The organism is Komagataeibacter medellinensis NBRC 3288 (genome assembly GCF_000182745.2).
Classification (GTDB): Bacteria; Pseudomonadota; Alphaproteobacteria; order Acetobacterales; family Acetobacteraceae; genus Komagataeibacter; species Komagataeibacter medellinensis.
This window is the reverse complement of the sequence record NC_016027.1, coordinates 1,890,001-2,003,258: the sequence shown is the minus strand read 5'-3', so window position 1 is coordinate 2,003,258 and position 113,258 is coordinate 1,890,001. Positions and strand designations below refer to the sequence as shown.

Sequence of the window (113,258 nt, the reverse complement as noted above, 5' to 3'; positions counted from 1 at the left end):
GCGCGCCACCGGTCCTTGCGGGTTTGATGGAGGTGCGGGGCATCGGGATCGTGCGCATGGCGTGGCGGGAACGGGTGCGGGTTGCGGCCGTGGCCAGGCTGGTGTCTCCGCCCGGATATCCCCCCCGGCTGCCGCCCCTGCCGGGGCGTGACAGGATGACGGGCCAGCTGGAATTCTTCCTTGATCCGGCTCTTCCTTCCGCCGTGGCGCGGGTGGAACTGATCCTGGATTGTGTTGCCGGGAACAGGGCCTTGCTTGATGATGGCCAGATGTGATGCCGTATCCCCTTTTTATTATGGGCCATTCAGTAGAGAATGGGATCTGGGACATGTTTCGGCACCACCATGATACAGCAATGCGTCATCTGGCATCGGGCTGACAGGAAACAGGGTTTTGCGTGACCGACACCATGGTTGAAGACACACCTCACCCCCGTCGCATCCTGCTTGTGACCGGCTTATCCGGGGCGGGAAAGTCCTCGATTCTCCGCATTCTGGAGGATCTGGGCCACGAGGTGATCGACAATCCTCCCCTTGGCATGCTTGACGAGATCGTCGCCCGCGCCGAGCGCCCGGTGGCGGTCGGTGTGGATTCGCGCACGCGCGGCTTCGATGCCTCTGCCGTGCTGGCTGCCCTGGCAAGGCTGCGCGTCAACCCGGCACTGCATGCGGAACTGATTTACGCCACGGCAGAGGAAAGCGTGCTCCTGCGCCGCTATACTGCCACCCGCAGGCGCCACCCGCAGGCGGTGCATGGCACCGTGAAGGAAGGGATCGAGGCCGAAATCGCGCTGACATCCCCCCTGCGGGAAGTGGCCGATGTGGTGATCGACACGTCCGACCTGCCTCCGCCTGAACTGCGCCAACTGGTGGAAGCGCGGTTTGGAGAATGGTCGGCAGGCGGGCTGGATGGGCTTACGGTGGCGCTGATGTCGTTTGCCTTCCCCGCCGGCCTCCCGCGGGAGGCGGACATGGTGTTCGATGCCCGTTTCCTGACCAATCCTTATTATGACCCGGCACTTTCCGCCATGACCGGGCTGGATGCGCCCGTGGCGGAATATGTGGCCCGTGACCCTGATTATCAGGAATTCCTCGACCGGATGGTCGGCCTGCTGGAACTGGTTCTGCCGCGCTTCGTGCGTGAGGGGAAGAAATACGCCACCATCGCCATAGGCTGTTCGGGCGGGCGGCATCGCTCGGTCACGCTGGTTGAGGCCATGGCGCTCAGGCTTGCACGGCAGGCTGGCGGTACCCATCATGAGGTCTGGCCAGTGGTGATCATGCATCGTGAACTGGCCCGGCAGGGCCGCAGCAGCTGGCGCTGGGCCAGCCGCCCGCGCGCGCAGGCTACAACAACGGAGCAGATACCCCGGAAATGATCGGTCTTGTATTTGTTATGCATGGTGTCCTGGGCGAGACCCTGAAGGGGGAACTCGAGCATGTTGTTGGCCCGCAGTTACAGGCGGCCGTGTTCAACGTAACCGCAACCACGCTGCCCGGCACATGCAGGCTTGCCCTGCAGCAGGCCATCGATTCGGTTGATAGCGGGAAGGGCGTCATCCTGCTGACCGACATGTTTGGCAGCACACCTTCCAATGTCGCGGTCTCCGTGCTGGAGAACGACCGGGTGGAAGTGCTGGCGGGGGTGAACATGCCCATGCTGGTCAAGCTTGCGCAGATGCGCGGCCATGCCGGCATGCGCGAATGCCTGAGCGGGGCGGAAGAGGCCGGGCGGCGCTATATCTCCGTTGCTTCCCACCTACCGGCCGCGTGCCTGACGGGTGTGGGGGAATGCATGGCGGGCACGGTCGATAGTGTGGCGGGCCACGGTGGTTGACCCGCAGGCAACCCGTGGGCCTGTGGATGTGGAGATCGTGAACCAGCGCGGGCTGCATGCGCGGGCTGCCGCGAAATTCGTGACGGTGGCGGAAAAATTCACGGCGGAAATCGATGTGACCCATGCGGGCATGACGGTATCGGGGCATTCGATCATGGGGCTTATGATGCTGGGGGCGGGCAGGGGCGAGACAATCGGCATGACTGCCCGTGGTCCGCAGGCAGCGCTCGCACTGGCAGCCCTTGTTGCCCTGGTCGGGGCCGGGTTTGATGAAGGCGACTGAACGCCGCCCGTCGCGCAGTGGTGAGGTCCGTCTGGCGGGGCAGCCAGTCTCTCCCGGTGTGGCCATCGGTCATGCCACGGTCGCCCATGAGCCTGCTCCCCCGTTGGTCGATACCGCGCGGTGTGACTGTGACCCCGCGCATGAACGCACCCGCCTGCACGAGGCGATCAGCCGCTCCGCCGCCCAGTTGCGCCGGCTGCACGAGCGTCTTGCCCTGCTGCCCGAGGACGGGCAGGTGGAAATCGGCTCGCTGCTGGAAGTCTATCGCCGCATGCTTGGTCCCTCGCGCCTGCGCCGTGGCATTGAGGTTCGGCTTGTGCAGGGCATGCTGGCGGAAGCGGCCGTGCTGCAGGAAACCGAGGCACTGGCCGCCATCATGCTCAGCCCCCCCGGTCGCCCGGCACCCGAGGGGGAGGACGCGGTCGCGGCTCGCAGGCGGGCGGGCGAGTTCCGTGAGATCGGGCGCAGGCTGATACGCAACCTCAGCGGCACGCCCTACCGGTCCTTTTCCACGTTGCCCGATGGCGCCATTCTGGTGGCCGAACAGTTACGCCCCGCTGATGCCGCCCTGATCGACCCTTCTCGCATTGCCGCCGTGGTAACGGAGGAAGGCGGTAGCACCGGTCATACTGCCATCCTGCTACGCGCCCTTGGCATCCCGGCGGTGCTGGCCGCTCACGGGGTGCTGGCGCAGATGGGGCGGCGCACGCGTCTTGTGGTTGATGGCATGACCGGGCGGGTCATCATCCGGCCTTCTACCCGCACGGCGGCGGCTGCACGGGTGGAGGTTGCCGCCTATGCCCGCGAGCGGCAGATGCTGGGCCGCCTGCGCCGCCTGCCTGCCCGCCTTTCCAGCGGGGAAGTCGTGACGTTGCAGGCCAATCTGGAAATACCGGCCGAACTGCCCATGATCGCCCAGTCTGGTGCCGCGGGCATCGGACTGCTGCGCAGCGAATTCCTGTTCATGAATGCTCAGGCCCTCCCCGATGAAGACCAGCAGGAAGCCGTCTATCGCCCCCTGATCGAGGCCATGGCGGGCGATCCGGTCACTATCCGCGTGGTGGACTGGGGTAGCGAGAAGAACAGCGATGTGCTCTCCCACATGGGTATTGGCGATGCAGGAGAAATCAATCCCGCGCTGGGCATACGCGGCATAAGGCTTTTGCTCCAGCACCGTGGTCTGCTTGAAACCCAGTTCGCCGCTATCCTGCGCGCAGCCACGGCCGGGCCGGTGCGGGTGCTGTTGCCTATGGTGTCTTCGATGGGGGAAATGCGCGCCGCACGAGATCTCTATGCCCGCATTGGACGCAGGTTGCGACGTAGGGGGGTAAGCGTTCCCGACCCGCTGCCCCCGCTTGGCATCATGGTCGAGACACCGGCTGCCGCCCTGATGGCGGATGTGCTGGCGCAGGATGCGGAATTCCTGGCCATCGGCACCAATGACCTGACCATGTACACGCTCGCAGCCGACCGCGCGGCGCATGATGTTGCGGCTCTGTACGACCCGTTGCATCCCGCCGTGCTGCGCCTTGTGCGTATGGCGGCGGATGCGGGGCTGCGCCAGCGCAGGCCGGTTTCCCTGTGTGGGGAAATGGCGTCCGACCCGCGTTGCGTACCGCTGCTGGTGGGGTTGGGGATACGCGCATTTTCCATGCATGCCTCTGCCGTGCCCCGGGTCAAGCAGGCCATTCGGGCGGTAGGCATGGATGACTGTCGCCGCATGGCCGCCCGTGCGCTGGAAGCAGCTGACGGGCAGGAAGTCACCGCCATGCTCGCGGCCTATGCCGAAGACCTGCGGCAGGGTGAGGATGGATAGCACCGGTACGTTGCACCCCCTGCCATGGCGCGAGGGGGATGATATCCTGGCCGCATGGGGCCATCTGCCCTGGCTGGCCTGTCTGGATAGCGGGGGAGATGTCAGTCCGCGTGCGCGTTGGGTAATCGTATGCCGTGATCCGGTGCATGTGATTGTTCAGCGTGGCGGCACCTGCTGGCGCGATGGCCAACCCGTATCGCAGCCCCTGCCCGAACTGCTGCGCCAGCACCTGCCCGCACGGACCTGCCCGGACGGCGTGCCATTTGCGGGTGGCGCGGTCGGGTTCATCGGCTATGGCGCTGGCCTGCGGGTAGAAGGGATCGCCACGCGCCATGCAGCAGACCCGGAGGAGCCCGAGGCCGCATTCGGCATTTACGATCATGCCTGCCTTCTGGACCGCATGACCGGGCAGGCCTGGCTTGCCGCCCCCACACAACTGGCTCCGGCCCGTATTGCAGCTCTGGTGGCACGGTGGGAAGCTATTGGCCCGGCTGTCCCCCTGCCCGCATTGCCCCGCCTGTTCTTTCTCCCGGATCAGACCGGCCCGGCCTATCGGGCCACCGTGGCGCACGCGGTGGAACGGATTGCAGCGGGGGAAGTCTTTCAGGTCAACGTGACCGGGCGCATGGGGGTACTGCGGCCTGAAGGCCTGCGGGCAGTAGATGCCTATCGTGCGTTGCGGGTGGGGTCGCCTGCACCTTTCGGGGCATTTCTGTCGGGGGTGGACGGGTTTGCCCTGCTTGGTGCTTCGCCCGAGCGTTTTCTCAGCCTTGAGCCGGATGGCACGGTGCGCACCCGGCCCATAAAGGGCACTGCCCCACGCGGCGGGAATGCGGCGGAAGATGAGGCCCTTGCGCACCGCCTGCGTCATGATGACAAGGAACGGGCGGAAAACCTGATGATCGTCGATCTCATGCGCAACGATATCGGGCGCGTTGCGGCACTGGGCAGCATGGGGGTGAGCGAACTGTTTGGGGTGGAGCGCTTCACGCATGTCCATCATCTGGTATCGGAAGTAACAGGGCGGCTGCGCTCCGACTGCGATGTGTTTGACCTGTTGGCCGCAACCCTGCCACCGGGTTCGGTTACGGGGGCACCCAAGCATCACGCCATGCAGATCATTGATGAACTGGAGGCCTCGCCACGTGGTGCCTATTGCGGCACGGTGGTCCGCATTGGCCATGATGGCGGCATGGACAGCAGCGTCATCATCCGCACGCTGGTCATGACCTCTGCACATATTACAGCGGCGGCGGGCGGTGGTATTACCCATGAATCCGATCCCATGCGTGAATATCATGAAATGCAACTGAAGATTGCGGGCCTGCTGGCGATCTTTGGCGATAAACCGGCCAATCTGCCATGACAGAAGCCCCCCTGCCCATCTGGCTTGATGGCCAGATCCTGCCTGCTGCCAAAGCGCGTATAGACCCTGCTGACCGGGGTTTTTTACTGGGCGATGGCGTGTTTGAGACCATGCGGGTGGCAGGGGGGGCGCTCTGTCACTTTACGCGGCATATGGATCGGCTGGAACACGGTGCGGCCGTGCTGCACATGCCTCCGCCCGACAGGGTCGCCCTTGCCGCCGGGGTGGAAAGCCTGCTGGCCGCCTGCGCGCTGGGATCTGGCTCCCTGCGATTGACGCTGACACGCGGCACCGGCCCGCGCGGCCTGTTGCCGCCAGCCCATGTCAGGCCCACCTGCCTCATTACCGCTACTGCCACTACGCCGCCCGCCACACCGGTCAGGCTGGTCATGGCCACGCACCGGCGCGATGCAGGCAGTGTGCTTTCGCGTATCAAGAGCCTGAATTACCTACCTTCCATCCTTGCGCGCATGGAGGCTGCGGCCATGGGCGCGGACGATGCGCTCCTGCTCAACCATGCGGGCCATGTGGCCGAGACCAGCGCCAGCACCCTGATCGCCTGCCTTGGTGGTCAGCCCGTAACACCGCCCATCAGCGACGGCGCGCTACCCGGCACGGTGCGTGGCGTGCTGGTGGATGCGGGGATGGTAAGGGTCGGGCGCATCACGGTTTCCGCCCTGCTGCAGGCTGAAGCCCTGTTCACCTGCAACAGCCTTGGCTTACGTGAGGTGGCGGGCCTCGATGGCTGTGCCGTAGCGCGCAGGCCCGACCTGCTGGCAGCCCTGCGCGCCTGTGCATGGCGCTGAATTCCGCCCCGCACAGGCCAGTCATGGCATTTCGCTTATTGCCCATCGTAACGGGGTTGGACTAATTCAGGCCGCATTGGCTCATTTCCAGCTTGCGTGAAAGGTCACTGTTGATGACCCCCCCCACCACCGTGCCGGTCCGGCGTGCCCTGATTTCCGTATCCGACAAGAACGGCCTGCTTGACCTTGCCCGTGCCCTTGTCGCCCATGGTGCGGAAATCCTCTCGACAGGCGGTTCCGCCCGCACGCTGCGCGAGGCCGGCATTCCCGTGCGCGACGTGTCCGAACATACCGGGTTCCCCGAAATCCTTGATGGCCGCGTCAAGACGCTGGTGCCGCAGGTGCATGGCGGCATCCTGGGTCGGCGCGACCTGCCCGCGCATGTGCGCCAGATGGAAGAGCACGCCATTGCTCCCATCGACCTCGTGGCCGTCAACCTTTATCCGTTCGAGGCCACGGTGGCATCAGGTGCGGGGCCGGAAGACTGTATCGAGAACATCGATATCGGTGGCCCCGCCCTGATCCGCGCCGCCGCCAAGAACCACGCCCATGTGGCGATCGTGACCGACCCGGCCCAGTATGCGGGCATCATCACCGCACTGGAAAATGGTGGCACCACGCTGGACCAGCGCACGAAGCTGGCCGGTGCGGCCTATGCCCGCACCGCCGCCTACGATGCCGCCATTGCAAAATGGTTTGCAGGCCAGGAAGGCGAGGACCTGCCCCAGCGTATGATCGTGGCGGGCGAGAAGCGCGAGAGCCTGCGTTACGGCGAGAACCCGCACCAGAAAGCCGCCTTCTATATCGATGGCACCACCCGTCCCGGCGTGGCCACGGCCCGGCAGGTGCAGGGTAAGGCGCTCTCCTACAACAACATCAACGACACGGATGCGGCGTTCGAGGCCGTGGCCGAATTTGATGAACCTGCTGTTGTGATCGTCAAGCACGCCAATCCCTGTGGTGTTGCCACAGCCGCGACACAGGCCGAAGCGTGGGACCGGGCGCTGCGCTGTGACCCGGTTTCCGCCTTTGGTGGCATCGTGGCCCTTAACCGCACGCTGGAGGCGGAGGCCGCGACCCGTATCGCGACCCTGTTCACCGAAGTGATCGTCGCCCCCGATGCAACCGAGGAAGCCTGCCAGATTCTGGCGCGCAAGAAGAACCTGCGCCTGCTGCTGACCGGTGCCCTCCCTGATCCCGCACAGGGTGGGGTTGTGGTGCGTTCGGTCGCCGGTGGCTTCCTGGCCCAGACGCGCGATAACGGGCGTATTGCCCCCGATGCGTTGAAAGTAGTGACAAAGCGCGCGCCGACACCAGCCGAAATGGCTGACCTGATCTTTGCCTTCCGCGTGGCCAAACACGTCAAGTCCAACGCCATCGTGTATGTAAAGGATCACAGCACGGTGGGCATTGGGGCAGGGCAGATGAGCCGCGTGGACTCCGCGCGCATCGCCGCCACCAAAAGCGCTGATGCCGCGAAGGCGGCCGGTGTCGATCATCCCCTGACACAGGGATCCGTGGTGGCATCGGACGCGTTCTTCCCCTTTGCCGATGGGCTGGAAGCGGCCATTGCTGCCGGTGCCACTGCCGTGATCCAGCCCGGTGGCTCGATCCGTGATGATGAGGTGATTGCCGCCGCCGACAGGGCGGGCATTGCCATGGTCTTCACAGGTATGCGCCATTTCCGGCACTGATCCCAGCACTGGCCACTTGCCTGTAAGCCGGGGATGGCATGAGATGGACGCCATCCCCGGCGCAAGGCCGGACCAAGACAGACGAAAGACGGGTACCTGCATGGACATTCATCGACGTTCCTCCTGCCGCCTGCTTGCGGGCGTGCTTGTAGCTGGCAGCCTGGCAGCGGGTAGCGCCCATGCAGCCACCAGGGGGGCGCCCCCTGCTGCCGCCCCGGCACCCGTGGCGCAGGTCGCACCCGTATTCGACATGGCCCCGCTGCCCGTCACCACCGGGCAACTGGTGCAGTTCATCCTCACGCCATCGGGGCAGGTCGCGGGTCTGCTGCTGGCGGATGGCACGCAGGTTTTCTGTCCTCGTGAACTGGGCGACAGCCTGCCCGGCATCGTCCACCCCGGCGAGCAGGTGAGCATCAACGGCCTGAAGGGCGCTGGCCGCCCGATCGTGCGCGCCTATGCCGTAACCGGCCCGCGCGGGCGGCGGATTGCCGATGTAAGGGTGGAAGGGGCCGTAATTCCCTACGACTCCCCCAGCATCGGGCCTGATGTGCCGGTGGATGGCATCATCCTTGCCCCGCTTTACGACATGCAGGGCAAGGTGCAGGGCGTGATCATGCGCAACCATGCCGTGGTGTATGTGGGTGAGACCAATGCCAGCCGCCTTGCCGCCTGGTTCAAACCGGGGGCGACATTGCACGCCATAGGCACGGGGGTGGCGGGTGAGCGGGGCACGGCCATCAACGCGCGTGAGATCGGACCGGACGTGAACCAGGCGATCCATGTGGAACCGGCCGACGCACCGCCGCCTGGTGCCTTTCCCGGCAGTTCAGGCTATGATGTCATTCCCGGTGGCTCAACGGCTGAATAAGGCCGCACAAAACGCGCGAAGCACAAAAAAGATGCGGCGGTGGCGTCTTTGTTTGCCACCGCTTGCTTGACAGGTTATTGCAGCACCGGTAGCTACCGGCTGCACCTAGGGATGTGCGAGAATTTGGATAAGGATAACGACCCTTCAGGCGAGTCCTTCAACCGGAGACTGCAGGCGGCCCGTGAGCGCATTGAACCGCGCAGGCCCGCTGAACAGGAAAGCGGTGGGACACTATCTGATCTCGGTCTGGTCATCAGGTCGGGGACGGAGCTTGTCTCGGCGCTGGTGGTTGGGGTTGCCATGGGCTGGGGGTTGGACCATTGGCTGCATACAAAGCCTTGGTTCCTTATCGTTTTTTCGCTTCTTGGGGGCGTGGCAGGTGTGCTTAATGTCTGGCGTCTCGTCAGGCCCGATGCCATGAACACTAAGGCAGACGGGCCGGATAGCGGCTCTGGACGGTTATAGGGAAGAACGAAGTTGGCGGCCGGATCATCCATCGACGCGCTCGGTCAGTTCGAGCTCCATCCAGTTCTGGGTGCACTAGGCGAATCCCTGCGGTTCAGCCAGTCCCCCATGATGATGATTGTTGCCGCCATTGTGGTTCTGGCGTTCCTGTACGTGGGCATGCGGCCTGCGGCGGTGGTGCCGGGTCGGCTGCAGTCGGCAGCGGAAATGTGCTACGATTTCATCTACAATATGGCGGTCGATACGATTGGTGTTGAGGGCCGGGCCTTCTTCCCCTTCGTGTTTACGCTGTTCTTCTTCATCCTGGCCGGTAATTATCTTGGCCTGCTGCCCTTCTCCTTCGCCTTCACCAGCCATATCGCCGTGACTCTGGCGCTGGCACTGATGGTGTTCTGCCTCTCGATCATCGTGTCGCTCAAGGTGCAGGGGGCGAAGTTCTTCGCCCACTTCATGCCCGCTGGCGCCCCCAAGGCTCTGGCCCCGCTGCTGATCCCGATCGAGATTCTTTCCTTCCTGTCACGTCCCGTGAGCCTGTCGATCCGTCTGTTTGCCAACATGGTCGCCGGTCACGTGATGTTCGACATGTTTGCCGCCTTCACGATCATGCTGGCCGGTCTGGGCTTCTTCGGTGACATCATCGCCGTTGGTCCCGTGGTCATCAATGTCGCGCTGATGGCACTCGAATTGCTGGTGGGTGCATTGCAGGCCTATGTGTTTGCCATCCTTACCTGCATCTATCTGAGGGAAGCGGTGGCTCACTAAGGGCCACTAACCCGCTTCCATCTATTTCAATCCAGAACGTCTGAAACAAGGAAAACAAGACATGGATATCGCAGCAGCCCGTGAAATTGGTGCCGGTATCGCCGTTATCGCCCTCGCTGGCGTTGGCATTGGCCTGGGTAACATCTTCTCCACGCTGGTCAGCAGCATCGCGCGCAACCCGTCCGCACGCCCGCACGTGTTCGGTCTCGGCATGCTGGGCTTCGCCCTGACAGAAGCCGTTGCCCTGTATGCGCTGCTGATCGCCTTCCTGATCCTGTTCGTCTAATACACAGGAGGCGAACATGGCGCGCGCCGTGATGTATGACAACATCCGAAGGGCGGGGTCTTTCATGGCCACGTCCGCGCTGGCTCTGCCGCTGATGGCCATGGTTGCCCCTGGCGCGCGCGCCGAGGGCATGCCACAGCTTGATTTCGGCAATCCCTATGTCATCGGTCAGGTGGTGTGGGGCGCTGGCATTTTTCTGGTACTCTATCTTCTGCTGAGCCGTTCGGCCCTGCCGAAGGTGGAAAAGGTTCTCTCACTGCGTCGCCAGACGATCGAGACGGATCTGGGCATTGCCCACAAGGCCAAAGCCCGTGCTGATGAAGCCGTGGCCGAACTGTATGAGGCACGCCGCAAGGCGCTGGCCGAAGCACAGGCCAATGTGGACAAGGTTGTCGAGGAGGCGCGCCTTACCGCGGCCCGGCAGACCGAGGAAATGAATGCCCGCCTGGCTGCGGAAATCAAGGATGCCGAGACGCGCATCGAACAGGCCCGGAGCCAGGCTCTGGCCTCCGTGCGTGAGATTTCCACAACGACGGCGGAAACGCTGATCCATCAGTTATCCGGCATTGCCGCCCCGGCCGATTTAGTGACGGCAAAGGTTGGTTCTGCTGCGGCGGCCCGTGGTCTCTGACCCGCTGCCCAAGACAGACAGGTCATAATCATGTTTCATGATCCCCGTTTCTGGTCGGCTGTTGCCTTTGTCCTGTTCTTTGTCCTGTTCGGGCGTTCACTGTGGAAACCCCTGGTGAACGCGCTGGATGGGCGGGCAGAGCGTATTCGTGCCGAGCTTGATGAAGCAGCACGCCTGCGCCGTGAGGCGGAGCAGATGCTTGAGGACGCAACGCGCGACCGCGAAGCTGCACTGGCCGAAGCCAAGGAACTGGTTGAACACTCCCTGCGTGAAGCTGCCAATATCGCAGCCCAGGCCCGCAAGGATGCCGAGGACACAGCCACCCGTCGCGAACAGATGGCCAAGGACCGTATTTCTCAGGCCGAGCGTTCTGCACTGCGTGAGGTGCGTGAGACGGCGGTGGACATCGCCATCCAGGCCACGCGTGAAACGCTTGCCGCAAGCCTGCAGTCCGATGCCGATGTGGATGGCAAGATCGTTGACAAATCGATCAACGACCTACCGGGCGCCCTTTCACAGCGTGCTGCCTGATTGTCGTTGCTGAAAGACGGAATGCAGGAAACAGGAAACGGGGTGGAAACCCGCCCCGTTGTTTCCATCATTTCAGCCGTGCTGAATGAAGGGGACAATATCCGTCCTCTCTGTCAGGAAATTGCAGCAGTACTGGGACAGTTGCCTCCGGCTGAAGTCATTTTTGTAAATGATGGCAGTACGGATGCAACGGTCACGGAGTTGGAAGCCGTAAGGCATGACGGCATTCTGCCAGGGCTGCGTATCCTTTCCCACAACACGGCTTGTGGTAAATCGGCAGGGCTGCGCACGGGGGTGGAAGCCGCCCGAGGTGAATGGGTCATCCTGCTTGATGGTGACGGACAGGACGATCCTGCCGATTTCATCTCCATGCTGGAATTGTGTCGTGCCACCATAGGGGAGCGTGCGCCGCTCGTCGTGGGGGTGCGGACCAAGCGGCAGGATACCCTGTCGCGCAGGCTAGCTTCGCGCTTTGCAAACCGGCTGCGGAGTCGTCTTCTCAATGATGGCTGCCCGGATACGGGAGCCTCGCTCAAGGCGTTCCGGCGTACCGATTTCCTGGGCCTGCCGCAGTTTGAAGGCCTGCATCGCTTCCTGCCTTCCCTTATGGGGCAACGGGGCGTGCCGCTAGTCTGTGTGCCGGTCCATCACCGCAACCGACTGCATGGTTCTTCCAAATACACCAATTTAAACCGGGCCATTGTCGGCATTCGGGACATATTGGGTGTGATGTGGCTTAACAACCGCGCCAGGATACCGAAACGCGTTACCGAACGCTGAAGGGATCGTGCCATGACGCGCCTGACACTGCGCCACTACATATTTGTGGCGCTGTCCGTGTTTGTCCTGTTCCTGCCGGGCCGTGCATCGCTGCCGCCATTGGACCGTGATGAACCGCGCTATATGGAAGCCACGGCCCAGATGCTGCATAGCGGCAACTATGTTGATGTCCGGTTCCTTGACCAGCCGCGTTATCTCCAGCCCGCCGGGATCTACTGGCTGGAAGCGGCTGCTGTCCGCCTGACCGGCATGCAGGACCAGCACGCCACCTGGCCCTATCGTATTCCCTCGCTTCTGGCCGTTACCGTTGCTGCCGTGCTGACGGCATGGATCGGGGCCGCCCTGTTCGGCCCGACCTGTGGTCTTCTGGCCGCAGCCCTTCTGGCCGTATCCGTGCTGATGACGGCGGAAGGGCGGATGGCCACCATTGATACGACCCTACTGTTATCCGTGCTGCTGGCACAATGCGGGCTACTGCGTGCCTATCTGGACCGGGAGCGCGACCTTGCAACCCCTCTTGCCGCTGCCCTGCTGTATTGGGTAGCGCTGGGGTGTGGCCTCATGCTCAAGGGGCCGGTCGTGCTGATTCCCGGTTTTGGCACCCCGCTGGCGCTTGCGCTGGTGGAGCGGCGGATTGACTGGTGGCATCGCCTGCGCCCGGCATGGGGGTGGCTGGTCATGCTGGCGATCGTGCTGCCGTGGTGTATTGCCATTGGCGTGATCAGCCACGGCGATTTCTTTTCTCGCGCGGTGGGGCGTAACTTTCTGGGTAAGGTGGCGAGCGGACAGGAAACGCATGGCCTGCCGCCGGGCTACCATCTGGGCGTCTTTGCCATTGCGTTCTGGCCGGGATCGATTTTCGCGGCCATGAGCCTGCCCTTCATCTGGGCACAGCGTTTCCAGCCGCATGTGCGCTACCTGCTGTGCTGGATCGTACCGCACTGGCTGGTGTTTGAGGCGATTGCGACCAAACTGCCGCATTACGTGCTGCCGACCTATCCGGCCATTGCCATCCTGACGGCAGCGGCGATCGTCTCCTTTCCCACCAATTGGGAATGGCCCCGGGCCCTGTGGGCGCGTGGCTTGCTGGCGGCGTATGGTCTGGTCTGGTTTACGGTTGGCTCCGTGCTGGCCTTTGCCGGTCCGGTGCTGCTGTGGCGCATGGAGGGGATCGTGCCGTGGGCGGCGATGCTGATTCCGGCTGGTGCCCTGCCGTTGCTGGTCATGGCGGGGTACATGATTCTGCACCGGGACATGCTGCGTGCGGTCATGGCGGCGGTGGCGGCGGCAGTCATCATCCATGTTGGGTTATTCGTTACGGTCATCCCGCAACTGCACACGATATGGCTTAGCCCGCGGCTGGCGGGGCTTGTGGCAGCACACCGGCCCTGCGCGCAGACCATTGTGGCATCCACATCTGATTCGGAACCCAGCCTTGTGTTCCTGCTGGGGCAGGATACACGGCTGGTCAATGCGGCAGCGGCAGCCGATTTTCTGCAACAGAACCAGAAATGCGGCATGGCCCTGGTGGGCGCACAGGATCTGGCCACCTTTGGTGCCCGCGCCCTGCATGATGGGCTGGATGTGCATGAACTGGGGCAGGAGCAGGGGCTGAATTACTCCACCGGCAAGCACCTGGAAATCGGTCTGTATGCCGTGGTCAGCCCCTCAGGGCCTTAAACCGTAAAGAAGTTTCTGGTGAAGCTTTTTTCAAGCAGCTTTAAAGAACGCCGCCTTTTAAAAAAAGGCGGCACCCAAAAACTTTTTATTATTTATCAATGCTTTGCGCCCATTGCTGGCATTCCATCCCGGTCAGGGGCAGGGAAAGTGCCTTGCCAGCTTCGCTGGAGGCCACGGCGGTTTCCAGTACCGCCATAAGGGCAATGGCCTGTATGGGTGGCACCGGATTGGGGCCACGCTTCATGATCGCATCGCGCACCAGTGCGTAATAGATCCGGTAGTCACCCGGCGGGGCGGACAGGGGGCGGGGCCTGTCCGTGCCATCGAACAGCATGATGTCATCCGGGTCATGACCCCAACCAGATGCGCCGGGTAGATGGCCGGTACGAAGCTGGTTTTCTTGCTGGTCACCATGATGCTTGAGCAGGGAGCCCTGCGTGCCATGCACTATAAAACGCGGGCCAGACCATGCCGCCAGCAGGCTGCAATGCAGGCTGACGCGCAGCGCCCCGTATGAGAATATGACCTGTGCCCAGTCCGTGCCGCTGGCATGATCGCGCTGTTGGGTCATGCTGGCCTGAATGCTGTCGGGCAGACCAAACAGTTGCAGCACCTGGTCGGCCATGTGCGGGCCAAGGTCGAACCACAGCCCGCTACCCGGTGCATCCGTTTCCCGCCAGCGCGCGCGCACCTGCGGGCGGAAGCGGTCCATGCGGGATTCCAGTTCGGTCACGCGACCGATTACTCCGCTGCGGATATGGTGGCGGATCCCCAGGAAGTCACTGTCCCAGCGCCGGTTCTGGAAAACGGATAGCACGCGTCCATGCGCCTGTGCCACCGCAGCGACTTCGCGGGCCTGTGCCACGGTCAGGGTAAACGGCTTGTCCACCACTACATGCAGCCCGGTGCGCAGAGCGGCAGTGGCCAGCGGGGCGTGGGTCCTGTTGGGTGTGGCGATGACGACAAGATCCAGGTCGGGCTGGGCAAACAATGCCTCTGGCGTGCTGACAACCGGCAGGTGGGGCCACTCCGCCAGCACATCGCTACGCCTGCTGGAACAGATGGCCGCCAGTTCCAGCCCCGGTGTGGCGTGGATCAGGGGGGCATGGAAGATACGCCCGGCAAAGCCGTACCCGACAAGTCCGACACGCAGGGGCCAGCGGTGCGGGTTGGGCATGTGGTTTTCCTCCCTTTCCGGTTCAGGTTCCGACTATGGCCGGAAACCTGACATGAAAAAGAGAAGAAGCCATGAACAAGTTGGGGCCGGTCCCTGATTCTCCGGCCCGGATAGCGTTCAGAAAAGCAGGATCATGCCGCCTGATGCGCTGTTGTCGCTTTCCTTGTACGGACCGTGTGCCGCCGAACTGGTATGGGCGTATTCCGCCACCAGGTTCAGCCAGTCGGTCATCTTGTAGTAGGCCGCGCCCACTTCCGATTCATTGCGGCGAACAAGGTCGGGATTGGTCTCGCCTGGCGCAAGGTAGAGGTTACTGACACCGTAGCTTCCTACCAGTTTGAACTTCTTGGTGAAGTTGTACATCATCTGGACATAGTAGCCTTCCGATGCACGCTTGTGGCCGTTATTGGCTACGCCGTCAAAGAACAGGCCAGTCGTGCCCAAGCCGCTGCCACGGTAGTAGTAGCCCACGAACTGCGCCGGCCCATATGTCAGCTTGGTGCCGATTTCGCCCGCTTCTGCTGTAACACCACGTTTCTGGCCCGGATTGACCGCATCATCCGTCGTGGTGGTGGTGGCCATGTCATAAATCCCGCCATTGGCTTCAAGCAGGGCCGTATGCACGGTCATTGTGCGGCTAACCGTCAGGTTCTGCTGGTGCTGGGTCAGGAAACTGGCCCAGATGCGCGCACTCAGGCCACCGATCTTGAAGTCATAGGTGATCTTGCCCTGGATCATGGGCGAACTGTGCTGGGTGGAACCGGCCGAATAGGCGGTGCCGTTGGGGTCCGAGCCGGAGAAATCGAACTCGTCCAGCGGCTGAAGGATACCGATCGTGCCCTGGAAGCCCTTGATGGTGGGTGACTGGTAGGAAATCTGCGGAATCCAGTCAGCATACACGTAACCGACACCGATGCGGCCCAGTGAGGTGTTGCCCGGCGCCGAGTTGCTGCCCGTGGAACCGACGCTAAGCAGGGTCGCGTCATCAAGAATGGCATCGCCACCAAAGATGCCAAGGTCACGCCCGATCTTGAACGTGCCCCACTTCTTGTTGCCCGCCGTTACGTAAACCTGACGAAAGTCGATGCCGGCGGTACCAAGGCCCACCGGACTGCCGCCGGTATTGGCGTTGAAGGCGCCGTTCTTGGCATTGTCGATGCCGGGATACATGCCCATGACGGCAGCAAGGTCGATGCCGTTCTGAGTGGTCGAGAGCTTGAGGATCAGACCCGCGGGCAGCAGGCCGTTGCGCAGGGCGGAAGAGTCGAAACCGCTCGCCCCGGTCGAGACGCCACCGGCAACCGGCATGCCGCCTGCCGGGCTGTTATAGGTATAGAACCCGTTGATGAAGCCCGAGAGGTTGATGTTGATCGGTCCGGCCTTGAAGGTCAGGCCCTTGCCGGGTTCATATTTCGCCATGCGCACAAAGGAGTCGCCGCCACCAAGGCCCATGGAATGCTGGGTGGCAAGCCATGTGGACTCAGCCGATGCCGCACTGGCCTGCGCGTTGGCTGCTGCCTGCTGCGCCTGTGCCAGTACATAATCGGGGTCCATGCCGCCGCCGCCAATCTCGATCTGACCGGGGGGCTGCACGTCATGGCCCATGGCGGTGCGCACCTGGGCATGGGTGGATGTGGGGGTAGCCATGTGGCGCTGGGCGGGTACGTATTGCGGACGGCTGGCTGCCGTAGCCTCACGTACATGCTGCATGTGGTGGGTCAGCAGGCCCTTGTACTCACCTTGCGTCAGGCTGCCCTTGGCCTTGAGGATATCAAGGAGTTCACTGTAATCATCAGCCCGTGCCCCATCGGGGCAGGCAATGGATGCACTGCCAGTTGCCATGACAACCATCGCGCCGATACGCGCCAATTTTACTGCCGACATAGTATTGAACTCCCTGTCCGCATTCCTGTTGTATAAAGTCCGGCGGGTCAATGGCCCTCATGGGTGCAAACAAGCTGGTGCGTGGGCATGCCATGGTGGCGATAGCGGAGGGATTTCTCCCGCCGTCTCTGCGGTCTGTGGTGGGTCACAGGCGGGAACGCACGGGATTTGTTAGCAAATATCCTTTTTTTTTATACAATGTTCAAAATGTGGTCAGCTTGGACACATGTACGTTTCCGGCATCGGGCTGTACGATATTGCGGAATGATAGTACGCTTTTTTCTATGTCGGGATGCGTATGGGCCACAGGTAGCGGTAGGCATCAAACAATCGTGTGCATCTGAATTCCTGTGCCTGTGACAATAAAACCAGTACCGGTCCACGGTGCATCAGGCGGATAATACAAAGCAGATAATCACGTATCTGTGTTTATATTTACTTAACTTATTTCTTGACTGTCTCTCCCTTGCTCGGATCTGTTGCCACGCTTTCGCGGGCATCGCGCCATGCGGCTTCTAGCGCCGCGAGCATGGTGGGTTGGGGTGGGGTCCAGTCCCGTACGCCGTGCACGGGCAGGGTCAGTCGTGCACGCCAACCTGTGGCGGGCTGGCGTTCGATCTCAAGCGGCCAGTCAGCGGGAATGCGGGCAAGTACGCGGGCCAGGCGTTTTTCCGGGGTGAGCGGTGTTGCGTAATTATGGGACATTGCCGGCTCCTTGGGCTGCACTGGGGGGATTCTGCCTCTTGACGGAGGGCACGATAAGCCCAAAAAACGCATCCCCCTCCGCCAGCCAAGGAAATGCCTGCCGTGTCTGCCTTCCCCGGCCTTATTCCCGATGAATCAATCGATGGTGTCGCCCATCTGATCCAGACTGCGCTGACGCCGGTTTTCATGCTGTCGGGCATCGGCACGCTGCTCAATATGTTTAACACGCGGCTTGCACGGGTCAGCGACCGGATCGAGACCGTGCGCGACAAGCTGGAAAGCACGGACGACAAGACTGGCAAGGACGCGCGCGCGCTGCTCAAACGGCTGGCGCTGCTGCATTACCGCACCCTGCTGCTTGATGCCGCGATCCTGTTTGGCGGTGTGGGCGGGGCCTCGGCCTGTGGTTCGGCCTTTGCGCTGTTCCTTGGTAGTGTACGGGATTCTGCCGTGGCGTGGTGGCTGGTGCTCATGTTCGGCAATGCGCTTGTGTGCACCGTCATTGCGCTGGCCATGTTCCTTGGTGACAGCATCGTGGCGTGGCACGGCCTGCGCGTGACCATTTTCTTGCCGCACAAGCGCGACCTGCTGACCGCCATCACACCACAGGATTGAACGGCTGTTTGAAATCAACGTATTGATGAAAAACAATAAAAGTTTTTGGGTGTCGTCTTGTACCAAAAACTTTCCAATGACTTCCTCCGCAGTCTCTCAGGGAGCGGAAGGCAGGGCAAACGGGTCCACCGCATACTGTCCGAGTGCGACATCATGGGTCATGATGCCGTGGGCATGCAGGAACGTGGCAAAGGCTTCGTAACGGGGTACGTTGAGCAGGGCAGGCTGCTTGCACACATGCGGCAGGGTGGCCTGCCATGCGGCGCGGTTAAGTGGCGTATCAAGTTCCGGGTGATCGTGGATGGCCTGCGCCAGTATGGTGTCGGGGTGGTTGATCAGCGTGTTGGCCCCCTCCGCCAATGCTTCCATGAAGGGCCTGATCCATCCGTCGCGCACATGGGCGCGGCCGACCAGAAAGATCAGTTCATCGGACATGGGCACGCCATGTTCTTCGGGAAAGAAGGCAGAGACATGCAGGCCCTTCTGCTGCAGGTCGATCAGTTCATAGGTGCGCACCGCCCCGATCACGCCATCCACCGCATGGCTCATGATCGCCTGTTCAAGCTGGAAATTGACATTGACCTGATGCACGTCCCCAAGACCCAGCCCGGCTGAATGCAGCATGGCATCAAGGGCGGCATCATCCACGCCGGGCATGGAAATGCCAATTGTCTTTCCCTTCAGGCTGGCGAGATCGCCTATTTCCCCACGCGTGATCAGCACGTTCAGCGGTGTGTCGATTAGCGTGCCTACGCGCACAAGCGGTATGTTCTGGTCGGCCAGCATGCCAAGCTGGGTCTGGTAGGATACGGCCATCTCTGCCTGTCCCGCTGCGACCAGGCGGGCGGGGGAGCCGGGATCGGAGGGCGCAATCAGCTTTACATCCAGCCCGTGGCGGGCAAAGGCGCCGCTGTACTGCGCAGCAAGCAGGCTGGCATGGTCGGCATTGAGGAACCAGTCCAGCACGACCGTAATCTGCCAGGAGGCAGCCATGGCGGGGCGGCCCATCATGGCGCAGGCCAGAAATGCCGCAAGCCCGAGGGTGCGCATGATCATGTGCATGAGTGGTTTCCTTCCTGCATGTTCGCGATCCATGGCAGGCAGGTGGCAGGCGTGCGGGTTCCGTGTCATATGGAACAGCCTCCCTTCGCTGGCATGACCCAGATCAGGTTCAACGGGTATGATCTCAGCCCACACGGTGTAGGCACCCCGGTCAGATGAAAGTGTGGGCCTGATCCGCACCCGTCAAGTAAAGCCCGTTTGAAACAGTACCAAAACATAAAGAAGTTTTTGGTGAAGCTTTTTTCAAAAAGCTTTGAAGAACGCCGCCTTTTCAAAAAAGGCGGTAACCAGAAGCTTTTATCGTTCGTGGTGCATCTCACGCCGCGCGCATAACGGCAGCAGTACAAGGAAGTAGCCGAAATAGCACAGCGCCGCGATGCGCCCCACCATCATCCAGCCTCCTTGCGCATGGTGGCGGCCAACCAGTCCCATTAGCGCGAACGAGATCACAACCGCCGCCATGCCCACCCGGCACAGCGGGCGCGCACGGGCCGAACGTATGGGCGAGCGGTCCAGCCACGGTACCACGAACAGCACGCCGATCGATGCACCCGCCGCCAGCAGTCCGCCAAACTTGGAGGGTACGGATTGCAGCAGCCCGTAGAAGGGCAGGAAATACCATTCCGGCTCAATATCGGTGGGTGTGTGCATGGGGTTGGCGGGGCGGTAATTTTCCGGCTCGGCCAGCAGGTCAGGCCACAGGAAGGCAAGGGCTGCGAATACCAGTGCGAACAGCACAAGGCCCGTTACGTCCTTGGTGGTGTAGTAGGGATGGAAGGGTACCGTCTCGTGAGCAGGTACGGGCTGGCCGGTAGGATTGTTCGGCCCGCTCACATGCAGGGCTGCCACATGCAGAACTACGATCCCCACAATGGCGAAGGCCATGACGAAGTGCAGCACGAAAAAGCGGTGGATGAAGATATCCCCCAACTGGTCGCTGCCTTCCATGATGTGTTCAAGCACAGGCCCGATAACCGGCACGGCGCCGACCGCCTTGCCCGCGACATCCGCCCCCCAGTAGGACATCTGCCCCCATGGCAGCACATAACCCGCAAAGGCTGTGACCATGACCATGACCAGCAGTACAAGCCCGGTCAGCCACAGGATCTCGCGCGGCTGCTTGTAGGAGCCATAATACAGCCCGCGGAAGAGGTGGATATAAAGGGCCGCCATGAACAGGCTCGCCCCCGTCACATGCAGCGCGCGCAGCATCCAGCCACCAGACACCTGGCGTTCGATCATCTCGATCGACATGAAGGCGCCCTGTGCGGTGGGGGTATAGCTCATGGCCAGGAAGATGCCGCTTGCCAGCATGATGACCAGCACCACGCTTAGGATCGCCCCGAAATTCCACAGCGCGTTGAGGTTACGCGGCATGGGAAAATCGACATATTCCTTTCGCAGCGCGGTAATGACCGGCAGCCTGCGGTCGATCCACGAAAGAAGGCCGCCAGGCGGTTCCGGCTGTCCGTGCGGGGGCATGTTTTCGGGAAGGCTGGACCCGCTCATTCCTGGTTCCTGAATTCAGACGAAAAAAAGATCAGCTATGGTGTAGCAGCCCTGCAGGGTGCAGGCACCTGATCTTTTTTTCCATACCATGTTCAGGGAATGTGCTGAAAAAAGGATAAAAGTTTTTAAGTGTCGGCTTTTTCCAAAAAAGCTTCACTAAAAACTTTTTTACGTTTCATGCGCCGGCTGCCGAAAAGCGCCATTCAGAAACGAAATTACATTTTTAAGGAGAATGGCGCACCCGAAAGGACTCGAACCTCTAACCCCCAGATTCGTAGTCTGGTGCTCTATCCAGTTGAGCTACGGGTGCGTCGTGAGGGGGCTTTTAGCCGACAGTCCGGGACCCGGCAACCCCCTTTTTTCAACTATCGAAAGATTTTTTTACGCCCCCCCGCGCAATCAGCCGTCTGGCATGGCGTACAGTCCAGTTACGTATCTGTTCCATGTACAGGTAGATGACCGGCGTGGTGTAGAGCGTAAGCAACTGGCTCATCATCAGCCCACCTACAACCGTAATGCCCAGCGGGCGGCGCATCTCCACGCCATAGCCGCCATTGGTAATGAGCGGCACCGCCCCAAGGGCGGCCGCCAGCGTGGTCATCAGGATGGGGCGGAAGCGCTGGATGCATGCATCGCGTATGGCCACCTGCGGGGCCAGCCCCCGGTCGCGTTCGGCATGGAGCGCAAAATCCACGATCAGGATGGCGTTCTTCTTCACGATGCCCACCAGCAGGATCATCCCGATCATGGTGATGAGGGAGAACTCCTGCCTCGTCACCCACAACCCCAGCACAGCTCCCACCCCGGCGGAGGGCAGGGTGGACATGATGGTCAGCGGGTGGATGTAGCTTTCATACAGGATACCCAGCGTCACATAGATCGTGACCAGGGCGGCGATGAAGATCAGGACCTCGTTGATGATGGCGGACTGGAACTGCGCCGCCTGCCCGCTAAAGCCACCGTGGATGGAAGGTGGCACATGCAGGCGGATCATGGTCTCTTCCACCGTGGCCGATGCATCGCTCAGCGCCATGCCGGGGGCCAGGTTGAAGGAAATGGCCGCCGAGACGAACCCGCCCTTGTGCGATACGGTAATGGAGGTGGGGCGCGACACGAGTTGTGTTACGTCGGAAAGCGGGATCATTGTCTCTGTTGAGGATGACACCGCCGACCCGCTGGAAGCTCCGGCACCACCTGCCAGCCGGTTCTCGATCTGGTTGCGGAAAGACTGCTGGCTGAGCTGCGTGCTGCGGCTTGCCGTGCCATCCGCCTTCACCCGCACGGTATTGGATACCGTGCCGCCGCCCGCTGTCCCGCCCGATGTGGAAATGCGGAAGGAGTGCAGGATATCGGGTGATGTGCGGTACGGGTCAGCCACCTCCATCACCACATGATAGGTGGCGAGCGATGTGGAAATGTTCGAGGCGATGCGCTGGCCAAAGGCGTCATACAACGTGTTGCTGACCAGTTGCGGGGTAATCAGGTAGCGCGCGGCAAGATCACGGATGATGTCGGCATGGATGGCGGCGCCATTGTTCATGACATCCGTCGTCACGTCGCGCAGGGTGGGGGAAGCGCGCAGGGCGGCCACCAGGCGTGGGGCCCAGGTATAGATGTCCTCGGCACTGTCACTGGTCAGCAGGTAACGGTAGGCACCTTCCTTCTGGCGGCCTCCGCCACCGCTGATGTCGCCTGCCGAGAACATCGAGACATCCAGCCCCGGAATGTTCTCCAGCCGTTTGTGGATGCGCGCGATCATCTCATCCGGTCCGTCGCTGCGCTGCGTGCGGTCGACCATCTGGGCGAAGGCCTGCCCTTCAATACTGGTGTCACCGGAGAAGGCGACGACCTCCTGCGTGTCGGGGTCGGCCATCATCGCGTTACTTATGGCGCGGATCTTCTCCTTCATGGCGGGGAAGGAGGTGGTCTGGTCGGCGCGGAAGAAGCTCATGACCATAGCCACATCCTCCTTGGGCAGGATACCCTTGGGCATGAGCACGATCACACCGACCATTACCGCAAGGCTGAGCGGCAGGCTCAGTGCCGTCAGCACATGGTGGCGCAGTGCTACCGCCAGCGTGCGCTCGTAAAAGCGCAGCAGATGCTGGTAGCCCGCCTCCAGCCAGTCGCCCGTGGCGCGCGGCCAGCGCCGCCACCATGGTGCCGTGGGGGGCGGGGGGGCCGGTTCGCCCACTTCCAGGAACAGGCTGCACATCATCGGCGTCAGACTGAGTGCGAGTACCAGCGATACGGTGACGGTGATCGCCAGTGTCATGGAAAACTCGAAGAACACCTTTCCCGGCGTGCCGCCCAGCAGCAGCAGTGGCAGGAATACCGCCACCAGCGATATGGTGATGGACAGCACGGTAAACCCGATCTCGCGCGAGCCCTGGAGGGCGGCGTCAAAGCGGTTCATGCCTGCTTCCATGTGGCGGGCGATATTCTCCAGCACCACGATCGCATCATCGACCACAAAACCGGTGGCAATCGTCAGCGCCATGAGCGAGAGGATATCGAGCGAGAAGTGGAACAGTGCCATGAGCGCCAGCGTACCCGCCAGCGAGATGGGCACGGTAATGGCCGGGATCAGCGTGGAACGTGGCGTGCGCAGAAACACCAGCACTACCGCCACCACCAGCACGACGGAGGCCAGCAGCGTCCACTGCGTATCAGCCAGGGAGGCACGGATGGTGATCGAGCGGTCCATGGCGGGCGTTAGCACGACCCCGCCGGGCAATGCTGCGCGCAGGGCGGGCAGGCGGCCCTTGATCTCGTCAATCACGTGGATGACGTTGGCCCCCGCGCGCGGGCGGATGATCGCCATGACAGCCGTGTGCCCGTTCAGGAATCCCGCCAGCCGTTCGTTCTCCACCCCGTTATGTACGGAGGCCACGTCGCTCAGGCGCACGGGGCGGCCACTGCGGTAGCCGATCACCAGGTCACGGTACTGGGCGGCGGTGCGCGCCTGGTCATTGGTGGCCAGCGTGTAGCGGGTGGTGTCGTTTTCTATGATGCCCTTGGGCGTGTTGGCATTGGCCGAGGCCAGTGCAGAGCGGATGTCCTCGAACCCCAGCCCGTATTTGAACAGCGGCCACGGGTTGATCTCCACCCGCACGGCAGGGGCCGAACTGCCTGCAATCTCCACCCAGCCTACGCCCTGTACCTGCGCGAGCAGGGGCTGAAGGCGGGTCTTGGCAATGTCATACAGTTCGGACACCGGCTGCGTGTCCGATGTCAGCGCCAGAATCATGATCGGGTTGTCGGAGGGGTTGGCCTTCCAGTATTCCGGCTGGGACTGGAGTGTTGCCGGCATGTCCGCGCGGGCGGCGCGCAGGGCGGCCTCCACATCATTGGCGGCGGAATCGATGTTGGTCGATTCATTGAAGGTCAGCAGGATGAAGGCGTTGTCCTGGCTGGAATCGGACTCGATCTCGCTCAGTCCGGCAACCTGCCCCAGCCTGCGCTCGAGCGGTGTGGTGACGGAACTGGCCATCTGCTGTGGCGAGGCACCGGGCTGGGTGGCCATGACATAGATGACCGGCACAGCAATATCGGGCAGGTCGCCCACCGGCAGCGTGCGGTAGGCCAGCAGCCCCGCCAGCAGCATGGCCGCCGCCAGCAGGGTGGTCGCCACCGGGCGCAGGATGAAAACACGACACAGGTTCACGCGCGCAACCCGCCCCGTGCGTTCAGGTATGTTGCCTTCATGTCGCGGGCACGGGGCCTGCGGTTTCCTCCCGCCCCGTTTCGGCCATGGTGCCCGCCTGCCCGGCGGGCTGGCGGAAATAGTAGGACTCCGCGATCCTGATCGGCAGCAGGTCCATGAAGCGCGATCCGGCCGCCAGCCACCATGGGAAGGAAATGCGCCGCTTCCCGCGCGCCACCCCATTAAGGATGGCCTGCACGGCGTCGCCCGTCTGGGTCAGGCCGGGCATGGGAAAGCGGTTCTGCGTGGTCATGGGGGTTGCCACAAAGCCGCAGGTCACACTGGACAGGGCAATGCCCGCGCGCGCCATGTTGCCGCCTGTCGCCACGATAAAGCGGTCCACCGCTGCCTTGGACGCGCAGTAAGAAGGCGTGCCGGGAAACGAGACCAGCCCTGCGACCGAGGCCATGGCGCAGATGCGCCCCCGCATCCCGTCCGCCCCGCGCGGCTGGCGCAGCATGACATGCAGGGCGGGCAGCACCGTGTTCAACACGCCATCGACGTTGGTGGCGAACATGCGGCGGATCTGGTCATCGGGTTCGTAAGGCGCTTTCTCCCCCCCGCGCGTGGAGGCGGTAATGCCCGCGCAGGCGAATACAAGGTCAAGCGGCCCTGCGGTGGATATCCACGTTTCCATTCCCGCCTGTTCGCGCACGTCCTGTACCCGCACGCGGACATCAGCACCCCGGGCAATGCACTGTGCCGCCACGTCGCGCAGGTTGCCTGTATTGCGCCCGCCAAGGTGGAGTGTGCGCCCTGGCCGGGCAAGGGCAAGGGCAAGTCCGCGCCCGATCCCGGACGAGGCACCTGTAATGAGTATCGAATCCTGTTTCATATTCGCAGATTACATCCACCCTGTTAGAACTGCGCTAGCCCGTTTGCGCCCCCGGTCTGCACCTGGGGGGACGCCACGACCAAGGAGAGCCGCATGAGCCCGACATCCATCCCCCCCCGTAATCCAGCCACCCCGCCGGTCCGGCGCAGGGGGGTCTGTCTGGTTATTTCAGCCCCGTCCGGTGCAGGCAAGTCCACCATCGCCAACGCGTTGCGCGCGTCCGAACCGCAGTTGCTGCATTCCGTATCGATCACCACCCGCCAGCCCCGTCCTGGTGAGAGCGATGGCATCCATTACCATTTCCGCAGTATGGAAGAGTTCGAGCGCATGGCGCAGGCGGGCGAGATGCTGGAATGGGCCACCGTGTTCGGTCGTGGTTATGGCACCCCCCGCGCCCCGGTGGAGCAGGCTCTGGCGGAAGGCCGTGACATGGTATTCGATATTGACTGGCAGGGCCACCGGCAGATCCGCGCGGCCTTGCCCGATGATGTGATCAGCCTGTTTGTCCTGCCACCTTCCATCGCGGAGCTGGAGCGTCGCCTGACCGGCCGTGCGTCGGATGAGGCCGATGAGATCGCGCGCCGCATGCAGGCCGCGCGCGACGAGATCTCGCATTGGAATGAATTCGATCACGTCATCATCAATTCCGAACTAGACCAGGCCATAGCCGAAGCCCGTGCCGTACTGGTCGCCGCCCGTCTGGAACGCCACCGGCAGGTTGGGCTTGCGGCCCTGGTGGCAGGATTCGGGGTCTGAACCACCAGTCTCCGGCGGGCGGGTACGCGCAGGGCGCATGGGGTGCATATAATATGGCAGTGGACAAGTCTGTCGCAATTATCGGATATGCAACGGTCGTGGCCTGAGGCCGCGTCTGCGCCACCTTATTCTCCGCCGGATTCCCATGCCCCGCCGTAGTACGCCCACTGCCCTTATGCCTTACTGGATGATCGCCCTGCTGGGGCTGCTTACGGCAATCGGCCCGCTGGCGACGGACATGTACCTGCCCGCCTTTCCCCTGATGGATCATGAACTGGCGGGCGGTTATGCCGGGGCCAGCCAGATTACGCTGGCGGCATGGTTTGCAGGTCTGGCGGTGGGGCAGTTCAGCCTTGGCCCCATTTCCGACCGGTTGGGGCGCAGGGTTCCGCTGCTGGGCGGGCTGGTCCTGTTCATTGCGGGTTCCATCGGGTGCGCGCTGGCTGGCGGGATCGGCCTGTTCTGCCTGTGCCGTTTCATTGCAGCACTGGGTGGTGCGGCCTGCGCGGTGGTGCCGCGCGCCATCGTGCGCGATGTGGCGACCGGTGCGCAGGGCGCGCGCATCATGTCGCAGCTGATGCTGGTCTTTGGCGTCATGCCCATTCTCGCCCCCTCGCTGGGCAGCCTTGTACTGTCGATCGGGCACTGGCGGTGGATTTTCTGGATCGCGGTGGGTTATGGCGCACTGGGGCTGGTGACGGTGCTGGCCACGCTGCGTGACACCATGCCGGTGGACCGGCGCATCGCTTTCTCGCTGGTGGGCATGATCGCCCGTTATGCAGGGCTGGTGCGTGAGCCGGTATTCATGTCCAGCGCGCTGGTCAACAGCTTCTCTTCCTTTGTCATGTTTGCCTACATCACTTCCGCCCCTATGGTGTTCGAGCACCTGCTGGGCTTTACACCGGGGCAGTTCGGGGCGTTTTTTGGCATGAATGCCGCCGTGTTCATCCTTGCGGCCCAGATCAATGCGCGCCTTGTGCACAGGATTGACCTGTCGCGGCTGGTCGATGGCGGGGTGGTGTGTGCGCTGGTGGCGGCGGTGGCGTGCCTTGTCCTGTCGCTTGCCGGGGTGGCGGGGGCCGCGCACCCGCTGCTGGTCTGCGTTCTGGTCATGTGCATCACCGGCTGCCTTGGCTTTATCGGGCCGAATGCCACGGTCATGGCCTTTACCCACCATGGCCACCAGGCGGGCAGTGCGTCGGCGCTTATGGGCACGATCCAGTTCTCGCTTGCTGCGGCCAGTGGCTTCATTCTGGGGCATGTACCCTTTCACAGCCCGACGCCGCTGGCCATGGTGATCACGGCGGGCGTGGTGTGCATGGTGGTGTGCAACATGTGGCGGCATGCATGCGACCGGCGCGCGGCCAGCCATGGCGTATCGTGACGGGACCGCAGAGCACATCATGCGCTTTCGCTTTGACGTGCGGCACGCTGCGCGCTAGGGCAGGAACATGTCCACGGTATGTGCTGCCCGGCGTGGCGAGCATCCCCCTGCGCAGGAGGCCTTGTGAACGGCGTTCTTGATTTTGTTGCCGGATTGGGCCGCGCGGTTCTGGATATTGTCCGCATGGCGGGAAAGGTGGCGCTTTTTGCCGCCGTCGCCCTGTCGCACGTGGTCCGTCCTCCCTTCTACTGGCGTATCCTATGGGGCACGCTGGTGGAGATCGGTTTCTTCTCCCTGCCTGTCGTGGCACTGACCGCCCTGTTTTCGGGCGGGGTAATCGCGTTGCAGTCCTATACCGGCTTTGCCCAGTACCATGCCCAGAACGCCATTGCCGGGATTGTCATCCTCGCTGTCACGCGTGAACTGGGGCCGGTGCTGGCAGGGCTGATGGTGGCGGGCCGGGTAGGGGCCGCCATGTCGGCCGAGATCGGAACCATGCGCGTGACCGACCAGATCGATGCGCTGACCACACTGTCCACCAACCCCATGAAATACCTGGTCACGCCCCGGCTAGTGGCGGGCACGCTGGCGCTGCCCTTCCTGGTTCTGGTGGCTGACATACTGGGCGTGCTGGGAGGCTTTACCGTATGCGTGATGAAGCTGGATTTCTCGCCTTCCGCCTACATTGCCGCCACCATCGCCTCGCTCAAGGTGATGGATGTGGCGGTGGGGCTGGTCAAGGCCGCGATCTTCGGGTTCCTGATCGCGCTGATGGGCTGCTACCACGGCTATAACAGTCGTGGCGGAGCCGAAGGGGTAGGGGCGGCCACCACGGCGGCTGTGGTTGCAGCTTCGATCCTGCTGCTGACGTTTGATTACCTCCTGACAGACGTGTTCTTTTCCCAATGAGCGATGCAACCTCCAAGATCCGTATTCGCGGCCTGAAGAAGGCGTTCGGCCCCAAGGTGGTGCTGGACGGGGTGGACCTTGATGTGATGGGTGGCACGTCATTCGTGGTCATTGGTGGTTCAGGTACCGGCAAGTCGGTGTTGCTACGCTGCATACTGGGGCTGATCACGCCTGATGCCGGTTCCATCGAGATTGATGGTGTGGACGTGACCACCCTGTCCACCCGCCAGCGCGAGCCGTATCTGGCGAAGATCGGCATGCTGTTCCAGAACGGCGCGCTGTTTGATAGCCTGAGCGTGTGGGAAAACGTGACTTTTGGCCTGACGGCGGCCGCCCGCATGGGTCATGGCCCGCGCCTGACGCGCGCGCAGGCGCAGGCGCGCGCGGCTGAACTGCTGGAGCAGGTAGGTATGGACCCCGCCGTGGGGGCTCTTTCACCTTCCGAACTGTCTGGCGGCATGCAGAAGCGCGTGGGTCTGGCGCGCGCCATTGCCGCCCGGCCGGAAATCCTGTTTTTCGATGAACCCACAACCGGTCTCGACCCCATCATGGGGGCCGTGATTGACGGGCTGATTGCCGATTGTGTGCGCAAGCTGGGCTCCACCGCCATTGCCATCACGCACGATATGGCTTCCGCCCAGCGCATAGGCGACCGGGTGGGCATGCTATACAAAGGTAGACTGATCTGGCAGGGGCAGCCGTCTACGCTGTTTGACAGTGGCAATCCCGTTGTGGACCAGTTCACTCATGGCCGCCGCGAAGGGCCGATCAAGGTGGATGTCCGTAGTTAACTGAGGCCTGTTTGGAATTGATTTTTCTAAAGGGCCGTGATGCGTTTCAAAATTGATATGGATCGCTTCATCCTGACGGATGCCCAATAGGCGAAAATGGAACCGCTATGCCTTGGCAAGAAGACGGATCGGGGATGCAGCGGGAAGGATAATCGCCTCTTTATCGAAGCGGTCTTATGGATAGCGCGGACCGGCAGTTCGTGGCGGGACCTGCCAACGTATTTCGGACATTGGAACCCGGTCTATTCCCGCTACAGTAACTGGATGAAAGCCGGTGTTTTCAAACGGCTTTCTGAAGCTGTCTCTGACGATGCCGACATGGATTATGCGATGATCGACAGCACGGTGATTCGGGTTCACCGCCACGGTCAGGGCGCAAAAGGGTGCCCCAAAGCCAGGCGACAGGACGCAGTGTGACAGGGTGGTCGACCAGGATCATCGCCATGACCGATGCCCTGGGCAATCTGGTCCGCTTTACGCTCATCTCCGGCCAGCATTATGACACGGTCGGCGTTGCACCCCTGCTCGGACCGGTGGATTCCGAGGGAATTCTTGCTGACAAAGCGTTTGACGTCCACTGGATCGTGGATGCCCTACACGCGCAAGGCGCCTGCGTGGTCATTCCCCAGCGCAAAAACCGCCTCGACAGGCGCTCCTTCGATTTCACCCGAGATCGGTGCCTCATGAGCAATCTGTTCCGCGATGATCTCTCGCAATTTCCGGGTAATACAGGGTCGCTGTATTATGATTGACGCCGACAGGTTCGGCGGTGCTCCGGGCGGGTGTGCCCGCAACGAAATGCTCCAGAAGGCGTTTTTGGGTGCTGACAGGCAGCCTACTGCGACGATGTGCTTTCATATGACATATCAAGTCTTTATTAGCTTACCTATGCCAGCCCCAAATTTTATTCCCTGATGATCAGGTAATAGTGGCAATCCGCAGCGTATTGGTGCTGCCCGCCACCCCAAAGGGCAAGCCCGCTACAATCACCACCGCATCGCCCACACCACCGTAGCCATCAGCCTTTATGATGGACAGCGCCTGGTCCACCACGCTTTCAATGGTGTGCACCGGTGTCTCCTGTCCGACCGAGACCGCCTGTACCCCCCACGCCACCGCCAGTCTGCGGGCGACTTCATCACTCGGCGCAAGGCCGAGGATGGTGCAGTCCGGCCGCTCGCGCGCAATGCGTAGCGCGGTCCGGCCCGAAAGCGTAAAGGCGGCCACGGCAGCCACATCTACCGTGGCTACGATCTGGCGGGCGGCGGCGGCAATCGCACCGGCCACGTTATGGTCCGCCTCGGGGCTGGAAGCATCAAGCTGGCGGCGCCAGACCTCGTCCTCCTCCACCCGGCGCACGATACGGTCCATGATCGCCACCGCCTCACGCGGGTAGGCACCCACCGCCGTCTCGGCTGAAAGCATGACCGCATCCGCGCCGTCGAACACTGCCGTCGCCACGTCCGATGCCTCGGCGCGGGTAGGGGTGGGGGCGTGAACCATGCTTTCCAGCATCTGGGTCGCCACCACCACCGGGCGGCCCAGCCTGCGGGCGGTGCGGATGATGCGCTTCTGCGCCAGCGGTACCTGCTCGGGTGGCAGTTCCACGCCCAGGTCGCCACGCGCCACCATGACCGCGTCAGACAGGGTGACAATCTCTTCCAGATTATCCATGGCCTGCGGTTTTTCGAGCTTGGTCATGATCCATGCCCGTCCGTCGGCCAACCTGCGCGCCTCACGCACGTCTTCGGGGCGCTGGACGAAGGACAGGCCGATATACTCGATGCCCAGATCCAGCGCGAAGGCCATATCCGCGCGGTCCTTGTCCGTCAGGGCGGGAATGGGCAGGATCACGTCGGGTACGTTCACGCCCTTGTGGTCTGACAGCACGCCGCCCAGCGTCACCTCCGTCAGCAGGAAGTCGGGGCCGCGTTCGCATACCTTCAGTGCCAGACGCCCATCATCGAGCAGTAGGGTGCTACCTTCCTGCGCTGCGGCAAGGATTTCACGATGCGGCAGGCAGGCCCGTGTCTCATTGCCGGGCGTGGGGTCAAGGTCGAGGCGGAAACGCGCCCCCGGTGTGAGTTGCACGCGCCCATTGGCAAACGTGCCCACCCGCAGCTTTGGCCCCTGCACATCGGCCAGGATGCCCAGCGGGCGACCCAGTTCGGCTTCCACATCACGGATCACGGCGTGGCGGGCGGCATGATCGTCATGCGTACCGTGGGAGAAATTGAGCCGGAACACATCCACCCCCGCCACCGCCAACGCGCGGATGGTGGCATGGTCGGAGGTGGCGGGGCCAAGAGTCGAGACAATCTTGGTCCGACGCATGGCGCGATAGGGTGTATCCGGCATTTTGTTCTCCCGTCTGTTCATATCATGCAACCTTCAGGAAGGTGATACGACCTCCTGCGGCAATAATCCCCATAGGGCGCTACGCTCCAGCCAGCCGCTGTACTGCTTGACCGACACCTTGCACCATGGCGTTCCCGCCGCGCACTGGCGGATCGTGCCCACAACACCCGGCCGCAACACAGCCACAACCGCCGATGTGGTGGAGGCATCCGCATGCAGCATAACCGCCCCCTTCACGCCCGCGGCTGCGGCCATATCCGCCACATGCCCGACAATTCGGGTATCGGCCCGCCCGATCACGTCGGTTTCCTTGGCAGTTGGCTGTCCGGCCTGCTGGGCGTCTCCTTCGGGCGGTAATCCCGGTATGACAAACGTGCGGGTTCCCACCAGGGTTGCCTGATGCACCCAGCCCTTCTGTCCGTCCGAATCCTCGACCAGACGCCAGACATCGAATTCCCGTTCAATTTTTACCGGCAGGCCCCGGCGGTGGTACACCCAGTCAATCGGGTAGCGCTGTCCCGGCCCGGTGCGCAGGTTGACCTCATCGGCACGGAAGGCAGCAAAGCGTGGCAGCGGCAGTCCGGTCACACTGCCCTTGGTATTGTCCACCGGCGCGGGCGGCACGCCATCCGCTGTTGCGGGCGGGCGGGCGGAAGCGGGCTGTGAGGCTGCCGTTGCGGCCACACCAGCGCCCGCTGCCACAGCCGCCGCCGCCACCGCATGGTGGTGATGGGCCACGGTCGCGGTTTTTCCCTTTTCCCGTTCCCTGGCACCATGCACATGAGCATGGCCCAGGCTGCTCTTGGCATCTGCCGCAGCATGCGTGGCCCTGGTCTTTGCATGCGCTGCCGTATGGTGGTGACGGGCTGCCGTCGGGGTGGCGGCATGGGCCACGCCGCCCCACACAAGCAATGCCACCGCGCAGGCTGCCAGAGATGACGACCCGCGCCGGGCGGGGGTGCGGGACGGCACACCGGCCTGTCGCGCAAGGAGTTCATGCCGCACGCACTGCGCCATCGTGTTCTTCAATCCTTACAGGGTTATGATCTGCCGCCCCTGGGCAGCTTCAAGAAAGGTGGGGATACCCGCCACCTGCACGCCATCAAGCAACTGGTCGGGTGAAAGGTCGCACAATCGTAGGGCAGCATCACAGACCATCAGGGTTGCGTCCAGTTCCACAACTGCATCGCGCAGGGTGTCCATACCCGCAACACCCCGTGCGCGCACCTGCGCGTCATCGCCCGCATCATGCAACCCGCGCCAGTCACGCGCCAGTGCATGCACCCCGCGACCGGCAGCAAACATGAGGACAGGCCGCCCGATAGCCAGCGCCCCCGCCGCCATGACAAAGGCATAATGCGCCCGCGCATAGGCGCCATCATAGAGCAGTATGGCAAGCGCCCCCCCGGCGTGGTCCGCCGTCATGACGGGGCCCCCGCAGGTACCTGGCAACCGTTTCCAACCGGTCCGTGATGGGCCGACAGGTCATGAATGGTGCGGTGTGTACCACACAGCGCGCAGTCAGGATCTGGCGGCAGGGCAATGGTATGGAAACGCATGGCCAGTGCGTCCCATACCAGCAGGCGGCCTGCAAGGCTTTCGCCAATACCAAGAATTTCCTTCAGCGCCTCGGTGGCCTGCAGGGTGCCCATTACCCCGGTTACGGCACCAAACACCCCGGCTTCCGCGCAGGAGGGTACGGTGCCCGCGGGCGGGGCCTCGGGATAGAGGCAACGGTAGCACGGCCCGCCAGGGCGGAAGGTGGAAAGCTGCCCCTCAAAGCGCAGCACGGCAGCGGATATCAGGGTGCGGCCTTCCAGCGCGCAGGCATCGGCCACAAGGTAACGGGTAGCGAAATTGTCAGAGCCATCGCACACCAGATCGTAAGCACGTACCAGCGCGCGAGCATTTTCCGCCGTAAGGCGAATGTTATGACAATCAACCCGCGTGCCTGGATTGAGCGCGCGCAGGGCAGTGGCTGCCGATTCGACCTTGGGCTGGCCAACCCGATCGGTCACATGGGCGATCTGGCGCTGCAGGTTGGACAGGTCAACCACGTCATCATCCACCAATCCGATCTGTCCCACCCCCCCCGCTGCCAGGTAGAGGGCAACGGGAGAGCCGAGCCCACCGGCGCCAACCACCAGAACACGGGCATTTTTCAGGGCCTGCTGGCCGGTGCCACCCACCTCGGGCAGCAGGATGTGGCGCGCGTAGCGCTGGATCTCTTCCTCAGAAAAATTCATCCTGCTTTCCTGCCCTGTCCCTGTTGCCCATGCGGGACGGATATACTGTGTCACTGTGGGGCTACAGCGGGAAGCAATAGGCTATATATCACTATTACGTGATAATTCCTGACCTCAATCATGAAACCAATGCATGCCGGATATGTTTCCAGTATAGTCTATCTCAAGCGTGAAGCCCATTGAGGGGGGGAGTATAATTCTAATGTCATATTTTTCCCGCATGGAAATTCCTGCCGGTCTTGCCGCATTGCGCCGCCAGCAGGCACGCTGGGTCTGCGCGGGTACGCTGGCCGCAGCTGGCACGCTTTATGCGGCCTCCCCCGTCTGCACGCTATGGTCCATTACCTCGGCCGTTCGCAGTCATGACATGGGCAGCCTGAACACCTGCCTGAAATGGGAATCGGTACGCAGCGGGCTGAAAAACCAGGTGGTGGACAGCCTGATCGGCCCGCCACATGCCGATGATGAACTGCCGGAATTCGGCTCGTCCTTCGCATCATCCGCCGTTTCCAACGCCATTGATGAGGAAGTGCGTCCCGACAAGCTGGGCACGCTGGTGGACCACCTGATGCCGACCCCGCAGCCCGGCGCGCATGTTGGCCTGTATGCCATGCTGCGCGGCGTGCACATGCACTTCACCCATCCAGGCGTGTTTGAGGCGAGCATGGTGATGCCGGGGCACGAGAATGAAACGCCCCTGCGGCTGCAGATGCGCATCCATGCCTTCCAATGGAAGATCCACCACATCGACCTGCCGACCCCGCGCTCCCACCCGCTGGTGGAGGCATCGGCCGGCCCGGTGCCACAACCGCTGACCCGGCCTTAAGGCACGGCGGGTCTTTACACCCGCCGCGCCACTAGACCGGTCATTTCGGTGCGGGCAGGTCTTCTTCAAGAACGGTCATGTGGACGGCGTAGGACACTTCGCCTTCATCCTCGTCACGATGGACGGTACCGACCACCTCACCATTGACTGCCAGTTCAACGGACAGCCCGGCGCGCGGTGGTGCATTAACCGTAAGGCCCGGTGAACCCAGCAGACGACGCAGGCAGACCTGAAGGCGCGAAATTTCGGAAGAGGACATGGCAGTCATGAAACGTCAGTTCTCCACAATGGCAGGACCCGCCAGAAATACGATCAGGGCCAGACATGGCCCCCTGGTTAACGCGCGTGGCCGGTCCGGTCAGGATCGCGCGGTTGCCCTATCCGTTACCGGGCATCGGGGCAGGCTATAGGCACATGTCACCACACCTGCAACCGCGTGCCCATGATTTTCCCCACTCGCGCCGCGCCAGCGCCACGATTGACCTGTTTCATTGACCATACCGCAACACCAGTAAGAAGGGAGAACAAAGACCATGCACTTACGATCTTTTCCCCGGCTGATGCTGCTTGTAGCCCTGCTTGCGCCTCCCGTGGGGCTGACAGCTCTTGCCGCCAGCCTGCCCCCCGCCGGGGCTCCGACCGAAGCGGGCATGGGCATGCGCGCGCGCGCCCTGGCCCGCCAGATCCACGAGGACGGCCCGGAGACGACGGTCCACGCGCTGGATACCAGCAAATCCTGGCCCCAACTACGTCGTGCGGTGGCAGCGGGATGGGATGGGTGGGTCACTCTCGTGCCTGAACTGATCGCCCATGTGGATGACCCCACCGCGCGCAGCCTGCGCACGGCCTTGCGGCAGGCCCTGCCGCGCAACCCGCATGCCGTTCTGTCGGTAGTGGACCCCGGTAACGGGCCGCTACTGGGCGCAGGCGCTCTATGCACACCCCATGGCATGTCCACCCGCTGGCGGACCAGCAGCATCCGCGCCATCAGCATGGTGCATGACATCCACCTGACCCATCAGGTGGCTGACTGTACGGCTGCACTCTCATTATCCGGCAGCACTGCTACTGGAAGGGCAGATAGCGGAACGTGACGTAAATGGTGTTCCCCCCCGTGGTGGGGTCCGTGCCATCGCCGCCCTTATAGGCGAATTTGCGCAGGTACGTGTACTGCACGCCCGTCATTACCGCGCCATAGCCCCCCTGCAGCACATGCCACCAGCCGCCCACTGTCAGATCGGCAATGGTGTGGGTCTGGGCATCGCAGCTACCACCGCTGATCTGTTCGACATTGCAGCTTGCCAGTGCCAGATCATTCACACCATAACCGTACTGGTAGCCATCCGTGCCGGTATAACTGCGCCGCCCCGCACTTTCCACGCCGCCATACAGGTAGACCAGCAAGTTGGGCGTGGGATGGCCGATCAGCCCCATGCTGCCAATGATCTCGGGAATGGGAGCGGGCGTGCCATTGGCCTTGAACGTGGCATCGGGCAGCATGGCGGGACCGTAACGGCCAATGCCCTGGCCTGCCAGCACGTTACCAGTAAACTGCAGGTAGCGCGGAATGACATGCACCGTCACATCCCCCCCCACGCCCCCTGCAAAGGACACACGTTCGCGGATGGGGCTGCCTGGTACGGATGACTGCGACATCGCCTTGAACCACCGCGCGAGACCATAAATCTCGTAATGGGCGGGCTTGGTATCCAGCGCGCCCTTGAGCACGATATCGGGGGCGACATCCATGCTGTATTTTGCATTGGGGTTGAGCATGCCGGAACCGGCATTGCCGTACAGCAGAGTCGTGCCAGAGGATGCCAGCGTGTCCCCGCCGCTCAGCATCTGGTGGTCACCCGCGCTGCCTGATGTGGCATAGGCCACCTGCGGTGCCTCAAATGACAGCCCCAGCCACCATTTGCGCCCGAAATCCTTGATGAAGCGGATCTGCGGCACGCGGGTGAACACGATGCCGGGGATCTGGTTGTTATCGACCACCGGCGGCAGCTGTTCATGGCGTGACAGCAGGCCCTGCGTGTAGCCTGTAGTCAGGCTCCATGCCTGCCCCGCCAGGACGTGGAAGCCCCATTTGGTATTGCTGTAGGTCATGTACGCCTGCCGGATACGCGGCGTGTAGCTGTTGGTCTGGTAGCTGTTGGCGGTACCGGCAGCGCCCCCGAAATCAGTCTCGATATAACCCGACAGCGTCTCGTCCTTGGTGGGCGAGCCCTGCAACAGCACGCTCAGGCGCGTCAGCTGCGCGGAGGGACGGTACTCACCCGTATGGGCATTGGGGCTATTGGCATAGGGAAAGCTGCCCCAGCTGGTGGCGGGGCCGCTGGTCAGGTTCTTGCTGCGGTAGATGTTAGAAAAGTCGATGAACCCGCCCAACCTTACCGATACGCCGCCAATGCGAAAGACAGGCGGCAGGCTGTCCACGCCGGTCTGGGTAATGGCCAGCGGGCTGGAGGAATCAAGGTCGAGCTTGGCCTGGGCGGGAATAATCGCCTCGGTCATGGTGTTTTCGGCTGCTGCCGCCGCCTGCGCATCATCCGACATGGCGGGACCGCCAATAGTCAGCTGCGAGAGGTCCGGCATAGCGCTGATCTGGCCTGACGGTGCGCTGTAGACAGCACGCCCCCCCGTATGCGGACCCGAGCGCAAGGTACGGCCCGCCACCACGTTCTGGCTGCCCCGGCTCATGCCGTGATGGGCTTCAAGCTGCTCGACCTTGGCTTCCAGCCGCCGCATTTCGGCATGGATGGCGCGGATCTCGGCCATGTCGTCCGCCTGGGCGGGTGATGCCACCAACCCACCCAGCATGGCGACCATACTCCCCAGCAACAGACCCGGCCGCGCTGGCCGACCTGCATGGCAGGCATCTGCATGGCGGCCGGGATGGCCCTTTTTACAACAGCAATCCATCAGTCTGGCGCGCCTGCCCCTGTATACCGGGTTAACAAAACAAGAATCCGACAATATCTACCGCCAGCCCGCATGGACAGGACCGACAGAGCGCTGCGTACCGCATGGCAACAGAAATATAGGAACAGATTCCACCCTATATAGGAAAAACGTTTAGCTGCCATGCATTGAACAGTCTCATGTACGGCATATATTCGCATGATTATATTTATAACACACCATTTCTTCCTGTAATTCAAGACCTCTACATGTGCCAGTAAGGGAGTATACGCCATGACTGCAACCCGGCCACCGGATACCCCGCCCCCCACGGACCGACCGCTTGCCGGGCTCCCCCACCCCGATCATCCGCTACACTGGAAACTGTATGGCTGCGAGATGGTGGCCACCATGGTGCTCATGCTGTGTGGCATCGTGTCGGTCACGGTGCTGACCGCGCCCTATACCCCGGTCGGGCGCGCGCTTGCCACGCATCCCGAGATCCAGACCATGCTGTGCGGCGTGTTCTTCGGTCTGGCGGGAACGGTAGCCGCTTACACGCCATTCGGGCGTGTAAGCGGGGCGCATGTCAGCCCCTCCGTCTCGCTGGCGTTCAGCCTTGCGGGAAAACTGGCGGGCATGGACCTGTGTGGGTATGTGGCCGCCCAGATGGTGGGAGCCTGCCTTGCGGCCCTGCTGCTGGCAGGTCTGGGCCATGTGCTGCCCATATGGGGGGATATGGCGCGAGCCGCGACATTTGCCGCTACAGTGCCGTTTTCCGGTGTTGCAGTCATCTGGCCATTGGTAACGGAAATGGTGCTGACCTGCCTGTTGGTCATCATGCTGTATGCGCTGGCTGCCCATCCGGTGCTGAAATGGTTCACACCGTGGGCGGGCGGCGTGTTTTTCGGCCTGTGCAACCCGGTTTCGGCATGGCTGTCGGGCAACAGCTCCAACCTGGCCCGCAGTTTTGGCCCCGCACTGGTAGCGGGACAGTGGGAATCGTTCTGGATCTATGCGTTGGGACCATTTATGGGGGCGGCACTGGCAGTCTTGCTGCTGCGCTCGCGCCTGCTGGGCCGGATCGAGGTAGAAGAAGCCCGTCTGGTCAATTTCGGCCACCATGGTCGTGTTCCTTCCCTTCTCCACCCCGGTCGGCACGCGTCTAATCACGATTGAGTAGCGTGATTAAAAAATACGCTACTTGCAATCAACGAGAATTATTCCCAATATCGTCTTACTGAAAAACGAATCGGGCACCTGCCCGGTTCGCAGGCGTTCTCAGGGCGGGGCGAAATTCCCCACCGGCGGTGATTGCACCCTTTTGCAAGGGGCATAAGTCCGCGAGCGCCCGGCCCCCTCTGGGGCCGGGGTCAAGCAGATCCGGTGTGATTCCGGAACCGACGGTTACAGTCCGGATGAAAGAGAACGGAAACTATGGCCAGCCTTCCCTTCAAGGAAGGCGGGAAGATGGTTTTACGCGCCCTGAGTCCGTCCGGATGGATGGAGAAGTGTGTTTTGGATGCGTTGCCACAGGCCACCAGTGCCATGACTGGCCCCGACCTTCCCCCCGCTATCGCGCATGGTTTTCGTGCCGCGGTGAACGAGGCTGCCCGCCATGTGGGTGCCACGGCACCCAACCCGCCGGTCGGCTGCACGCTGCTGGACCGTGATGGCGCCATCCTTGCCACTGGCGGCCACCATCGCGCTGGCACCCCGCACGCCGAAATACAGGCCATAAACCAGTGCCGCGCGCGCGGCCTGCTGGATCGTGCCCATACCGCCATCGTCACCCTGGAACCATGCAACCATACCGGTCGCACCGGCCCGTGTTCGTACGCGCTGGCGGCCACCCCGGTGCGTAATGTGTGGATCGGGCTGCGGGACCCCAACCCCCATGTTGCGGGTGGCGGGGCAGATTACCTGCGCGACCATGGGCGGCGGGTGCATGTGCTCCAGCCTACCGGCCCGCAGGCTGCCGCGCGCGACCTGTGCAGCAGCCTGCTGGCCCCTTTTGCCCATTTCACCCGCACCGGCCAGCCGTGGATCACGGTCAAGCAGGCGGTGGACGCCACGGGGGCCATGCTGCCACCGCCGGGGCGCACCACGTTCACCTCCGCCGCCTCGCTCGATCTGGCGCACCGCCTACGCCGCGCAACCGATGCGGTGATTACCGCAGGCGGCACCGTGCGCGCCGACCGGCCGGGGCTGGACGTGCGCCGCGTGCCCGACCACGCAGGCCGCGCGCCCCGTATCCTTGCCATCTGCACCCGTACGGGGGAGGTGGATGAAGCCTACCTGGATGCTGCCCGCAGCCGTGGCTTTGACGTACGCCTGTGCACCGATCTCGCCGCCCTGCCCGATCTGCTGGGCCGCGCAGGCGTGACCTGGGCAATGGTGGAAGCGGGTCCCGCCCTGCTGGCCGAACTGGATGCCCGCAGCATGTGGCATGACTGGCTGACCATTACCGCAGGTGCCGATGGCGTGGACCACTACAACATCCGCGTGCGCGGGGGGGATGTGACACCGCTCCACCTGCTGCCCGAATTTTCTGCCGTGAAGGAGTAAGCATGTTTTCTGGCATCATCGAGCACCAGGGACACGTCAGCGCCGCGCGGCGGCTTGACCGTGACCTGGACATTACCGTGGCGACCGGCATTCCCGACCTGAGCCTGGGCGAAAGCATTGCCGTCAATGGCGTGTGCCTGACGGTCACGTCGTTTGACGCGGCGGGGAACGCCACCTTCTTCATCAGTTCGGAAACGCTGGACCGTACGGCGCTGGGCCGGATCGGGGCAGGGCATACCGTCAACCTCGAACGTGCGGTCACACCCGCCACCCGCCTGTCGGGCCATATCGTGCAGGGGCATGTGGATGGCACCGGCCACCTGCTGGCGGTGGAACCGGCAGGCGAGGCCCGCCACATCACCTTTTCCATTCCTGCCCGGCTGCGCCGCTATCTGGTGGAAAAAGGGTCGATCACGATCGATGGCATCAGCCTGACGCTAAACGCCGTAGGTGAACCGGGCGCGGAGGGGTGTACGCCCGATGCGTTCCGCATCGCCCTCATGATCATTCCCCATACATGGGAACACACGACACTTGGTGCCCTGAAGGCAGGAGACGCAGTGAACATCGAAGTCGATGTTATTGCCAAATATGTGGAGAGCGTATGTCAGTATCGTTGATGCCCCCGGCACTGGCGCAGGCCATAGAGACCATCCGCCGGGGCGGGATGATCATCCTTGTGGATGACGAGGACCGCGAGAACGAAGGCGACCTGGTAATGGCCGCCGAACTCATGACGCCACAGGCCATGAACTTCATGGTCACCCACGCACGCGGGCTGGTGTGTATGCCCATGTCACCTGCGCGGATCACCCAGCTCAACCTGCCCATGATGACACAGGTGAACACCTGCCCGCGTGGTACGGCGTTCACCGTCTCCATTGAGGCGCGCGAAGGTGTGACCACCGGCATTTCGGCCGCCGACCGCGCCGAAACCGTGTTGGTGGCGGCCGCGCCCGATGCAAAGCCCGCAGACCTGGTCTCACCGGGGCATATCTTCCCGCTACGCGCGGTGCCCGGCGGCACGGTGGTACGGCCCGGCCATACCGAAGCCTCGGTTGATCTGGCGCGTATGGCGGGGCTGATCCCGGCCGCCGTGATCTGCGAGATCATGAACGAGGACGGCACGATGGCGCGCATGGATGATCTGCGCCCCTATGCCAAGCGCCACGGGCTGCAGATCCTGTCGATTGCCGAACTGGCGCGCTGGCTGAAGGACAATCCGATCACGGACGGCGCGAACGCCCAACCAGCGGTGGAGATGGTCGCGTGCGCCCACCTGCCCAGCCGCTTTGGCGGGCCGGACATGATGATCCATGCCTTCCGTGCCCCAGACGGAACGGAACATGTGGCCATGGTCAAGGGCCAGCCGGGCAGGCCCGGCACCGTGCCATTGGTGCGCCTGCATTCCGAATGCGTGACAGGCGATGCGCTGGGTTCGCTGCGGTGTGACTGCGGCGCGCAGCTACAGAGCGCGCTGGAGCAGATTGGCCGGGCGGAATCCGGCGTGCTGGTCTATGTGCGCGGGCATGAAGGCCGTGGCATCGGGCTGGCCAACAAGATCCGCGCCTATGCGCTGCAGGATGAAGGGCTGGATACGGTGGATGCCAACCATCGGCTGGGTTTCGAGACCGATGCACGCGACTGGCAGGCGGCTGCCGCCATCCTGCGCGCGCTGGGGGTAGAACGGCTCGACCTGCTGACCAATAACCCTGATAAGGTGCGCGCCCTGAATAAACATGGCTTTGACGTGCGCGAGCGCATGACGCTTGCAATCGCACCCAACCCCTTCAACCGCGCCTATCTGGAAGCCAAGCGCACCCGGATGGGTCATGCCCTGTGCGCGCCGGCAACGGCGGACACGCACTGAATTTATAATAATTCAAAGACGGAAAAAGCCTGACATGAGCACCAACATCCCTTCCACGCCCGCCCGGCTTGAGTTTGCCCACCCGCCGCGCCTTGCCATCGTGGTCAGCCGCTTCAACGAGGACGTGACCCACGGCCTGCGCGATGGTGCGGTGGCATGGCTGGGCGAGCATGACATTGCCATGCGCGCCGAAGACATCCTGTACGCACCCGGTGCGTACGAACTGCCGCTGCTGGCCCAGACACTGGCACGCACGGGGCGGTATGATGGCGTGGTCTGCCTTGGCTGCGTGATCAAGGGGGATACGGCACATTTCGAGTTCATCAGCCTTGGTGCCACGATCGGGTTGCAGCAGGCGGCACTCAATACCGAAGTGCCGATCGCCTTTGGCGTGCTGACCACCTACACTGATGAGCAGGCCGTGGTCCGCTCACGCGATGACGTGCACAACAAGGGCCGCGAGGCGGTTGCCGCCTGTGTTGAAAGTATCGCATTGCTTCATAAAATCAGAGGCTGTTAAAATACGACAGGCCCATGCGAAACGGCTGAAAACAGTCCTCTCATGGTCCTGTAGGGACAGCAATGGGGATGGCGGATGCGGCAGTTCACCTTTATCGCCGGGACATTCGGTATCGGCCTTGCGGTCTGGATGCTGGCACGCTTCGGCCTGCATGATATTCTGGGCCTGGTCGCGGCTGGGGGATGGAGCATTCCTGCCATCATCGCGTTCCATGCCACACAGGTCTGTGCGTCCGCCCAGGCATGGCGGCTTCTGGCCCAGACCGGGCGCGCGCCCCTTGCCTTTACCGATTTCTTTGTCCTGCGCTGCGCGCGTGAAGGGATCAACAACCTGCTGCCCGTAGCCCAGGTAGGCGGCGAGGTGATTACCACCCGCCTGCTGGCCCGGCGCGAGGGGCTGGGCATCAGGCGCGCAGCGGCTTCCACGATATGCGACCTGACCATCGAACTGCTCAGTCAGGTCACCTTTACCCTGATCGGGCTGGGGTTGCTGTTCTGCCTCGTCAACCGCTCTCCCCTTACCGATGAACTTATGGAAAGTGCCGGGGCCGCCATTGCGCTGGGTGCGGTCTTTCTGGGCAGTCAGTACCTGGGTGCCGTTTCAGTGGTGGAAAAGCTGCTGGTACGCATTGCCGCCCATCTGGGATGGGACGGGGTAGAAGACATCCGTGGTCTGCATGACGAGATCCTGACACTATACCGTACGCACGAGAATTCGCTGCGCGCGGGGGCGATGCAACTGCTGGGCTGGTCGCTTGGCACGTTCGAGGTTTTCGTGGTCCTGCACGCCATGAGGCACCCGCTTTCCCTTGCTGACAGTTTTGTGATCGAAAGCGTGGGCCAGGCTGCGAAGTCGGCGGGATTTGCCGTACCGGGTGCTCTTGGCGTGTCGGAAGGGGGGTATGTCATCATCGGCGGGCTGTTCGGGCTGTCCCCGCAGGCAGGCATCGCGCTCTCGCTCATCAAGCGTCTGCGCGAGATTGCATGGGGGCTGCCCTCGCTCGTGGCATGGCAGGTGATGGAAATGCGCTGGGTACGCCCAGATCCTGCCACCGCCAAGGAAATACACATGACCGGTCGGTCATGATGTGATGACGGGCCGCGCGGTACAGAGTGTAATAAAGAACCACCTTGCATAGGGGCCACATCATGGGCCAAACCGGGCTTCTTCACCGACTGCCGCGCTCCATGCGGCACGGCGTGGGTTTCTGAAGGGCTGAATACTCGTCATGCTATCGGTACCGCTTGGGCGTCTTGTCGCTTTCTGTTCCCGTCATGCCATTGCGGTCGTGGTGGCCTTTGCGCTCCTGATCACGGGGGCGACCTATGCCAGCTATGCGCTGCTTGGTGTCACAACCGATACGGACCAGATGTTCTCGTCCTCGCTGGACTGGAAGAAACGCTCCGAAGAGATGGGTCGCCTGTTCCCCCAGAAGCAGGACCAGCTTGTTGCCGTAATCGACGCCGCCCTGCCCGAGGAAGCCCAGCAGACCGCGCTGGCGCTGGCGGCAAGGCTGCGCGATGACCACACCCATTTCAATTACGTCACCACACCGCAGACCGATCCCTACCTTGTGCGCAACGGGCTGATGTTCCTTGACCCCAAGGCACTGGAGCGCGTGCTCAACACCACCATCACCGCTCAGCCCTTCCTGAGCGAACTGGCCGCCGACCCATCGGGGCGTGGGCTGTTCGATGCGCTGAACCTGATCGCGCTGGGCATAAACCAGGGGCAGGCCGACCTTGGCCCCTTCCGCCCGGCGCTGGACGGTTTTGCCACCACGCTGGAGCATGCCGTGTCCAGCACGCCCGAACCCCTTTCGTGGGAGCGGCTGCTGGCGGGAGATCTGGCCGACCTTGGGGGCAAGTTCCAGTTTGTCGTGACCCAGCCCAAGCTAGATTATGATTCCTTCCAGCCCGGCGGTGCCGCGGCCGATGCGATCCGCGAAGCCGCCAATGCTCTGCCCTTTGTCAAAAGCGGGCGGGCACATGTCCATATAACGGGTGACACCCAGATCGCGGACGAGGAATTCGCCACCGTGGCCGAGGGCATGGTGGCAGGGCTGCTCGGCTCTCTGGTTCTGGTCTCGTTGTGGCTGGTCCTTGCCGTGCATACGTGGCGGGTAATCGTGCCCATCATCATCACACTGGTCTCGGGCCTGCTGCTGACCACGGGCTTCGCGGCCATTGTGGTGGGCAAGCTGAACCTGATCTCAGTGGCGTTCGCCATCCTGTTCGTTGGTATCGCAGTGGATTTTGCCATCCAGTTTTCGGTCCGCTTTCGCGCGCAGGCGCTGCCCGACGGGTCGGCGCCGGGCATTGTGCAGGCGCTGGAGCAGACAGGTAACGAGACCGGCCACCAGATTCTTGTTGCCGCCATGGCGACATCGGCGGGCTTCCTGGCCTTTACGCCCACCGCCTTTGTCGGCGTGGCCCAACTTGGGCTGATCGCGGGCTTTGGCATGGTGTTTGCATTCCTGTGCACGCTTACGCTGCTGCCTGCCCTGCTGCGGCTGTTCCGCCCCACGGCGGGGCATGGCACAATCGGCTTTGGCTGGGCACGCCCGGTGGATAAGGCCATCCGCCACCACCGCAAGCCCATACTGGCGGCATTTGTCGCGGTTGCGCTGGTGGGCGTGGCGCTGGTGCCGCGCCTGACCTTCGATGCCGACCCGCTGCATACCAAGAACCCGAAATCCGAAGGTATGGTCACGCTGGGCATGCTGATGTCCGAACCACAGTATTCGCCCTATACAGTGGATATCCTGATGCCCGGCCTGGATCAGGCCGCCGCCATGTCGGACAAGGTTTCCGCCCTGCCGATGGTGCATGACGCGCTGTGGCTCGGCTCCCTCGTGCCGGCCGACCAGAAGACCAAGCTGCCGCTGATACAGGATGCCGCCAGCATTATGCTGCCCACCCTGATCGTACCTAACCCCAAACCGGCACCGGATGCGGCCGAACTGAAGGCCGCCGCCGCCAAGACCGCGGCTGCACTGGGCGGCGTACTGGACAAGCTGCCCGCAGGCGACCCGCTGCGGCGTATCCAGTCCGCCCTTGCCCATCTGTCCCAGACGGATGACAAGCGTATCCTGGCCACCAATGAAGCACTGGTGCGCTTCCTGCCCATGCAGCTCGACATGCTGCGCGACATGTTGCAGGTCAAGCCGGTCAGCATTACCGACGTGCCGCAGCAACTGGCACGGGACTACCTGCTGCCTGACGGTCGCGCGCTGGTCGAGGTGCACCCGACAAAAGAGATGAAGGGCAACCACGCGCTGCATATCTATGTCAGCGAGATCCAGAAGATTGCCCCGATGGCCGCGGGTTCCGCCATCGACATCGTGCAGAGTGCCGCAACAATGGTGCACGCCTTTGTCACGGCGGCGGCGGCGGCCATTGTCATGATCGCCATCATTCTGGCCGTCGCCCTGCGCAGGCTGCTTGATACGGCGCTGGTGCTTGCCCCCCTGCTGCTCTCGGCACTGATGACGGTCATCCTGATCATCGTGGTGCCCGAGCAGCTGAACTTCGCCAACATCATCGCACTCCCCCTGCTGCTGGGGGTGGGTGTGTCGTTCAACATCTACTTCGTCATGAACTGGCGGGCGGGCATCACCTCGCCGCTGTCCAGCCCGACGGCGCGCGCGGTGCTGTTCTCGGCGCTGACCACGGGCACGGCGTTCGGCTCGCTGGCGGCATCGCACCATCCGGGCACAGCCAGTATGGGCCGCCTGCTACTGCTCTCGCTGGCCTGCACGCTGGTGGCGACGCTGGTCTTTGTGCCCGCCCTGCTGCCCAAGCGCGCGATCGACAAGGAATGACGCCCCCTAACAGGGAAGACAAAAAAGGCCGCATCCCGATGGGGGCGGCCTTTTTTCATGGAAAAATTTTTGGGTGCCGCCATTTTTCAAAAAGGCGGTATTCTTTCAAAGCTTTTTGAAAAAAGCTTCACCAAAAACTTTTATCCTTTTATTCGCTTTCTGCGCTGGTCTTGAACCAGACCTCGACCGGACCTGTGACCTTCATGGTCATCGGGTTGCCAAAGCGGTCCGTGGCACGCCCCACCGCCAGGCGCACCCAGCCTTCGCTGATGCAGTATTCCTCGACATTGGTTTTCTCAACGCCCTTGAAGCGCACGCCAATGCCGCGATCAAGCAGGGACTCGTTATAAAAGGCGCTGGCGGGATTGACGGACAGACGGTCCGGCGGGGTATCGGTCATGGCTTGTCTTTTTTCCGTATGCTGAACGTGAAACGCTGTCTGACATAGCGACAATGCCGTTAGTCTCCAACACCCTGACCTACATCTTCTTCCACCACGCGGATTACCGCCTGCCCACGGGTGATGTCGGTAATGCGGGTGCGGACCTCCGCCTCTCGTATCGTGGGCAGAGCAACATGCATGCCGACACCTGCCGCACCAAAATCCTCGCCCACGATCTGGCAGTCCATGCTTTCCAGCCGCGCACGCAGCAGGGCATGTTCGGAAAAACCGCAGGTAAAGGTCAGATCCACCATGTCCACGATCGGGACGCGGGGGGCAGTACGCAGGCATTCCGCCGCCGTGCCGCCATAGGCACGCACCAGACCGCCCACCCCCAGCTTGGTGCCGCCAAACCACCGCGTAACCACGACTACGGTGCGGTCGAAACCCTGCCCCTCGATCACCTGCAGGATGGGGCGGCCCGCCGTGCCGCCGGGTTCCCCCGCATCATCACTGCGATAGGTCTGGCCGATCAGGTAGGCCCAGCAGTTATGGGTGGCGTCGGGATCGCTGACGGAGGCTATGAATTCCATGGCTTCCGTCGGGGTGGAAACGGGGGCTGCCTGTGCCAGAAATATACTTTTCTTTATGTCGCGCTCCAGCATTACGGGTTCACGCAGCATGAAGCGTTCGGGCGCGCTCACGCCTCGGCCTCCTCCATTCCGGCCGTGAACAGGCTGACAAGATCTCCCAGATGGCCGATTTCCTGTATGCCCAGACCGTCCGGGGCCGTGGGCTTACGGTTACCGCGTGCGATACGACGCGGCAGGAAAGCGTGCTCGAAGCCCAGCTTGTGGGCTTCCTTAAGCCGTGTATCAGGTTGCGAGACCTGACGGATCTCGCCTGACAGGCCAACCTCGCCAAAATAGACCGAACCGGCACTGGTGGGCTGACCGGTTGCGGCGGACACAAGGGCCGCGGCCACGGCCATGTCGGCCGCAGGCTCCCCAACGCGCAGGCCGCCTGCGATATTGAGATGGACATCCATGGCGTTGAGCTTGATGCCACAGCGGGCTTCCAGCACGGCCAGCAGCATGTTCAGCCGCCCGGTATCCCACCCCACGACCGCACGCCGCGCCCCGCCATCCCCTGCCTTGGGGGAAAGCAGGGCCTGCACTTCCAGCAGCACGGGGCGCGTACCCTCCATGCCCGCGAACACGGCAGAGCCCGCGATATGCCCGCGCCGTTCGGCCAGGAACAGGGCGGAAGGATTGGGCACTTCCTCCAACCCCTGATCGGTCATGGCGAACACGCCGATTTCGTCAGTTGCGCCAAAGCGGTTCTTGGCCGCGCGCAGGATACGGAACTGGTGCCCGCGATCGCCTTCAAAATACATGACCGCATCAACCATGTGTTCCAGCACGCGCGGGCCTGCCAGTGCGCCTTCCTTGGTCACGTGGCCCACAAGGATCAGGCTGAAGCCGCGCTGCTTGGCCAGGCGGATCAGTTCAAACGCACAGGCGCGGACCTGGCTTACGGTGCCGGGTGCGCTTTCCACCGTTTCCATCCACATGGTCTGGATCGAGTCGATCACGACCAGCGCCAGATCCTTTTCCGCATCCAGTGTTGCGGCAATATCGGCCACGTTGATAGCGGCGGCGAGTTCCAGCGTGGGCGCTTCCAGCCCCAGCCTGCGGGCACGCAGGCGGATCTGGTCCACCGCTTCCTCGCCCGAAATGTACATGACCTTGCGCCCGGCACGCGCCAGCGCACACGCACCCTGCAGTAGCAACGTGGACTTGCCGATACCAGGATCCCCCCCCACCAGCACGACCGATGCTGGCACAAGCCCACCGCCCAGTACGCGATCAAGTTCACCGATACAGGTTTCAATGCGTGGTGGCGGCGGCGTATCCCCGCCAAGGCCCACAAGATTGATCCGCGCGCCGGTGCGCCTGCGGGCATTGGTACCGCCGGTTGCGGTGGGTTCGACCGTTTCCTCGACAATACTGTTCCACGCACCACAGGCATCGCACCGGCCCGACCACTTGGAAAACACCGCCCCGCAGGACTGACAGACAAAACGGTTAGCGGGCCGACGCGCCATGATGGCTCCTTGGACAAGAACAGATCGTGTATATCACATATATGGAACAACCGGCCGCTTAGCCAAACGGAGAAAAGTTTTTGGTGAAGATTTTTTCAAAAAGCTTTGAAAGAACGCCGCTTTTTGAAAAAAGGGGGCACCCAGAAACTGTTTACTTTAATATTTATCCGGGCCTGTTGGGAATTATCTTGAATTGATGACTGCGCTAACGAGAGAGATCATGGCTGCGCATGATCTGTCAGTCTTCTCGCTTCGCATGGCGATGCGGCTGAACTCCTTGAGCTTGCAGAAGACGTTCTTGATGAGATGGCGTGCTTTGAACAGGGCGCCATCGAAGGGGCGCCTGTCGATGCGGTTTTTGCGCTGGGGAATAACCACGCAGGTGCCTTGCGCGTGTAGGGCGTCCACGATCCAGTGGACGTCAAACGCCTTGTCAGCAAGAATTCCCTCGAAATCCACCGGTCCGCGCTATCCATAAGACCGCTTCGATAAAGAGGCGATTATCCTTCCCGCTGCATCCCCGATCCGTCTTCTTGCCAAGGCATAGCGGTTCCATTTTCGCCCATTGGGCATCGGTCAGGATGAAGCGATCCATCTCAACTTTGAAACGCATTGCGGCCCTTTAGAAAACCCGATTCCAAACAGGCCTCAAAAAGCTGCACCAAAAACTTCTTTTCGTTTTCAGGCCTGACGATTCTCGATCAGGCTGCGCCGGATGGCGCGGCCGCGCTGGATGCGGCTTACGATCACATCCTCATTACCGGTGCGGATGGCGTCCCCCATGGCCTGCGCATCTGCAATGAAGCGGTCGAGCATGTCCAGCAGCGCCTCGCGGTTGTTGAGAAAGATGTCGCGCCACATGGTGGGGTCCGACGCTGCGATGCGCGTGAAGTCCCGAAAGCCCGATGCCGCGAAGTCCAGCACTTCCGATCGGGTTTCATCCGCCAGGTCATCCGCCGTCCCGCATATGGTGAAAGCCAGCAGATGCGGCAGGTGGCTTACGATTGCGCATACCCGGTCATGGTGTTCCACCGTCATGTCGCGCACGCGGGCACCCATCATCTCCCACAGGGTGGTGATGCGGGCGATGGCGGGGGCCGGGGTACTGGCCGGTGGGGTCAGCAGGCACCACCTGTCCTCGAACAGGGTGGCGAAACCGGCATCGGGGCCGGAGAATTCCGTGCCCGCCATGGGGTGTGCGGGGATGAAGGCAATATCGGGATACTGCGCCAGCAGCGGCTGCATCGCTTCCATGACCGTGATCTTGACCGATCCCACCTCGCTCAGGATGGCGCCGGGTTTCATGGTCGGCATGACCTGTGCCGCGACCATGGCAATCGCACCCACCGGCACGCATATGATCACGCAGTCCGCATCACGCGCAGCCGTGGCGGGGTCGGCCTCCACTGCGTCGGCAATGCCCAGTTCGGCCACGCGGGCGCGCACTTCAGGGTTGATGTCGCACGCCACCAGCCTGCGTGCGATGCGCCGGTCTTCCATCGCGCGCCGCAGGATGGATGAGCCGATCAGGCCAGGGCCGATAACGGCCAGTGTATCAAACAGGGGGTAAGACTGGTCCGTCATGGCGCGGTGGTCTGTCCGGCTTTTTGGGTTCACGGGAGGGGAATGTTACTTGCGCGTGGGGTCGTGGGGCTTTTGCAGCACGACGGGGGAGGCGGCAGGTGCGCCATTCCCCTCCGCTGGCGGGATATTGCCTTCCTTGCGGCGTAGGGCACGCATTTCCATGCCCTGCCACAGCAGCAGCATGGGAATGCCAATGACCAGTTCCCGCCCGCGCCGTAGCAGCGACAGTCCCAGCGAGACAGATGGCGCAATGCCAAAGGCCGAACCCAGCGCGATATAGGCCGCTTCCTGCACACCCAGGCCCGCAGGCACCAGGAACGAGACGGACATGATGCCGCAGGCCACGCCCTCGATCGCCACGGCGCCGCTGAAGCCCAGATGCGCACCCAGGAAATAATAGGCAATCCAGATGGTGGCGGCACTGCCCAGCCAGCCCACATAATGCAGGAGCGCGCCCTGAATGATGCGGCCGGGGTGTGACCATATGGCGTCGAAGCGTTCCTGTATGCTGTCGGCGCTGCTGAGCATGGCGTCCTGCCATTGGGCGGCCATGTTGTGGCCCAGTTTGCGGCCCACGCGTTTGAGCAGGTCGCCGCCACGGCGCTGGGTATAGATGAACCCGCCGATTCCCAGGCTGAGCAGCACCAGCCCGATAATGACGGGACGGGCGAACGGGCTGGACTGCTGGTGGGCGACCAGGCACAGCACGGCGGTCAGGATGAACAGGATCTGGCCCATCACCTCGGTGGTGATGTCCACCAGGTTGGCGCAGGCGGCCTCGCTCCCGTCAACATGCCGGCCCTTCGCTCCTGCAAACAGGTCGCTCGAACATGTGGCGCGGATGCCAAGCACCATCCCGCCCAATTGCGAGAACGGCAGGCACGACGCCGCAGCGTCGCGGATCATGCGCGAGACGGTCAGCTGCACCAGCGGAATATCCCGGCAAGCCGCGTGCCACGCAAGACCCAGTATTGCATCAACTGCAAGCTGCGCCACGACGGTCGCCATGAATCCGGTGAATCCGATGGAGACGATGGCCTGCATGACCGACCCCGCCCCGAACCACGCGGTGCAGCCGGTAAGCAGGGCCAGGCCAAGAATGGCCAGCAGGATGGTGAGCTTTCTCAAAAAAGATCCGTCTTGGTCTGTTGGCGGGGGAACACCGGGTAAAATTCATGCCGCGGTGGCCAGTCGTGCCTCACTTACACTACAGGAAGGTCTGGCGCCACCGGGAGGTGTCGGGATAAATGGAACGCCCGCTGGTTGCGAGTCCGTATCGCAATCGTGAATTCTGTCCCCGACGGAGTGATCGTTCAGACCATGACTGCCCCAACCCTTGTAACCGGTGCGACCGGTTTTGTCGGCTCCGCCGTTGCCCGTAACCTGATCGAGCGTGGGCATTTGCTCCGGCTCATGGTGCGCAAGGGGAGCGATCTGACCAACCTGCGCGACCTGCCCGCCGAACTGGTGGAAGGGGACCTGTCCACCCCCGGCAGTTTCGATGCGGCGGTAAAGGACTGCCGCTATGTCTTTCATGTGGCGGCGGATTACCGGCTGTGGGTGCCCGACCCGGTACCGATGATGGTGGCTAACGTGGAAAGTACGCGTGCGCTGATGCTGGCCGCACAGAAGGCGGGTGTGCAGCGGATTGTTTACTGTTCCTCCGTCGCGGCGCTGGGGCTGATCGGTGATGGCACGGTCTCCGATGAGGAGACGCCGGTGCACGAGCATGGCGTGATCGGCATCTACAAGCGCTCCAAATACCGTGCAGAGCAGGAAGTGTTGCGGCTGGTGCATGAACGCGCGCTGCCTGCCGTAATCGTGAACCCCTCCACCCCCGTAGGCCCCCGTGATATCAAGCCCACACCCACCGGGCAGATGATCCTGGACTGCGCGGCAGGGCGCATGCCGGCCTATGTCGATACCGGCGTGAACATCGTGCACGTGGATGACGTGGCCGAAGGGCACGCCCTGGCGCTGGAGCGCGGGCGCATCGGCGAGAAATACATCCTGGGTGGCCAGAATTACCTGCTGCGCGACCTGTTTGCCATGACCGCCGAACTTGCCGGTGTGGCTCCGCCGCGCGTCAGCCTGCCGCAGGCCGTGATCTGGCCCGTGGCGATGGCGAGTGAGTGGCTGTCGCGTGCGTTCGGTATTGCGCCCAGGGTCACGCGTGAGATGCTGGCCATGTCGCACAAGAAGATGTTCTTCTCGTCGGACAAGGCCATCCGTGAACTCGGCTACGCCCCCCGCCCCGCGCGTGAGGCGGTGAAGGACGCCATAGACTGGTTCCGCCAGCACGGCATGCTGGACTGAGGCCCCTGTCATGTTACTGCTTGCGCTTTCCATCCTGATACTGGTCATCTGGTTCGGACTGATTTTCTGCCATGGCCGCTTCTGGCAGGCAGGCCCGGTACTGGTGCCGGTGCGCGGCAGGCAGCTTGCACAGGCCAGTTGCCCCGAAGTGTGCGTAGTGGTGCCCGCGCGTGATGAGGCGGCATCGGTCGCGGCCTGCATCAGTTCCCTGCTGGCGCAGGACTATCCCGGCGCGCTGCATGTCATACTGGTGGATGACAACAGCACCGATGGGACCGGCAGGCTGGCCCGCAAGGTGCCCGACCCGCATGGGCGGCTGACGGTGGTGACCGGCCGGGCGCGGCCCGCGGGCTGGAGCGGCAAGCTGTGGGCGGTGGCGCAGGGCGTGGCGCGCGCGCGTGAACTGGTGCCGGATTCCAATGGCTTCGTGCTGCTGACCGATGCCGACATCACACACGATCCGCGCCATGTCTCCACCCTGGTGGCCAGGGCACAGGCGGACCATCTTGATCAGGTATCGGAGATGGTGGAACTGAACTGCGCAAGCCCGGCCGAGCGCATGTTGGTGCCAGCCTTCGTGTTCTTTTTTGCCCTGCTCTATCCTTTTGCCAGCGTGAACAGCCCGCGCAGTCGGGTGGCGGGGGCGGCAGGGGGCACGGTGCTGGTGCGCTGGAGCGCGCTGGCCCGCATTGGCGGGATCGAGAGCCTGCGCGGCGCGCTGATTGATGACTGCACGCTGGCCGCCCACGTCAAGCACAGTGGTGGCCGCATCTATCTGGGGCACAGCTGCCTGGCCCGTTCCATCCGCCCCTATCCGCATCCGGCCGATATCTGGCGCATGGTCGCGCGAACGGCCTACGTGCAGCTTGGCTATTCCCCTCTTCTGCTGGTGGGCACCATAATCGGCATGGTGCTGGTGTGGATCGTGCCCATGCAACTGGCGCTGCTGGCCCATGGCCTGCCCAGCCTGCTGGGGGCCGGGGCATGGGTCATGTCCATGGCGTCCTATACGCCCACGCTGCGTCGGTTCAGGCAGTCACCCGCATGGGCGCTCTTGCTGCCGGTCATTGCGGGGTTCTATACGCTGGCCACGATCGGTTCGGCACTGGATCATCATCGGGGCCGGGGTGTGGTATGGAAAAGCCGCGCCTATACCGAGCCTGATGGCGCGATCTCGACACATATGCGTGGTGAGACCACCGCGACCGCAATGAACCGCACCATAGGGGATGACGTAGGGTGAATACTGATGAGCAGGCTGTATGGGGCAGCGAGGATGTCTCGTCCGGCAAGGACGCGGGCGATGAGAACTTTCCGGTCGGCTCCCTGCTGATCAGCCGCCGACTGCGACCGCATGTGCACGCCTATTATGATTTTGCCCGCGTGATCGATGATATCGTCGATACTGACCGGCTGGATGCACAACAGAAAATCGCCCGCCTTGATGCCATGGAGGACGTGGTGCTGGGCAGGCGTACCGCTCCCGACCGGCGCGATGCACAGACGGCGGTGCGCGTGGGGCGCACGCTGGCCCGCACCGGTGTCTCCACCAATACGGCCACCGACCTGATCGTGGCGTTCCGGCAGGACGCGGTGAAGAATCGCTATGACACATGGGAGGAACTGGAGGAATATTGCCGCTATTCCGCCAACCCCGTAGGGCGCTTTCTGTTGGAACTGCATGGCGAGGATCCCAAGACATTTGCCGCGTCGGATGCGCTGTGCACGGCGCTGCAGGTAATCAACCACCTGCAGGACTGTGCCGATGACCTGCGCACCCTCGATCGCTGCTACCTGCCGCGCCCATGGCTTGAGCGCGAGGGGGTAACGGTTGATGACCTGCGCCGCCCCTATGCCGTGCCCGGCCTGCGCCGCGTGTTTGCGGCATTGCTGGACAGGGTGGATGAACTCAACCGCCACGCCGTCCTGCTGCCGCGCATGATCCGTGACCGACGCATGCGTATGGAGGCGGCGGTGATCGTGGGTCTGTCAAAACGTCTGGCGGCCCGCCTGCGGGTGGAGGACCCGGTAGCGGGCCGTGTCAAACTTTCACGCGCGGATGTGGTGGGGGCTGTGGCGGGGGCCATGCATACGCTGGTCTGAGCGGGCGGGATTTTGTCCTGGCGCGTTATTGCCGCTACAAAACAGGCTGAACTGTAATTTGTTGAAGTGAACGGAACACGCGGGAATGGGTTTTTTGCGCGCGCGGCATGATGAGGCTCCGGTACTGGGCAGCGATCCCGCCGATCTGGCACAGGTCGAGCAGATCGTGGTGCGGTCGGGTACATCCTTTGGCAAAGGCATGCGTATCCTGCCGCCGGACCGGCGTTATGGCATGTACGCGGTCTATGCCTTCTGCCGCCTGGTGGATGATGTGGCCGATGACGAGCAGGGCGATGCGGCCGACCGCTCGCGCCGACTGGAAGAATGGCGCGCGCGCATTGCCCGGCTTTACGCGGGCGCGGCGCAAGATGGCCTTGACCGTGTGCTGATGGCTACCATCCGTCGCTTCGACCTGCGCCAGCAGGATTTCAATGACGTGATCGACGGCATGGAAATGGATGCCCGTGGCCCCGTTGTCGCCCCGGATGAAGCTACCTTCGACCTGTATTGCGACCGCGTGGCCTCTGCCGTGGGGCGGTTGTCGGTACGGGTGTTTGGCGATGCGTCGGCCAGTGCCGACCAGGTGGCCTACCATTTGGGCCGGGCGTTGCAGATCACCAACATCCTGCGCGACGTAGCAGAGGATGCTCGTCTGGGCCGCCTGTACCTGCCGCGTGACCTGCTGGAGCGCTTCAATATTACGCCTGAACCCGAAGCGGTGATGCGCTCGTCGCGCCTTGAGCAGGTAGGGCGCATCCTGGCCGGGCGCGCGCATGACCATTTTCGTGCGGCAGCCGTGGCCATGGCACAATGCGACCACACGGCCATGCGCCCCGCCCGCCTGATGGGGGCGACCTATGCCGCCATCCTTTCGGCACAGGAACGCCAGGGCTGGGGCACGCCGGAGCGGCGGGTCTCGCTCTCGCGCCCGCGCAAGCTGCTGATCGCGCTGCGCGCGCTGGCGGGCTGAGCAGAGCATGGCGGGACATGTCCATATTGTTGGCGGCGGGCTGGCTGGCCTGTCGGCAGCGGTTGAACTGGCGGGCGGCAGCGAACGGGTCACGGTTTACGAGGCAGGACCGGCCTGCGGTGGTCGCGCGCGATCTTATCTTGATCGCCAGTTGGGCTGCCGGATTGATAATGGCAACCACCTGCTGCTGTCAGGCAACCCGGCGGTGTACCGCTATCTGGGCCTGATCGGGGCGCAGGATACGCTGGTGGGGCCGAAGCACCCTGTCTTTCCGTTCGTGGACCTGGCCGACCGGCTGCGCTGGACGCTCGACCTCTCCCGTGGGCGGGTGCCGCTATGGGTGCTCTCGAAGCGCAGGCGCGTGCCGGGCATGCGGCTGGCTGAACTGCGCGGCCTGATGGCGCTGATGGAAGCTGCACCGGATATGGTGGTGGCCGACTGTCTGCAGCCCGGTAGCCTGGCGCGCCGCCTGCTCGAACCCTTTGCCATATCCGTGCTCAATACCATGCCCGATATCGGTAGCGCCGCCCTGCTGGGCGCGGTGGTGAAGGAGAGCCTTGCGAAGGGGGGGCGTAACTGCCTGCCGCGCTTTCCCGCCGTGGGCCTGTCTGAAAGTTTTGTCGATCCTGCCCTTGCTCACCTGTCGGTGCTGAAGGCGGATGTGCGTACCGCTAGCCGTGTAAGCGGGGTGGAAATGGAAGCGGGCCAGGTTACGGCGCTGCGTCTGGGCGAGGAGCGAATTGTCATTGGCGGGCAAGATACCGTAATCATGGCGGTGCCGGCTCCCGTTGCGGCCAGCTTGCTGGCGGGTGGCCTGCCCGGCTTCAGCGCACCGGATGAATTCGAGTCGATCCTGAACGTACATTTCCTGCTGCCCCGGCCGCCCGTGCTGACTGGTGGTCTGGCGCAGGCTCATTTCATTGGCGTTGTGGGCGGGATCAGTGAGTGGGTATTTGCCAAGGAGCGGATTCTCTCGGTCACGGTCAGCGCCGCCAATCGCTACGCCACGCGGGATCTGGACGAACTGGCGGGCCTCATCTGGAACGAGGTGCGTGCCGCGATCGACCCCGCGGCAATGGTGCCCCTGCCTGTGTCCATGCCACCGCTGCGCATTGTGCGTGAAAAGCGTGCTACCTTTGCTGCAACCCCGGCACAGGACCGCCTGCGGCCGGATACGCGTACCATGGCCGCCAATCTGCTGCTGGCCGGTGACTGGACGGCAACGGGGCTGCCCGCCACGATCGAGGGCGCGATCCGCTCCGGTGCGGCGGCAGCACGGGCCGTGCATGACCGCCGGGGCACTGCTGGTCGCCCGCAATGATGGTATGGCACGGATTGTCTACAGGCTTCTGCCGCCCTGTCTGTTACTCTGGGTCTGTCGCGGTGATGGGGCGGACCTTGCCGGCAGGGAACGCCATGCCCCGCGTGGCAATGCCAGTTTTTCGCACACCCGCCGAGGGCAATACAAAGACGGCAGGGAAGGTCTGCAACGCAGCGGGATTTTCTCGTGTGTCCCGTCTGCATTAGCATGATTTCCGGAAGTTTTTTTGGTTTGTGGCGCGCGTGTATGGGCGTGGCAGACCATTTTGTGAATGTGGTCGTGTTGGCTACAGTTTGTAAAAACCTGTGAAAGGGGCAGTCATGTCTGATCCCGTATCCGTATCTCCCTTTTCACGCTTGGGCATTGTGGTGGGGATGGAGGCGGAAGCATCCCTGATCCGTCCCTTCCTGCCGCAGGCGCGTTTCGGCCTGAGCGGGGCGACCCTGTCGGGTGCGCGGCAGGCGGTACTCGACCTGCTGGAAGGGGGCGCGGATGCGTTGCTTTCCTTCGGGTTGGCGGCGGGACTGGACCCGGCACTTGCACCTGGCGCCGTGGTCATGCCCGCGCATGTGGTGGTCAATGCCGAGCGGATTGCCGTATCCCCCGCACTACTGGGCTGGTTAGGGGCGACCCGTGCCGATGTGATGGCAGGCGACCTGCTGCATAGCGACGTGATCGTGACGGCGGCCGCGCGCAAGGCGGACCTGTTTCGCCAGACCGGTTGCGTGGCGCTGGACATGGAAAGCGGCGTGGTGGCGGAAATGGCCGCCGCTCGCAAGGTGCCCTTTGCGGTCATGCGCGTGGTGTGTGATCCGGCAGACCGCACCCTGCCCCCTGCCGCCGTGGTGGCCCTGCGACCCGATGGGAGTCTTGCGGTCGGGGCGCTGGTGCGCAGTATCATGTGCAACCCGTTGCAGATTCCCGCCCTTATCCGTGTGGGGCGTGATGCGGGGGAGGCACGCAAGGCCGTGCGCGCCGTGCTGGCACGACGTTTTGGCTGAGTCGCGCGCGCTCACCCGCAGGGCGCGCACGCAAATATGTGATATGGGCAGGTGATATGCACGCCCGCGCGCACCCTGTGCCCAAAATGGCAAAAGCCACTGGATGGTTTATGTCTGTAGAAGGCTGATTTAAAAAACTTTTTCAGATATCCCACGTTGCCATGCAGCCCTGTACCCACGGCAAGCGCATGGCCTGCCGGTCGGATATTGTGCTTTTCTGGACGGGGCTGCGACGTAGGCAATTGATTCGCATCAATGTCAGGCTTGCCAGATCAGCGTGACATGCTGCCGGTTTCGTAAAACGAACAGGGGGATATAGGCATGACCCATGCCGTTCTGGCACTCAACGCAGGCTCTTCAAGCCTGAAGTTCGCCCTGTTCGCCATTGAAAAGGGTGATACGGTCACTTCTCCTTCCCGCCGCATTGCATCGGGGGAACTGGAGGGGATCAGTACCCATCCCCATTTTGTCGCCCATGATGCCTCGGGCGGCGTGCTGGTGGACGAGACATGGGCGCCCATTGCCCCCGGCAGCACGCCGGCGCAGGCCCACCACGGCCCCATGGCCACCCTGATGGAGTGGGTAGGCAAGCAGTTGGGTGATGTCGATCTCATGGCCGTGGGCCACAGGGTGGTGCATGGCGGGCCAGATTTCATCGCCCCCGTGCGAATCACCCCCGATGTGCTGGCGCGTCTGACCGCCCTGACCCCTTTTGCCCCGCTGCACCAGCCCGGCAGCCTGGCCCCCATCCGCGCCCTGCTGGCGCAGTACCCCAACCTGCCGCAGGTGGCGTGTTTCGATACCGGTTTCCACCATACCCTGCCCCCGGTTGCGCAGGCGCAGGCGCTGCCGGACGAGTACGCAAAAAAAGGCGTGCGGCGCTATGGGTTCCATGGTCTGTCTTACGAATATATCGCAGCCAGCCTGCGCACATGCGCGCCACATCTGGCGCAGGGGCGCACTATTGTGGCCCATATCGGTAGCGGTGGCAGCCTGTGCGCGCTGCTGGGTGGGCGCAGCGTGGATACGACCATGGGCTTCTCGGTGCTCGATGGTCTGGTTATGGGCACACGGTGTGGGCATCTGGACCCCGGCGTGCTCCTGTACATGCTGCGCGAGGAAGGGCTGGGTGTCGCGGAGATCGAGAATATCCTCTATCACCGTTCCGGCCTGCTGGGTGTTTCAGGCCTGTCGGATGACATGCGCGACCTGCATGCCCATGCGGGCACGAGCCCTGCGGTAACGGCGGCGCTGGACCTGTTTGTCTACCGCTTTGCCCAGCAGGCAGGCGGCATGATGGCCGCCCTGCAGGGGCTGGACGGACTGGTCTTTACCGCCGGTATTGGTGAGCATGATGCCATCATCCGTGCCGCTGTGTGCACGCGGCTGGAATGGGCGGCTATCCGGATAGACGCGCAGGCCAATGCCGCGCATCGGGAAATTATCAGTACGCCCGACAGCGCCGTGGAGGTGCGTATTATTCCCACCGATGAGGAAACAACAATCCGTCGGCATGTGCTGATGTGTCTGGGCTGAATGCAGGCCGGGCAGAGATGAATTATCTCGGAAGGAACGCAAATGAGTGAAACTGCATCCGCAACACCGCTGTCCGCAGCGGATGTCGCCCTGTTCAACAAATGGTGGCATGCAGCAAACTACCTGTCGATTGCCCAGATCTACCTGCTGGCCAATCCGCTGCTGCGTGAACCGCTCAAGCTGGAACATACCAAGCCGCGCCTGCTGGGCCACTGGGGCACCACACCGGGGCTGAACTTCCTTTACCTGCACCTCAACCGCATCATTCGTGAACAGGACCGTAGTGTCCTGTTCGTGGCGGGTCCGGGTCACGGGGCGCCGGGTGTGGTGGCCAGCACCTATCTGGAAGGGACGTACAGCGAGTATTTCCCCGAAGTGTCGCAGGATGCGGACGGCCTGGCCCGTCTGGTCAAGCAGTTTTCCTTCCCCGGTGGCATTCCCAGTCATGCCGCACCCACGACACCGGGTTCGATCAACGAAGGCGGTGAACTGGGTTATTCGCTCTCGCATGCCTATGGTGCTGCGTTTGACAATCCCGATCTGGTTGTTGCCTGCGTGGTGGGCGATGGCGAGGCCGAGACCGGCCCCATGGCCACATCGTGGCATAGCAACAAGTTCCTTGACCCCCGGACCGACGGCGCGGTCCTGCCGATTCTGCACCTTAACGGCTACAAGATCGCCAACCCCACCGTTCTGGCCCGTATCGCGCCCGAGGAACTGCTGAGCCTGTTCCGTGGCTACGGCTATGATCCGATCGTGGTGGAAGGGGATGACCCGGACACCATGCACCAGAAGATGGCTACGGCAATGGATACGGCCTTTGCCCGCATTGCCGAGATTCAGAAAACCGCGCGTGAAAAGAACGACACCACGCGCCCGGTCTGGCCCATGATCATCATGCGCACCCCAAAGGGCTGGACCTGCCCCAAGACGGTGGATGGTCTGCGCACGGAAGGTTACTGGCGTGCCCATCAGGTGCCTATTACCGACATGACCAAGCCCGAGCATCTCAAGCTGCTCGATGAGTGGATGCACAGCTACAAGCCGGAAGAACTGTTTGACGAAAACGGCACCCTGATGCCCGAAATCGCGGCACTGGCGCCCAGGGGCAACCGCCGGATGAGTGCGAATCCGCATGCCAATGGCGGTCTGTTGCGCCGTGACCTGCGCCTGCCGGATGTGCGTGATTACGCGGTGAGCGTGTCCTCGCCGGGGCATGAACTGGGTGAGGCCACGCGTGTGCTTGGATCGTGGCTGCGGGATGTGATGAAGCTCAACCTGGCCGCGCGCAATTTCCGTGTGCTGGCACCGGACGAGAACAACTCCAACCGCCTCAATGCCGTGCTGGACGTGACCAACCGCGCCTGGAACGCCGAGACCTTCGATTATGATGACCATCTGGCTGTTGATGGACACGTGATGGAAATCCTGAGCGAGCACACCTGCCAGGGCTGGCTGGAAGGCTACCTGCTGACAGGTCGCCACGGTTTCCTGTCATGCTATGAGGCGTTCATCCACATTGTGGATTCGATGGTCAACCAGCATGCAAAGTGGATCAAGCAGGCTGATGAGGTGCCCTGGCGGGCGCCGATCGCATCACTGAACTACCTGCTGACGTCACATGTCTGGCGGCAGGATCATAATGGCTTCAGCCATCAGGACCCCGGCTTCATTGACCATGTGCTGAACAAGAAAGCCAAGACGGTGCGGGTGTACCTGCCGCCCGATGCCAATACCCTGCTGTGCACGGCCCATAAATGCCTGGACAGCCGTGACCGTGTGAACGTAATCGTGGCGGGCAAGCAACCCGAACCACAATGGCTGGATATGGATGCCGCCATGGCGCATTGCGCCAAGGGCATCGGTATCTGGGAATGGGCCAGCAATGACAAGGGTGGCGAACCCGATGTGGTCATGGCCTGCGCGGGTGACGTGCCGACCATGGAAACGCTTGCTGCGGTGCAGTTGCTGAACAGGCACCTGCCGGAACTGAAGATCCGCGTAATCAACGTGGTGGATCTGCTGACGCTTGAGTCGAAGACCCAGCACCCGGATGGACTGGATGACTTCGTGTTTGACAGCCTGTTCACCACAGACAAGCCGGTTATCTTCGCATTCCATGGTTATCCGGCGCTGATCCACAAGCTGATCTACAAGCGGACCAATTGCCGCAACTTCCATGTGCATGGCTACCGTGAGGAAGGTTCCACCACTACGCCATTCGATATGACGGTGCGTAACAGCCTTGACCGTTTCCATCTTGTGCAGAACGTGATCCGCCATGTGCCGGGCCTTGCGGCCAAGGCAGCCTATGCCAATGAGGCGATCAGCAACAAGCTGGTTGAACATCAGGAATACGTGGCGCAGTATGGAGAGGACTTGCCCGAGATCCGCAACTGGCGCTGGTCGTAACTGGTTCCAGTCATGTTGATGGGTTAGGAAAGGGGGCAGTCATGCCCCCTTTTTTATGCGCTGTTGCCCGGTATGCCATATGCGGAATACATCTGTAATATCCGTAAAGTACAGAAGTTTTTTGTGATGCTTTTTTCAAAAAGATTCGGAGAATGTCGCCATTTTCTAAAAAGTAGACACCCAAAAACTTTTACAATTTATCTTAATAATAAATATAAAAATTTTGCAATATCGTTTTTTATTTGAAACGCTGCATCAATCGCCCCAGTCGTCAGGAGCAGGAGCAGGAGCAGGAGCAGGAGCAGGAGCAGGAGCAGGAGCAGGAGCAGGAGCAGGAGCAGGAGCAGGAGCAGGAGCAGGAGCAGGAGCAGGAGCAGGAGCAGCACCTAATGCTGTTCCAGCAGGCGGGGCGGCCGGTATGGGTTGTGTTTGGGTTGCGGATGTCGTTGCGGGTAGTGGAACCAGGGGTTGGCTTGCAACCTGTGCCGGGGTACCTGGCGCCGTATTCTGCGTGCCCGCAAGAAACTGGGCAAAGCTGTCCTGCATCCGTTGGGCCAGGGCCGGGTCGGACAGAAGGGGACTGGTATCCGATGAATCCACCACTACCATCCGGTCCCCTTCCAGCGGGGAAGGATGATGGCTGGCACCAAGCAGCGCGCGGATGGCGCGGGTTTTCTGCGGGTCGTTCTGCTGCGCCATCAGGTCAAGTTGGCGGTCGAGCAGGCCATGGTGATCAATGAAGCTGTTTACACGGGCGGGGATGCGGATGCAGCCTTCTGAGTCCGTCTGCCCCAGCCGCGATTCGAGAAAGGTGGGGTCGGTGGCATGCATTTCCAACCGCACGACGGCAACGGCCCCCTTGCGGCGCCAGTCCTCGGTTGTCTGCCATCCGAAATCCCAGACCCGCATGCCTTTTTCGCCATTGCCCCGAATACCGTGTTCATTTTTGGTACCCTGCGCGCGGTAGCCCTGAATCTGCCCGGTATTGATGAATATGCCAACCGGCGTGCGGAAATGCTCCTTGCGTCCCGGTCGGCCAGTGCTGACCGATACCATGCCCAGTGGCGTGAGCGTGTGCGTCCCGGGTCGGGTCAGCACGAACCACAGGCACTGGACCGTGGGCGCGCGGTCCACCACCAGGATCACCTCCGTGTCCTGTGGCCATGTAGCAGTCTGGTCAAGTAGGCTGGCAGCCAGTGCCATGGCGCGCTGTGTCTGGCGGGGCCGGCGGTGGATCTGTTGCGCGCCGATTTCGTGTTCCATGTCCTGCTGGAGCATGAGCACGGCATCAGGCTGGCCCGTTGTCCCGGCCTGCGTGGTGTTGCTGGTGATGAACACGGTGATCAGGGCCAGAGCGTGTAACCGGATCAGGCGCATTGGGAGCATCATGCAGTCAGTGTACCTCGGGCAGGGACATATGGACGGGTATTCTTATATCGTATCTGGATGTGTCTGACAGCATGGGCGGCAGGCAAACGGCATACCCCGACTGCATGGCGCAGGCTGCATGCGGTTGGCACGCAGGGGCCTGTATTCAGTAAGCAATCATCTGGTCGAGGAAATCACGGGCACGCTGAGTGGTGGGATTGGTAAAAAACGCGGCCGGACGGGTCATTTCCAGTATGCGCCCATGATCCATGAAGATGATCCAGTCCGCAATATGACGTGCAAAACCCATTTCATGGGTTACGCACACGGTGGTAATGCCCTGTGCCACCAGGTCGTTTATGATCCGCACTACACCGGAAATCGCCTCGGGGTCGAGCGCTGCGGTGGGTTCATCAAACAGCATGATTCCGGGCTGCATGCACAGCGCGCGCGCGATGGCCACGCGCTGCTGCTGTCCGCCCGAGAGTTGGATTGGGTATTTATGTGCCTGTTCCCCAATATTAACCTGAGCAAGGAAGCGCATGGCCATGTCACGGGCCTGTGCGGGGGGCATTTTCCTGACCAGCCGGGGGGCAAGTGTACAGTTGTCCAGCACGCTCAGATGCGCGAACAGGTTGTAATCCTGAAAGACCAGCCCCACTGTGGCGCGCAACCGGGTCAGGTCGGTGTGTTCATTGATGATCTGTCCATCAATGCTCAGGATGCCACCATCATGCGGTGCAATGCGGTTGAAGCAGCGGATCAGGGTTGACTTGCCCGATCCCGATGGTCCCAGCACAACAATTTTTTCCCCGCGCCGGATGTCAAGGTTGATCCGGTCCAGGGCCATGAAATCCTTGTGCAGCTTGTACAGGTTGCGCGCCGAGATCATGGTGTCCGGGTCGGGTAGGGGTGTGGTGTCAGGGGGCATTGGTAGTTACCCTGTGGGGATCGGCCCATGCAAAGCGGTGTTCGATGCATTTCTGTATGAACAGGAACACAAAAACCATGGCAAGGTAGTAAACCAGTGCCGCCGCATAATATTCGGTAAACTCGAATGTACGAGCCACCTGTATCTGGGTGACAGCCAGCAGTTCCTGTAGTGAGATGACCGAGGCGAGCGATGTGGTCTTGAGCAGGCTGATGAAGGCATTCATGGTCGGTGGCAGCGCGATGCGCAGTGCCTGCGGAAAGATGACATACCGGTAGACCTGCCGCCGTGACAGGGCCAGCGCATCGCCTGCCAGTTCCTGCCCCTTGTCCACTGCTGCCAGTGCCGCGCGGTTGATTTCGACCTGGTAGGCGGATTCATTGATCGAGAGCGCAATCCATGTGGCAAGGAAGGGTGTGAACCAGCTTTCACGGAAGATGGGCAGGAACTGTGGCAGTGCATTCCATATGAATAGCAGTTGCAACAGCGTGGGGGCACCACGGAAGAGGGTGACATAACCCTTCAGCACCAGCCTGAGCACGGTATTGCGGCCATTGAGCGCCAGCGCGATCGGGATTGAAATGACGATGGCGGTCAGGTGCGACAGCACGGCTATGGCAAGGGTGATGAAGGCGCCGCGTGCAAAGGCTGTGGAGGTCAGCGCGCCAAAAAAGACGCCCCAGCGGAACAGGGGCGCAGGATCGGGGTGGGACAGGCTACCCGCATGGTCGGGCGTGATCGTCCATTTCTGGCGGATGGTCGCCAGTTGTCCATTATGTTCCAGGCTGGCCACTGCCTGTGCCAGTAAGGCCCGGTCATGTGCATCCTTGCGGATGTACAGGGCGAAATGCCCGTATTCGGGGGAGGGGGGAACAAGGATGATGCTGATCTCGCCGTGAAGCTGTTTCTGCCGGTAGTACAGTTCCACATCCTGACTGGCGAACGCGAAGGCGCGCCCGACGAGGACCTGCTGCACCACCTGGTCTTCCGTCGGGTATTGCTGGATGATAATGGGCGGACGGCCATGGGCGGCCATGCTGGTATTTTCGCGCGCCAGCCATGCGGCGTAGCTGGTGCCGGCCTGCACGGCCACTGTCCGACCTGACAGGTCGGACATGCTGGTCAGGGGCCGCGTGCCCGCGCGTGCCACGATGACGAGGGCGGTATCCTGATAGGTGATCGCATCGAAATTCTCTTCCCGCGCGGGCAGTCGGATGAGACCGCTGGCCACCATCGCGCACCGCTGCGCCGCAAGGCTGGGAAACAGGCCGCTGAACTCCATGGTGGTAATGTCAATGTGCACATGCCAGTAGGCCGCCAGGCTGTGGGCGATGTCCATGTCCAACCCGTCTACCGCGTTGGCGTCCGTGCCGTTCACGAATGTCATGGGGGGTAAGGTTGGATTGGTACAGACTGTCAACGTGCCATCGTGGATGAATCCTGGCAGGTCCGGGCTGTCCGCCCGTGCATGTCCCGCCATGGCCAGCAGCAGCCCAAGCAGTGCTGCCCACAGCATGGGCCAGACGTGCGTGCGGCATGCGGGCTGTGCCATGGCAGGGGGCAGGGCATGCTTCTTCCGCGTGTGGAGGAAGGGATACGTGCCGGTGTGGGGCGGTCTCAGCAGGCATCCTCCAGAATGGTGCGGAAGGTATCGACCAGCAATCCGGTCTCGGCCGAGGGACGGGCGAGGAAATGGAAGCCCGTCATCAACTGTAGTCCACCCAGTTCGATGCGGCGCAGCATGCCCTTACGCAGCAGGGGGTGGGCAAAGGGGTCGGGCAGGAAGCCGATATAGCTGCCCGACAGGATCAGCAGCGCACGCGAATCCACATTTTCTGCCGCCGCAGCAAAGCTCAGGCGTGGGCGCAGCCCTTCCCACATGGGGGATGTGGCTGCTTCCGCCACCTCGATCATGCGTTGGTGGGACAGCAGTTCGGGTGTGATCTCGTCTTCCGGCATGTTGAACAGGGGGTGGCGCATGCCGCAGAATAGGTGCAACTCTTCCCTGAACAGCGGGGTGGTCTGCATGCCGGGCAGGTGCCGGGAACTGAGGGTGATCCCGGCGGAGGCCTGGCCATTGAGCACCGCGAATTCGACTTCCCGCGATGAAGCGGAGCGGATATCCATGAAAACGGCCGGATGGTTTGCGGTAAAGGTGCCGATTGCCCGGACCAGCGCCGTTTCGCCATGGATCTGGATGTTGTCGGGCACATACAGGCAGAACCGTCCCGACAGCATGCCACTGGCTTCGTTTATGCGTTGCTGGAAGCGTGCGATGTCGGAAAACAGCGCATTGGTCGCTTCCATGACCATCTGCCCTTCCGTTGTCAGCGCGAAGCCGCCGCGCCCGCGCATGCACAACCGCAGGCCCAGCCGGTTTTCCAATGCCGATATATCGATGCTGATGGAGGATTTACTCTTGCCCAGCGCTACTTCGGCTGCGGCAAAGCCGCCGTGTTCCGCAACCGTGCGGAACACGCGCAGCAGGCGCAGGTCCACCTCGGCAATCTGTCCATGAAAGCCGGTTGATTTGCGGTGCCCCATATTGCGGCGGCCAGATGTGGCGGTAGCCGGAGCGGATGTGTACTGTCGTGTCATATTCGCATGTCCTGCCCCATGCCTGGCATGCAGGGCGCGGCGCGGCGCGGCCGGCGACCGGGTTTCCTGCCGTGCAAAACCATAAGGGGGGATGCGGATCTTCTCATTATCAGGCAGGGCCAGTTCGTTATCAGGATTATCGGTGCATTGTAACGATCATGACGGCAGGTAGGCGAGAGCCGTCACATGCAGACTATAAACATAAAATGTTCATAAAGAATCAAAAAGATATATTTGTGTCCCGGCGTGCTGGCATGCAGGTCTCGTGGCTGGGCAGGAGAGGGCGGGATTAACGAAAATACAAAGTAAACTATGAACTATTGATATTTTATCATGTGGTGCGGTTGTTATCGTTTCGGATCGGTAGAGTAATCTATTTGGATCATGAGCAAGGATTGCGAGGGAATGGTGACAGACCGCAGGTTCATGGACAGTGAAACCGGGCAACTGGAGGATGTGCTACTCTGTCGGCCCGATCATTATTCCTGGATACCAAGCAACGACATTGCCATCCAGAGCATGGCCAATGGCGCAAAGCTCGACCATGTGGCCCTGAAGGCGCAGTTTGACGGTCTGGTGGCCCTGTTGCGGGCCGAGCAGGTCACCTGCCATTTCCTGACACCTCATGCGGGCATGCCCTATCAGGTCTATACCCGCGATAGTTCCCAGACGACGCCGTTCGGCACTGTTGTGACCAGTCTTGTCCGCCCAGAGCGCCAGGCCGAGACCGGGCCGGTGCGGGATTTCTATGGGGACGGCGGGATCTGGAAGACTTGCACCCAAGGCCATATCGAAGGGGGGGATATCCATATCATCCGCCCCGGCCTGCTGGCGGTAGGCGTAAGCGGCGGCCGCACGGACGAAGCGGGTGCGGCCAAGTTCATCAGCTGGTTCGAGGATGCGGGATGGACATGCCGCATGATCCGCTTTCCCGAACACTACCTGCATCTTGATGTGATCTTTACCATGGTGACGGCAGACTTGGCCATTGCGCTGGTGGATGCGCTGGACAGTGCGGATGTGGCATGGCTGCGCGCGCAGGGCATCCGCCTGCTGTCGGTCACGTATGCCGAGGCGATGCGCGACATGGGTTGCAACGTGCTCTCCCTGGGCGGGGGGCGTGTGGTCAGCCCGAAGCACTGCATACGCATCAACCAGATGCTGCGCGCCGAAGGGTTACGCGTGCTTGAGCCTGAACTGGACCAGTTCTCGCAAGGTGGTGGCAGCATCCACTGTATGACCATGCCGCTGCGCCGGCGCCCGCTGCTGCCGGGATGAGCGTTCATGCCGTGACGGGAAGGGCCCGAAAACAACCTTTTTGACAAAAAAGACAAGACGTATTTTGGGTGTTACCTTTTTTCAGAAAGACGGCGTTCTTCGAAGTTTTTTGAAAAAAGCTTCACCGAACACACCTTTACGCTTACCAGATATTTTCTGGATTGCCTTTTCAGGCAGCCATCTGAACGACGGGGTTCTTCAAGATCATGTCTACAGTACCGGTTGCGCCTGCAATGATATCCGAGCAGGCCCTGCGTGAAGATCTGGCAGCGGCTTACCGCCTTATGGCGCATTTTGGCATGACCGATCTTGTCTATACCCACCTGTCCGTGCGTGTGCCCGGCCATGACCATGTGTATCTGGTCAATCCGTATGGCCTGCTATTTGAGGAAATTACGGCAAGCTCGCTGGTTCTGGTCGATGCGGATGGCCTGCCCCGGCAGGAAACATCATGGCCGATCAACCCGGCCGGGTTTGTCATTCATTCCGCCATCCACCGCAGCAGGCCCGATGCCGCGTGTGTCATGCATACCCATACCGTGCCGGGTATGGTGGTGGCGGCGCAGGAGACCAATATCCTGCCACTTAACCAGATCAACATGGAATTTTACGGCAGTGTTGGCTTTCATCCGTACGAAGGCATTGCCGCCGATGACAATCTGGGCGAGCGTGAGCGCCTGGTGCGCGACCTTGGCAGCCATAGCGCGCTGATCCTGCAAAATCATGGTCTGCTTACGGTCGGGGGCACCGTGGCGCATGCCTTCTACCGTATGTATTATCTGGAACAGGCCTGCCGTATCCAGATCGCGGCACAGGCCACGGGCATGCCGCTGCATATTCCGTCCGAAGCGCAGATCCTGCGCACAAAGAAACAGTTTGATGATGACCCCGATCAGGGTTGTCTGATCTGGCAGGCCCTGCGCCGCAAGCTGGACCGCGAACAGCCTGATTACAGGACCTGATTCATACAGGCACGCGTGGTGGCGGGAACTGCGCACCCGTTCTGAAGGGCGAACAAGGGAGCGTTTGAAAAGACCACTCCAGCATTACGATCATGGGGGCGTTTCTCCCTTATCTGTCCAAATGGGCGCGAACTGCTCTGCCTGACGCAGGATGTGCTGCACAGCTTCATCCTGCATATCTGGCGGGTATCCATAGTGACGCAACAGGCGTTTGACGGAAGTCCGCATTTTGGCGCGGGCCTGGGCCATTACTGTCCAGTCCACTGTAGCATTTTCCCGAATGGTCTTCACCAGTGCTGTGGCGATAACCCGCAGGCTGGGGTCGCCCATGGCTTCCTTGGCACTCTGGTTCTGGGCCAGTGCGTCATAGAAGGCGATTTCTTCCTGTGTCAGACCCAGTTCCTCCCCCCGGTCGCGGGCAGAGGCCATGTCACGGGCCATGCGGATCAGTTCATCCAGTATCTGGGCGGATGTCAGGGCGTTGGCGTGATAACGGGCAACGGCCTGTTCCAGCCGTTGTGAGAAGGCTTCGGCTTGCGTGATGTTGGTGCGTGTGCGGCTGCGTATCTGGCCTTCCAGCAGCTTCTTGAGCGCTTCGATGGCCAGATTGCGCTGGGGCATTTCCCGCACTTCCTGCAAGAAGGCGTCCGAAAGGATGGAAATATCAGGCTTTCCAATACCTGCGGCTTCCATGATGTCAATAATATCGGTTGAAATGACCGCCTTGCTGACCAGTTGCTTGATGGCCAGTTCGCGCTCCTGCGCACTGCGCCCATCGTTGCCATTGCTTACGCTCTTGACCAGTGCCGCCCTGACAGCCTCGAAAAACCCGATTTCATCGCGTAATCTGGCGGCCTCATCACTGGCAGAAGCCAGCGCAAAGGCGACTGAGAGCGCCTTGACGGCATCAGGGTAGCGCTTCTGGGCAGCCTTACGTTCTTCATCATTTTTGGCGGATGCCATGGCGCGTTGCTGCTGGCCCAGAATATGGTCAAGCGCTCCCGCCATGATGGAAAGCTTGGCCTTGGGTGTTGCGCCGTCCTGCAAGGCCGGGCGGTAGTCAAAGCCGCCGGGCTGACCGGGGTTGAACATGGCCCTCACAACTTCGTAGCGTTCCTGCAAGGCGCGGATGGCCTCGCCTTCGTCAATGCCGACCTGTTCGCGGTCTCCGGCGGAATATTCACCCAAAGCCGCCTTCAGGTTCTGCAAGGAGACTGAAGATGAGCGACCTGTTTTGGCTGACGGATGAACAGATGGAGCGTCTGCGGCCGTTTTTTCCCAAGAGCCATGGTAAACCGCGCGTTGATGACCGCCGCGTGCTGAGCGGCATCATTTTTGTGAACCGCAATGGTATGCGCTGGCGTGATGCGCCCCGGGAATACGGTCCGCACAAGACGCTCTACAACCGTTGGAAGCGTTGGGGCGACATGGGCATTTTCATGCGGATGATGGATGGCCTGTCTACCGCGAAGGCTGAGCCTCAGACTATTATGATTGATGCGACCTATCTCAAGGCACACCACACGGCTTCAAGCCTGCGGTTAAAAAAGGGGATCCAGGCCGCCTGATCGGACGCACTAAAGGGGGCATGAACACCAAGCTGCATGCGGTTACCGATCAGAACGGACGACCGCTGAGCTTCTTTATGACAGCCGGACAGATCAGTGATTACACCGGAGCTTCTGCTCTGCTGGACAACCTTCCCATGGCACAGTGGTTGCTGGCGGATCGGGGTTATGATGCTGACTGGTTCCGGGATGCCCTGGAGGAAAAAGGGATCAGGCCCTGCATTCCGGGAAGAATATCCCGCGGAAAACCAGTCAAATACGACAAGCGAAAATACAAAAGACGCAACCGCATCGAAATCATGTTCGGCCGCCTCAAGGACTGGCGGCGGGTCGCAACACGCTATGACAGATGCCCGAACGTCTTCTTCTCAGCCATCTGCCTCGCTGCAACCGTCATCTTCTGGCTATGAGTCCTGAGCCTAACAGTGACCCTCTGATGCCAGTTCGTGCGTGATTATGAGAGCCGCATTGATGTGTCACAGTAAATAGCCCCAGAATTTATATTTAGAGGCAGTTGCTTTGGTAGGCATGAGAGATGTGTGTTTGATATGCGACAGTGAGAAGTAGTTGATCACGCAGCAACAGCATCGTTCAGAGTTCTCACAATCTGAATAATCTCTTTAGCCTGATCTCGGTCGAAGACGCCAGCGATGCCCATGTCGTCCAGATCGGTGAACGGACTCTCGTAGAAGCTAGCCGGATCGACATACCCAGACTCCGTCAGGCTATTGATAACCAAATCGAGGAACTCGGTTTGGTCGGCGTTCAATTGATGTTGCCCCACGAATGTGCTGAAAGCTTCCTTCGCGGCAGCTTTGTCCAGGCCGGTCAGTGACCTCAAGAAGCGTCCGAGGCCTCCTTCCTCGTCGAGGCCAGCGATGAGGGTATCATTCGCGATCTCTTGCTCTATTAGTATGCGCTGCAGCTCTTCGAGATCCAGCTTGGTCAGGGGCTCACCTCGGCGGATCTTGATTAGGGTGATGTGGTCACGATGATCGTCAATGAAGCGACGAACCTTCATCTTAAAGCGCGCCTTGTCCACCCCGCTGCCCACCTCCGGCATGGTGACCTCGGTCCCTTCGCCGATTTCATCCTCGAAGTCGGTGACGACCACCTTGCGCTCCATAGGCTTGATGAGCTCAGCCAAGTGTCGAAGGCGTCGACGCACGGTCTCCAGAATCTCCGGTGTGATGTCTTCCCAGAAGGCGTCAGTCTGAATGTCGAGAATCAGCTCCATTTCCTTCGCCACGAGAGGCACGTTGTCAATGCTTTCCAGCGCTGAAGCGAAGCTGATGATTCGCACCTGGAGCCTGGTGGAGGCTCCGGTCTGCTTCAGCAGCTCTAGCTGCGTAGTCAAAAGCAATAGGTCAAACTGCTTTGCGGGCAGGTTGCCATCCTCGAAGGCCGTTGGCAGCCCGGCGACCTCCTCGATCAACGTCAGTCGGTCGTCGAGGGTCAGGTTGCCCCAGCCTTTCGGATCGCGGAACTTTTCGACACTCCGCCGCTTGGCCCGGACGATGAAGTTGTCCAGCGGCATGCCAAGTACCTCGTCACGGAGCCGAGTTTTGATGTCCTTGATTAGCGCCTCGTGCGGCTCGCCTGCGTCTGCCAAGGCCTCGATCAGTTCGACGCGTAAGCCGAACAATCGCTCGCCTAGCGGCTTAGCTGTGGGGCCATCAGTCTTGTTAAGGTTCTCTTGGAAGAACTCAAGGTTCTGGCAGTAGTCGAAGATGACGAACTGCTGCTTGTCCTTGCCTGGCCCTAATAGATCGGGACATAGGCGGGTTCCTCGACCGACCATCTGCCAGAACTTGGTCTTGGACCTGACGATCTTGAAAAAAACGAGGTTCACGACCTCGGGCACGTCGATGCCGGTATCCAGCATGTCGACCGAAACCGCGATGTGTGGGGTCTTGTCCGCCTTGGAGAAGTCGTCAATCAGCGACTGGGCGTAGCTGACGCTGTAATCAATCAGCTGGGCGAATTGCCCCTTGTAATACGGATAGGCCTCATTAAAGCGGTCGACGATGAACCGGGCGTGCTTGCTGTTCTTGGCGAAGATGATCGTCTTGCCCAGCCGGTCGCCCCCCTCGACCTTGATCCCGTTGAGCATCAGGTGCTCCAGCACCTTGTCGACCGTGTCCTTGTTGAAAAGCCACTTGTTCAGGTCGGCACTTTCGACGCGGTCCCGCTCTGTGCCGTCCTCGTCCCACTCGATGGCGTCCCAGGCTTCCTTTTCTTCGTCGGTCAGCTGATCGTAGTCGATGCCGTTGCGCTGGAACTTCAGCGGCACGGAGATGGTGGTCGGTGGCACGAGGTAACCATCGCTCACGGCATCATCAAGGTCGTAAGCGTCGGTTGGCACGCCTTTCTCGAGCCCGAACAGGGAATAGGTGTCCTTGTCGATCTCATCGCGTGGTGTCGCAGTCAGCCCGACCAGCAGGCTGTCGAAGTAATCGAAGATCGCCCGGTATTTGCGGTAGACCGACCGGTGCGCCTCATCGATCACGATTAGGTCGAAGTGACCAGGGCCGTAACGCTTTTCGCCGCCCTTGCTCTCCTCGATCAGCCCCATCATGGTCGGATAGGTCGACAGGCAGACGCGCGCTCCGGCGTGGTCGTTCTTCCTGGTGTCGTGTCGCTCAAGCAGGTTGGCCGAGGGCGTCGAGGACAGATGCGCTTTGAACGCCCCATGGGCTTGCTTCACCAAGGCGATCCGGTCCGCCAAGAAGAGCACGCGCTTCACCCTGTTGGCACGCATCAACTGGTCGATCAGGGCGATGACGGTCCGGGTCTTGCCGCTGCCCGTGGCCATGACCAGCAGGGCCTTGCGTTGAGCGTCGCGTTCGATGGCCTCACCCACACGGCGAATGGCCCGCTGCTGGTAGTGACGCCCCGCAATCTCCGGGTCTACATCGACCTTCGCCAAGGGGCTGATGTTCTCGCGACGCTGTAAGAGCAGCTGCAACTCATCCTTCTTCAGAAAACCCGAGATCCGTCGCGGCGGATAGGCTTGGTCGTCCCAGATCCAGTGCTCGTAGCCGTTACTGGTGAAAATCACCGGGCGGCGACCGTATCGCTTCTCCAGACAGTCAGCGTAGAGCTTCGCCTGCTGCTGCCCCGTTCGACTGTCTTTCTTCGTCCGCTTGGCCTCGACCAAACCCAGAGGCTTCCCGTCGTCGCCCCAGAGCACGTAGTCGACGTAACCGTCACCGCTCTGGTTGGGCATGCCAGTCACGGCGAACTCCCGGTCCCGCTCCTGATCGAGAGGCCAGCCCGCCTCGCTCAGAAGCAGGTCGAGGAAGTTATCGCGGGTCTCGGCCTCACCGTAGTCGTGGTCGTCCTGCACTGTGCTGTTGGCCTTGCGCAGTGCGGCCATCTCCGCCCGCACGGCGGCTAGCTCCGCATCCAGCTTGGCGCGTCCCTCTTCAGAGGTACGAAGGGCTTCCTCGGCGTCCGCCGCGCGCTTGCGCTCGGCCTTGATGTCCGCTTCAATCTTCTGAATCTGCGCCACGGTGCTGGCGGTGATTGTCAGCGATTTCTCCAACTTCCCGGCATCAAAGGTCAGCGCCGGGTCCGGGCGATCGATCTTGGCATAGGTCCGGGCAATCCAGTAGCAGACATGAAACAACTCGCGTACACAGGCGCTGGCATCATAGGCGCTCAGTGTCTTGCCAGTGTCATGGGCGGCGCGGTTACCCTGGTCCTTGATGTAGCGGGCCTTGAGGACGATGGAGGGGCCGGTCAGCGCCTCCAAGCTCGGCTCAGCAATCATCGCAGCCAGCGTGTCGGTGTAGCCGGTCCGCAGCGCTGGGTCGGTCCGGTAGAGCCATTTCAGTGCTGTCTCAAGCGTCAGCCGCGCCCAGAAGCAAGCTCCTCGCGGGTCGGACAACGCGTGTGTCTCGGCTTTGCTGGCCGTTTTAAAGAGGGCTGGAAAGTCTGCTGACAGAAAACTGAACTGGCTCATGTATTAGCCTCCTCAAAACTGAATTCCGTTTCACCCGGAATAGCTTGACCAAGAGGGAAATCTGTTCCTGTGGTCACGAGCTGAATCATGCCCTTTTGGACGGAATGAATTTTGGCAGCACGGGTAAACTGGTGGTCATGCAATCCTCAATCCAAATAAATCTTCTCTGGATCCATGGAGGGACTCAAATAAGGGGAAAGCCCTGTCAAAATCACAGATATCGAAAGGAGATCGCGCATATCAACTTCACGCAGTTGGCTGGCCGGATTACCGCCATGGCGAATTCCCGGATAGTCGGACGCAAAGCCATAGATGGCTTTTGCGGCTTCCCTGACCTTGTTGTGAGGCCACACGCCCGCCTTGTCGCACATTGCACCGAAAGTGTTCACCTTCTGGCCTTTCGGAGTGCGGTTTTCCATACTGGCATTATAGGCAAGTATGTTCGGGTGCTGGGATAACATAGCTTCGAGCAGGTTGAACTGAGCCGCAATGCATTGCTTCACTCTTCGAGGCGACCGCTCATCGTGCAGATCTCGGATCGCCTCCTCGAAGGCCACCATTAGCGCGGCTAGAGCGGTATCTTGAGCGCTGGATAGCCTCAGATCTCGCAGCATCTTGGTGAATAGCCCTGGAAGCGTTGGATATATCGACATCCTACTGTTGAAGGACGGTCGGCGGATGTCGTAGCGAAGGCTGAACTTCTCAATGAAAGTCTGGACGGCAACGAAGTACGCGTTTGACAGCTGATCGTCGCCGGCATCGTCGAAAGGTTTAAAGGACTTCTCAAGAGTTTCGACGAGGGCATGTTCCGAGGGCGCATCGTCGAAAAAATTGTGGATGTAATCCTGCGCGAGTCCGTCGTCCATGCTGGCGTTCATGTAGGTTTCTAGCTTGGCTTGATATCGTTCGAGAGCCGCTTCGTAGGTTGCCCGTGCCTCAAGGTCCTCCGGGAGGTGCAGCTCACCGTCGTCGTTGTACGATTGGTATGTCGGGGCGACCGGCGGCATCGGTCTTGGCAACGCCGACTGCAAGATATCCAGCCACAAGTCTTCGACCTCGATTTCGTTCTCTTCAATGAACTCGAACAAAGGTTCGAAGACCTCGGTTATCAGCAGTCTTTGGACACCCAGAAATTCACCGCGCATCAAAGCTCTCCCCGGAAGGCACGGTGTTGGAGGGAGGCGAAGAGGGTGTTGCTCTCGGCTATTGCCGCTTCGAACTTGGGTCGCTCTTTGTCGACCTCGGACAGTCGGTTGGAGAAAGCGTCCTGCAATTGGCGTGGCGGGATCGGCAGCGAGATTTTGCACAGCTCTTTAGCATTGATGTTGGCCATGCCGATAATGCTTTTGCACATTCCGCGCAGGGTAGCCTTTCCATAAGCCGAATTCAGCACCGCTGAAATGTAGTCCGTGTTCCCCTCCGCATTTGCACGAAGTCGGACAAGATAACCTGCAAAGGCCATCGGCGACTGGCCTCGATAGACCGCGGTTTTTCCCACCAGGTCAGGACTGTTGGTGCGGTTGAACAGCATGTCGCCTGCGACAACCGTGTATTTTGCAAAGTCCGAGGCCTTGAGGTCCATGTATTTCAGAGACGCTAGATCCATCCGGCCGTCATATGTCAGGTTATTCATTCGCAGTACTGGAAGCGGCCCAGTTTCTCTGGCTTTCTCACTTGTCCCGTATTGAGTTTCTGCAGCTAGGTCGCCGACGGTTCCCCTCCGAAAACCCATTGAGTTCTGTGCCACATCCCCAAACATCTCATGAAAGATCGCCTGGCCGAGGGAGTTTAGTTTGTCGAGGGTGCGGGTGCGGAGGCGGCAGAGCTCTACTGCCTGATCCAGTATCCCCGCAATCCGCTTCTGCTCCTCCAGTGGCGGGAGAGGGATTTCGATTTTTTTGAGGTCAGAAGCTCGGATGTTTTTGATGCCAATACCCGCTGAGTTGCTAGCCCATGCCCGAAAGCGGGGGCTCCGAAGGTAGTGACCTACAAAGTCAGGATCAGCGACATGCGAGTCAGTTCTGACGGTCGCAAGGAACGCACCGAATGAACCCTGCCACTCTTGCCCCAACATCGCACTTTTCCCAAGCACAGAGGCGCTGCCAGAGGAGGTGCAGACGACAATGTCTTTCGGGCGAAGTCTCTGCTTCTCCGAAATGCGCCCTTGATCAACGTAAACGAGGTCTGACTCAATATTCAGCGTTTCGGCGATATTGCCTGCACGCAAAACTGGCAAAAGTCCTTCTCTCAGATCACTTTCCGCATCGGCTTTGCTAAAGGTAACTCCTCGAACCACCTCGGAGATGCTGTCGAGCGTTGCTGTAGGCCAGCTCATCCCAGCATCCCCTCGAGCCGATCCAGTCCCTCGGCGATCTCGGCCTCCAGCGCGCGTAGCTCGGCGATGATGTCAGTGGGGGCTGCGTGGGTGACCTCCTCGTGCTCGATCTCCTTGTAGCGTTTCAGCGACAGGTCCCAGGACCCGGTGGCGATGATGTCCTCAGCAGGCACCATGAAGCTTTGCGCTGTGCGGGGCCGCGCTGCCTCGGCTTCCCAATCGCCCCAGCGGGTGAGGATGTCGGGCAGGTTGTTTTTCGTATGCTCCTCGTCCGTCAGCGTATGTGCTGGGCAGACGCCGAGCTTTTCGGCGTCCAGAAGCGGCGTTCGTTTGTCATCGAGGCTAAAGCCATCCGCCGTCATGTCGTAAAACCACACGCCCTCCGTACCGCCGACGCCAGTCTTGGTGAAGACCACGATGGCGCAGGACACACCGGCGTAAGGGCGGAAGACACCTGAGGGCAGCTTGATGATGGCATCGAGCTTGTGTTCCTCGACCAGCATCTTGCGAATGTCCTTGTGAGCGGTCGACGAACCGAAGAGCACCCCGTCCGGCACGACCACCGCCGCGCGCCCGCCGATCCGCAGCTGCCGCAGGAAGAGCGCCATGAAGAGTAGTTCGGTCTTTTTGGTCTTGACGATCTTCAAAAGGTCCTTGGCCGTGGTGTCATAGTCGAGCGATCCGGCGAAGGGCGGATTGGCAAGGATCAGGGAATAGCTACCCGCGTCGCTGCCATGTTCCTCGGCCAAGCTATCGCGGTAGGAGACATCGGCGTTCTCGACCCCGTGCAGGGTCATGTTCATCGCGCCGATCCGCAGCATGGTCGCGTCGAAGTCGAAGCCATGGAACATGTGATTGTGGAAATGGTCGCGCGTTTCTTTTTTTCGCAACATCCCCGGATGGTGGTCGCGCAGGTATTCCCCCGCCGCCACAAGGAAGCCGCAGGTGCCCGCCGCCGGGTCGCAGATGGTGTCGCCGGGCTGGGGCTTCATGATGTTGACCATCAGCTCAATGATGTGGCGGGGCGTGCGGAACTGGCCGTTGGTGCCTGCGCTGGCGATCTTGCTCAGCATATATTCGTAAACGTCGCCCTTGGTGTCGCGGTCGTCCATGGGGATCTCGTCGAGCATCTGCACGACCTTGGCCAGCAGGTTGGCGTTGGAGAAACCAAGCCGTGCGTCCTTCATGTGGGTGCCGTAGGACGATCCTTCCTCACCTAGCTGGCGCAGGAAGGGGAAGACGTGCTCATCCACGATGCGCATCATCTCTCTGGCTTCGAAATGCTTGAAGCGGGACCAGCGAAGATTGTCGTAGGGCTCGCCCTTGTCGTCGGTGCCTTCGGGGAAGATGCGGCGGGCGATGGGTCGGCCGAGGTCTTCTGACTTGCGTTCCTCGACCGTCTTATGTGGACGGCCGTTTAAGCGCAATACCTCACATTGTTCTCCCGATGTCATTTCTAAAACGTATTATTCTACCGGCTGGATGATGAATACCGATTTAACGTGAAGACCCGGTCAGATGCGCTCTTATGTCCGGCCTGTTTATGCGACTTTATGCGCTGGCCATCATGGGTGTGCGCTCACGTGTCAGGCACCAATCTGGTATCACGTGCTCAGGGGCACAGACGGTCGAACGGTATGGCCTGAACTGTTGCTGAATGACTGTCTTCCCATCACGTCGGTTCGTACATACTGCCGGATCTACCGGAGCAAGCTCCGGTGTCCATCGTTCTGCTGGTGCAGGTCAGCCTGCTGAAACACTGACACCAGCCGGACGATAGATCTCTTTACGTGACAACAACGCCCAGATGATACGAGCCATTTTATTGGCAAGTGCAACTGTTGCCAGACGCCTTGGACGACGCGCCATGAGTTCGCATAGCCACTGACCCGCAGCGCTATCCCACTTATGGGCACGATGAAGCATGGCCGTCGCACCAAGAACCAGCAACGTTCTTATCTGCCGATTGCCCGTTTTGGTAATCCTTCCCAGACGGGTTTTACCGCCGGTAGAATGCTGACGAGGCACAAGCCCCAGCCAGGCGGCAAAATGGCGCGCAGAGGCGAAAGAGCCAATATCCGCGACCGAGGCGACAATCAGAGAAGCCGTTATAGGACCGACCCCAGGGATGGTCATCAACCGACGCGCATCGTCATCGCTTTTTGCACGCGCCCGGATCTGCACTTCCAAAGCATCAATGCTCTGAGCGACCTTTTCATAATGCTCAAATAACAACATGGCACTCTGCTTCATGGCAGCAGGCAGGTCGGCTGATGTCTCTATTTTTGCCATCAGTTCTGGCAGATGGCGTGTGCCCAGAGGGGCTATCAGCCCGAACTCGGAAGCAAGAGCCCGTAACGCATTACTCAGCATGGTCTGCTGTTTGACCAGAAGAGCGCGGGCAGAATGCAGTGACAAGACACCTTGCTGCTCTTCGCTCTTGATCGGAACACACATCGTATCAGGATGAGTCGCCGCCATGCAGATCGCAGCCGCATCAACAGCGTCATTTTTCTTGCCTTTTTTGACAAATGATTTGACCCGATCAGGAGGAACCAGTCTGACATCATGACCAATCCTGCTGATCACCCGTGCCCAGTAATGAGCTGACCCGCAGGCTTCCAGAACAACTTCACATGGGTCAAGTTTTGCAAAAAATGCTGAAACTTCACTGCGACCAAGCTTGCGCTTGAAAACGCACTTTCCAATTGCGTCAGCCCCATGAGCCTGAAAAACGGATTTGGCAATATCAAGGCCAATTATGCTAGCTTTCATACGGGCGGTCTCCTCCTGATGGTCAGTGAACCTCCATCATGGCACATTGATGCCGCAGGGAGGCCGTCCACCCCATCTGGAGGTCGTCGAGCCGCTTGATGAACATGAGGAAGGTGAGCTGTTCGATCACGGAAAGCGGGTTGGAGACCCCGCCGGACCAGAACGCGTTCCAGATCTGGTCGATCTGGGTTTTGATTGTGCCTGTGATCACTTGCTGCCTACTGTAATTGTCGCGCGATTCATGTGCATGAGGGGCGCTTTGTAAATGACTGGACGTCGATCTCATAGGCGCGGGCCATGACCGTTTCTAGTTCGTGGTTCATTTGCCGTTCCATCCTGGGCCGGGCGGAGGTGCCGAATGCCTTATTCAAGGCGTAGCGCCATCTCCGGCGAAGTGCCGGATCGCTCGTTCAGGAAGTCGCACCCGAGCACCTGCCCGGTATTGGTTGCGGACAAGCCGTTGGGATCAAGGCACTCTTGGCGAACAAACATTCCGGGATGGGTCACGTATGTTTCTCCATTTCTGAAACCGTAGAGTGGTAGTCGACAGTTATCAATGGGTCGTCGTACGCATATCCGTTGCACGTGACGGCGTTCTACTCAAGGTCCGGCGCATGTATTCGCGAGGAAGGAGCCGAAGCCTGCGTTCTGCTCGTGGATATCGGGCTGTCGAGTTTAGTGCTCAGGCGTGCGATCTCCTGTCGTGCCTGCGCTTTTTCGGCCTGACGTTCCCTGTCCCACCGTCGGATGCGGTCGGCTCTGGCCTGCACCAGCCTGTTAAAACGGCCTGCAAGCCATGGTTCGAGTTTATCTGGATCGGCCATGGCGGTGAATTCAGCATCATATTGTTTACGAAAGCCCTCAAGGGCTGATCTGTCGCGTTCTGTCAAAACATGTCGGACTGGTTCTGGCGGCGAGGAGCGTAGCCCCACGATGTGAAGGAGGGCTTGAACGACAAAGCGCAGGACGTCCAGAAATTTAAGCAGGAGTTACTGGCAGACTTTTTCCAGTTTCCCGGCTCGTCCGGTCATACGCTGCAAGCGGCTTTTCTCGGCCTCCTGCCATGCTCGTTTTGCCGTGGCGTAACGATCATAGCTTTTTCGGAGCTGCTTCTGATAGGGGATAAGCTGTCTGCGCCATGTCGTTATGGTTCTGTTTCTGTCCAGAGGTTTCCAGCTTGCTTCCGGGGCTTGCTGGTCGAGAATAGCCTGTTGTTGCACAATAGCCTTTGTGATCTCCTTGTGGAAACGGGCCTCCCCTGCACTGATGATCCGGATAGAAGATGTGGGGCTGAGTGGTTCTGTTGTTGTCGTATCAACATCAGCCATACGTTGGAGCCAGAGTTCTCTTTGCCATTTGCGCATTTGGGGGCGTTTTATAACAGGTCTTTTTCTAAGGACGGTCTGAGTGTCTGGGCCTTTGGGGATAGGGTATTCCTCATAAAAATCAGCGGTTGTCCGGCGGATGAGTAAACGGCTGCTTTTGATATCTGTTTCTGACTTGCTGACAGTGCGGTGCTGTTCTTCTGCAAGAAGCTTTCTGAACTCCGTCATTTTGACTTTTGTGAGACGGGTAAAGCTGCCGATCAGTTTTCCGTCCTGATCTTCAATGATGTGCGCTCCTGACCTTTTATCCGCCCGGTCTCCTTCGCGCATGGTCAGGCCATGTTCCGTTAGGCTCAGGACTCATAGCCAGAAGATGACGGTTGCAGCGAGGCAGATGGCTGAGAAGAAGACGTTCGGGCATCTGTCATAGCGTGTTGCGACCCGCCGCCAGTCCTTGAGGCGGCCGAACATGATTTCGATGCGGTTGCGTCTTTTGTATTTTCGCTTGTCGTATTTGACTGGTTTTCCGCGGGATATTCTTCCCGGAATGCAGGGCCTGATCCCTTTTTCCTCCAGGGCATCCCGGAACCAGTCAGCATCATAACCCCGATCCGCCAGCAACCACTGTGCCATGGGAAGGTTGTCCAGCAGAGCAGAAGCTCCGGTGTAATCACTGATCTGTCCGGCTGTCATAAAGAAGCTCAGCGGTCGTCCGTTCTGATCGGTAACCGCATGCAGCTTGGTGTTCATGCCCCCTTTAGTGCGTCCGATCAGGCGGCCTGGATCCCCTTTTTTAACCGCAGGCTTGAAGCCGTGCGGTGTGCCTTGAGATAGGTCGCATCAATCATAATAGTCTGAGGCTCAGCCTTCGCGGCAGACAGGCCATCCATCATCCGCATGAAAATGCCCATGTCGCCCCAACGCTTCCAACGGTTGTAGAGCGTCTTGTGCGGACCGTATTCCCGGGGCGCATCACGCCAGCGCATACCATTGCGGTTCACAAAAATGATGCCGCTCAGCACGCGGCGGTCATCAACGCGCGGTTTACCATGGCTCTTGGGAAAGAACGGCCGCAGACGCTCCATCTGTTCATCCGTCAGCCAAAACAGGTCACTCATCTTCAGTCTCCTTGCAGAGCCTGAAGCAAAATTCCCTACATAAATCAATGGGTCCTGAGCCTAGCAAACAGGAATTAGTATTAGCTATCGTGACAGGCCGGTGTATAGCTGTTATCCTAACCCTGTTAGTGCATGTTATGTGCTTTGTTATTGCAAGGGAGCCCAGTTTGGAGCAAACAAACTTTACATGCCGCGTCGATGTTGATCTCAAACAAGCTTTTCTTAGGGCTGCTAAGGCGAATGATCGTCCAGCTTCCGTGCTAATTCGTGACTTCATGCGTGACTATGTGCAGATGTTTGTTCAAAGACAGCAAAACAGCCTGCCTTTTGAATAGCAGGCAGACAGTTCCGATGATTGATATGAGTTTAAGGCATGGGGACGGGATTACATCTTTGAGATGGTAGATTGTAGATGGAAATAATCCTGGATCAAGATTTCAATGCAGCTAAAGCGCTTAACTATTCTGCATTTTCTGATCGTGTGCAGCCGAGCGATGATCAGCATTTTCTAGATATTGTCGAAAAGGAGCGTACTAGCGCTTTGCCGTGGCGGGGGCAGTTCAGTCCACAACTCATTGAATACTTACTTACAAAGCATTGCAAGGAAGGGGACTACATTTTCGATCCTTTTTGTGGGAGTGGCACCGTTCTCCGCGAAGCAGCGAGGGGCGGCTTTAATTCTCTTGGGATGGATGTTAATCCTGCTGCAATCTGCCTTGCCAAAGTTAGTGAGTTGCTAGGGGTTGAGCCAGAGTGCAGGCAGTTGCTTGTTGATTGTGCGCGCAAGTTCTGCCGAAACCTGCAATTAATCTCGTCCAGAAATCAAGGAATTATTTTGGTTGAGCAGGCAGTAAGAGTGCTCGTTGATACAGAGTTGAATGAAGAGGAGAGAATTTTATTGGAGGGTTCTCTTCTATTTCTATTTTCAAATGGAAATTCAGTTTCTGGCGCAAAGTTGTCAAAAGGAATTGAGCGTTATTTGAATGTTGTTTTTGATTTTTATGCCCATAAGTGTTTGATTTCTGCGAGGATTGGTGATGCTAGGTCTGTAGATATTCCACCGAATACTTTTGATTATCTAGTCACTTCTCCTCCATATATAAACGTATTCAATTACCATCAAAACTATCGCCCTGTTATTGAGGCTCTCGGTCATCAGCCGCTCTCTGCCGCTAGGTCTGAGATTGGTGCTAACCGAAAATTTCGTCAGAACAGGTACATGACTGTTGTGCAGTACTGCATGGATATGGCGCAGTTTTTTATAGAGGCAAGTCGCGTTCTAAAGGATCAGGCAAAAATAACGATAGTGCTCGGGCGAGAGTCTAATGTTCGATCTGTATCGTTTAAGAACGGAGAGTTGATTAGTGCTGTTGCTTGCCAAGGGATGGGGTATGACCTCATTGAATGGAATGAGCGAAAGTTTATAAATCGTTTTGGAGAATCTATATTTGAGGATGTGCTTACAATGACGCCTCAGAAATTCAGCCTCGATAAAGCTGTGGAGATTGGGCGTGCTGTAGGTGCTCAGGCGTTAAAAAATGCCTTGAAGTATTGCCCAGCAGAGAGGCGGGAAGAAATCTCGGAAGCAATTTGTTCAGCAAATAAAATTTTGCCATCACCACTGATTGGGGACGCAGCCAATGATTGATGTTGTCTATGTTCGGGCACATGGAGATAAACTTCATGCGTTAGCGCAGAACGCTAAGCTTCCTGACAGTGATAAGCCCATGGTAGAGAATCAACTCCAGGTTTATGCCTCTTGGGTGGAGAGCATGGACTCTCTTACAAGCGAGGGCGATGAACTCCTGGAAGAGCTGGTGACCCTCCTTAATGCATACAAGAAAACGGTAGAGTTTGACCTTATTTTTTGCTCTGAGGAAAATTTTCTTTACCGGCAAAAGGGACAGCTCAAGTTAGATAACACTATTCTTGAAGAATTTTTGCCTCGATTGTTCGATGCTCGGCTTATTCCGGGTTTTGCTAGGCAAAATGGCCTTGAGTGCGGGCCGAAAGCTAGTTTTGCTGGGTTGTCATTCGAAAGTCCGTTGCTTGCGCTGTCCGGCGGAGGAGTTTATATCAAGCGAAAAGATCAGGATTTTTCTGTGACTCGTAGGCATAAAATGCGAATCACGACTCCCTCTAATCCAAACGATATTTTTGAACAAGATTTCCATGTTTCTTATTTCGCTACGGAAATAAAGACTAATCTCGATAAGACTATGTTCCAGGAGGCGGCTGCTACCGCTGGTGAACTGAAAAGAGTGTCGTCAGGGTCAAAATATATTTTACTCTGCGAATGGTTGGATATGACACCAATCAACACAAAACTAACAGCGATGGATGAAGTAATTGTGCTTCGACGCGCTAAGCGCATAGCTTCTAATCAACGTTCAGAGTTTTCCACAGCAGCAGGGCGTCAGAAAAAAAGTCAGTGGTATAGTGATTATCTTGATAAATATCCTCTCAGTCTTGATGGGTTCAAGAGGTTGATTTGGCATCTTAACGAGTGTTTTCCTGCTGAGGAGCATGATTCTGAGGAGATTGTGCTTGAACGTGGATATTTTTGAGGGGAGAGCGCATGTCTAATATTCTAGATCAGTTTGCATTCTTGAATGGCGAAGGGCCATCTAATGATCTGCCTGCGTTCATCTCTACCTCCAACGCCCGCGACCTGTACGGGCTACGCGAGGCCAAACGTGGTTGAAGCCATAGCCCGGCACCGGAGTGACGCGTTAGACGTGCGTGACCCTGAATGACTGCGGATTAGCGGCGCATGGTATTTTTCATGGCATTTAGATTCGTATTTCAATTAACATATTGATAAATATGATATTTTTTCAAAAATTTATAATCGAGTGGGAATTATAAATAAAACCACCAAGCCGACGCTAGCCTGAACGAACATCCGGTATTTTGAGTTATACGTCACGAACGGACATTCCGTTTACCCCAAAAGGCGATATCACTGGTAAGAGGATTGTCTTCCAAAGTGCTGCTTGCTTCGGCTTCGAATAGGTTTCTGTAGTGCCTGAAGCAGGCCGTCCTCAACAGGCATCTGTGATGCCAGTTTTGTAAATTCTGCCCGCTCGGCAGAAAACGGCTTGCTGTGAAGTAGAGACCGAAACAGGGACATGTCGCGACGGGCCTGTTCCTTGGCTGGGCGGTGTTTTTCGTTCCACTCGTAAATCTGTCTCTGATGCGTCCGGCTTTGTGCCTCAAACTGCTTGCTCAGCCAGTCTTCACGTTTTTTCGGTTTGGCCAGAGCTCCAAATTCCGTATCATATTTTGTTTTGATGCGCTCCAGCCTGGGTCTGTTCCGTTCAGTCACAACAGGTGGAGGGTTCGAAAAACCCCTGGTTCTGGCCCTCTGTGTGTGATTCCCTCTCTTCTGTGATGATTGAGGGAATGGCTCATGAAGCAGCCGGGCTTCTTTGATGTGGACGAGCGACTAGCCCGTTTGAGTGGCCTTGGCGATCAGCTCGAAGCGTTTTCTCGGACTGTGGATTTTGAGGTGTTCCGTCCTGATCTGGACAGGGCTCTGGCCTATGCGGACGGAAGTAAAGGTGGCCGTCCCCCGTTTGATCCGGTGCTGATGTTCAAGATCCTGGTGATCCAGACGCTGAACAATCTCTCCGACGAGCGAACGGAGTATCTGATCAACGACCGGCTGTCCTTCATGCGCTTCCTCGGCCTGGCGTTATCGGACCGGGTGCCTGACGCCAAAACGGTCTGGCTGTTCCGTGAACGGCTGACCGAGGCTGGCGCCATCCAGAAGCTGTTCGAGCGCTTTGACGCCACCCTGCGAAACGCCGGGTATCTGCCGATGTCCGGCCAGATCCTGGATGCCACGCTGGTGGCGGCGCCAAAGCAGCGCAATACCAACGCGGAGAAAGTTGATCTTCGGGAAGGCCGCATTCCGCAGGACTGGCAGGACAAGCCTGCCAAGTTGTCCCACAAGGATCGCCATGCGCGATGGACACTGAAGTTCACGAAGGCAAAGCGGCAGGAGGACGGGACGCTCCCGTCCACGGACCTCGCCATTCCGTTCTTTGGCTACAAATCGCATATTTTCATCGATCGAAAGTTTCGACTGATCCGGAAATGGAAAGCGACGGATGCCGCCGCCAGTGATGGTGCCAGGCTGCGCGAGGGCTTGCTCGATAAAACCAATACGGCCTCAAGCGTTTGGGCCGACACCGCGTATCGCTCGAAAGCCAATGAGGACTTCATGGACAAAGAGGGTTTCGTCTCGAAGGTTCACAGGAAAAAGCCGCATCTCAAGCCCATGCCCCGCCATATCCAGCGCTCTAACGCAGGGAAGTCCGTCATCCGATCCCGCGTCGAGCATGTCTTTGCCGATCAGAAATCGCAGACGGGATTGTTCATCCGGACCGTGGGCATTACCCGGGCCACCATGAGGATTGGCTTGGCCAATATCGTCTACAACATGCGCCGCTTCCTCTTCCTCGAGAGGTTGAACGCGGCCGCGTAGCTATCCAATTGGCGACAGCGTCCGATCTGCTCAAGACGCAGATCAAAAGTCACCCCAAGAACCGTCAATCAGCACGACAAAAGCCTGAAATCAGGAACCACGCGCGCCAATCAACGGTTCTTCGATCCCTCCACGTTTCTGGTTCATGGCTCTTTGGGCAAGGTCAAGCAAACCAGCTTGCTGTAAGGCCGTGCAAATGGGAACAACACGTTTCCCGGCTTCTGTCTTCGCACTCCATTCCATCCAGGGTTTACCTTTCAGGGCAGGGTGATCCTGCACCAGAATGCAGGGAATACCTTGAATCTCCTGAATGTCCTGTGGTCTTAAACGACAGATTTCTTCCAGTCGCATCCCTGTGTAAGAGGCAATCCCCACAATCATGGATGCTGTCTTATGGCTGATGGTGCCAAACTGCCAGGGCTGACCCGCAATGGCCTTTAAGTCGTTATCACTCCAGCGCACACGATTGGTTTTGGACTTGGTGTCAAACTGCCAGCCACCTGTGAAAACATTGCGATCCACAAGGTCACGCAGAAGGAAATGCTTCCAAAGTCCCGAAAGCTTGGTGAAATGGTTTTTGACTGACTTCCCGGAAATACGGGCCAGTTTGCGTTTCTTCGCATCTGCCACAAATTCCTGAACTGTCCGGGTGTCATTGCGCTGTTTGCCATAACTTTCCGGTAGCTGTTCCATCAGGGCTTTGAAATGCCCGACATCTGCCCCGGTATAATCCCGCATGGGTTTATCCCCACAGACTTCCAGAAAGCGTTTGAAGGTGCGTTCGTAGGATTTGATCACAGTGGATTTGACTGTGGTGTCCTTGCTTTCCAGGAAAATTTTAATCGCTTCTGAAAAGAGGGGAGAAGGTTTCTCCTTTGGAGCCAGAAAGGCTTTCATGTCCTTGATCTGGCTTTGAATATCCGTCAGGTCTGGAAGACTGGCTTTGGTCTTTTTCAGGTCTGTAACAGTGCGTTCCAGCAGATGCACACTTCTGCCAGTCAGATTTCTGGCTTTCTCCAGCTTTTCCACCTGTTCCAGACTTTCCATGGAATGTCTGAGTCTCTGATGGTCATATTGCGTCTGTAAGGATGCAATCCTGTGCTGGTAGTCCTGAATAAGCAGGTCAAAGAGTTCCTGCGCGTCTTCAGGCAGTTCATTCCTGATAAAATTTTCGTTTTCGCTGAGTTCTGTCTTGAGGTGCATTACGGAACGGAACAGCCTTTCGGTCTCTGCGAAAACTGCACACGCATATGGTTTGGCAACCTCGCGTTTGTTAGTGCCAAGGGAGAGCCATAGCTCCTTTTTGCCCACAATATCACGGACATGTGAAGGCACAGCCCTGCGGAAATGATACCCGGATTGGAGACGAATCAACATACAGACGGCTCATTTTGTAGAAGCCGATTGTAGAAGGTTCGGCTTTTATGGTTATGGGAAGGCCATAAAAGTCAATTAAACCAATATGTTATGAGTGGTGCGAACTGCGGGACTCGAACCCGCTCCCCTTGGTCGCAACCAGAAAGGCAAACCACTGAAATAGAACGATAATTTCAGATGAAATCATCCTTCGCATGGTGACTGCGGGTTCACTCTGCGGGCAAACCCGTGGGGCAGTCAAGAGAGGGATTTGTCTGGGCTCTGGTGGGAATATGATGTATATACGACGTATAAACTTTAAGTAAGGAATGTCATCATGCAAGGCGTTGTCAGGAAATGGGGAAACAGTGCAGCCATTCGTCTTCCCGCTGGTGTGCTTGAAGCCGTCAGTCTGAAGATCGATCAGGCCGTCGATGTGCGGGAAGAAGATGGACGGATTATCATTGAGCCAGTCAAAGCAGTTCCTCTCAAACTGGAAGAATTAGTGTCAGGTATTACGGCCGAGAACCGCCATGATGAAATGGACTTCGGTCCATCTGTTGGTGGTGAAAGCTGGTGAGTGCCAAAGTAAAGACTGCTTGGGTTCCTGATTGCGGGGACATCGTTTGGCTGGAATTTGATCCGCAGGCGGGCAGGGAGCAGGCAGGACACCGGCCTGCTGTTGTGTTGAGCCCCGCCAGTTATAACGCTAAAGCTGGAATGATGCTGTGCTGTCCGACAACGACCAAAATCAAAGGCTACCCCTTTGAAGTGGCTCTGACTGGAAAAACTGCCAGTGTGGTTTTGTCAGATCAGCTCAGAAGTCTGGATTGGCGCGTGAGAAAGGCAAAGCTCAAAGGCAAAGTTTTACCAGAAGAGCTTGAGGCCATCCGGCAGCGTATCAGATTGCTGCTTGGGTGATAAAAATAAGTTTCGTGAAATATTTTGATAATAGAGAAGAATAAGAAACCGTCTGTTTCGATAGGTTGTTTTTAAAAGGGGCTAGCAATGCTCAATGACGACCGATTGAGTAGCACGTAATGAAGAAAGTTTCTCCCATCGCCCCTTTGTTTTCATAAATGTAAGAAACTTTCATTTAATGAATATTATCATTTAAAATAATATTATCCTTTATCTTTAAAAGATTTATCTATTTTCGAAAAGAATTTCTTAAATTCAGAAAAATCTTTCTCAGGGAGTGAGGTTTTTTTGTTTCTTCTAACATTTTTGCTTTTATTTTATTTCTCGCATCGTTTTTCTCTTTCGTATTCGCAGACGTTAGTGCCTGAACAATATCAACATTTTCAGCGTAGACTTTCGCTTTTATTTGTTTAGGTACTAATCCTTCGATACACCCAGCCCCGGCTTCTGCTCTTCCTACAGCACAAAAATCGACATCTTCTAATAAATCTATTGCTTCCAATTTTTTCTGAATTTCCTCTTTGGCATCAAAGTCAAACGTAATAAAAGACTGATCCATTCGGCTTAACATGAATTTCAATATTTGAGTATTCTTTAGAGCATCCTTTCCATTGTAGGGAAGTATTCCTATCGATGAATCAATTTGATAAATTGATGGATATTTTTCTTTGAAGAATTGAAAATACTCAACATCAATTGCGCCTTCTACTAGGATGATTTTTCCGAATTTTGTGCCAAAAATTTTTGACCATCCATCAAAATCTTCTGGAACTACACCCAAAATTTTTGAGAAAGGCAGCATCCATTTATCGCCATTTGTAGGTACGATAGATGTTTCTCTCAAAGAGTTTCTGAATGTTTTTCTATCCAGTAGTATGTTGGCATCCGGCTTTTTCACATTTAACAGATACGGACTATGCGTATTAACGACCATCTGGATATCATATTCTTCAGATAAGCTAGAAAGCACATGTCCAAAATCACTTTGAGCGGAAGGATGTAAAAAACTTTCGGGCTCTTCAATTAACAAGACAGGCGAAAGTCTTTCCTGATCATTAGAATTTGTTTTTTTCCTAATAGCCTCAAGTATTGTCATTAAAAGTCTAGTTCGATTTTGAGTGCCCGCTCCCCAGTCTTTTAAAGGCACAGCGACACTTTTATCTGCCAGCCTAACATCTAATGAATATGACGAATTTTTACTTCCATCTACAGCAGAAAGTTCTACTTGATATTTATCATTTAGCTTTCCTAATAATTTATCAATTTCTCCTTTATGAGCTTTAGTTGCTGATTTTATTTTGGTCTGTAGAGCTTTTTTAGCTGCTGTAATTTTTTTCAAATCATCGGCAGAAAAATGCGCTTCAACAACTTCTAATATCCCTTGTCCACCGAGGAAAAAAGAACGTCCGGGGCTAACAGAATTATGAAATATTAAAGCATTTGAATTTCTTAGTTTTTTAAGTATTTCTACTGAAGATCGATCCTCTACAACGGCATTATCAATTTTACATGTTAATTTAGATTCGTTTGCGCTTATAAATTCTTGATGAAGTTTTAGTTCAATAATTTTTCCTTTTACTAGCTTTCCCGCATAAGAATTAATTGAAAAGAAAATTTCAGGGTCTTTTTCATCTGATATTTCCAAATCAACTTCTATTTCTATTTTTTCTTGCTTATCTTGCGGCAACCATTTTGTAAGATCTTCTTCATATGTTATATCTTCATGGACGGAAAAAATAGAATCACGAACATCTTTAATTAAAAAATGTTGCAGAATTTTAAATATTGCTGATTTCCCACAATTATTTTTTCCTGAAATGGCAGAATATGTATTGTCGAAAGAGACTTCAAAGTCTTGAAGGGTTCTAAAATTTTTTGCGGTAACTTTTTTAATTTTCATTAACAGGGTTGCCTTATAAATAGTTAATTTTTGTAGGATGTAATGAAGTTTTAGAGAAGTCAATCCAGACCAAAGATTTGGAGAATTTGAAAAGCGCTTTCGGTTTTGTTCTTGCCTTTGAGATGGAGGGTTCGAAAAACCCCTGGTTCTGGCCCTCTGTGTGTGATTCCCTCTCTTCTGTGATGATTGAGGGAATGGCTCATGAAGCAGCCGGGCTTCTTTGATGTGGACGAGCGACTAGCCCGTTTGAGTGGCCTTGGCGATCAGCTCGAAGCGTTTTCTCGGACTGTGGATTTTGAGGTGTTCCGTCCTGATCTGGACAGGGCTCTGGCCTATGCGGACGGAAGTAAAGGTGGCCGTCCCCCGTTTGATCCGGTGCTGATGTTCAAGATCCTGGTGATCCAGACGCTGAACAATCTCTCCGACGAGCGAACGGAGTATCTGATCAACGACCGGCTGTCCTTCATGCGCTTCCTCGGCCTGGCGTTATCGGACCGGGTGCCTGACGCCAAAACGGTCTGGCTGTTCCGTGAACGGCTGACCGAGGCTGGCGCCATCCAGAAGCTGTTCGAGCGCTTTGACGCCACCCTGCGAAACGCCGGGTATCTGCCGATGTCCGGCCAGATCCTGGATGCCACGCTGGTGGCGGCGCCAAAGCAGCGCAATACCAACGCGGAGAAAGTTGATCTTCGGGAAGGCCGCATTCCGCAGGACTGGCAGGACAAGCCTGCCAAGTTGTCCCACAAGGATCGCCATGCGCGATGGACACTGAAGTTCACGAAGGCAAAGCGGCAGGAGGACGGGACGCTCCCGTCCACGGACCTCGCCATCCCGTTCTTTGGCTACAAATCGCATATTTCCATCGATCGAAAGTTTCGACTGATCCGGAAATGGAAAGCGACGGATGCCGCCGCCAGTGATGGTGCCAGGCTGCGCGAGGGCTTGCTCGATAAAACCAATACGGCCTCAAGCGTTTGGGCCGACACCGCGTATCGCTCGAAAGCCAATGAGGACTTCATGGACAAAGAGGGTTTCGTCTCGAAGGTTCACAGGAAAAAGCCGCATCTCAAGCCCATGCCTCGCCATATCCAGCGCTCTAACGCAGGGAAGTCCGTCATCCGATCCCGCGTCGAGCATGTCTTTGCCGATCAGAAATCGCAGACGGGATTGTTCGTCCGGACCGTGGGCATTACCCGGGCCACCATGAGGATTGGCTTGGCCAATATCGTCTACAACATGCGCCGCTTCCTCTTCCTCGAGAGGTTGAACGCGGCCGCGTAGCTATCCCATTGGCGACAGCGTCCGATCTGCTCAAGACGCAGATCAAAAGTCACCCCAAGAACCGTCAATCAGCACGACAAAAGCCTGAAATCAGGAACCACGCGCGCCAATCAACGGTTCTTCGATCCCTCCATCTGCCACAAATTCCTGAACTGTCCGGGTGTCGTTACGCTGTTTGCCATAACTTTCCGGTAGTTGTTCCATCAGGGCTTTGAAATGCCCGACATCTGCCCCGGTATAATCCCGCATAGGCTTATCCCCACAAACTTCCAGAAAGCGTTTGAAGGTGCGTTCGTAGGATTTGACCACAGTGGATTTGACTGTGGTGTCCTTGCTTTCCAGGAAAATTTTAATCGCTTCTGAAAAGAGGGGAGAAGGTTTTTCCTTCGGAGCCAGAAAGGCTTTCATGTCCTTAATCTGGCTTTGAATATCCGTCAGGGCTGGAAGGCTGGCTTTGGTCTTTTTCAGGTCTGTAACAGTGCGTTCCAGCAGATGCACACTTCTGCCAGTCAGATTTCTGGCTTTCTCCAGCTTTTCCACCTGTTCCAGACTTTCCATGGAATGTCTGAGTCTCTGATGGTCATATTGCGTCTGTAAGGATGCAATCCTGTGCTGGTAGTCCTGAATAAGCAGGTCAAAGAGTTCCTGTGCGTCTTCAGGCAGTTCATTCCTGATAAAATTTTCGTTTTCGCTGAGTTCTGTTTTGAGGTGCATTACGGAACGGAACAGCCTTTCGGTCTCTGCGAAAACTGCACACGCATATGGTTTGGCAACCTCGCGTTTGTTAGTGCCAAGCGAGAACCATAGCTCCTTTTTGCCCACAATATCACGGATATGTGAAGGCACAGCCCTGCGGAAATGATACCCGGATTGGAGACGGATCAACATACAGACGGCTCACATTATAGAAGCCGATTGTAGAAGGTTCGGCTTTTATGGTTGTGGGAAGACCATAAAAGTCAATTAAATCAATATGTTATGAGTGGTGCGAACTGCGGGACTCGAACCCGCACGCCCTGTTGCGGGCGCAAGATTTTAAGTCTCGTGCGTCTACCATTCCGCCAAGTTCGCCAATGGTGTCCTGTTTAGCATATGCTGCGCATAGGACAATCATCTGCCATGATTTTATTGGTCGTCCGTCCCATCTATTTTCCGTGCAGGCAGGCTGTTCCACCGGGACCGGACGCCATCGGGAGGCACCCGGTCACTGGGGAGATATTACTGCTGGAAAGCGCGGGCCAGCATGTTCTGTTTTTCAAGCGATACGGGAAGGGTCGTATTGGTCAGCGCAATGCCCTGCCAGCCCGCACCCAGTGCCGTATAAAGGTTGATGGCATCCTGCAGCCGTTCCAACCGGGCCATGGCCTCAGCATTCTGGGCGTTCAGGGTGGTGCGTTCGGTGGTCAGCACTTCAAGGAAACCGACCAGACCCGCCGCATAAAGCTTGCGCGCGCGTTCGCTGGCTAGGGCACTGTCTTCAGCGGCCTTGGCCAGCAATTCGGTGTGTTCCTCATCGTCATGCCAGGCGGCCATCGCGTCCTCGACTTCCTTGAAGCCGTTGAGGACAGACTGGCGATAGGCCAGGCGGCTGGCTTCGGCTGCTGCCTGCGCCATGCGGATCTGTGAGGTGTATTTGCCCCCGTGCATGAGCGGCAGGGAGGCCATCATCAGGAACTGCCAGCTCATGCCCCCCATCTGGAACACCTGATACATGGCCGATGCATTGGGGTTGAAGTTCAGCGGAATGGTAAAGTTCGGGTACAGCTGCGCCACCGCCACGCCAATGCGCGCCGTTGCCTCGGCATAAGTGCGTTCGGCCTTGCGGATGTCGGGCCGATTGGCAATGACCATGGAGGGCAGGGTGGAAGGGAATTCCGGCACTGGCGGCAGGGGCTTGGCCACCTTCAGTTCCAGTTCCGACGTGCCGGGCATCTGCCCCATCAGCACGTCAATCGCATGCGTGATCTGGGAGATATGGGTCTTCAGCGGTTCGCGCGCCGCAGTCTGTGAATCCAGTTCCGCCTTGGCCTGCGCGATCTGCATGGTGTTGCCCACACCTTCCAGGTACAGCCGGTTGGTCAGGTCATAGGCATCCTGCGCCACATGGATGTTGTTGTTGGCAATGTTTAGCCGCAGTTGCTGGTCGCGCAGCATCATGTAGTCGCCCGCCAGTTCGGACAGCATCATCACCATCACGGCGCGACGGTCCTCAATCGATTCTTCCACCGCGCGGTTCTGGGCTTCCACGCTGCGGCGGATGCGGCCGAACACGTCAATCTGCCAGCTCGCGCTGAACCCGTAGCCAAGATAGGACGCTTCGGGATGATTGACCGGGTTGCCGGGACGCAGGGGCCAGTTATCGATATTGATCGAATACCGCACGTCACCCGCCGCCGCCTGAGCATCCACCTGCGGATACCACTGTGAGGCCTGCACGTCACGGATAGCGCGTTCGGCCATGATCCGCTGGCCCGCCACCTGCAGATTGTAGTTACCCGCAATAGCCTTGTCGATAAGCTTGTCGAGTTCGGGGTCCTTGAACAGGTGCCACCATTGCTTGAGTTCCTTGTTGGTCTCCTCAATCTCTTCTGGAGTGGCGGCGTGGTCATCCTCGGTAAACTTGGCCGGGGGTTTCATCCGGTCGGGCTGGTAGCGCGGTCCCACCGTGCAACCGGCCAGGAAAATGGCCGATGTCAGCAACAGGCCGGTCCGGCGGGTAACTGAATTGATGTTCATGATCGTGCCCGCGCCTTACAGGTGGTCTTGCAGCCATGTCGTCAGACGGCCGCGTTGGGTACGGGACTGGGGGCCCACGCTTATGGTTGCGGTCATGCCGGCCGCAAGGGTTACGCTGTCGGGCACATGGTCAAGGTGGATACGGACCGGGATACGCTGCGCCAGCCGCACCCATGTAAAGATCGGGCTGACATCCTGCAGTCCCAGCCCGTCGGGCTTGCCGTTCTGGTCATTGATACCGCGCGCGATGCTGACCACATGGCCGGGCAGGATGTCCTTGTAGCCCATCAGCTTGACGCGGGCCTCATCACCTACATGCACGCCCCACATCTTCGTTTCCTCGAAGTAGCCGTTCACCCAGTAGGAATCGGAATCGATCACCGCCAGGCGGGCATGGCCCTCGGTCACGTAGTCACCCACCCGCAGGTTGAGGTTGGTGATGTTGCCGTTGACCGGGGAATACAGGATGGAGCGCTGCAGGTTCAGCTTGGCAAGGTCGAGTGCCGCGCGTGCCGCATCGACCGATGCGATCTGGGTTGCCACGTTCGAGTTGAAGACTTCCTGCTCTTCCGCCGACACGATGCCACCCAGCCCCATGCGGCGGCGTGCGTCGTTCTGCTTGAGCTTCAGGTCTTCAAGCGCGCCATCCAGCCGGGCCTGTGCCTCACGGATCGCCAGACGGAAGCGCACGGGGTCAAGCACAAACAAAGGGTCCCCCCGATGCACGAACTGGTTGTCCACCACGGGCAACTGCACCACCGTGCCCGAGACTTCCGGCGCCACGTCAACCACATAGACACGGACACGCCCATCACGAGTCCAGGGGGCAATCATGTAGGTGTCCCATAAGGTGACGCCCATGACGATGGCCATCGTCACGACCGCCAGGGTCAGGACCACACGGATCAGGGTGCGCAAGAGGGGCATGGGGATTCTCGAACCTTTTTGGGACAGTCAGATGTACAGGATCATCAGGCAGAGGACGCAAGTGTATAGCGCCACCTCGAACAGGGCGAGATGCCAGAACCACTTCATTATGCCGCACCACCACAACAGCGAGCGCAGCAGCATGGTGACAGGCAGCGCGGCCACGGCATAGACGACAATCGGTGCCATGAAGACACCGAATAGGTTGAATTCGCTCAGCATCAGGCGGTTCTCATTCCGAACGGTCCCGTTGGAGGGGAAGCAGGCACGGGCAGGCCGGTGCGCACGCGGTACCTGTCCGGTGCTATCTGTAGCGGACCATGTGCCATGAAGAAACCGGCAATGACCCCAAACTGCAAAGATGCCACACCTGCAGGTGCAAAGTCCTGGCACCCGGTGCCCGGGCGCGGCAGCGCCATCATGCAGGTGGGGGCGCACACGTTCATGGCTGGGGTGCCGCGTTTGCAGGGGGGACGGGCCTGCTGCACAGATTGGCCTCGATCCGTTCGAATACGGAATAGCAGGCCAGCAGTTCAGGCGTGGAGATACCCTGCAGCAGGCGGCTGGATACGGCTTCCACCGCATGGCGGACCTGGCGGGCGGTCCGTTCGCCTTTTTCGGTCAGGCTGACCAGCTTGGAGCGTTTGTCTGTATGATCGGGGGAACGGAACACCAGGTCACGGCGTTCCAGTACATCGAGAAGACGGGCAACGGACGGAGCCTCGATCTCCAGGGCGCGTACAAGGTCGGTCTGGCGCACGGGGGGCGGCAGGAGGCCCAGATACAGCACGGGTCGCCATGTGGCCTCGGTCAGGCCATAGTCACGCAGGTCGTGGTCGACCTGCCTGCGCCAAGCTGCTCCAAGCCGGGCAAGGCGACGACCAAACGACAGTTCCTTCTTGTTGCGCTCCAGATCGGGCATCGGGTTCCGCCAGCGGGGGACATACAGGTAATAAGCATGCAAACCATTTGCGTGCTTAGTATATCCACAAGCTGCACGTTTCCAGAAAACGACAATGTGAGCCAATGCAATTTCAGCATGGATACTATCTGGCAATGAGGTGGATCATTGCCAGATAGTCAGGCATGGGCTGTGCCGGTGGCCTTATCTAGCCCGGCCGCGGAACAGGTTCCATACCGCGCGGCCGGTATGGCGGGTCAGTGGACCCGCCATCGTGGCCGCGACGGCTGACAGCGCAAGGCTCTGGCGCAGTTCATTCATGGCGTGTTCGCGTGCGAATCGTACCCGGATTTCCTCCGGTGTCATGTACGAACGCCGCCCCATGACCAGCCCCATAAGCACGATCAGCACGTCAAAACCAAAAACCGTTGCCGCCGCGCCAAGGGCGCTGAAGCCGAAGGTCTGGTAACACAGCGCCCACAGCAGCCCATGGCCGGTAATGGCGGCAAAAAAGGCAAAGACTGCTGCCACAATCAGAAATGCGGCCTGACGCCCCAGACGGATCGCCATCAGTTTGCGTAGGGTCAGTTCCCCTTCGATGATGGTTTTACCGAGTTCGCCTATTTTCATGATGCTCGCATATCCTCTGGTTGCAGCAGGCTATAATGCCCTATTTCGTTGCACGGCCAAGGAAATACCCGATTGCCGAGAAAATGGCGATAGCCACCAGCGAACGAGCGCGTGAACCGTTTTTCTTGGGGGCATGCTCCTCCAGGCTTTCGCGGGCCTGCCCGGCCAGCTTTTCGGCCTTGCTGGCCACGTCGTGCAGGGCCTGCTTGCCATGGGTATGCAGCAGGTTCTCGACATGGGTTTTCAGGGCCTGCAGGTCTTCATGCGTGACATTCTTGATGGAGTCGGTCTTGCTCATGATCGTATCCTTTGCGGGTAAAGTGCGGATAATCCTCTGGTAAGGAGGTAACCATTGCTTATAACGCGTTATCCCCCCAGTCAGGTTTCTGTTATCGCATGTCTCCTTTCTCCTCTCGGCTGGTTGTCAACGCGCTTACGGCTGTTCCCGGCGCGCCGGCGCTCTCGCTGCGCGCCGCAGCGGGAGCATGCCTGGCGGTAGTGAATGACGACGCAGCCTGTCTTTCCACGCTGGCGGACATGCTGGCGGGCCATGTGGCGGCGCATGCGGGGCAGGTCGTGATCGATGACCACGACGTGACTGGCCTGCCACCGCCCCGCCGCCTGTGTGTAGCGGTAGGGTGGCGCGACCCATTGTTCACACACATGACGGTCCAGGCCAACCTTGCCTTCGGGCTGCGGGCACGCGGGGTGGATGCACGGGTGGTGGCGGCAAGGGTGGGCGCCATCCTGGCGCTTCTGGGGCTTGACGGGGTAGGACACCTGCGTCCCGCCCGGCTCGGGCCAGAACAGGTGCTGCGTGTCATGATCGGTCGCGCCCTGGTGTCCGAGCCGCCGGTGCTGGTGCTGGATGATCCCTTCACCCCGCTGCCCCCCGCATCGCGCACGGCCATGCGCCGTCTTGTCGGCCGGCTTGTGCGCGCGCGGGGGCTGTGCGTGGTGCTGCTTACCCGTGCGCGGGAGGATGCGCTGCTGCTGGGTGATACGATTGCCTACATGTCAGGCCCGGAAATCGTGCAGCAGGGCACGGCGCTGGACCTGTTCGAGCGCCCGGCCTGTGACCGCGTGGCCACCGGCTTTGGCCATGCCAACAGCCTGACGGTGCGCGTGGCCAGTGTGGAGGATGACGTGGTCCGTGCCCACCTGCCCGGTGGCCTGCTGGTCGAAGCCATGGCTGCGCCCGGTGTGGTGGCCGACCAGTTGGCCACGCTGTGCATCCGTCCTGACCGGATTGCGGTCCTGTTTCCCACCCGTGCTGTGCCTGTGACCGATGATCCCGATGCCCCGCCCCTGCTGGAAGCAACGCTGACAGATCTGCGGCAGATGGGTGACCATGTCCTGCTGCGGTTCCGGCTGGCGAATGGGGAGGAACTGCTGGCCCGCAGGCCGCCTACCCCCGCTCTGCAACGTGTGGCACCAGGGCAGGTTGCGGTGCTGGCGTGGCAGCCGGGGCAGGCAATTGCCTTTCCGTTCCGGGGGGAAATGGGGTAGCGTCCGGCCATCGTGCCGCCCAATGCTTGAAAGACTGTTTCCTGTCCGTGTTCCAGCCCGTAATCCGCAGCCCTGCCCGTTTTGCCCTGTTCTGCCTGGTTGCCGCCATGGCCATGCTGTCCGTGGCGCAGGCCATACCGGCCCAGGGTGCCGTTCGGGTGCGGCACAGACCGGCCCTTGTGGTGGCCAGTGCGGAGTCACATCTCGAACCGGTGCAGGATGCCGTCTTCTTCCGGCCCTTTATGCAGGAATCGGGGCTGTCGGTCACGCACAGGGCCTGGGATGGTAGTCTGACCGAACTGGACCGCCATGGCCTGCACGCGGCAGCGGCGGATACATGGTCACTGGTCTTTACCGAAGACAGCACCATCCGTGCCGCCTGCATGGACGGCCTGCTCGTGCGTCTGGCGGGCAGTGCGACCAATCCCGATGGCTGTGGCGTGCCGGGCCTGACCACGCAGGTGGTTGTGGCATGGGATCCGACATGGCGACAGGTGGCGCCACAATGGGGGGATTTCTGGGACGTCGTGCGCTTTCCCGGCAAGCGCGGCCTGCGTCGTGACCCGCGTACCACGCTGGAGATCGCGCTGATGGCCGATGGTGTGGCACCAGGGGATGTCTATGCCCAGCTTTCCACCGATGCAGGCGTGGACCGCGCCTTTCGCAAGCTCAGCCAGTTGCGTCCTTACATAACATGGTGGTCTACCCCCCAGCAGGCTGCCAGTATTCTGGCCCATGGTCAGGTACTCATGAGCAGCGCGCCCAGTGATGCAGTCATGATGTCCCCCGCGCAGGGTCGGCGCGTCATCGGTGTCAGTACTGACATGGCTTTGTCCTATGGTCTGTCATGGGGTGTTGTGGCCGGGCAGGTGGCGGCCCGGCTGGGTCAGTCACGCGAACTGCTGCATTTTATCGTGCAGCCTGACAGGCGGGACAATTTTACCACCCATTATGCCACCACGCCCCGCCCCGATGCGGGTCATCCCGCCCGGGTCCTGCCGATGGACGTGCAGTTCTGGCAGGCTCATTATGCCACTCTGTCGCACCGTTTCGACATATGGCTGCGGGGCGCTGGCTGATGCTGCCTGCCCTGACCGGCCAGCCCCCCGGCCTGGTGGCGGTGGATGGTCTGTATGCGGCGCTGGGGCTGGGGCTGGCTTGCCTGGTGGTGCTGGGGGGGCATGCCATGCTCCGTCGTGCCCGGTCGGGGCTGGGTATTGTGCTGCGCGGGTGCATGCTGGCGTGCATGCTGCCCGGGCTGGCGCTGGCGCTCTGGTGGCCAGATATCATGCGCGGGGCATCGGTTGCGGTGTGCATGATGCAGGGCGTGTTCATGACCCCTGCCGCCATGTGGCCGCTCTTGCGCGTGCTGCAGCGCATGCCTCCCACCCTGGCGCGTACGGCCAGCGGGCTGGGGGCGGATGCGCAGGCCCGGTTGCGCCTTTTGTGGCTGCCGCTGCTTGGTGGGCCGCTGGCCGGTGTTGTGGCCTGCTGTGCCGCCATGGTCATGTTGTGCGCCATGGCCGCGGCGGCATGGCCGTAGACTGTATTGATGGATTGCACACGTCAGGACCACGATCATGACAGACAAGACCCGACCCTTCTGGGAAACGACGCCCCTCGACCAGATGACCCGCCCGCAATGGGAGGCGGTATGTGATGGCTGCGGCCGGTGCTGCCTGCACAAGCTGCGTGAGGATGAAACTGATGACGTGCTCTTCACCGATGTCGCCTGCCGTCTGCTCAATACCGAAACCTGCCAGTGCAGTGATTACGCCCACCGCCAGAGCCGGGTGCAGGACTGCATTACGCTGACGGCGGACAAGCTGGCCGATATCGACTGGCTTCCGCCCACCTGTGGTTACGTGCTGCTGCGCGATGGGGAGCCGCTGCCTTGGTGGCACCCGCTGGTGTCCGGCACGACCGAGACGGTGCATGAGGCCGGTATATCCGTCAGTGGCCGGGTCATCAGCGAACGTCATGCCGGCATGCTGGAGGATCACGTGATCGACTGGCCTGGTGAAGCGCCACGGAATGCATTCTGCCGTAGCCGCCCCCGGTCGCGCTGATGGCTGACGGCGCGGGCGACAGGATGCTGGAGGTCGTGCCCATTGCATCGGGCACGGTTACGGTGCGCTGGCGCCCATCGCGGCAGGCGCGGCGCATTTCCATGCGGATCGACCCGGCCAGTGGTCATGTCATCATCACCCTGCCGCGTGGCGCGCGCAAGGCGGATGGTCTGGCGCTGCTGCGCGCGCATTCCGCCTGGGTTGCAGCCGGCCTGTCACGTCTGCCGCCTGCCACTGAACTGCGCCATGGCGGCACGGTGCTGCTTGATGGCATAGCCCTTGAGATTCGCCATGCGCCTGAGGCCCGGCGCGGTGTGTGGCTGGAGGATGGCAGGCTCCATGTCAGTGGGGCGGAGGATTTTATTGCCCGTCGTGTGGGGGCCTACCTGCGTGCGCAGGCACAGGTGCTCCTGCCCGCGCGCCTGCGCCTTCAGGCTGAACAGGCCGACTTGCGGCCCGTGCAGGTCAGGCTGCGCGATACGAAAAGCCGGTGGGGAAGCTGTTCATCCGATGGCACCATCATGTTGTGCTGGCGGCTGGTCATGGCTCCGCAGGAGGTCCAGCACTACATCATCGCCCACGAACTGGCGCATCTGCGCCACATGAATCATGGTCCTGACTTCTGGCTGCTGGTGGATCGGTTGACCCCCCACCGTCGCCAGGCCGAGAAGTGGCTGCGTGCCAATGGCGCCGGTCTGCATCGGATAGTGCCAGCCTGAAAACAGATAAAAGGGACAGAAGTTTTTGGGTGCCGCCTTTTTTCAAAAAGGCGGCGTCTTTCAAAGCTTTTTGGAAAAAGATTCACCAAAGACTTTTGATCGTTTTGCTTCAGGCGGTGAACTGCTCGGCAATGATCCGCTCGGACAGGCTTTGCCCGGGGTCGAACAGCACGGTGGTGTGCAGTTCGCGTGCTTCGGTAATCTTGACGGAAACCACGTCGCGTACCTCGGTAAAGTCGGCCACGGCGGCGACGGGGCGCTTGTCGGTTTCCAGTATGTCAAAGCGCACCTGCGCCGTGGAGGGCAGCAGCGCGCCCCGCCACCGGCGCGGACGGAAGGCACTGATGGGGGTTAGTGGCAGCAGGTTTGCCGAGAGCGGCACGATTGGGCCATGGGCGGACAGGTTGTAGGCTGTGGAACCTGCGGGGGTGGAGATCAGCACCCCGTCGCAAATCAGTTCGGGCAGGCGCACGCGCTCATCAACGTTGATGCGGATTTTCGCCGCCTGTCGGGTCTGGCGGAACAGGAACACGTCATTGAGCGCCAGCGCATGGATACACGCGCCATCGCGTGTTGTGGCTTCCATGCGCAGCGGGTGCAGGATGGCCACCTGTGTCGCCGCCAGCCGCTCGGGCAGGTTGTCGGGCACGGCGGGGTTCATCAGGAACCCCACCGTGCCGCAGTTTATGCCGTAAACCGGCAGTGTGCGTTCCAGCGTGGTGTGGAGCATTTCCAGCATGAACCCGTCGCCGCCCAGGCAGACCATGGCATCGGCTTCGGTGGTGGGGTACTGCCCATACTGCGCAACCAGCCGCGCCAGCCACATCTGGGCGCTTTCATTGGGGGCGGCGCAGAAATGCAGCCTTTCGGGGATGTACCCGTCGGTCCAGCCGGGATACGACATTTCAGTCATGGTGTGTGGACGGACAGGCGATGATGCGCCATGACCGGCATGCGTCCGCGTATGGTTTCCACCACTGCTGCATCAAGCCGCGCTGTGCTCCAGCCCGGCCCGTCCGATACCTGGGCCACGATGGTGCCCCACGGGTCGATGATCATGGAATGGCCGTAGGTGCGGCGTTTCTGGCCGCTTTCATCCACATGGGTACCGGTGGTGCCGCAGGCGACCATCCAGCATTGGGTTTCGATCGCGCGTGCGCGCAGCAGGGTCTCCCAGTGGGCAAGCCCGGTTTCGACCGTAAAGGCTGCGGGTACTAGCAGCACGTTGGCGCCACGGGCGCGCAGGGCGTGGAACAGGGCGGGAAAGCGGATATCGTAGCAGATGGCCAGCCCCGCCGTGAAATCGGGAGAAAGCGGGGCGGTCACGATGTCCGAACCGGGGTCGTAGGTATCGCTTTCGCGGTAGCCCTCGCCACCGGGAGTGGTGATGTCGAACAGGTGAATCTTGCGGTAGCGCGCAATCTCACGGCCCCTGGCATCGAATACCAGTGTCGTGTTGAACAGCCTGTCCCCATGCCGTTCGCCAATGGAACCGCCATGGAGCATGATGCCGTGTGCGCGTGCCGTGTCGGACAGGAAGCGGTACAGCGGCCCGGCTTCCCCCGTGCCATCGGGGGCTGGCAGGGACTCGGCGGCCATGAATTTCATGTCCCGTGTCCCGCCCAGGCAACTCCACATTTCGGGCAGGACCACAAGGTCGGGCTTGTCAGCACCTGTGGCGGCGGCAATCAGCGCGCGGGCATGGTGCATGTTTTCGGGCGCGGATGCGCCGGGCGCCATCTGGATGACAGTGGTGCGCATCAGGACAGGTACTCCATGGATAATCCCCAGACCATAGGACAGCCGCCCCCGCGCCCGCAACAGGCACCGCCAATGCGTGCGGCCCTGTTAAAAGTCATGGGTGGGGGATAGGATGCGGGCAGATCTCGTATTGAAAAAACAATGGCACATTCTTCCTCTTCCCGAACTGTCATCTTCGCGGCCCTTGCAGGCAACCTTCTGGTGGCCGCCACCAAATTTGGGGCGGCTTTCCTGACCGGCAGCGCCTCGATGCTGAGCGAGGCCATCCACTCCCTGATCGATACCGGCAACCAGGGGCTGCTGCTGGTGGGCATGCGGCGCGCCATACGCCCGGCTTCGGCCATGCACCCGTTTGGCTACGGGCTGGAACTTTATTTTTGGACCTTTGTCGTGGCCCTGCTCATTTTCGGGCTGGGGGCGGGTGTCTCGCTGTATGAGGGGATCATCCACATCATCCATCCGCAGCCGGTCTCGCATGTGCTGGTCAATTATGCCGTGCTGGTGGCCAGCATCGTGTTCGAGGGGTCGGTCTGGCTGCTGGCCCTGCGCGCCTTCCGCAAGGAGGGCAAGGGGCGGCGTGGCTGGGTGGAAGCCGTGCAGATGAGCAAGGACCCCACCGTCTTTACTGTATTGTTTGAAGATACGGCGGCGCTGGGCGGCCTGGCCGTGGCCCTTCTGGGCAATATCCTGTCCGAGATGCTGGACATGCCGGTTCTCGATGGCGTGGCCTCCATCGTGATTGCCTGCATCCTGGCGGTCACGGCGGCGTTTCTCGCCCGCGAATCCCAGTCACTGCTGACGGGTGAGGGCGTGGCCCCGGAAGTGTTGGCCGCCCTGCGGCGCATGGCGCTGGCGGCCCAGGGGGTGGAGCGGTTGAACGAAATCCGCTCCATGCATTTCGGCCCACGTGATGTGCTGGTGGTGATCAGCCTTGATTTCCGTAATGACCTGACGGCAGGACAGGTGGAAATCGTGGTCAGCGCGCTGGAGCGGCAGATCAAACAGGCTTACCCCGAAGTCACCCGTGTTTTTATTGAAGCGCAGGACAGCCATGCCCAGCCCACCAGTGCCACCATCACGGCTGCCACGGAGGGGGTGCCTACGCCGTGACGAATTCGTCCGCCCGGTAGCCCTGGGCGAACAGCAGGGTGCGCAGCGTGGTGTTATTGACCTGATTTTCAATCTCGCGCCGTACCGCAGGCTTGGCATGGAAGGCAATGCCTGCCCCCGCCACCCGTAGCATCGCCAGGTCATTTGCGCCATCGCCCGTGGCCATGGCGTCATCCATGTCCAGCCTGCTTTCCTTTACCAGCCGCCACAGGTGGGCCAGCTTGGCGTCCGGGCCTAAAATGGGTTCGCTCACCTTGCCCGTTAACGTCTCGCCCTGGGTGAGTAGGGTGTTGGCGTGGTTTTCATCAAAGCCGCACAGGGTGGCCACCTTGCTGGTAAAGAACGTGAACCCGCCCGAGACCAGTGCCGTGCGCGCGCCGTTGGCCCGCATGGTGCGCACAAGTTCCAGTGCGCCGGCATTCAGCCTGACATCTTTCCACGCCCGTTCCAGCAGACTGACCGGCAGACCCGCCAGCAGGGCCACGCGTTCATGCAGGGCGGATTCGAATTCGATCTCCCCGTTCATGGACCGGCGCGTGATGTCGGCAATCTTCTCGCCAATGCCCGCATGCGTCGCGATGTCATCCAGCGTTTCGCAGTTGACGATGGTGCTGTCCATGTCTGCTACCAGCAGGCGCTTGCGGCGGTTATGGGTGGGGGTTACCAGCACATCCAGCCCCCGGTTTGCAAAAGCGGTGCGTACGGACCCTATGCCCGCTTGTTCCCATGTTTCGGGTGCCGGGCAGGCGATCTCGACGGCTTCCCCTACCGAAAGGGTGCTGGGGGCGGCTCCCCGCACCAGGTCGCGTGCGGCCTGGATATCAACCGGGGTAAGGGATGTGGCATCACGCGCGGCCACCAGTACAAGGGTATGGGTAAGGGAAGAGGAATCAGCCATGGGGTCCGGGTATAACAGGGGTGGGACACACACGCATCCGCCTGTGGGGCAGGGGCGCGTGGCGCTGATCGTGGCGGGTCCGACCTGTTCGGGCAAGTCCGCACTTGCGCTGGCGCTGGCGCAGCGGGTGGGTGGCACCATCATCAATGCGGATTCGATGCAGGTGTACCGCGAACTGCGTATCCTGACCGCCCGCCCCGACCCGCGCGATGAAGCCTGCGTTCCGCATGCGCTGTATGGCGTGCTGCCTGCGGCCCAGACCGGTAGCGTGGCCTGGTGGCGCGAACAGGCCATGGCGTGCGCACAGGCGGCGTGGGACGCAGGGCGCGTGCCGGTGTTCTGTGGCGGGACGGGAATGTATTTCCGTGCGTTGACTGATGGGCTGGCTGATATTCCCCAACCACCCGATGCCATCCGTGCACAGGCGCGCGCCATGGTGGAGGCTCTGGGCCCCCAGGGCGCGCACGCGCAACTCCATACGCTCGATGCCCAGACGGCCGCCACCCTGCGCCCCACCGATGGCCAGCGTATTGCCCGCGCGCTGGAAGTGTATCTGGCTACCGGCCATGGTCTGGCATGGTGGCGGCGCGAGGCGGTGCTGCCTGCGCTGGATGCACGCTTCATTGCCGTGCGCCTTCACCCGGCGCGGGCAGACCTGCGCGCCGCCATAGCACAGCGCTTTCACGCCATGGTGGAATGCGGTGCCGTGGCGGAGGTCGCCCATCTGCTGGAACACAACCTGCCTGCCACCCTGCCTGCCATGCGCGCCCACGGGGTGCCCGAACTGGCCGCCGTGCTGCGTGGCGACATGACCCTGGCTGATGCCACCGCGCGGGCGATCACGCTGACCGGACAGTACACCAAGCGCCAGGCCACATGGTTCGCCCATCATGCACTGGCGGCACCCGCAGACACGTATGTGCATGAAAAGCGTTATGAAAATCCCTCAGGTACGCAACAAATGGAAAGATGTGACAATAAAATCATTTCTTTTGTTATTAATCGCATTGACGTGGGCCAAGGGTTTCCGTAAACCCGGCCCGGGATTTCGCCACTCATGGCAGGCCGGTTGTTCCGGCCACCACGGCGAAGGAGCAGGAACATGAACGCAGCATCGCACCAGACCGACCTGAAACTTCATGCCACCAGCAAGGACACGCCTGTTGTCCTGAGCGGGGCCGAGGTTCTTCTGCGCGTATTGGGTGAGCAGGGGGTCGAAGTGATTTTCGGCTATCCCGGTGGCGCGGTGCTGCCCATTTACGATGCATTGTTCCGCCAGAACGCGATTCGCCATGTGCTGGTCCGCCACGAGCAGGCGGCTGTGCATGCGGCGGAAGCCTATGCCCGCTCCACCGGCAAGGTGGGCGTGGTGCTGGTGACCAGCGGCCCCGGTGCCACCAACACGGTGACCGGACTGCTCGACGCCATGCTCGACTCGATTCCGGTGGTCTGTTTTTCCGGGCAGGTCGGCGTGCCGCTGATCGGCACCGATGCCTTTCAGGAAGCCGACACGACCGGCATCACCCGCCCCGTCACCAAGTACAATTACCTTGTGCGCCGCGCGGACGAGATTGCGCCCAGCGTGCACGAAGCCTTCCATATCGCACGCAGTGGCCGCCCCGGACCGGTGCTGGTTGACCTGCCCAAGAACCTCATGGTCGCGCCCGCGCCCTACGTGGCGCCACCGCGCACGCCACATCCGTCCTATCAGCCGCAGACCGAGCCGGGCCGCGATGTGATCGCCCGCGCGATGGCGGCCATGAAGGGCGCGCGCCGTCCGCTGTTCTATATTGGTGGCGGTATCATCAATGCCGGGCCGGAAGCCTCCATGGCGCTGCGCCGACTGGTGGAAAAGACCGGATTTCCCTGTACGTCCACGCTCATGGGGCTGGGGGCGATGCCTGCGGGCGACCGCCGCTTCCTGGGCATGCTGGGCATGCACGGTACGTACGAAGCCAACATGGCCACCCACGACTGTGATGTGCTGATCGCACTCGGCTCGCGCTTTGACGACCGGGTGACCGGGCGGCTGGATGCGTTCTCGCCCGGTTCGTTCAAGATCCATGCGGATATCGATCCCAGCCAGATCAACAAGATCGTACGGGTTGATGTGGGTATCGTGGGTGATGCACGGCGTGTGATCGAGATGATGCTGGAGGAGTGGGACTGCACGCCCGCCAATACCCGCCAGCCGATCGATGTTGCGCAGTGGTGGCACCAGATCAATGAATGGCGGAAGCTCGACAGCCTCGGCTTTTCGCAGGACATGGCGCCCGAGGCTATCATCCGCCCGCAATACGCCATCCGTCGCCTGCATGAGATGGCGACCGCCACAGGGCGCGACACCTATGTCTCGACCGAGGTGGGGCAGCACCAGATGTGGGCCGCCCAGCATTTTGGCTTCGACAAACCCAACCGCTGGCTGACATCGGGCGGGCTTGGCACCATGGGTTATGGCCTGCCGGCCGCCGTTGGCGCGCAGGTGGCCCATCCCGATGCGCTGGTGATTGACATTGCGGGCGAGGCATCGACGCTCATGAACATTCAGGAACTGTCCACGATCGCGCAGTACCGTCTGCCGGTTAAGGTGTTCATCCTGAACAACCAGTATATGGGCATGGTGCGCCAGTGGCAGGAACTGCTGCATGAATCGCGCTATTCCGAAAGCTACAGCGCAGCGCTGCCGGATTTCGTGAAACTGGCGGAAAGCTTCCATGGGCGCGGCCTGCGGGCGACCTGCGTGGGTGAACTGGATGGCGTGATTGCGGAAATGCTGGCCTATCCCGGTCCGGTCGTGGCCGACATCTGTGTTGCACAGGATGAAAACTGCTACCCTATGATCCCGTCGGGGGCAGCGCATAACCAGATGCTGCTCGGTCCCGATCAGGATGACGAGATCAGCGCCGAAGGCCGCATGCTGGTCTGATCGCCCGTCAGTCCCGGTGGGTTTTCCTGCCGGGTGTTTTTCGTACCTTTTGCTGGCATGCAGCCTGCATGCCAGTATCTTCAGCAGTCAGGAAACGCCATCATGACCACGCAGCAGGAGAGCCCGGTCTCTGCGGTCATTTCCATTCAGGTCGAAAACGAAAGCGGTGCGCTGGCGCGTGTCATCGGCCTGTTTTCCGGCCGTGGATATAATATTGAAAGCCTGACCGTGGCTCCGGTTGATGAAACCCGCCGCCAGTCGCGTATCAATATCGTCACCACCGCGACCCCGCGCGTGCTGGAACAGATCCGCGCGCAGGTGGAACGCCTGGTGCCGGTTTACCGCGTGTCGGTCATGACGGCGGCAGAACCCCACGTTGCGCGCGAAATGGCGCTGGTCAAGGTGATTGCCAGCGGCGAACGCCGCGCTGACGCCCTGCGCATTGCGCAGGCTTTCCGCGCCCATCCTGTTGATGCCTCGGCCACATCGTTCGTCTTTGAACTGACGGGTGCGACCGACAAGCTCGATGCCTTTATCGACCTCATGCGTCCCCTTGGCCTCGCCGAGGTGTCGCGCACGGGTGTTGCCGCCATCGCCCGGGGGGCGGCAATCCTGTAAGGGTCGCGTTTTTACCGATCAATTCTTTTTTCATCCATAAGGAGTAGGACCATGCGCGTCTATTATGATCGCGATGCTGATGTGAACCTGATCAAGAGCAAGAAGGTCGCCATCATCGGTTACGGCAGTCAGGGCCACGCCCATGCCAACAACCTCAAGGACTCTGGCGTGACCGACATTGTGGTCGGCCTGCGTCCTGAATCCACCGCCGTCGCCAAGGCCGAAGCCGCCGGATTCAAGGTGATGACCCCTGCCGACGCTGCCAAATGGGCGGATGTGGTGATGGTGCTGACGCCTGATGAAGGCCAGGGCGCGCTGTACAAGGAATCGCTGGAAAAGAACCTCAAGCAGGGCGCAGCCCTTGCCTTCGCTCATGGTCTGGCGATCCATTTCCGCATCATTGAAGCGCGCCCTGATCTTGATGTGTTCCTGATCGCGCCCAAGGGGCCGGGCCATACGGTGCGTTCCGAATACCAGAAGGGTGGCGGCGTGCCGTCCCTGGTTGCCGTGGCGCAGAATGCGTCTGGCAATGCGCTGGAAATCGCGCTGTCCTATGCTTCCGCCAACGGCGGTGGTCGTGCAGGCATCATCGAGACGACCTTCAAGGAAGAAGTTGAAACCGATCTGTTTGGTGAGCAGGCCGTGCTGTGCGGTGGCCTGGTCGAACTGATCCGTGCAGGTTTCGAGACGCTGGTCGAAGCAGGCTATGCGCCGGAAATGGCCTATTTCGAGTGCCTGCACGAAATGAAGCTGATCGTGGACCTGATCTACGAAGGCGGCATTGCGAACATGAACTATTCCATCTCCAACACGGCGGAGTATGGTGAATACGTGTCCGGCCCGCGTGTAATCACGCCGGAAACCAAGGCCGAGATGAAGAAGATCCTGACCGACATTCAGGACGGCACCTTCGTGCGCAACTTCATCCTGGAAAACCAGTCCGGTAATATCGGCTTCAAGGCCACCCGTGCGCACAACAACGAACATCAGATCGAGAAGGTTGGCGAGAAGCTGCGCGGCATGATGTCGTGGATTGGCAAGAACAAGCTGGTCGACAAGTCGCGTAACTAAAAATTTCCCGTTAATAAAAAAAGAATAAAATTTTTTGGGTGCCGCCTTTTTGGGTGGTGAGTCGTTACCCCCCAGCCTGCATGCGCCAGCCGGAAATGTTCCGGTTGGCGTTTTTTTTATATCCGCCAGCCGCATTGTCGTCCGTATTTGCCGTGACAGGCATGGGGAACGGGTGCCACCATGCGCGACCGGAAAGAACCTGAAGGAGCACCGTACCGTGACGGATTACGTGATTCCCCCCTGCAGCCCGCCCGTTGTGCCAGTGGAGGGGAGTAGGGGTGTCTTTCCCGTTCGGCGGATCTGGTGCGTGGGGCAGAATTATGCCGCCCATGCCCGCGAGATGGGCAGCAACCCCGAGCGTTCCGAACCCTTCTTCTTTTCCAAACCGGGTGATGCGGTGGTGCCCGGCGGCGGGCTGCTACCATTTCCGGTCGGCACGTCCGACCTGCATCATGAAGTGGAACTGGTGGCTGCGATCGGCCGCGATGGCCACGACATTACCGTGGAAAAGGCGCTGGGCCATGTGTACGGTTATGCGGTTGGCCTGGACATGACGCGCCGCGACCTGCAAGCGGCAGCCAAGAAGGCGGGCCGCCCGTGGGATCTGGCCAAGGGGTTCGACCAGTCCTGCCCCATTTCATCCATCGTGCCCGTCGCAACCATAGGGCATCCCGAACGCGGGGCCATTACGCTGAGCGTGAATGGAGAGCCCAGGCAGAAAGGTGACCTGATGGATATGATCTGGTCTGTTGCGGAAATCATTTCCAGCCTCAGCCGTTTCGTTTCCCTTGGTGCGGGTGACCTGATCATGACCGGCACGCCCGCTGGCGTGGGGCCGGTCAGGCGTGGGGATGTGCTGCACGCCAACTGCGCCGGTGTGGGCGAACTGAACGTGACCTATACCGGCTAGGTTCAGGTTCATGGATGGGGCTGGGCATCTGGTCGGCCCCCCGTCCGTCAGGCTGTCAGGCTGCGGTACCCGTATGCGTGACCTGCCGCATGGACGTTCCGGCATTCATCATTATTGCACCCCATCGCGCCTGCGTGGCGGGGTGCCAGGGCTTTGTGCCCTGTCAGGTAGAAGGATCAGAAACATGCAGTACCGTCAGCTTGGCCGTTCCGGCCTGCGGATTTCAGCCTTTACCCTTGGCACCATGACATTTGGCGGCAAGGGCAATTTTGCCAAGACAGGCAACACCGATCTTGCCGGGGCCAGCCGTCAGATCGATCTGTGCATTGATGCCGGGATCAACATGTTCGATACGGCGGATATCTATTCGACCGGTGTATCGGAGGAAATTCTCGGTGCTGCCCTCAAGGGCCGCAGCGCCGATGTGATGGTGACTACCAAAGCGCGTTTTAACATGGGGCCGGGCGCCAATGATGCCGGTCTGTCACGCTATCATCTTGTCAGTGCGTGCGAGGCTAGCCTCAAGCGTCTGGGTCGTGACCATATCGACCTGTATTACCTGCATGAATGGGATGGCCAGACCCCTCTGGATGAAACGCTGGAGGCGCTGGATACCCTGACGCGCGCGGGCAAGATCCGTTATGCCGGGGTTTCCAACTTTTCGGCCTGGCATATCATGAAGGCCCTCGCCACGGCGGAGCGTAACCGCCTGATCGCACCTGTGTCACAGCAGATATACTATTCCCTGCAGGGGCGTGAGGCGGAATATGAACTTCTGCCCGTTGCCGTGGACCAGGGCATTGGTGTGCAGGTCTGGAGCCCGCTGGCGGGCGGCCTGCTGTCTGGCAAGTACCGCCGTGGCAAGCCACAGCCCGAAGGTACGCGCCAGATCGAAAAATGGGGCGAACCCCCGGTCTATGACATCGAAAAACTGTATGACGTGGTAGACGTGCTGGTCAGCATTGCCGAAAGCCGTGGCATCTCCGCAGCGCAGGTGGCGCTGGCCTGGGTGGCGCAGCGGCCGGCCGTGACATCCGTCCTGATCGGTGCCCGGACCGAGGCGCAACTGGTCGATAACCTCAAGGCCATTGACCTGAGTCTGACGGTGGAAGAAATCAGTCGCCTTGATGAAGCCAGCGCCCCGCCGATCCTTTATCCCTTCTGGCATCAGGCGAGTACGGCGTCGGATCGTCTTTCCGCAGCCGACCTGCTGCTGCTTGGACCGACGTTGGCAAAGAAGAAGCAATAAAACAGCGGAAGGAAGTTTTGGGTGAGGCTTTTTTCCAAAAAAGCTTCAGAGAACGCCGCCTTTTTGAAAAAAGGCGGCACCCAAAAACGTCCATCATTTCTATCAGAGGTTTGCCTGAAAGCCGTTTCCCGTCGGGCTGCTTTCCCTTGGTGAGGATTGCATACCGCTGGACGAATGGCCGTTGCGCCAAGAAGGCACAGCAAGGTTGATCTGGGTCAAGGTTGGAAACCGCCTCCCAATGATCAGTTATTCCCTGTTCCGCATCGCCCATGACCTCATGCGCGCGACAGGATACAGGGGAAGGAATTCGCTTCCGATATCTTGTAATAACATCCAGTTGAACCCATCTGGAATCCAGCGCCATGCCGTTGCCTGTTGAGGGACGGCGCAGGGCGGAACCTATTTTGTCGCCTGATCAAGAGGGACGGGAAAGCATATGAATATCGAGAAGTTTACAGAACGGTCGCGCGGTTTTTTGCAGGCTGCACAGACCATTGCCATGCGCGATTACAATCAGCAGTTGACGCCGGAGCATCTGCTCAAGGCTCTGCTGGATGATGAGCAGGGGGCTGCATCTTCCCTTATTCGCGCAGCAGGCGGGCAGGTGCCTGCCATTACGGCGGCAAACGAGGCCGCCCTTGCCAAGCTGCCAAAGGTGCAGGGCAGCGGTGCCGGACAGCCCACCGCTACAAGTGAACTGGTGCGCGTGTTGGACGGGGCCGAGCAGGCAGCTCAGAAAGCAGGTGATGAATATGTGGCGCAGGATCGCCTGCTGGCCGCCATCGCCGCGTCCGAAACACCTGCTGGGCAGGCTCTGCGTGCGGGCGGTGCGACACCGCAGGCGCTGGAAAAAGCCATTGCCACCATCCGCAAGGGACGTACCGTGGATAGCGAAAACGCCGAAGCCAATTTTGACGCGTTGAAAAAATACGCGCGTGACGTGACGGAAGTTGCCCTTCAGGGCAAGCTGGACCCCGTGATCGGCCGTGACGAGGAAATCCGCCGCGCCATTCAGGTCCTTGCGCGCCGCAGCAAGAATAACCCCGTTCTGATTGGTGAGCCGGG

General features: G+C 60.1%; 109 protein-coding genes, 2 tRNA genes, 1 pseudogene and 2 riboswitches (2 of these 114 only partly in view). Of the genes and pseudogenes, 63 read left to right on the top strand and 49 right to left on the bottom strand.

From position 1 onward, the window contains the following. The 16 genes from GLX_RS09365 to GLX_RS09290 all read left to right on the top strand — a co-directional run. A protein-coding gene (locus GLX_RS09365) for an HPr kinase/phosphorylase (RefSeq protein WP_014105728.1) crosses the window boundary here: on the top strand, positions 1 to 275 show its 3' portion. Its footprint begins 169 nt before the window's first position; only the last 275 of its 444 coding nucleotides appear in the window; its start codon lies beyond the left edge, outside the window; its stop codon occupies positions 273 to 275. Between the two features lie 134 nt (positions 276 to 409). Continuing rightward, on the top strand, positions 410 to 1,378 hold the full coding sequence (rapZ, locus tag GLX_RS09360; protein WP_041247777.1) for an RNase adapter RapZ: 969 nt from the start codon (positions 410 to 412) through the stop codon (positions 1,376 to 1,378). Beyond that, positions 1,375 to 1,836, top strand: coding sequence for a PTS sugar transporter subunit IIA (locus GLX_RS09355; RefSeq protein WP_014105726.1), 462 nt, complete (start codon positions 1,375 to 1,377; stop codon positions 1,834 to 1,836). Before rapZ ends, GLX_RS09355 begins: the two co-directional genes overlap by 4 nt. Beyond that, positions 1,814 to 2,119: an HPr family phosphocarrier protein gene (locus GLX_RS09350; RefSeq protein WP_231850317.1), complete on the top strand. Its 306-nt coding sequence runs from the start codon at positions 1,814 to 1,816 to the stop codon at positions 2,117 to 2,119. The genes GLX_RS09355 and GLX_RS09350 overlap by 23 nt, the downstream gene beginning before the upstream one ends. Then, on the top strand, positions 2,106 to 3,935 hold the full coding sequence (gene ptsP, locus GLX_RS09345; protein WP_014105724.1) for a phosphoenolpyruvate--protein phosphotransferase: 1,830 nt from the start codon (positions 2,106 to 2,108) through the stop codon (positions 3,933 to 3,935). Before GLX_RS09350 ends, ptsP begins: the two co-directional genes overlap by 14 nt. After that, entirely contained in the window at positions 3,928 to 5,301 is a 1,374-nt protein-coding gene (locus GLX_RS09340) for an anthranilate synthase component I family protein (RefSeq protein WP_014105723.1), read from the top strand. The genes ptsP and GLX_RS09340 overlap by 8 nt, the downstream gene beginning before the upstream one ends. Then, positions 5,298 to 6,107, top strand: coding sequence for an aminotransferase class IV (locus GLX_RS09335; protein WP_014105722.1), 810 nt, complete (start codon positions 5,298 to 5,300; stop codon positions 6,105 to 6,107). The genes GLX_RS09340 and GLX_RS09335 overlap by 4 nt, the downstream gene beginning before the upstream one ends. 113 nt (positions 6,108 to 6,220) lie before the next feature. Continuing rightward, positions 6,221 to 7,801, top strand: coding sequence for a bifunctional phosphoribosylaminoimidazolecarboxamide formyltransferase/IMP cyclohydrolase (gene purH, locus GLX_RS09330; RefSeq protein ID WP_014105721.1), 1,581 nt, complete (start codon positions 6,221 to 6,223; stop codon positions 7,799 to 7,801). 100 nt (positions 7,802 to 7,901) lie between these two features. After that, positions 7,902 to 8,669 (top strand): hypothetical protein, encoded by a 768-nt coding sequence (locus GLX_RS09325; protein WP_041247323.1) that lies wholly within the window; start codon positions 7,902 to 7,904, stop codon positions 8,667 to 8,669. A gap of 123 nt (positions 8,670 to 8,792) precedes the next feature. Next, the gene (locus tag GLX_RS09320) at positions 8,793 to 9,134 is read left to right on the top strand and encodes an AtpZ/AtpI family protein (RefSeq protein ID WP_041247776.1); all 342 of its coding nucleotides are present in this window, start codon (positions 8,793 to 8,795) and stop codon (positions 9,132 to 9,134) included. 12 nt (positions 9,135 to 9,146) lie between these two features. Next, on the top strand, positions 9,147 to 9,896 hold the full coding sequence (locus GLX_RS09315) for a F0F1 ATP synthase subunit A (RefSeq protein ID WP_014105718.1): 750 nt from the start codon (positions 9,147 to 9,149) through the stop codon (positions 9,894 to 9,896). A 61-nt stretch (positions 9,897 to 9,957) separates the two neighbouring features. Next, positions 9,958 to 10,182, top strand: coding sequence for an ATP synthase subunit C family protein (locus GLX_RS09310; protein ID WP_003616715.1), 225 nt, complete (start codon positions 9,958 to 9,960; stop codon positions 10,180 to 10,182). Positions 10,183 to 10,198: 16 nt separating this feature from the next. Next, the gene (locus GLX_RS09305) at positions 10,199 to 10,813 is read left to right on the top strand and encodes a F0F1 ATP synthase subunit B family protein (protein WP_014105717.1); all 615 of its coding nucleotides are present in this window, start codon (positions 10,199 to 10,201) and stop codon (positions 10,811 to 10,813) included. Between the two features lie 30 nt (positions 10,814 to 10,843). Continuing rightward, complete coding sequence (locus GLX_RS09300) at positions 10,844 to 11,344, top strand: F0F1 ATP synthase subunit B family protein (RefSeq protein ID WP_014105716.1); 501 nt, start codon at positions 10,844 to 10,846, stop codon at positions 11,342 to 11,344. 21 nt (positions 11,345 to 11,365) lie between these two features. Beyond that, entirely contained in the window at positions 11,366 to 12,124 is a 759-nt protein-coding gene (locus GLX_RS09295) for a glycosyltransferase (protein WP_014105715.1), read from the top strand. A 12-nt stretch (positions 12,125 to 12,136) separates the two neighbouring features. Continuing rightward, the gene (locus tag GLX_RS09290) at positions 12,137 to 13,804 is read left to right on the top strand and encodes an ArnT family glycosyltransferase (RefSeq protein WP_014105714.1); all 1,668 of its coding nucleotides are present in this window, start codon (positions 12,137 to 12,139) and stop codon (positions 13,802 to 13,804) included. Between the two features lie 88 nt (positions 13,805 to 13,892). On the opposite strand, the gene GLX_RS09285 is transcribed toward GLX_RS09290, so the two are convergent. The 3 genes from GLX_RS09285 to GLX_RS09275 all read right to left on the bottom strand — a co-directional run bounded on the left by GLX_RS09285 (position 13,893) and on the right by GLX_RS09275 (position 17,570). Further along, positions 13,893 to 14,981 (bottom strand): oxidoreductase, encoded by a 1,089-nt coding sequence (locus tag GLX_RS09285; protein WP_014105713.1) that lies wholly within the window; start codon positions 14,979 to 14,981, stop codon positions 13,893 to 13,895. Positions 14,982 to 15,098: 117 nt separating this feature from the next. Then, positions 15,099 to 16,823: a porin family protein gene (locus GLX_RS09280; RefSeq protein WP_041247775.1), complete on the bottom strand. Its 1,725-nt coding sequence runs from the start codon at positions 16,821 to 16,823 to the stop codon at positions 15,099 to 15,101. Between the two features lie 486 nt (positions 16,824 to 17,309). Then, positions 17,310 to 17,570, bottom strand: coding sequence for a hypothetical protein (locus tag GLX_RS09275; RefSeq protein WP_014105711.1), 261 nt, complete (start codon positions 17,568 to 17,570; stop codon positions 17,310 to 17,312). A 93-nt stretch (positions 17,571 to 17,663) separates the two neighbouring features. On the opposite strand from GLX_RS09275, the gene GLX_RS09270 reads away from it, so the two are divergent. Then, on the top strand, positions 17,664 to 18,185 hold the full coding sequence (locus GLX_RS09270) for a DUF2721 domain-containing protein (RefSeq protein ID WP_014105710.1): 522 nt from the start codon (positions 17,664 to 17,666) through the stop codon (positions 18,183 to 18,185). A 96-nt stretch (positions 18,186 to 18,281) separates the two neighbouring features. Here GLX_RS09270 and GLX_RS09265 read toward each other — a convergent pair whose 3' ends face one another. The 5 genes from GLX_RS09265 to GLX_RS09245 form a co-directional block, all read right to left on the bottom strand. After that, entirely contained in the window at positions 18,282 to 19,241 is a 960-nt protein-coding gene (locus tag GLX_RS09265) for an ABC transporter substrate-binding protein (RefSeq protein WP_407927269.1), read from the bottom strand. 69 nt (positions 19,242 to 19,310) lie between these two features. After that, a riboswitch (TPP riboswitch) is annotated at positions 19,311 to 19,407 on the bottom strand. A gap of 137 nt (positions 19,408 to 19,544) precedes the next feature. Further along, the gene (locus GLX_RS09260; protein WP_014105708.1) at positions 19,545 to 20,756 is read right to left on the bottom strand and encodes a cytochrome b; all 1,212 of its coding nucleotides are present in this window, start codon (positions 20,754 to 20,756) and stop codon (positions 19,545 to 19,547) included. 233 nt (positions 20,757 to 20,989) lie between these two features. Next, positions 20,990 to 21,066 (bottom strand) — tRNA-Arg (locus GLX_RS09255). Positions 21,067 to 21,117: 51 nt separating this feature from the next. Continuing rightward, a complete protein-coding gene (locus tag GLX_RS09250) occupies positions 21,118 to 24,423 on the bottom strand; it encodes an efflux RND transporter permease subunit (protein ID WP_014105707.1) in 3,306 nt (1,101 codons plus the stop codon). A 37-nt stretch (positions 24,424 to 24,460) separates the two neighbouring features. Then, positions 24,461 to 25,297: an SDR family NAD(P)-dependent oxidoreductase gene (locus GLX_RS09245; protein ID WP_014105706.1), complete on the bottom strand. Its 837-nt coding sequence runs from the start codon at positions 25,295 to 25,297 to the stop codon at positions 24,461 to 24,463. Positions 25,298 to 25,390: 93 nt separating this feature from the next. On the opposite strand from GLX_RS09245, the gene gmk reads away from it, so the two are divergent. The 6 genes from gmk (at position 25,391) to GLX_RS09215 (ending at position 29,889) form a co-directional block, all read left to right on the top strand. Continuing rightward, entirely contained in the window at positions 25,391 to 26,053 is a 663-nt protein-coding gene (gmk, locus tag GLX_RS09240) for a guanylate kinase (RefSeq protein ID WP_014105705.1), read from the top strand. 145 nt (positions 26,054 to 26,198) lie between these two features. Beyond that, positions 26,199 to 27,437, top strand: coding sequence for a multidrug effflux MFS transporter (locus tag GLX_RS09235; protein WP_014105704.1), 1,239 nt, complete (start codon positions 26,199 to 26,201; stop codon positions 27,435 to 27,437). A gap of 123 nt (positions 27,438 to 27,560) precedes the next feature. Then, entirely contained in the window at positions 27,561 to 28,346 is a 786-nt protein-coding gene (locus GLX_RS09230; protein WP_041247321.1) for an MlaE family ABC transporter permease, read from the top strand. Beyond that, the gene (locus GLX_RS09225; protein WP_014105702.1) at positions 28,343 to 29,137 is read left to right on the top strand and encodes an ABC transporter ATP-binding protein; all 795 of its coding nucleotides are present in this window, start codon (positions 28,343 to 28,345) and stop codon (positions 29,135 to 29,137) included. Before GLX_RS09230 ends, GLX_RS09225 begins: the two co-directional genes overlap by 4 nt. Before the next feature lie 96 nt (positions 29,138 to 29,233). Beyond that, entirely contained in the window at positions 29,234 to 29,554 is a 321-nt protein-coding gene (locus GLX_RS09220) for an IS5/IS1182 family transposase (RefSeq protein ID WP_014105701.1), read from the top strand. 26 nt (positions 29,555 to 29,580) lie between these two features. Next, positions 29,581 to 29,889, top strand: coding sequence for a transposase (locus GLX_RS09215; protein ID WP_148268574.1), 309 nt, complete (start codon positions 29,581 to 29,583; stop codon positions 29,887 to 29,889). A 166-nt stretch (positions 29,890 to 30,055) separates the two neighbouring features. Here the strand turns inward: GLX_RS09215 and pyk are convergent, their stop codons facing one another. Genes pyk through GLX_RS09195 form a run of 4 tightly spaced genes read right to left on the bottom strand, consistent with a single transcriptional unit; the run spans position 30,056 to position 33,741 of the window. Further along, positions 30,056 to 31,495, bottom strand: coding sequence for a pyruvate kinase (gene pyk / locus GLX_RS09210; protein ID WP_041247320.1), 1,440 nt, complete (start codon positions 31,493 to 31,495; stop codon positions 30,056 to 30,058). Positions 31,496 to 31,528: 33 nt separating this feature from the next. Further along, complete coding sequence (locus GLX_RS09205) at positions 31,529 to 32,512, bottom strand: SH3 domain-containing protein (protein WP_014105698.1); 984 nt, start codon at positions 32,510 to 32,512, stop codon at positions 31,529 to 31,531. 15 nt (positions 32,513 to 32,527) lie between these two features. Further along, positions 32,528 to 32,920, bottom strand: a complete 393-nt coding sequence (locus tag GLX_RS09200; protein WP_014105697.1) for a DsrE family protein — start codon at positions 32,918 to 32,920, stop codon at positions 32,528 to 32,530. Further along, entirely contained in the window at positions 32,917 to 33,741 is an 825-nt protein-coding gene (locus GLX_RS09195; RefSeq protein ID WP_014105696.1) for a HesA/MoeB/ThiF family protein, read from the bottom strand. Before GLX_RS09195 ends, GLX_RS09200 begins: the two co-directional genes overlap by 4 nt. Before the next feature lie 202 nt (positions 33,742 to 33,943). Between GLX_RS09195 and GLX_RS09190 the strand changes: the two genes are divergently transcribed. Further along, entirely contained in the window at positions 33,944 to 34,567 is a 624-nt protein-coding gene (locus tag GLX_RS09190) for a DUF2939 domain-containing protein (RefSeq protein ID WP_014105695.1), read from the top strand. A gap of 40 nt (positions 34,568 to 34,607) precedes the next feature. Here the strand turns inward: GLX_RS09190 and GLX_RS09185 are convergent, their stop codons facing one another. Further along, positions 34,608 to 34,835: a DUF3126 family protein gene (locus GLX_RS09185; RefSeq protein WP_014105694.1), complete on the bottom strand. Its 228-nt coding sequence runs from the start codon at positions 34,833 to 34,835 to the stop codon at positions 34,608 to 34,610. A gap of 56 nt (positions 34,836 to 34,891) precedes the next feature. Here GLX_RS09185 and GLX_RS18465 point away from each other — a divergent pair, with 56 nt between their 5' ends. Then, a complete protein-coding gene (locus tag GLX_RS18465; protein ID WP_153469213.1) occupies positions 34,892 to 35,062 on the top strand; it encodes a hypothetical protein in 171 nt (56 codons plus the stop codon). 38 nt (positions 35,063 to 35,100) lie between these two features. Next, positions 35,101 to 35,661, top strand: a complete 561-nt coding sequence (locus tag GLX_RS09180) for a hypothetical protein (RefSeq protein ID WP_014105693.1) — start codon at positions 35,101 to 35,103, stop codon at positions 35,659 to 35,661. On the opposite strand, the gene GLX_RS09175 is transcribed toward GLX_RS09180, so the two are convergent. Next, positions 35,633 to 37,390: a hypothetical protein gene (locus GLX_RS09175; RefSeq protein ID WP_231850316.1), complete on the bottom strand. Its 1,758-nt coding sequence runs from the start codon at positions 37,388 to 37,390 to the stop codon at positions 35,633 to 35,635. The genes GLX_RS09180 and GLX_RS09175 overlap by 29 nt on opposite strands. Before the next feature lie 375 nt (positions 37,391 to 37,765). Between GLX_RS09175 and GLX_RS09170 the strand changes: the two genes are divergently transcribed. From GLX_RS09170 to GLX_RS09140, 7 genes are all read left to right on the top strand, one after another. Then, entirely contained in the window at positions 37,766 to 38,650 is an 885-nt protein-coding gene (locus GLX_RS09170) for an MIP/aquaporin family protein (protein ID WP_014105691.1), read from the top strand. Between the two features lie 94 nt (positions 38,651 to 38,744). Beyond that, positions 38,745 to 38,905: riboswitch (FMN riboswitch) on the top strand. Between the two features lie 114 nt (positions 38,906 to 39,019). After that, complete coding sequence (ribD, locus tag GLX_RS09165; RefSeq protein ID WP_041247771.1) at positions 39,020 to 40,039, top strand: bifunctional diaminohydroxyphosphoribosylaminopyrimidine deaminase/5-amino-6-(5-phosphoribosylamino)uracil reductase RibD; 1,020 nt, start codon at positions 39,020 to 39,022, stop codon at positions 40,037 to 40,039. Positions 40,040 to 40,041: 2 nt separating this feature from the next. After that, positions 40,042 to 40,659, top strand: a complete 618-nt coding sequence (locus GLX_RS09160; protein WP_014105689.1) for a riboflavin synthase — start codon at positions 40,042 to 40,044, stop codon at positions 40,657 to 40,659. Next, complete coding sequence (locus tag GLX_RS09155; protein WP_014105688.1) at positions 40,659 to 41,909, top strand: bifunctional 3,4-dihydroxy-2-butanone-4-phosphate synthase/GTP cyclohydrolase II; 1,251 nt, start codon at positions 40,659 to 40,661, stop codon at positions 41,907 to 41,909. Before GLX_RS09160 ends, GLX_RS09155 begins: the two co-directional genes overlap by 1 nt. Positions 41,910 to 41,943: 34 nt before the next feature. Further along, positions 41,944 to 42,429 (top strand): 6,7-dimethyl-8-ribityllumazine synthase, encoded by a 486-nt coding sequence (gene ribH / locus GLX_RS09150; RefSeq protein ID WP_014105687.1) that lies wholly within the window; start codon positions 41,944 to 41,946, stop codon positions 42,427 to 42,429. Between the two features lie 75 nt (positions 42,430 to 42,504). Continuing rightward, a complete protein-coding gene (locus GLX_RS09145) occupies positions 42,505 to 43,515 on the top strand; it encodes a lysylphosphatidylglycerol synthase domain-containing protein (RefSeq protein ID WP_014105686.1) in 1,011 nt (336 codons plus the stop codon). A gap of 142 nt (positions 43,516 to 43,657) precedes the next feature. After that, complete coding sequence (locus GLX_RS09140) at positions 43,658 to 46,252, top strand: MMPL family transporter (protein WP_014105685.1); 2,595 nt, start codon at positions 43,658 to 43,660, stop codon at positions 46,250 to 46,252. Between the two features lie 148 nt (positions 46,253 to 46,400). Here the strand turns inward: GLX_RS09140 and GLX_RS09135 are convergent, their stop codons facing one another. From GLX_RS09135 to GLX_RS09110, 7 genes are all read right to left on the bottom strand, one after another. Next, complete coding sequence (locus GLX_RS09135; RefSeq protein ID WP_014105684.1) at positions 46,401 to 46,652, bottom strand: DUF3297 family protein; 252 nt, start codon at positions 46,650 to 46,652, stop codon at positions 46,401 to 46,403. A 59-nt stretch (positions 46,653 to 46,711) separates the two neighbouring features. After that, a complete protein-coding gene (locus tag GLX_RS09130; protein ID WP_041247317.1) occupies positions 46,712 to 47,338 on the bottom strand; it encodes an IMPACT family protein in 627 nt (208 codons plus the stop codon). Continuing rightward, the gene (gene radA / locus GLX_RS09125) at positions 47,335 to 48,741 is read right to left on the bottom strand and encodes a DNA repair protein RadA (protein WP_014105682.1); all 1,407 of its coding nucleotides are present in this window, start codon (positions 48,739 to 48,741) and stop codon (positions 47,335 to 47,337) included. The genes GLX_RS09130 and radA overlap by 4 nt, the downstream gene beginning before the upstream one ends. 183 nt (positions 48,742 to 48,924) lie before the next feature. After that, positions 48,925 to 49,200 (bottom strand): transposase, encoded by a 276-nt coding sequence (locus GLX_RS09120; RefSeq protein WP_014105681.1) that lies wholly within the window; start codon positions 49,198 to 49,200, stop codon positions 48,925 to 48,927. Next, positions 49,175 to 49,297, bottom strand: coding sequence for a hypothetical protein (locus GLX_RS19350; RefSeq protein WP_407927268.1), 123 nt, complete (start codon positions 49,295 to 49,297; stop codon positions 49,175 to 49,177). The genes GLX_RS09120 and GLX_RS19350 overlap by 26 nt, the downstream gene beginning before the upstream one ends. Before the next feature lie 125 nt (positions 49,298 to 49,422). Further along, positions 49,423 to 50,325, bottom strand: coding sequence for a prephenate dehydrogenase/arogenate dehydrogenase family protein (locus GLX_RS09115; RefSeq protein WP_014105680.1), 903 nt, complete (start codon positions 50,323 to 50,325; stop codon positions 49,423 to 49,425). A gap of 45 nt (positions 50,326 to 50,370) precedes the next feature. Further along, positions 50,371 to 51,453: a lysylphosphatidylglycerol synthase domain-containing protein gene (locus GLX_RS09110; RefSeq protein ID WP_014105679.1), complete on the bottom strand. Its 1,083-nt coding sequence runs from the start codon at positions 51,451 to 51,453 to the stop codon at positions 50,371 to 50,373. Positions 51,454 to 51,645: 192 nt separating this feature from the next. Between GLX_RS09110 and hpnA the strand changes: the two genes are divergently transcribed. The 8 genes from hpnA to GLX_RS09070 all read left to right on the top strand — a co-directional run bounded on the left by hpnA (position 51,646) and on the right by GLX_RS09070 (position 61,984). Continuing rightward, positions 51,646 to 52,641 carry a hopanoid-associated sugar epimerase gene (gene hpnA / locus GLX_RS09105; RefSeq protein WP_014105678.1) on the top strand — a complete coding sequence of 332 codons (996 nt, stop codon included), beginning with the start codon at positions 51,646 to 51,648 and terminating at the stop codon, positions 52,639 to 52,641. Between the two features lie 10 nt (positions 52,642 to 52,651). After that, the gene (locus GLX_RS09100; RefSeq protein ID WP_014105677.1) at positions 52,652 to 53,884 is read left to right on the top strand and encodes a glycosyltransferase; all 1,233 of its coding nucleotides are present in this window, start codon (positions 52,652 to 52,654) and stop codon (positions 53,882 to 53,884) included. Beyond that, positions 53,881 to 54,744: a squalene synthase HpnC gene (gene hpnC, locus GLX_RS09095; protein WP_014105676.1), complete on the top strand. Its 864-nt coding sequence runs from the start codon at positions 53,881 to 53,883 to the stop codon at positions 54,742 to 54,744. The genes GLX_RS09100 and hpnC overlap by 4 nt, the downstream gene beginning before the upstream one ends. Before the next feature lie 85 nt (positions 54,745 to 54,829). Continuing rightward, a complete protein-coding gene (gene hpnD, locus GLX_RS09090; RefSeq protein WP_014105675.1) occupies positions 54,830 to 55,714 on the top strand; it encodes a presqualene diphosphate synthase HpnD in 885 nt (294 codons plus the stop codon). Between the two features lie 7 nt (positions 55,715 to 55,721). Beyond that, a complete protein-coding gene (gene hpnE, locus GLX_RS09085; protein ID WP_014105674.1) occupies positions 55,722 to 57,035 on the top strand; it encodes a hydroxysqualene dehydroxylase HpnE in 1,314 nt (437 codons plus the stop codon). 320 nt (positions 57,036 to 57,355) lie between these two features. Beyond that, complete coding sequence (locus GLX_RS09080) at positions 57,356 to 58,036, top strand: phosphorylase family protein (protein ID WP_014105673.1); 681 nt, start codon at positions 57,356 to 57,358, stop codon at positions 58,034 to 58,036. Positions 58,037 to 58,357: 321 nt separating this feature from the next. Continuing rightward, on the top strand, positions 58,358 to 59,572 hold the full coding sequence (locus GLX_RS09075) for an acetate/propionate family kinase (protein ID WP_014105672.1): 1,215 nt from the start codon (positions 58,358 to 58,360) through the stop codon (positions 59,570 to 59,572). 42 nt (positions 59,573 to 59,614) lie between these two features. Further along, positions 59,615 to 61,984, top strand: a complete 2,370-nt coding sequence (locus tag GLX_RS09070; protein ID WP_014105671.1) for a phosphoketolase family protein — start codon at positions 59,615 to 59,617, stop codon at positions 61,982 to 61,984. 255 nt (positions 61,985 to 62,239) lie between these two features. Here the strand turns inward: GLX_RS09070 and GLX_RS09065 are convergent, their stop codons facing one another. The 4 genes from GLX_RS09065 to GLX_RS09050 form a co-directional block, all read right to left on the bottom strand. Continuing rightward, positions 62,240 to 63,373: a L,D-transpeptidase gene (locus GLX_RS09065; RefSeq protein WP_014105669.1), complete on the bottom strand. Its 1,134-nt coding sequence runs from the start codon at positions 63,371 to 63,373 to the stop codon at positions 62,240 to 62,242. Positions 63,374 to 63,518: 145 nt separating this feature from the next. Beyond that, positions 63,519 to 64,283 carry an amino acid ABC transporter ATP-binding protein gene (locus GLX_RS09060; protein ID WP_041247316.1) on the bottom strand — a complete coding sequence of 255 codons (765 nt, stop codon included), beginning with the start codon at positions 64,281 to 64,283 and terminating at the stop codon, positions 63,519 to 63,521. Further along, the gene (locus GLX_RS09055; protein ID WP_014105667.1) at positions 64,273 to 65,835 is read right to left on the bottom strand and encodes an ABC transporter substrate-binding protein/permease; all 1,563 of its coding nucleotides are present in this window, start codon (positions 65,833 to 65,835) and stop codon (positions 64,273 to 64,275) included. Before GLX_RS09055 ends, GLX_RS09060 begins: the two co-directional genes overlap by 11 nt. 65 nt (positions 65,836 to 65,900) lie before the next feature. After that, the gene (locus GLX_RS09050; protein ID WP_041247315.1) at positions 65,901 to 66,881 is read right to left on the bottom strand and encodes a LysR family transcriptional regulator; all 981 of its coding nucleotides are present in this window, start codon (positions 66,879 to 66,881) and stop codon (positions 65,901 to 65,903) included. Between the two features lie 405 nt (positions 66,882 to 67,286). Here GLX_RS09050 and GLX_RS09045 point away from each other — a divergent pair, with 405 nt between their 5' ends. Together GLX_RS09045 and GLX_RS09040 are read left to right on the top strand one after the other, a co-directional pair. Then, positions 67,287 to 68,159, top strand: coding sequence for a dimethylarginine dimethylaminohydrolase family protein (locus GLX_RS09045; RefSeq protein ID WP_041247314.1), 873 nt, complete (start codon positions 67,287 to 67,289; stop codon positions 68,157 to 68,159). Between the two features lie 206 nt (positions 68,160 to 68,365). Continuing rightward, the gene (locus GLX_RS09040; protein WP_014105664.1) at positions 68,366 to 69,121 is read left to right on the top strand and encodes a class II aldolase/adducin family protein; all 756 of its coding nucleotides are present in this window, start codon (positions 68,366 to 68,368) and stop codon (positions 69,119 to 69,121) included. A 90-nt stretch (positions 69,122 to 69,211) separates the two neighbouring features. Here the strand turns inward: GLX_RS09040 and GLX_RS09035 are convergent. Beyond that, positions 69,212 to 70,327 (bottom strand): annotated as a pseudogene (locus GLX_RS09035) (DUF3387 domain-containing protein); the annotation flags it as partial. A 14-nt stretch (positions 70,328 to 70,341) separates the two neighbouring features. Here GLX_RS09035 and GLX_RS17280 point away from each other — a divergent pair. Next, positions 70,342 to 71,099, top strand: a protein-coding gene (locus GLX_RS17280) for an IS5 family transposase (protein WP_148268573.1) whose coding sequence is annotated in 2 segments (ribosomal slippage) — positions 70,342 to 70,663 and positions 70,663 to 71,099 — 759 coding nt in all. Because the reading frame shifts where the segments join, the coding sequence is not laid out codon by codon here. Positions 71,100 to 71,260: 161 nt separating this feature from the next. Here GLX_RS17280 and GLX_RS09020 read toward each other — a convergent pair. The 9 genes from GLX_RS09020 to GLX_RS17270 all read right to left on the bottom strand — a co-directional run bounded on the left by GLX_RS09020 (position 71,261) and on the right by GLX_RS17270 (position 82,209). Continuing rightward, a complete protein-coding gene (locus GLX_RS09020; protein WP_014105662.1) occupies positions 71,261 to 74,656 on the bottom strand; it encodes a DEAD/DEAH box helicase family protein in 3,396 nt (1,131 codons plus the stop codon). A 146-nt stretch (positions 74,657 to 74,802) separates the two neighbouring features. Continuing rightward, positions 74,803 to 75,801 carry a hypothetical protein gene (locus tag GLX_RS09015; RefSeq protein ID WP_014105661.1) on the bottom strand — a complete coding sequence of 333 codons (999 nt, stop codon included), beginning with the start codon at positions 75,799 to 75,801 and terminating at the stop codon, positions 74,803 to 74,805. Next, a complete protein-coding gene (locus tag GLX_RS09010) occupies positions 75,801 to 76,991 on the bottom strand; it encodes a restriction endonuclease subunit S (protein ID WP_014105660.1) in 1,191 nt (396 codons plus the stop codon). Before GLX_RS09010 ends, GLX_RS09015 begins: the two co-directional genes overlap by 1 nt. Further along, positions 76,988 to 78,445, bottom strand: a complete 1,458-nt coding sequence (locus tag GLX_RS09005; RefSeq protein WP_014105659.1) for an HsdM family class I SAM-dependent methyltransferase — start codon at positions 78,443 to 78,445, stop codon at positions 76,988 to 76,990. Before GLX_RS09005 ends, GLX_RS09010 begins: the two co-directional genes overlap by 4 nt. 289 nt (positions 78,446 to 78,734) lie before the next feature. Beyond that, positions 78,735 to 79,766 (bottom strand): IS110 family RNA-guided transposase, encoded by a 1,032-nt coding sequence (locus tag GLX_RS09000; protein ID WP_010511145.1) that lies wholly within the window; start codon positions 79,764 to 79,766, stop codon positions 78,735 to 78,737. A 22-nt stretch (positions 79,767 to 79,788) separates the two neighbouring features. After that, on the bottom strand, positions 79,789 to 79,977 hold the full coding sequence (locus GLX_RS08995) for a type I restriction-modification system subunit M N-terminal domain-containing protein (RefSeq protein WP_014105658.1): 189 nt from the start codon (positions 79,975 to 79,977) through the stop codon (positions 79,789 to 79,791). A 152-nt stretch (positions 79,978 to 80,129) separates the two neighbouring features. Further along, positions 80,130 to 80,258, bottom strand: a complete 129-nt coding sequence (locus GLX_RS19220; RefSeq protein WP_269448774.1) for a helix-turn-helix domain-containing protein — start codon at positions 80,256 to 80,258, stop codon at positions 80,130 to 80,132. Positions 80,259 to 80,755: 497 nt separating this feature from the next. After that, on the bottom strand, positions 80,756 to 81,421 hold the full coding sequence (locus GLX_RS16580; RefSeq protein WP_050856112.1) for a hypothetical protein: 666 nt from the start codon (positions 81,419 to 81,421) through the stop codon (positions 80,756 to 80,758). A gap of 30 nt (positions 81,422 to 81,451) precedes the next feature. Beyond that, positions 81,452 to 82,209 (bottom strand): IS5 family transposase gene (locus GLX_RS17270; protein WP_148268520.1). Its coding sequence is split into 2 segments (ribosomal slippage): positions 81,452 to 81,888 and positions 81,888 to 82,209, totalling 759 coding nucleotides; the frame shifts between segments, so codons are not numbered across the junction. Between the two features lie 412 nt (positions 82,210 to 82,621). Between GLX_RS17270 and GLX_RS08975 the strand changes: the two genes are divergently transcribed. Both GLX_RS08975 and GLX_RS08970 read left to right on the top strand, forming a co-directional pair. Next, entirely contained in the window at positions 82,622 to 83,857 is a 1,236-nt protein-coding gene (locus GLX_RS08975; RefSeq protein ID WP_014105655.1) for a DNA methyltransferase, read from the top strand. Next, positions 83,850 to 84,776, top strand: a complete 927-nt coding sequence (locus GLX_RS08970) for a Bpu10I family restriction endonuclease (protein WP_014105654.1) — start codon at positions 83,850 to 83,852, stop codon at positions 84,774 to 84,776. The genes GLX_RS08975 and GLX_RS08970 overlap by 8 nt, the downstream gene beginning before the upstream one ends. A gap of 395 nt (positions 84,777 to 85,171) precedes the next feature. Here GLX_RS08970 and GLX_RS18460 read toward each other — a convergent pair whose 3' ends face one another. Next, positions 85,172 to 85,537, bottom strand: coding sequence for a hypothetical protein (locus GLX_RS18460; protein WP_158309230.1), 366 nt, complete (start codon positions 85,535 to 85,537; stop codon positions 85,172 to 85,174). 84 nt (positions 85,538 to 85,621) lie between these two features. On the opposite strand from GLX_RS18460, the gene GLX_RS08965 reads away from it, so the two are divergent. Further along, positions 85,622 to 86,701, top strand: a complete 1,080-nt coding sequence (locus tag GLX_RS08965; RefSeq protein ID WP_014105653.1) for an IS5 family transposase — start codon at positions 85,622 to 85,624, stop codon at positions 86,699 to 86,701. A gap of 90 nt (positions 86,702 to 86,791) precedes the next feature. Here the strand turns inward: GLX_RS08965 and GLX_RS08960 are convergent, their stop codons facing one another. Next, entirely contained in the window at positions 86,792 to 88,078 is a 1,287-nt protein-coding gene (locus tag GLX_RS08960; RefSeq protein WP_014105652.1) for a DUF6538 domain-containing protein, read from the bottom strand. 316 nt (positions 88,079 to 88,394) lie between these two features. Here GLX_RS08960 and GLX_RS08955 point away from each other — a divergent pair, with 316 nt between their 5' ends. Then, on the top strand, positions 88,395 to 88,637 hold the full coding sequence (locus GLX_RS08955) for an AbrB/MazE/SpoVT family DNA-binding domain-containing protein (protein ID WP_014105651.1): 243 nt from the start codon (positions 88,395 to 88,397) through the stop codon (positions 88,635 to 88,637). Beyond that, complete coding sequence (gene mazF, locus GLX_RS17260) at positions 88,634 to 88,978, top strand: endoribonuclease MazF (RefSeq protein ID WP_081477885.1); 345 nt, start codon at positions 88,634 to 88,636, stop codon at positions 88,976 to 88,978. Before GLX_RS08955 ends, mazF begins: the two co-directional genes overlap by 4 nt. Positions 88,979 to 89,207: 229 nt before the next feature. Here the strand turns inward: mazF and GLX_RS17255 are convergent, their stop codons facing one another. Continuing rightward, complete coding sequence (locus tag GLX_RS17255) at positions 89,208 to 90,878, bottom strand: ATP-dependent nuclease (RefSeq protein WP_014105650.1); 1,671 nt, start codon at positions 90,876 to 90,878, stop codon at positions 89,208 to 89,210. A gap of 201 nt (positions 90,879 to 91,079) precedes the next feature. Between GLX_RS17255 and GLX_RS08950 the strand changes: the two genes are divergently transcribed. After that, entirely contained in the window at positions 91,080 to 92,159 is a 1,080-nt protein-coding gene (locus GLX_RS08950) for an IS5 family transposase (protein ID WP_014104060.1), read from the top strand. 90 nt (positions 92,160 to 92,249) lie between these two features. Here GLX_RS08950 and GLX_RS08945 read toward each other — a convergent pair whose 3' ends face one another. From GLX_RS08945 to GLX_RS08905, 8 genes are all read right to left on the bottom strand, one after another. Then, positions 92,250 to 93,047, bottom strand: coding sequence for a DUF6538 domain-containing protein (locus tag GLX_RS08945; protein WP_014105649.1), 798 nt, complete (start codon positions 93,045 to 93,047; stop codon positions 92,250 to 92,252). A 95-nt stretch (positions 93,048 to 93,142) separates the two neighbouring features. After that, positions 93,143 to 93,230: transfer RNA gene (locus GLX_RS08940), tRNA-Leu, on the bottom strand. A 147-nt stretch (positions 93,231 to 93,377) separates the two neighbouring features. Further along, positions 93,378 to 94,895, bottom strand: a complete 1,518-nt coding sequence (locus tag GLX_RS08935) for an efflux transporter outer membrane subunit (protein WP_014105648.1) — start codon at positions 94,893 to 94,895, stop codon at positions 93,378 to 93,380. A 15-nt stretch (positions 94,896 to 94,910) separates the two neighbouring features. After that, positions 94,911 to 95,822, bottom strand: a complete 912-nt coding sequence (locus tag GLX_RS08930; protein WP_014105647.1) for an HlyD family efflux transporter periplasmic adaptor subunit — start codon at positions 95,820 to 95,822, stop codon at positions 94,911 to 94,913. Between the two features lie 27 nt (positions 95,823 to 95,849). Next, positions 95,850 to 96,044, bottom strand: a complete 195-nt coding sequence (locus GLX_RS08925; RefSeq protein ID WP_010510087.1) for a DUF1656 domain-containing protein — start codon at positions 96,042 to 96,044, stop codon at positions 95,850 to 95,852. A gap of 220 nt (positions 96,045 to 96,264) precedes the next feature. Continuing rightward, the gene (locus GLX_RS08915) at positions 96,265 to 96,744 is read right to left on the bottom strand and encodes a MarR family winged helix-turn-helix transcriptional regulator (protein WP_041247313.1); all 480 of its coding nucleotides are present in this window, start codon (positions 96,742 to 96,744) and stop codon (positions 96,265 to 96,267) included. A 183-nt stretch (positions 96,745 to 96,927) separates the two neighbouring features. Continuing rightward, positions 96,928 to 97,353, bottom strand: a complete 426-nt coding sequence (locus tag GLX_RS08910) for a hypothetical protein (RefSeq protein WP_014105644.1) — start codon at positions 97,351 to 97,353, stop codon at positions 96,928 to 96,930. A gap of 40 nt (positions 97,354 to 97,393) precedes the next feature. Continuing rightward, positions 97,394 to 97,651, bottom strand: a complete 258-nt coding sequence (locus GLX_RS08905; protein ID WP_014105643.1) for a hypothetical protein — start codon at positions 97,649 to 97,651, stop codon at positions 97,394 to 97,396. A 98-nt stretch (positions 97,652 to 97,749) separates the two neighbouring features. On the opposite strand from GLX_RS08905, the gene GLX_RS08900 reads away from it, so the two are divergent. The 5 genes from GLX_RS08900 to GLX_RS08880 are packed head-to-tail and all read left to right on the top strand — an operon-like array spanning position 97,750 to position 101,650. After that, positions 97,750 to 98,862, top strand: a complete 1,113-nt coding sequence (locus tag GLX_RS08900) for an ABC transporter ATP-binding protein (RefSeq protein ID WP_014105642.1) — start codon at positions 97,750 to 97,752, stop codon at positions 98,860 to 98,862. 47 nt (positions 98,863 to 98,909) lie between these two features. Continuing rightward, positions 98,910 to 99,941, top strand: coding sequence for an extracellular solute-binding protein (locus GLX_RS08895; protein ID WP_041247763.1), 1,032 nt, complete (start codon positions 98,910 to 98,912; stop codon positions 99,939 to 99,941). After that, positions 99,941 to 100,405 carry a hypothetical protein gene (locus tag GLX_RS08890; protein WP_014105640.1) on the top strand — a complete coding sequence of 155 codons (465 nt, stop codon included), beginning with the start codon at positions 99,941 to 99,943 and terminating at the stop codon, positions 100,403 to 100,405. The genes GLX_RS08895 and GLX_RS08890 overlap by 1 nt, the downstream gene beginning before the upstream one ends. A 37-nt stretch (positions 100,406 to 100,442) precedes the next feature. Beyond that, entirely contained in the window at positions 100,443 to 100,931 is a 489-nt protein-coding gene (locus GLX_RS08885; RefSeq protein WP_014105639.1) for a YcgN family cysteine cluster protein, read from the top strand. Beyond that, the gene (locus GLX_RS08880) at positions 100,931 to 101,650 is read left to right on the top strand and encodes a M48 family metallopeptidase (protein WP_014105638.1); all 720 of its coding nucleotides are present in this window, start codon (positions 100,931 to 100,933) and stop codon (positions 101,648 to 101,650) included. The genes GLX_RS08885 and GLX_RS08880 overlap by 1 nt, the downstream gene beginning before the upstream one ends. Positions 101,651 to 101,759: 109 nt before the next feature. Here the strand turns inward: GLX_RS08880 and GLX_RS08875 are convergent, their stop codons facing one another. Both GLX_RS08875 and GLX_RS08870 read right to left on the bottom strand, forming a co-directional pair. Continuing rightward, positions 101,760 to 102,563: an NAD kinase gene (locus GLX_RS08875; RefSeq protein WP_014105637.1), complete on the bottom strand. Its 804-nt coding sequence runs from the start codon at positions 102,561 to 102,563 to the stop codon at positions 101,760 to 101,762. Beyond that, complete coding sequence (locus GLX_RS08870; RefSeq protein ID WP_014105636.1) at positions 102,560 to 103,411, bottom strand: carbon-nitrogen hydrolase family protein; 852 nt, start codon at positions 103,409 to 103,411, stop codon at positions 102,560 to 102,562. The genes GLX_RS08875 and GLX_RS08870 overlap by 4 nt, the downstream gene beginning before the upstream one ends. A 141-nt stretch (positions 103,412 to 103,552) precedes the next feature. Here GLX_RS08870 and GLX_RS08865 point away from each other — a divergent pair, with 141 nt between their 5' ends. Continuing rightward, the gene (locus tag GLX_RS08865) at positions 103,553 to 104,521 is read left to right on the top strand and encodes a cation diffusion facilitator family transporter (RefSeq protein WP_014105635.1); all 969 of its coding nucleotides are present in this window, start codon (positions 103,553 to 103,555) and stop codon (positions 104,519 to 104,521) included. Here GLX_RS08865 and serB read toward each other — a convergent pair. Then, on the bottom strand, positions 104,511 to 105,419 hold the full coding sequence (gene serB / locus GLX_RS08860) for a phosphoserine phosphatase SerB (protein WP_014105634.1): 909 nt from the start codon (positions 105,417 to 105,419) through the stop codon (positions 104,511 to 104,513). The genes GLX_RS08865 and serB overlap by 11 nt on opposite strands. On the opposite strand from serB, the gene miaA reads away from it, so the two are divergent. From miaA to clpB, 7 genes are all read left to right on the top strand, one after another. Beyond that, complete coding sequence (gene miaA, locus GLX_RS08855) at positions 105,418 to 106,452, top strand: tRNA (adenosine(37)-N6)-dimethylallyltransferase MiaA (RefSeq protein WP_014105633.1); 1,035 nt, start codon at positions 105,418 to 105,420, stop codon at positions 106,450 to 106,452. The two genes, serB and miaA, sit on opposite strands and share 2 nt — an antisense overlap. A gap of 69 nt (positions 106,453 to 106,521) precedes the next feature. Then, complete coding sequence (ilvB, locus tag GLX_RS08850; RefSeq protein ID WP_041247311.1) at positions 106,522 to 108,345, top strand: biosynthetic-type acetolactate synthase large subunit; 1,824 nt, start codon at positions 106,522 to 106,524, stop codon at positions 108,343 to 108,345. A 102-nt stretch (positions 108,346 to 108,447) separates the two neighbouring features. Beyond that, positions 108,448 to 108,963 (top strand): acetolactate synthase small subunit, encoded by a 516-nt coding sequence (gene ilvN / locus GLX_RS08845; protein WP_041247310.1) that lies wholly within the window; start codon positions 108,448 to 108,450, stop codon positions 108,961 to 108,963. A gap of 51 nt (positions 108,964 to 109,014) precedes the next feature. Further along, positions 109,015 to 110,034, top strand: a complete 1,020-nt coding sequence (ilvC, locus tag GLX_RS08840; protein ID WP_014105630.1) for a ketol-acid reductoisomerase — start codon at positions 109,015 to 109,017, stop codon at positions 110,032 to 110,034. Between the two features lie 217 nt (positions 110,035 to 110,251). Next, positions 110,252 to 110,944, top strand: coding sequence for a fumarylacetoacetate hydrolase family protein (locus tag GLX_RS08835; RefSeq protein WP_014105629.1), 693 nt, complete (start codon positions 110,252 to 110,254; stop codon positions 110,942 to 110,944). 184 nt (positions 110,945 to 111,128) lie between these two features. Then, the gene (locus GLX_RS08830; protein ID WP_041247309.1) at positions 111,129 to 112,193 is read left to right on the top strand and encodes an aldo/keto reductase; all 1,065 of its coding nucleotides are present in this window, start codon (positions 111,129 to 111,131) and stop codon (positions 112,191 to 112,193) included. A 436-nt stretch (positions 112,194 to 112,629) separates the two neighbouring features. Continuing rightward, a protein-coding gene (gene clpB, locus GLX_RS08825; RefSeq protein WP_014105627.1) for an ATP-dependent chaperone ClpB crosses the window boundary here: on the top strand, positions 112,630 to 113,258 show its start. The gene runs 1,975 nt beyond the window's last position; 629 of the gene's 2,604 nt are visible here — the first part of the coding sequence; its start codon is at positions 112,630 to 112,632; its stop codon lies off the right edge, out of view.

What these genes read in the sequence shown, in the direction of transcription:
- rapZ (WP_041247777.1), top strand. Translation starts at nt 410, where the DNA reads ATGGTTGAAGACACACCTCACCCCCGTCGCATCCTGCTTGTGACCGGC.
- GLX_RS09355 (WP_014105726.1), top strand. Translation starts at nt 1,375, where the DNA reads ATGATCGGTCTTGTATTTGTTATGCATGGTGTCCTGGGCGAGACCCTG.
- ptsP (WP_014105724.1), top strand. Translation starts at nt 2,106, where the DNA reads ATGAAGGCGACTGAACGCCGCCCGTCGCGCAGTGGTGAGGTCCGTCTG.
- GLX_RS09340 (WP_014105723.1), top strand. Translation starts at nt 3,928, where the DNA reads ATGGATAGCACCGGTACGTTGCACCCCCTGCCATGGCGCGAGGGGGAT.
- GLX_RS09335 (WP_014105722.1), top strand. Translation starts at nt 5,298, where the DNA reads ATGACAGAAGCCCCCCTGCCCATCTGGCTTGATGGCCAGATCCTGCCT.
- purH (WP_014105721.1), top strand. Translation starts at nt 6,221, where the DNA reads ATGACCCCCCCCACCACCGTGCCGGTCCGGCGTGCCCTGATTTCCGTA.
- GLX_RS09325 (WP_041247323.1), top strand. Translation starts at nt 7,902, where the DNA reads ATGGACATTCATCGACGTTCCTCCTGCCGCCTGCTTGCGGGCGTGCTT.
- GLX_RS09310 (WP_003616715.1), top strand. Translation starts at nt 9,958, where the DNA reads ATGGATATCGCAGCAGCCCGTGAAATTGGTGCCGGTATCGCCGTTATC.
- GLX_RS09305 (WP_014105717.1), top strand. Translation starts at nt 10,199, where the DNA reads ATGGCGCGCGCCGTGATGTATGACAACATCCGAAGGGCGGGGTCTTTC.
- GLX_RS09300 (WP_014105716.1), top strand. Translation starts at nt 10,844, where the DNA reads ATGTTTCATGATCCCCGTTTCTGGTCGGCTGTTGCCTTTGTCCTGTTC.
- GLX_RS09295 (WP_014105715.1), top strand. Translation starts at nt 11,366, where the DNA reads ATGCAGGAAACAGGAAACGGGGTGGAAACCCGCCCCGTTGTTTCCATC.
- GLX_RS09290 (WP_014105714.1), top strand. Translation starts at nt 12,137, where the DNA reads ATGACGCGCCTGACACTGCGCCACTACATATTTGTGGCGCTGTCCGTG.
- GLX_RS09285 (WP_014105713.1), bottom strand. Translation starts at nt 14,981, where the DNA reads ATGCCCAACCCGCACCGCTGGCCCCTGCGTGTCGGACTTGTCGGGTAC.
- GLX_RS09280 (WP_041247775.1), bottom strand. Translation starts at nt 16,823, where the DNA reads ATGGCAACTGGCAGTGCATCCATTGCCTGCCCCGATGGGGCACGGGCT.
- GLX_RS09275 (WP_014105711.1), bottom strand. Translation starts at nt 17,570, where the DNA reads ATGTCCCATAATTACGCAACACCGCTCACCCCGGAAAAACGCCTGGCC.
- GLX_RS09270 (WP_014105710.1), top strand. Translation starts at nt 17,664, where the DNA reads ATGCCTGCCGTGTCTGCCTTCCCCGGCCTTATTCCCGATGAATCAATC.
- GLX_RS09265 (WP_407927269.1), bottom strand. Translation starts at nt 19,241, where the DNA reads ATGATCATGCGCACCCTCGGGCTTGCGGCATTTCTGGCCTGCGCCATG.
- GLX_RS09260 (WP_014105708.1), bottom strand. Translation starts at nt 20,756, where the DNA reads ATGAGCGGGTCCAGCCTTCCCGAAAACATGCCCCCGCACGGACAGCCG.
- GLX_RS09245 (WP_014105706.1), bottom strand. Translation starts at nt 25,297, where the DNA reads ATGAAACAGGATTCGATACTCATTACAGGTGCCTCGTCCGGGATCGGG.
- gmk (WP_014105705.1), top strand. Translation starts at nt 25,391, where the DNA reads ATGAGCCCGACATCCATCCCCCCCCGTAATCCAGCCACCCCGCCGGTC.
- GLX_RS09235 (WP_014105704.1), top strand. Translation starts at nt 26,199, where the DNA reads ATGCCCCGCCGTAGTACGCCCACTGCCCTTATGCCTTACTGGATGATC.
- GLX_RS09225 (WP_014105702.1), top strand. Translation starts at nt 28,343, where the DNA reads ATGAGCGATGCAACCTCCAAGATCCGTATTCGCGGCCTGAAGAAGGCG.
- GLX_RS09220 (WP_014105701.1), top strand. Translation starts at nt 29,234, where the DNA reads ATGGAACCGCTATGCCTTGGCAAGAAGACGGATCGGGGATGCAGCGGG.
- GLX_RS09215 (WP_148268574.1), top strand. Translation starts at nt 29,581, where the DNA reads ATGACCGATGCCCTGGGCAATCTGGTCCGCTTTACGCTCATCTCCGGC.
- pyk (WP_041247320.1), bottom strand. Translation starts at nt 31,495, where the DNA reads ATGCCGGATACACCCTATCGCGCCATGCGTCGGACCAAGATTGTCTCG.
- GLX_RS09205 (WP_014105698.1), bottom strand. Translation starts at nt 32,512, where the DNA reads ATGGCGCAGTGCGTGCGGCATGAACTCCTTGCGCGACAGGCCGGTGTG.
- GLX_RS09200 (WP_014105697.1), bottom strand. Translation starts at nt 32,920, where the DNA reads ATGACGGCGGACCACGCCGGGGGGGCGCTTGCCATACTGCTCTATGAT.
- GLX_RS09195 (WP_014105696.1), bottom strand. Translation starts at nt 33,741, where the DNA reads ATGAATTTTTCTGAGGAAGAGATCCAGCGCTACGCGCGCCACATCCTG.
- GLX_RS09190 (WP_014105695.1), top strand. Translation starts at nt 33,944, where the DNA reads ATGTCATATTTTTCCCGCATGGAAATTCCTGCCGGTCTTGCCGCATTG.
- GLX_RS09185 (WP_014105694.1), bottom strand. Translation starts at nt 34,835, where the DNA reads ATGACTGCCATGTCCTCTTCCGAAATTTCGCGCCTTCAGGTCTGCCTG.
- GLX_RS18465 (WP_153469213.1), top strand. Translation starts at nt 34,892, where the DNA reads ATGGCCCCCTGGTTAACGCGCGTGGCCGGTCCGGTCAGGATCGCGCGG.
- GLX_RS09180 (WP_014105693.1), top strand. Translation starts at nt 35,101, where the DNA reads ATGCACTTACGATCTTTTCCCCGGCTGATGCTGCTTGTAGCCCTGCTT.
- GLX_RS09175 (WP_231850316.1), bottom strand. Translation starts at nt 37,390, where the DNA reads ATGCTGGGTGGGTTGGTGGCATCACCCGCCCAGGCGGACGACATGGCC.
- GLX_RS09170 (WP_014105691.1), top strand. Translation starts at nt 37,766, where the DNA reads ATGACTGCAACCCGGCCACCGGATACCCCGCCCCCCACGGACCGACCG.
- ribD (WP_041247771.1), top strand. Translation starts at nt 39,020, where the DNA reads ATGACTGGCCCCGACCTTCCCCCCGCTATCGCGCATGGTTTTCGTGCC.
- GLX_RS09160 (WP_014105689.1), top strand. Translation starts at nt 40,042, where the DNA reads ATGTTTTCTGGCATCATCGAGCACCAGGGACACGTCAGCGCCGCGCGG.
- GLX_RS09155 (WP_014105688.1), top strand. Translation starts at nt 40,659, where the DNA reads ATGCCCCCGGCACTGGCGCAGGCCATAGAGACCATCCGCCGGGGCGGG.
- ribH (WP_014105687.1), top strand. Translation starts at nt 41,944, where the DNA reads ATGAGCACCAACATCCCTTCCACGCCCGCCCGGCTTGAGTTTGCCCAC.
- GLX_RS09145 (WP_014105686.1), top strand. Translation starts at nt 42,505, where the DNA reads ATGCGGCAGTTCACCTTTATCGCCGGGACATTCGGTATCGGCCTTGCG.
- GLX_RS09140 (WP_014105685.1), top strand. Translation starts at nt 43,658, where the DNA reads ATGCTATCGGTACCGCTTGGGCGTCTTGTCGCTTTCTGTTCCCGTCAT.
- GLX_RS09135 (WP_014105684.1), bottom strand. Translation starts at nt 46,652, where the DNA reads ATGACCGATACCCCGCCGGACCGTCTGTCCGTCAATCCCGCCAGCGCC.
- radA (WP_014105682.1), bottom strand. Translation starts at nt 48,741, where the DNA reads ATGGCGCGTCGGCCCGCTAACCGTTTTGTCTGTCAGTCCTGCGGGGCG.
- GLX_RS19350 (WP_407927268.1), bottom strand. Translation starts at nt 49,297, where the DNA reads ATGGAACCGCTATGCCTTGGCAAGAAGACGGATCGGGGATGCAGCGGG.
- GLX_RS09115 (WP_014105680.1), bottom strand. Translation starts at nt 50,325, where the DNA reads ATGACGGACCAGTCTTACCCCCTGTTTGATACACTGGCCGTTATCGGC.
- hpnA (WP_014105678.1), top strand. Translation starts at nt 51,646, where the DNA reads ATGACTGCCCCAACCCTTGTAACCGGTGCGACCGGTTTTGTCGGCTCC.
- GLX_RS09100 (WP_014105677.1), top strand. Translation starts at nt 52,652, where the DNA reads ATGTTACTGCTTGCGCTTTCCATCCTGATACTGGTCATCTGGTTCGGA.
- hpnD (WP_014105675.1), top strand. Translation starts at nt 54,830, where the DNA reads ATGGGTTTTTTGCGCGCGCGGCATGATGAGGCTCCGGTACTGGGCAGC.
- hpnE (WP_014105674.1), top strand. Translation starts at nt 55,722, where the DNA reads ATGGCGGGACATGTCCATATTGTTGGCGGCGGGCTGGCTGGCCTGTCG.
- GLX_RS09080 (WP_014105673.1), top strand. Translation starts at nt 57,356, where the DNA reads ATGTCTGATCCCGTATCCGTATCTCCCTTTTCACGCTTGGGCATTGTG.
- GLX_RS09075 (WP_014105672.1), top strand. Translation starts at nt 58,358, where the DNA reads ATGACCCATGCCGTTCTGGCACTCAACGCAGGCTCTTCAAGCCTGAAG.
- GLX_RS09070 (WP_014105671.1), top strand. Translation starts at nt 59,615, where the DNA reads ATGAGTGAAACTGCATCCGCAACACCGCTGTCCGCAGCGGATGTCGCC.
- GLX_RS09065 (WP_014105669.1), bottom strand. Translation starts at nt 63,373, where the DNA reads ATGATGCTCCCAATGCGCCTGATCCGGTTACACGCTCTGGCCCTGATC.
- GLX_RS09060 (WP_041247316.1), bottom strand. Translation starts at nt 64,283, where the DNA reads ATGCCCCCTGACACCACACCCCTACCCGACCCGGACACCATGATCTCG.
- GLX_RS09055 (WP_014105667.1), bottom strand. Translation starts at nt 65,835, where the DNA reads ATGGCACAGCCCGCATGCCGCACGCACGTCTGGCCCATGCTGTGGGCA.
- GLX_RS09050 (WP_041247315.1), bottom strand. Translation starts at nt 66,881, where the DNA reads ATGACACGACAGTACACATCCGCTCCGGCTACCGCCACATCTGGCCGC.
- GLX_RS09045 (WP_041247314.1), top strand. Translation starts at nt 67,287, where the DNA reads ATGGTGACAGACCGCAGGTTCATGGACAGTGAAACCGGGCAACTGGAG.
- GLX_RS09040 (WP_014105664.1), top strand. Translation starts at nt 68,366, where the DNA reads ATGTCTACAGTACCGGTTGCGCCTGCAATGATATCCGAGCAGGCCCTG.
- GLX_RS09020 (WP_014105662.1), bottom strand. Translation starts at nt 74,656, where the DNA reads ATGAGCCAGTTCAGTTTTCTGTCAGCAGACTTTCCAGCCCTCTTTAAA.
- GLX_RS09015 (WP_014105661.1), bottom strand. Translation starts at nt 75,801, where the DNA reads ATGCGCGGTGAATTTCTGGGTGTCCAAAGACTGCTGATAACCGAGGTC.
- GLX_RS09010 (WP_014105660.1), bottom strand. Translation starts at nt 76,991, where the DNA reads ATGAGCTGGCCTACAGCAACGCTCGACAGCATCTCCGAGGTGGTTCGA.
- GLX_RS09005 (WP_014105659.1), bottom strand. Translation starts at nt 78,445, where the DNA reads ATGACATCGGGAGAACAATGTGAGGTATTGCGCTTAAACGGCCGTCCA.
- GLX_RS09000 (WP_010511145.1), bottom strand. Translation starts at nt 79,766, where the DNA reads ATGAAAGCTAGCATAATTGGCCTTGATATTGCCAAATCCGTTTTTCAG.
- GLX_RS19220 (WP_269448774.1), bottom strand. Translation starts at nt 80,258, where the DNA reads ATGTTTGTTCGCCAAGAGTGCCTTGATCCCAACGGCTTGTCCGCAACC.
- GLX_RS16580 (WP_050856112.1), bottom strand. Translation starts at nt 81,421, where the DNA reads ATGCGCGAAGGAGACCGGGCGGATAAAAGGTCAGGAGCGCACATCATT.
- GLX_RS08975 (WP_014105655.1), top strand. Translation starts at nt 82,622, where the DNA reads ATGGAAATAATCCTGGATCAAGATTTCAATGCAGCTAAAGCGCTTAAC.
- GLX_RS08970 (WP_014105654.1), top strand. Translation starts at nt 83,850, where the DNA reads ATGATTGATGTTGTCTATGTTCGGGCACATGGAGATAAACTTCATGCG.
- GLX_RS08965 (WP_014105653.1), top strand. Translation starts at nt 85,622, where the DNA reads ATGAAGCAGCCGGGCTTCTTTGATGTGGACGAGCGACTAGCCCGTTTG.
- GLX_RS08960 (WP_014105652.1), bottom strand. Translation starts at nt 88,078, where the DNA reads ATGTTGATTCGTCTCCAATCCGGGTATCATTTCCGCAGGGCTGTGCCT.
- GLX_RS08955 (WP_014105651.1), top strand. Translation starts at nt 88,395, where the DNA reads ATGCAAGGCGTTGTCAGGAAATGGGGAAACAGTGCAGCCATTCGTCTT.
- GLX_RS17255 (WP_014105650.1), bottom strand. Translation starts at nt 90,878, where the DNA reads ATGAAAATTAAAAAAGTTACCGCAAAAAATTTTAGAACCCTTCAAGAC.
- GLX_RS08950 (WP_014104060.1), top strand. Translation starts at nt 91,080, where the DNA reads ATGAAGCAGCCGGGCTTCTTTGATGTGGACGAGCGACTAGCCCGTTTG.
- GLX_RS08945 (WP_014105649.1), bottom strand. Translation starts at nt 93,047, where the DNA reads ATGTTGATCCGTCTCCAATCCGGGTATCATTTCCGCAGGGCTGTGCCT.
- GLX_RS08935 (WP_014105648.1), bottom strand. Translation starts at nt 94,895, where the DNA reads ATGAACATCAATTCAGTTACCCGCCGGACCGGCCTGTTGCTGACATCG.
- GLX_RS08930 (WP_014105647.1), bottom strand. Translation starts at nt 95,822, where the DNA reads ATGCCCCTCTTGCGCACCCTGATCCGTGTGGTCCTGACCCTGGCGGTC.
- GLX_RS08925 (WP_010510087.1), bottom strand. Translation starts at nt 96,044, where the DNA reads ATGCTGAGCGAATTCAACCTATTCGGTGTCTTCATGGCACCGATTGTC.
- GLX_RS08915 (WP_041247313.1), bottom strand. Translation starts at nt 96,744, where the DNA reads ATGCCCGATCTGGAGCGCAACAAGAAGGAACTGTCGTTTGGTCGTCGC.
- GLX_RS08910 (WP_014105644.1), bottom strand. Translation starts at nt 97,353, where the DNA reads ATGAAAATAGGCGAACTCGGTAAAACCATCATCGAAGGGGAACTGACC.
- GLX_RS08905 (WP_014105643.1), bottom strand. Translation starts at nt 97,651, where the DNA reads ATGAGCAAGACCGACTCCATCAAGAATGTCACGCATGAAGACCTGCAG.
- GLX_RS08900 (WP_014105642.1), top strand. Translation starts at nt 97,750, where the DNA reads ATGTCTCCTTTCTCCTCTCGGCTGGTTGTCAACGCGCTTACGGCTGTT.
- GLX_RS08890 (WP_014105640.1), top strand. Translation starts at nt 99,941, where the DNA reads ATGCTGCCTGCCCTGACCGGCCAGCCCCCCGGCCTGGTGGCGGTGGAT.
- GLX_RS08885 (WP_014105639.1), top strand. Translation starts at nt 100,443, where the DNA reads ATGACAGACAAGACCCGACCCTTCTGGGAAACGACGCCCCTCGACCAG.
- GLX_RS08880 (WP_014105638.1), top strand. Translation starts at nt 100,931, where the DNA reads ATGGCTGACGGCGCGGGCGACAGGATGCTGGAGGTCGTGCCCATTGCA.
- GLX_RS08875 (WP_014105637.1), bottom strand. Translation starts at nt 102,563, where the DNA reads ATGACTGAAATGTCGTATCCCGGCTGGACCGACGGGTACATCCCCGAA.
- GLX_RS08870 (WP_014105636.1), bottom strand. Translation starts at nt 103,411, where the DNA reads ATGCGCACCACTGTCATCCAGATGGCGCCCGGCGCATCCGCGCCCGAA.
- GLX_RS08865 (WP_014105635.1), top strand. Translation starts at nt 103,553, where the DNA reads ATGGCACATTCTTCCTCTTCCCGAACTGTCATCTTCGCGGCCCTTGCA.
- miaA (WP_014105633.1), top strand. Translation starts at nt 105,418, where the DNA reads ATGGGGTCCGGGTATAACAGGGGTGGGACACACACGCATCCGCCTGTG.
- serB (WP_014105634.1), bottom strand. Translation starts at nt 105,419, where the DNA reads ATGGCTGATTCCTCTTCCCTTACCCATACCCTTGTACTGGTGGCCGCG.
- ilvB (WP_041247311.1), top strand. Translation starts at nt 106,522, where the DNA reads ATGAACGCAGCATCGCACCAGACCGACCTGAAACTTCATGCCACCAGC.
- ilvN (WP_041247310.1), top strand. Translation starts at nt 108,448, where the DNA reads ATGACCACGCAGCAGGAGAGCCCGGTCTCTGCGGTCATTTCCATTCAG.
- ilvC (WP_014105630.1), top strand. Translation starts at nt 109,015, where the DNA reads ATGCGCGTCTATTATGATCGCGATGCTGATGTGAACCTGATCAAGAGC.
- GLX_RS08830 (WP_041247309.1), top strand. Translation starts at nt 111,129, where the DNA reads ATGCAGTACCGTCAGCTTGGCCGTTCCGGCCTGCGGATTTCAGCCTTT.